This window comes from Agrobacterium sp. NPDC058088 (assembly GCF_042885035.1).
GTDB lineage: Bacteria > Pseudomonadota > Alphaproteobacteria > Rhizobiales > Rhizobiaceae > Agrobacterium.
This window is the reverse complement of the sequence record NZ_JBHVSU010000006.1, coordinates 56,279-170,298: the sequence shown is the minus strand read 5'-3', so window position 1 is coordinate 170,298 and position 114,020 is coordinate 56,279. Positions and strand designations below refer to the sequence as shown.

The following is a 114,020-nucleotide window of genomic DNA, read 5'->3' as shown; positions in this document are numbered from 1 at the left end:
TTGTGATATTTCGCGCGGGGTCTTTGCCGGTAAGGTCGGCTCTGTGCGTCTGCTGCGTATGTTTGAGAAATGGGGGATCAAGACGACCTGGTTCATTCCTGGACACTCGATCGAGACATTCTGGGATGAGATGAAGCAAGTCGCCGATGCGGGGCATGAAATCGGTATGCATGGCTACAGCCACGAAAACCCGATTGCCATGACCCCCGAGCAGGAAGAGGCCATTTTCGACAAATGCGTCGATCTTATCACGCAGCTTTCCGGCAAGCCGCCTCGCGGTTATGTGGCACCCTGGTGGGAGTTTGGCTCCAAGACCAACGAACTGCTGAAGAAAAAGGGCGTTCTTTATGATCACTCCCTGATGCACAATGACCATCATCCCTATTATGTGACAGTTGGTGACGAATGGACGAAGATCGATTATTCGAAACATCCGTCGCACTGGATGAAGCCATACACGCAGGGGCCCGAGAGCGATCTGATCGAAATCCCGGCCTCGTGGTATCTCGATGACCTGCCGCCCATGATGTTCATCAAGGCCGCGCCGAACAGCCACGGTTTTGTCAACCCGCGCGACATCGAGCAGATGTGGATCGACCAGTTCGATTGGGTCTATGAGAACTATGATTATGCCGTCTATCCGCTGACGATCCATCCTGATGTCTCCGGCAAGCCGCATATTCTCAAGATGCACGAGCGCATCTTCGAGCACATTCGCCAGTTCGACGGCGTCAAGTTCGTGACGATGGAAGAAATCGCTGCCGATTTTGCCAAGCGCTATCCGCGCAGCGGCACAGCCCGGCCCCAGTCCTGAGGAATAGCGCGTATGTGCGGCCTGTGTGGTGCGCTCGGCGCGGCAGATCATTGGAGCAGCGGTGGCAACGGCATCGCGACGGTGACGCCGGCCGCCGAGCGCTTTCGGCAGGCCAGCGCCGTCAATGCCGTCCTCGGTCATTATGGCCTTCGATTGAAGGTCTGGAACGACCGTTACGTTCTCCACGGGCGCACTGGAAAGAGTGCGGTCGTGGACCATCTGGGGCAGCTGTGGCCATTGGCTGAGGCCTTCGCGGGCGTTGAGATAGATCCCCTCGATCCGGTTCTCGTCTCCAGAATGAGGGGCGTATGATGTCAGCCGACGCAAGACCACCGATCGTCGTCAATGTCCTCACCGGTTTTCTCGGTTCGGGCAAAACGACATTGCTCAATACGCTGCTGTCGCGGCCCGACTTTTCCGATGTTGCCGTCATCATCAACGAGTTTGGCAGCATTGGTCTCGATCATCTGCTTGTCGAGACGATAGAGGAAGGCATGGTGCTTTTGCAGAGCGGCTGTATCTGCTGCACCATCCGTGGTGACCTCAAGGAAGCAATCCTGTCGCTTTTCGAGAAACAGAAGTCCGGTCGCATCGCGCCGTTCAATCGGCTGATTATCGAAACGACGGGCCTTGCCGATCCGGCGCCCATCATTGCCACGCTGACGGCCGATCTGATGCTGAAGTATCATTTTTCGATGGGCAACATCGTCACAGTCGTCGAGGTGCCGAACGGCCAACATAACATTGAAACCTATACGGAAAGCGCACGACAGGTCGCCGTTGCCGATCGTCTCGTTATCACGAAAACCGACATCGCAGAGGCTGAGGCAACCAGCGCCCTGATTGCCAATCTATCGAGTATGAATCCGACGGCCAGCATCGAAATCTCCGACCCGGCAAATCCAGCGGCTAGTCTGCTGCTCACCGAGGATATCCACGATCTTGCCTCCCGGCCCGCCGACGTTCGGCGCTGGATTACGGCGGAGCGTTATCATGATCATGCGCATTCACCGATTGAGGACGTCAATGTGCATGGGGCGATAAGGGCCATATCGTTTACCACCCCGAATGCGATATCATGGCCACGCTTTTCGACATGGCTCTCGCTGCTCGTCCATCGGCACGGGGAAAAATTGCTGCGGATAAAGGGCATCATCGGCGTCGAAGGAATTGAAACGCCCGTCGTCATCCATGGTGTCCAGCATCTCATTCACCAGCCTGTGCACCTCGCCGAGTGGCCGGGAGGCGATCGCGGATGCACTATTGTGATCATTGCCGATGGCGATATTGGCGACATTCCTCGATCTTTCTCCGCCTTTGTCGATGCACAGCATGACGTGGCACCGGTGCTCGAACGGTTGTGATTGAAAATCCCTATGCCGACGCATACTGTCTTGGCTGTACGCCTCCAATCTGGCTAAGATAGCTGCAGGTTCCCGCAACGAAAGCCGACTTGGAAGGCTGACATCACTCCCGCTCGGTCTCCAACCAGCTCAAATGTTGGGAACGTCTTGTTCTCCACACGCTTCAGCCGCTCTTGCAGGCTTTAGAGCTGAACAGCGGATATCCGGAATCCCCTATAATTGATCTCAGGAGTTGATCGGGGCCCCGACCCATCGATGATCGCTAATGCTCTACCCATAGAAACTATCTGGGAACTTGCACTGCCGATCATTCGTTCATCCCTTGGCTTTCTTAATAACCCCGCGATCTCGTTCCTGTGATGCGAGACCTTTGGTTTCTCCAATTGATGAAGTGGAACTGGCCATGCCAGACACAAGCTTATTTGAACTTTCACGCCGGAATTTGCTTATCTCCTCGGCCGCCACTGTCGCTGCCACCACTGTAACCAGGGTCGCGGCAGCCAAGTCAGAAGGAGAAACCATGAAACACACGTCAAACGTATCGTTGAAGGTGAATGGACAAATTCGCGACCTCGACGTTGATAATCGGACATCCCTTCTCGACGCTCTGCGTGAGCACCTTCACCTGACCGGAACCAAGAAGGGGTGTGATCATGGACAGTGTGGGGCGTGTACCGTGATGGTCGGTGGACGGCGCATCAACTCGTGTCTCTCGCTTGCCGTGATGCATGACGGTGACGAAGTAACGACGATCGAGGGACTGGGACAGCCCGGCAATCTACACCCGATGCAGGCCGCTTTTGTCAAGCATGACGGTTTCCAGTGCGGCTACTGTACGCCAGGACAAATCTGTTCCTCCGTTGCGGTGCTCGAAGAGATCGCAGCAAACATTCCGAGCCACGTCACGAACGACCTCACCGCGCAGACATCACTCAGTGAGGCGGAAATTCGCGAGCGGATGAGCGGCAATATCTGTCGCTGCGGCGCCTATTCCAACATTGTCGAGGCCATCGTCGAAGTCGCGGGGACAAAAGCATGAAAGCCTTCACCTACGAAAAGGCCTCGTCGATCGAGGCCGCGAGCAAGGCGGCCGCATCCAACTCCGAGGCAAAGTTCATTGCCGGCGGCACTAATCTTCTTGATCTGATGAAACTCGAAATCGAGACGCCGACCCATCTGATCGACGTCAATGGTCTTGGGCTCGACACAATAGAAAAGACGTCTGAGGGAGGCCTGCGTATCGGAGCAATGGTTCGTAATACCGACCTTGCCGCCGACGCGATCGTCCGACGCGATTATGCGCTCCTGTCGCGCGCCTTGCTCGCGGGCGCTTCTGGCCAGCTTCGCAACAAGGCGACGACCGCAGGTAACCTCTTGCAGCGCACACGATGTCCTTATTTTTATGATACCGCACAACCCTGCAACAAGCGTTCGCCGGGAAGTGGCTGTTCAGCCATTGGCGGCTTCAGTCGCCAACACGCCGTTGTGGGCGTAAGTGATAGCTGTATCGCCACGCATCCCAGTGACATGGCCGTTGCCATGCGCGCGCTCGATGCGGTCATCGAGACGGTAAAGGTCGATGGTAGCCGCCGAACAATCCAGATCGCCGACTTCCATCGCTTGCCGGGCGATACACCTGAGATCGAAACGGTTTTGGAAAAGGGTGAGTTTATCACCGGAGTGGTGCTACCGCCGCCAACTGGGGGAAAACAAATCTACCGCAAGGTCCGTGACCGCGCTTCCTACGCATTTGCTCTTGTCTCTGTAGGCGCAGTCATTCAGCCGGACGGTACGGGCCGGGTGGCAATAGGCGGCGTTGCCCATAAGCCGTGGCGCGTGGAATCTGCGGATGAGGAACTCTCAAAGGGCGCAAAGGTCGCGGCGAATGCTCTGCTCAACGGCGCTCGTCCGACCGAGCAGAACAGGTTCAAGATCGATCTGGTGGAGCGCACGCTCGGCGCCGTGATCGCCGAAGCGAGAGGGTAATCGCCATGAAGTTCGATACACCAGCAACCACCAATCCGATCGACCAGCTGAAAATCGTCGGTCAGCCCGTTCACCGCATCGACGGCGAGCTGAAGACGACTGGGCGGGCGATGTATGCTTATGAGTGGCACGATCCGAACTTTTCTTATGCCTACGGTTATCCCGTCGGATCGACGATTGCAAAGGGCCGCATTATCTCGATGAATGTCGACGCTGCCAAACGCGCGCCCGGCGTGCTGGCCGTGGTGACGACACTTGACGTCGGCAAGCGCGAAAAGGGCAAGTTCAATACCGCGAAACTCTTCGGTGGCGATGAGATTCAGCACTATCACCAGGCGATCGCCGTGATCGTCGCCGAGACCTTCGAACAGGCCCGAGCAGCGGCAGCCCTCGTAAAGGTCGAGTACACGGAAGAACAGGGTCGTTACGATCTCGCCGAGGCGATGGATTCGGCGGTCAAGCCGAAAGATGCGGGCGGCGCCCCGCCCGACACTGCCGTCGGAGATTTCGAAGGTGCGTTCAAGTCTGCCGAGGTGACATTGGACGAGACCTACACCACGCCGGACCAGTCACATTCGATGATGGAGCCGCACGCTTCCATCGCCGCCTGGGATGGTGACGAGCTGACTGTCTGGACTTCCAGCCAGATGATCGACTGGTGGCGCTCCGACCTTGCAACAACGCTTGGTGTCGACAAGGAGAAAATCCACCTCATGTCGCCGTTTATCGGCGGCGGCTTTGGCGGCAAGCTGTTCCTGCGTGCCGATGCTGTTCTAGCCGCGTTCGGTGCGAAGGCAGCGAAGCGGCCTGTAAAGGTCGCGCTGCCGAGGCCGTTCCTCGTCAACAACACGACACATCGTCCAGCAACCATCCAGCGCATCCGCATTGGTGCCGCCCGCGATGGAAAAATAACGGCAATCGCCCATGAAAGCTGGTCGGGCGATCAGCCAGATGGCCAGCTTGAAACGGCTGCCATGCAGACGCGGCTTCTCTATGCGGGTGAGAACCGCATGACGGCGATGCGGCTGGCAACGCTGCACCTTCCTGAGGGTAACGCCATGCGCGCGCCCGGGGAGGCGCCAGGACTGATGGCGCTCGAGATCGCCATTGACGAGATGGCCGAAAAGCTCGGTATCGATCCGGTGCAGTTCCGTATCCTCAACGACACTCAAGTCGATCCGGAAAAGCCCGAACGTCCGTTCTCACATCGCGATCTCATCGGTTGTCTCAAGCTTGGAGCGGAACATTTTAGCTGGCCAGGGCAAGTTCGCCCCGGTTCCCGTCGCGAAGGCAACTGGATGATCGGTTCCGGTGTTGCGGCTGCATTTCGCAACAACCTTCTGGTGCCATCGGGCGCTCGCGTCCGTCTCGACAAGGAAGGGGTTGTCACCGTCGAAACCGACATGACCGACATCGGCACCGGCAGCTATACCATCATCGCCCAAACCGCAGCGGAAATGATGGGCCTGCCGATCGACAAGGTCGCAGTCCAGCTTGGCGATTCTCGCTTTCCCGTGTCTGCGGGCTCCGGCGGGCAGTTCGGCGCGAACTGCTCGACCTCAGGTGTCTATGCCGCCTGCGTCAAGCTTCGGGACGCTATCGTCCAGAAGCTTGGTTTCAATGAACAGGACTTCATCTTTGAAGACGGTCAAGTCCGCTCCGGTTCGCGCTCGGTTCCGCTTGCCGAAGTGGCGGGTGCCGAAGGGCTCGTTGCCGAAGACACGGTCGAGTGGGAGAAGCTTTCTGACAGTCATCAGCAGTCGACCTTCGGAGCGCATTTCGTGGAGGTGGGCGTCGACGTTGCCACGGGCGAGACCAGGATTCGACGGATGCTTGCGGTATGTGCCGCTGGCCGCATTCTCAATCCGATCACGGCCCGCAGCCAGGTGATTGGTGCGATGACGATGGGCGCAGGTCTTGCGTTGTCAGAGGAGCTTGCCGTCGACACCCGTCGCGGGTTCTTCGTCAACCATGATCTGGCTGGCTACGAGGTGCCGGTCCACGCCGATATCCCGCACCAGGAAGTGGTGTTTATGGATGAGACTGATCCGGTTTCCTCGCCGATGAAAGCCAAGGGCATTGGTGAACTCGGACTTTGCGGAGTTTCAGCGGCAATCGCGAACGCCATCCATAACGCGACTGGTATCCGCCTCCGGAACTATCCGATGACCTTGGACAAGCTTATTGGGGCCCTTCCTGACGTCGCGTGATCATGCCCGGCGTCAAGCTAACAATGACCTGCGCGAATTTTATGCGTTGAGGAGACTGAACAATGCTTGTCATCCCGCGTTTCAAGACTTAAGCCGCGGCTTGAAATTGCGGATAGCCTTTCAAAGTCTTTTTCAGGGCAAGACTAACGCATGCGCCGATCTTCCGCCATCGACTCCACTATATCCAGACAGCTCGCCAGCAAGGCCATGCCGATCGCACTTTGCATCGTTGCCATTGCTGTTTCTTTGACTTCGTATCTGTCTTTCTGGATATCTTCTGAGGACCGCAGGGCAGATGAGGCGGTCTGGAGAAATGCTGCATATCTAAGCGCTGTCTCAACGCTGATGTCGCGTATCCAAGACGCCGAAATCGGGCAGCGAGGATTTCTTCTCACGGGTGACGAACTCTACCTCAAGCCCTACACCTCCGCGATGGACTCCCTGGATCCGATGCTCGACAATCTGGCTAAGCGGGCCAATGAAGCATCTGCCGAAACGGGGAGTGTCGCAACTCTGCGCAGTCTGGTCGCTCAAAAAAAATCCGAGCTCGAACAAAGCGTCGAGCGTCGCCGCAATGGGGATGAGAACGGCTCTATTGCGCTTGTGAAAACCGGACAGGGCAAAATCCTAATGGACGGGATTCGTTCGGTCATCGCACAGATGGAAAAGGCAGGTTTGGAGCAACTCGCAAAGCGCTCCGACGCCGCCAGCCTGGGAAAAATGCGGATGCACGTGCTTCTGCTCATTCTGGCTATAGTGGCCGGAGGCATGGCCATACTGATCGTGCGTGCTACCGTTATCCGCGCGAAAGCGGCCGAGAAAGCGAGAGATGAACTTCTCCTGCATGCGGACAGACGATTGATGGCCATCATGGCCGCTGATCTGGTTGGTTACAGCAGGCTCATGGAAAACAATGAGGCAGACACTCTTGAGCGCTTGAAAGCAGCAAGAGATGTCATCGACACGATCATTGAAGAAAATAGTGGTGCAATCATAACCACGGCCGGCGATAGCATAGTCGCGGCCTTTCCAAGCGCGCTCTCAGCAATCGATTGCGCGCTTCAAATTCAAAAATATATGAAAATAAACAACAAGGATCGATCAGAAAAAGACCAACTCCTGTTCAGGATAGGAATGAATGTCGGAGATGTCATTATAGATAACGGTGACGTGTTCGGAGACACCGTCAACATCGCCGCGCGCCTTGAGGGCATTGCTGAACCTGGCGGTATCTGCATCTCGCGATCCGTGAGAGATCACATTAGAAAACAGAGGAAGCTCAGGTTCGAGGATGCTGGCTTCCAGCATGTCAAAAACATTTCTCGGCCGATCAGCGCATTCAGAATTCGCGATCTCGACTATGTTTGAACAGGCGACCGCCACCGTTCGGCTCGCAGCATACATCGCGAAGCGATAGTCCCGGCGATGTCCTGTAAGGCGAGGGCACCTATCCAATCCTATCGTCTCCGTCATAATCAATAATTGTAAGCTTCAAGACTTCATGTCCTGCTCGGCACGTAGTCGCGACCCGGATCGACGCTCGATGGTCGGCCGTCGATGAACAGTTCTCCGATCCGAGGCGCGCTTTTGGAGATCACCTTTCCATTTTTGAGCACGAACAAGCGAGTTGGTTTTAGCCGTAGGGCTTCCGTCACATCGGCTGCTTGAAGAACGATGAGATCCGCATGGCATCCGACTTCCAATCCGTAGCCCTCAAGCCCCATGGTCTTTGCGGAGTTGACGGTCAAGCCTTCGAAAATTCTACTTTTATCCTCTATGCCCCCCATCTGGGCAACGTGGATGGCCATATGTCCCACTTCCAGCATGTCCGCCGAGCCCATCGAATACCACGGGTCCATCGTGCAATCCTGACCAAAAGAGACGTTGAGACCGGTGGCCATCAGCTCGCGCACGCGCGTCATGCCCCGGCGTTTCGGGTAGGTGTCATGGCGACCTTGGAGCATGATGTTGATCAGTGGATTGGGGATGACATTGATCTCCGCTTCCGCCATGAGCGGAATGAGCTTGGAAACGTAGTAATTGTCCATCGAATGCATCGAGGTCAGATGGGAACCTGCGACACGGCCTTGCAGGCCAAAGCGTACAGTCTCATTGGCAAGCGTCTCGATATGTCGCGACATGGGGTCGTCGGTCTCGTCGCAGTGTATATCGACCGGAAGGCCCCGTTCAGCGGCGATGCGGCAGAGCGCTTCGAGCGAGCGTCGTCCATCGTCCATGGTGCGTTCGAAATGCGGGATGCCTCCAACGATATCGATGCCCATGTCCAGCGCACGTTCCAGCGACGCCTCACCATCCTTGGCGCGGTAATAGCCATCCTGTGGGAAGGCGACGAGCTGCAACGTAATATAGGGTGCAACCCGCTCGCGCACCTCGATCAGCGCTTCTGCCGTCACAAGCCGGGGATCGGATGTGTCGACATGGCTGCGAATGAAGAGCAGGCCCTGAGTGACGGCCAGATCGCAATAGCGCAATGCACGCTCGACAAGGGCCTCCTTCGTCAGGGTCGGACGCAACTCACCCCACAGAGAAATACCTTCGAGCAAGGTGCCCGAAACGTTCATTCGCGGCATGCCCAGCGAAAGCGTCGCATCCATGTGGAAGTGTGGATCGCAGAAGGGTGGAGAAACCAGTCGACCGCTTGCATCGATCTCTTCAGCCGCTTGAGCATCTATCCGCTTTTCAATGGCGGCGATTTTGCCATGTTTTGCCCCAATATCGAAGCCGCTGCGTCCATCGGGCAGATTGGCATTACGGATGATGATATCGAACATAACGGGCCTTTCTTGATCAGCGTTCGCCGCGCCGATAGGGTTGCATGAGTGCCTGTGGAACGCGGGCGCTGCGCGCCGTCACGGCAAGCGCGACGATCGACAGAACATAAGGTATCATCAGGAAAATCTGATAGGGAACAGCGCCGCCCAGAACCGTCTGGAGACGAAGCTGAAAGGCATCGAAAAACGCAAAGAGCAACGCACCTATCAATGCTCGCTGCGGCCGCCAGGATGCAAAGACGACCAACGCGATGCAGATCCAGCCGCGCCCTTGCACCATTGTCGGGAAAAAACTGTTGAATGCGGACAGCGTCAGAAAAGCCCCGGCCATGCCCATCAAGGCGCTTCCTGCGATCACGGCACCGTAACGCACGACCATGGGATTGATACCCTGCGCTTCGGCGGCATGCGGATTTTCGCCGGTCATTCGAATAGCCAGCCCAAGCGGTGTGCGGAAGATCACGTAAGCAAACAGCATCGCGAGGACTATTGCAGCATAGGTCGGTGGCGTTTGGGCAAAAACAGCCGGGCCAATGAAGGGGAGATCACTCAAACCCGGAATGGAAATGGGCTGGAAAGGCGTTATCGTCGGCGGCGTACCGCCGACTGGAACCATGAGGCGAAACACATAGTAGCTAAAACTGGATGCGAACAGCGTTACGCCCAGTCCCGATACGTGTTGCGACAGGCCAAGAGTAACGGTCAGCAGCGCATGCAACAGCCCGAACGCGGCGCCGGCGAGCCCTGCCACAAGAAAGCCTGTCCAGAGATCGGCACCGTTGTAAACGGAAAGCCAACCGACCATCGCGCCGAATGTCATGATGCCTTCAATGCCGAGATTGAGAACGCCTGCACGCTCGCTCAACACCGCGCCGAGCGTTCCCAGTATCAACGGCGTTGCTATTCTGAAAACCGCAGCCCACATTCCTGCGGACGCTAAGATGTCCACAATGGCACTCATCGGCGGATCCTGTATTGGGTGAAAAAGACGGCAACCAGCATCGTCAGCAGCGACAATGCCACGATCACATCAGCAATGTAGCTTGGAATACCAAGGCTGCGGCTCATGCCGTCTGCGCCCACAAACATGGTGGCCGTGAAAAGGCCGGCCAATACGACGCCAAGCGGATTGAGATTTGCCAGCATGGCAACCACTATCCCGGAATATCCGTAGCCGGGCGACAGGTCGGTCGTGACGTAGCCCTTGACGCCCATCACCTCGACTGCACCCGCAAGACCAGCCAGTCCACCGGATATGCAGGCGACCAGAACAAGTGTACGGCTGAGTGGCACACCGGCAAAAACCGCAGCCTGTGGATTGAGCCCGGCTGCGCGTGATTGTATGCCGAAAACCGTACGCGACTGTACGAAGGCGAGAAGCAAAGCGAGCAGAATCGCGATGACCAGCCCCAGATGTAGACGCGAACGGGCGAGCAGTTTGGGAAGCATGGCCGCATCCGCCACCGATTCAGACTGAGGCCATCCGAATGCCATCGGATCTTTCAACACCGTATCGATCAGCATGGAAACGAAAAGCAGCGCCACGAAGTTAAGTAATAGCGTCGTTACCACCTCATCCACGGCAAACCGCAATCTCAGCCACAGCGGCACGAGCAAAAGAATCATGCCGCCGACGGCACCTGCAACAAGCAGGATAGGAATCTGGACGATTGGCGGCATTGAGCCGATAAAATGGGAGCTCAGCCAAGCGACCGTGATCGCGCCGATATAAAGCTGTCCCTCCGCGCCGATGTTCCACAGCTTGGCGCGGAAGGCGAGGGCGGCGGCAAGACCTGTAAGAATGAGAGGTGTTGCGCGGGTCAGGGTTTCGGTGGCCGACAGCCTGGAACCGAAGGCGCCCGTCAGAATACGGCGATAAGCTTCCAGAACAGGCGCTCCGGCAAGAGCGATCAGTACGCCCGCAATTCCCAATGCAACGATGACAGCAATTACCGGTGTCGCTATCACGAGCGCTACCGGCCTGTCTTCGCGGCGCTCAAATCGCATGAGCTTCCTCCGTGTCCCATTCGCCGGCCATCATCAGACCAAGTTTGCCAGGCGTTGCCTGTTTAACATCGATGGAGGGCGACAGGCGTCCGCCGACGATGGCCTGGATACTGTCTGACAGTGCCATGACTTCGTCCAGATCCTCCGAAATCAACAAAATCGCAGTGCCCTGCCGTCTTGCTTCCAGAATGCGTTCATGCACGGCTGCAACCGCACCTTCATCCAGCCCGCGGGCGGGCTGGGCGGCAAGCAGGATGTTCGGCCTGTTGATGAGGCTTCGGCCGAGGATCAGTTTCTGCATATTTCCACCGGACAAGAGCCGGATACGGGTTGCGGGAATGCCGCCGCGAACATCGAACTGATCGATGATCTTTTGAGCGAAGGCCATTGCGCCCTTCCGATCGACCATTCCTCGCCTGGAAAATGATGGCAATCTTTCGAGGATTGCGTTCTCCCAGATCGCCATGTCGCCGATGGCACCTTCCTTGTTGCGGTCTTCCGGGATGCGACCGATGCCGGAGGACACCACATCGCCAACCGACAGGTTACTGACCGCCTTGTTGAACAGCAGCAGATCGCCGCCGGTTCTTGCTTTCGTGCCGGAAAGCAACTGGGCAAGTGTGGCCTGCCCATTGCCAGAGACGCCAATAATGCCAAGCACCTCGCCAGCGTGAAGTCGGAAATCGACCGATTTCAGCCTGTCCACACCACCGGATCGAACGGTAATCGACACGGCTTCCAGCACCACCTGTCCAGGTGTGGATGGCTCGCGCACCGGCCGCGTGACGGTGCGTCCGACCATCAGTTCGGCAAGCTCTGCCTTGCTGGTCTCAGACGTCTTCCTTTCAGCCACATGCCGCCCGCCGCGCAGCACCACGATCCGGTCCGCCGTCGACATCACCTCGTCCAGTTTGTGGGAGATGAATATCAGCGACAATTCTTGCCGGGCCATATCCTTCAGCGTCCTGAAGAGCCCCTGCGCCTCCGTCTGGGTAAGGACAGCGGTTGGCTCGTCGAGAACGAGGATACGCGCGTCGTTATAGAGCGCCTTGAGAATTTCCACGCGCTGCTGTTCACCAACTGAAAGATCGCCAAGCCGCGCATCCGGGTCCACCTTGAGGCCGAAACGGGCGGAAATGGAAAGCAGTTTAGCCCGCGCCTCTGCCCGATGCGATCGCCATGACCAGAGACTTTCAGTGCCTGTGATCACATTTTCCAGGACGGTGAGATTGGGTGCCAGAGCAAAATGCTGATGCACCATGCCGATGCCGGCACGAATGGCAGCGCGCGGTTTGCCCTGCGGCAATTCCTGGCCATTCACAAGCACCCGGCCACTATCGGGAACGTAATGACCAAACAGAATGCTCATCAGCGTCGTCTTACCCGCACCGTTTTCTCCCAAGAGGGCAACGATCTCGCCTTTGGCAAGCGATAGCGAAATGTTGTCATTGGCACGCGTGGTGCCAAATGTCTTGCTGACGCCAATGATGTCCAGAACCGATGTCGTCATGTGGCTAGTCCTGCGACTGGAAAACGGTGTTGCCAGCGGCCGTCCTGCTCCAGCTGTTCGGCAAGCTGCAAAAGCAGGTGATCTGCCCCCATTGGCGCCATGAGCTGCACGGGGAGCGGCAGTCCTGCTCTGTCCGATCCGAATGGGAGGCTTATGGCCGGAAAACCCGAGACGTTGGCAAGCGCTGCCAAGGGCGCGAAAGCAGCCATACGGTGGAAATGTAGCTCTGTGTCAGAATGATCGCTGGGAAAAGAGCCAACTGGCAAGGGAGCAGAAGACAGTATGGGACTGATCAGGCAATCGATGCCATCGAACAAGCGCCAGAGGTCACGGCTGACCATGAGCATGGAATTCAGGCTGTGCCAGACATCTCGCGCCGAGAGAGACAGACCTTTCTCAATCACGGCTTGCGTGAGGCGTTCTGTTTTTGAGGAATCGAGGTCGAAACGGGTGATGGTGTCGGCAAGATTGATGCAGACAATATCAACGAAGCATTGGCGGCTCTGAGCAGCGATCGCTTCTATCGCCGTAAAGGAAACGGGGACGAGCGTGTGCCCGGCAGCCTCAAGATATTTTGCAGCGTCGTCGACCACCAGACGCCGTTCCGGTGATGTTGGAAGGTCTAAACCTGTATCGGAAAGCACGCCTATGCGAAGCGGGGTTTCGTGCTTTGGCTGCAGGGCAACGGGTGGAAACGGACCGCGTGTCGTGCCAGCCAGTGCTGAAAACACCGCAACTGTGTCACGCACCGAGCGGCAGACCGCAAGCTCGGTTGCGATTCCTGCGAGATGATTGCCAAAATGAGGACCGGCCGGCATGACGCCTCGGCTCGGTTTCAATCCAACAAGTCCGCAACAGGCAGCCGGCACGCGGATCGAGCCTCCTGCATCCGTTGCGTGAGCGATGGCGACGATGCCTGCCGCGACGGCTGCCGCCGCACCGCCAGAGGAGCCGCCAGCGGACAGAGCCGGTGCCAAAGGATTGCGTGCGACCGGGCCAATGGCGGGTTCGCTGGCAAGAGACAGGCCGAACTCGGGACTGGTGGACAAACCAAAGAAGCAAAAGCCCGCCGTCCGGAAGCGCTCGGCAAGATCGGAATCAACCAATCCTCCACGGCGCGGCATGAGCCTCGAACCCGCCGCCATCGGAAACCCGGCAAATGGCCCACCAAGATCCTTGCCAAGCGTGGGCACGCCGGCAAAGGACATGGCAAGGCGTTGCTCGCTTGCGAGCGCGTCAACCGCCTCGGCGGCCTTGAGCCCCTTATCGCGGTCCATATAGGCGATAGCACCCAGACTTTCGTGCTTTTGGGCGGCACTTAAGGAAGCCTGCATGGCTTCAAGGGACGTCAGCTGCCCAGAGGAAATCGCCTTGGACAGCGCTGTTGCATCGGCTTGCATGACAAAGCTTACTTCGGCTCGTCCGTGATTTTGGGAACCATGAACGCACCGGATTTGATGTCGGCGCGCTTTGCTTCCATGGCAGCTTCCGCTTCTGCAGGTGCTGTTCCCTTCACATAAACGATGTCGCTGCCGCCTTCCTTCATCAGGCCATAAGCGGTGTAATCCCGGCCGGTCGGCTTTCCGGCAGCAATATCGGCAAGGGCTGCATTGAGGATGGGCCGGAAATTCCACAGCGCATTGGCAAATACCGTGTCCGGATAGCGCGGCGTATAATCGATGAGCGAACCGACGGATTTGATTTTACGTTCCTTCGCAGCATCCGCCGTTCCGATCCGCTCGCCAAACAGAATGTCTGCACCGGAATCGATTTGGGCCAGTCCCGCCTCGCGGGCTTTTGGCGGATCGAAGAATGTGCCGATAAACGTAACGATGTGTTTTGCGTCCGGGTTGACCGCCTTCACACCCTCGCCAAAGGCATTGATCAACATGTTGACCTCTGGGATCGGCATTGCCCCGACTGAGCCGACAATATTCGATTTGGTCATCTTGCCGGCGAGCATTCCGGCAAGGTAGGCGCCGTCGAAATTCCAGGTGCCGAAGACGCCGAAATTGTCGCCAGCCTCCTTGCCGCTGGAGCCCATGACAAAGGCCGTATCGGGATAATCCGCCGCAACTTCGCGCGCCTGTTTTTCCACCGGAAACGTTTCGCCGATGATCAGTTTCGCACCCTGTTCGGCATATTCGCGCATGGCGCGAGGGTAATCGGTCCCGGATATTCCTTCCGAGAAGACATACTCAATAACGCCTTCGGAGGCTGCATCCTGCAAGGCCTTGTGCAGCACGGAATTCCAGGCATTTTCAACAGGCGAGCCATGGACGCCGGCGACTTTGATTGGTGACGCGGCACGCACGGACGGCACAAACGCTGTGGCGCTGAGCGCTAGTCCCGACGCGAGCAAATCGCGACGGCTCAGCCTGAATTTATCGGTCATGAAAGTTCCCCTGGTTTTACCATTTGGTTCAAATTTTTATGGTCAGCACAAAATAAAGTCAAATGTAATTTTAGATTAAAAAATAGGCTAAATGCCTTCCCTGTTCGGGATTGAGCCCTTATTTTAAGCGCCACTAAAAGAGGCGCCAAGATTCATCCGATCTCATCAGGATGAAGGTTGAGTTGAAGCACCAGACCGCGCGCGACACGACAACCGGGCCAGAATTGCCAATAGGAACGCGCGGCGCCTATGTGGCAGAAACGACAGGCGAAGAGGGTAAGCTTGGCTTCTGGCCACGACTACCTAACGGCAGGACGTATCTCACAAAAGTTCCGCCAATCTTGAAAATTTGCTGTGGAACAAAGCGCTGGAAAGAGCATTTTCGACCAAAATTGGAGATACTCTCATGCAGAACTTCGTCGTCGGTTTATTGCTCACATCTTGCGCAGTACCGCTGTTTGCGGGCTCCATGACCATTGCCTCCACTCTTATGCACGACGCGCCGGGGCACCGGTTCACCAATCTCGATGCGGAACCCCTATGGACGTCAGAGGTCAAAAGGATCGATGTTACCAAACAGGCCTACGAGCGACTTCCAGCGGTCGTCGCGCCTGAAACACTAATCGCAGAAACCAGGAGAAAAACTTCACCTGCTGCCTCAAGCGAGGCGGCTCAGGTGCAGCCGGTTCGGGATAACGAAAAGACATACGATGTCAGCGAACAGGCCAAGACCTGGTGTGCTGCGAAATATCGGTCTTACTCGGCCGAAGATAACAGCTATCAACCCTATGGCGGCGGCCCGAGAAAACCATGCGCGGCACCGCCCGCGATCGCTGGTCCGGCAATGACGCACGCAGATGAGATACAGGTTTCGTCAAGAACCTGATGCGAGCAAGTTTTAAACATCTGACAGGTATGGGTGTTGGCGAGCTGTGTCCCAGCGGAAATTCCCTTTGACCCGGTCAAGAGAACCGTGATCCAGATCTTGAACGAAGCAGCAGCATGAAGATGGGCGCGCCGAGAATTGCGGTGATGATGCCCGCCGGAAGTTCAAGCGGGGCGATAATGCTGCGACCGACCGTGTCTGCAAAAGCCAGCATTACAGCGCCCAATACCATCGCAACGGGCAAGCTTTTGGCGTGGCGGGCTCCGGTAAGAAGTCGAGCCGCGTGCGGTGCGAGCAAGCCAACGAAACTGGCGGCGCCGATAGAAGATACGGCGATTGCGACAGCCCCTGCAGCATAAAGCACCGCGCATTTGCTGGCGTTTCCGGTCGCAAGGCCCAGTGAGCGCGCCTTCTCATCGCCAAGCATCAAGGCATCGAGATGACGACTGAGGAGAAGGCCTGTTGCCGAAAGAGCGACAACCCATGGCATGAGAGCAAATGCATCGGTGTAACCGCGGGCGTGCGTCGAGCCGATGAGCCACGAAAGTGCTTGAGCCGTTTGCAAACGCGCCTCTACGACTATGATCGTTGCGGCCGCACCCAGGCTTGCGGCGATCGCGACACCAGCCAGAACCAGCTTTTCCGGAGAATTCTTCGGTGCCAGCAGCCGGAGCAGCAAGAGCACGACAACGGCCCCGGTCAGAGCGACCACCTGGAAAGCTGGCGTTGCGGGTGAAAATCCAAGCAGGAGCGCGACGAGGCTGAACAGCGCAGCTCCCTGTGTCAGGCCCAGCGTCTCGGGCCCGCAGAGTGGATTACGAGTAACCGCCTGAAGGACGGTGCCAGCTGCGGCGAGCAATGCGCCGCAACCAAGGGCGACGAGAAGGCGAGGGGCGCGCAGGTCGAGGTTTCCTGTCATCCCGGCGATTGTCAGTGATAAACCGTCGCCTGTCGCGAGACTTGCCGCCATCGCGATCAGAACTAGAGCGGCAAGGGCTGCCAAGACGAGGAGGAAAGGTGGGCGCGCCACGCCCATGGGCAAACCGATGCGACGCTCTCCCCCGATTTTTGCCCTCCGGAGCAGAAGCAACATGACCGGCGCACCGAGGCAGGCAACCGTAACGCCTGTCGGTATGGCGGCGCCATTGTGCGTGAGAGTTTGTGTTACCACATCTGCAAGAAGCAGTGTGTTGGCTCCCCACACCATTGAAAGCGGCAGATGGCGATGATGCCGGCTTACACCCAGTGCGCGCAACACGTTCGGAACAGCAAGGCCGATAAAGCCGACAGGCCCTGCAAGGGTGACTGCCGAGCCGCAGAGAAGAACGCCGACGAGCAGGCCGAAAAGCGTGACGCTCCTTGTCACCCCGAGACTAGCGGCAGCCCGGTCGCCCAATCCCAGCAAGTCCAGCGCGCGCGCCATCAGGATAAGCGTCAGGAAGGACAGGAGCACAAAAGGAGCTGCCGTTGCGACCTTCGCCCATCCGGTCTGATCCAGAATGCCGGAGGACCACAGCAGCAGGCCAGATGCCCGTTCATCGGCGAGAAGCACGATTGCCGATGAAACGGCGGAAAAACAAAGTGACACGGCGACACCGGAAAGAGCCAGTCGGCCTGCCGGGGCCTGAAAGCCGCCTGCCAGCGCAAGACAGGCAGCCGCGCCGGCGAGGCCGCCTGCGCTCGTGGCTATGATGGGCGGCAGAGCCAAGGGCAGCAACAAGGTTGATACCACAAGGAAAAGCTGCGCGCCGCTGGTGACCGACAATATATCCGGAGCCGCCAAGGGGTTCTTCAAGACGGTTTGAAGAACCGAACCTGCCAGCGCAAGGGCGGCGCCAGCCAACATGGCTGCAGCCAAACGGGGCGCCCTGGTTGTTTCCAGAATTGCCTGCGGCAGCGTCTCCGGGCCCGTTGGAAAAAGAAACACATCCTGCCAGCCAACCAGCTTGCTTCCCACTTTGAGTTCTAGCGCCGCCAGGAGCAGCAGAAGCAACACGCCGAATGGCCAGACAAGGGCTGGGGCCGATTGGCGAATGCTGAGGTGAGACAAGTTCATGGTCGAGACGAAACCGGCCGGTTTTGCCGGTTGCCGGCGCCGACCCAGTCGACCATGCAATAGCTTCTCCCGCTTCCATCTGGATGTGAAATGAGATCGACGCGGCACTCAAAGGCTTGCTGCAACAGGTCAGCCCGCAGTACCTGATGTGCCGGCCCGGCCGCGAGAACCTGACCCCTCTGCATCAGGACGACGTCATTGGAGATATCCATCACCTGATTGAGATCGTGAAGCACCGCGATGATCGTGAGCCCTTCGTCTGAATTAAGTTTGCGCAGCAGCGTCAAGAGCTCGGCCTGATATCTGATGTCGAGAAAGCTGGTGGGTTCATCAAGAAAAAGGATACGTGGTTCCTGCGCCAGAGCCATCGCCAACCAGGCTCGCTGCCTTTCACCGCCCGAGAGGGTCCCGAGTTGTCGCCCACGCAAGTCTTGAAGACCGACGCGAAAAATGGCGCTTTCGATGATCGTGCGATCCTGCGCCGACAGACGACCAAGCCACGGACGGTGAGGGTAACGGCCTTGTTCAACGAGTTCTTCGACGCTGAGGCCGATTGGAATTTCAGGTGCCTGGCTCATGACGGCAACCTGGCGAGCGACCGTGCGTCGGGACAACGCGTTGAGCGGCTGTCCGGACAGGCGCACTTCGCCCTCCGTCGGTTGCTCGAGCCCGGCGAGGCATTTGAGCAGCGTGCTTTTCCCCGAGCCGTTCGCACCGCATATGACGGTAATCCGACCCTCAAATGCGATAGCATCAACCTGCCGAAGCGCTTGAGCCTGATCATAGGTAACGCTGATACCAAACGCCTGGGCGGCGATGGTTTGCGCCTTCTCTATACTCGGGAGCCTGTTCATTCGGAGACCTCGCGCATGGCCTTGCGAAGCGAGGACAAGCTGCGATATCCGACGTCTGCTGCCGCCTCGTCCAGACGCGCTCCCTCCGCCTGGCGGCGCATGACATGCGCCATGCGCAAGCGACGCCGCCATTCGGCAAAACTCATGCCCGTCTGAATTCGGAATTTCCGCGTCATGGTGCGCCGGCTCATGCCGAGATTGTCTGCCCAGCGATCAATATCGAGATCGAGCGACGGTGTGTCGGTAAGATCCCGACACAGCCGTTGCAATCGCCTGTCACTTGGCATTGGAAGTGCAAACGGGCCTTCCTGCGCATTGGCAATCTCTTCGAGCATCAGTGCTGCCAGATGTCCGCCGCGGCCGTTTTCGTCGTAAAGGGTCGGCTCGTTCAAGAACGCTCCAACCGTGGCCGACAGGAGCGTTGAGGTGGAAATAACGCGTGTCGCCCACGGCATGGCGATCCCTGGTTCCGGCTCGATGTAGACGGACTGCATCGAGACCCGCCCGTGTGAATGGACGGCATGTGGAATCTCCGGGGCAATCAGCAAACCGTATCCACAGGGAATGATGAATGAGGTGTCGGGGGTTCGGGCGGTCATGAAGCCGTCGATGATCTGTAGCAGTTGCCCTCGGCGATGGCTGTGCCAGCCAAAATCCACGCTTTGCTCGTAGGTCCGTGCCATGGCCGCGACAGGCCGCGGCACATTTTGAAGATCAGCTGCCCTTTGCGGCTGTTGCATCGTGTTTAAAGGCAATGGGATTCCTAATGGTAGTGTCGCGACCCGCTTCCAACTGAAAAAGCCATAGTCGCGCAGCGTTCGTATTTCAAAAGAAAAAAATGGCCCGTTGGAGCAGAATAAAATCATTTCGCCAGATCAGGCCATAAAATGGCCCGGCAGAGCTCGATTTTGACCTGACAATGCTGATAAAAAAAGTCTAGTTAAGCGGCCAAGCGTGCGGGTTTTAAAAACACAACGGACAGTCCGGAGTAGCCTTTGCGCAGTATTCCTATCACAGGTCCTCGAATGCAGAACACCGTCCTTCGTCTTCGCACATCAACCTGCCACGTCGCCAGAGAGGGGCTACTGCTTTTCGTGTCGGGCGTTGCGTTGAGCGCGCTCATTTTCCCGCCTGCGATGGCTGAGGCGCAGGAAACGAATGGTTCGACCGTGCTCGAGCCGATCATCCTAGATGGAAAGGTCGCAAAAGGGGCGCGGGTCGAACAACGTGGCTACGTGGCAACGCAATCGGCTTCGGCCACCAAGACCACGATGGCAATTGCCGAGACACCGCAGTCCGTCTCCGTTGTCACCCGCGGCGCCATGACGGACCGCGCTGTGCAGACGGTGGCGGACAGCTTGCTTTATAGCGCGAACGTCAACGGCCAACGCTATGGTAACGATCCTCGTTCCGATTACTTCAGCATCCGTGGCTTTAGCGCCGATCTTTATCTCGACGGGTTGCGTGTGCCTCAGATTGCAAACCAGACGGGGGGCTATGCCGGTTTTCGCGTGGAGCCGTACTTCCTTAATCGTGTGGAAGTGCTGCGCGGACCAAGTTCGGCGCTTTTCGGACAAACGAATGTCGGCGGTGTGGTCAACATGATCAGCAAGGATCCGTCCGATAAAGCCGGCGGAGAACTCTATAGCCGCTTCGGAAGCTACGGGCAGAAGGAAGCCGGGTTCGACATTACGGGTCCGGTCGGCACTGATTCCGATCTTACTTACCGTCTGGAAGGTATGATCCGCGACAGCGAGACAATGAATGATTTCGGCAAGAACGATCGTTTTGCCATCAGCCCGACCGTCAAATGGTCGCCGGATGAGGACACCAGTCTCACGCTTTACGGTGCTTACATGAAGGATGACGCTGGCCAGGTGCCCTCGCTTATTCCGGCCGTTGGAAGCATCTTTCCCAATCGCCTCGGATTGACAATACCCCGAAGCTTTTCGGACGGAGATCCCTCACTGGCAATTTACGACAAGGAAACGGCCTATGTGGGATATCGGCTTGAGCACGCGTTTAATAACGATCTCGTTCTACGCCAGAATTTCCGGTACTCATATCTGGACGTGAACTATCAGAACCTCTTTGGCAACGGTCTTTCCGCCAACCAGCGCACGCTTTCACGCCTCGTCTATAATGCGCAGCCAACGCTCAACGCCGTGGCGCTGGATACTAATCTTGAATACAAATTCGACACTGGGCCAGTCAGCCATACACTTCTTGGCGGTATCGATGTGCAATGGCAAAATCTCGTCAACAGGACTGGATCGCGCAACGGCCCCACTCTCGACCTGTTCAATCCGGTCTACGGCATTGGCGTGCAACCGGCAGCCCTGACCACGCATCTTGACCAGACTCAGCGTCAGGTCGGCTTTTATCTCCAGGATCAAATGGAAATGGGCGGCCTTCGTCTGACCGTTGGCGGCCGCCAGGACTATGTCAGCAACGACTCCGACAGCACCGCGCTTGCCAGCGGTCTTACCACCCGCTACCGGCAGGACGATAGAGCTTTCACAGGCAGGGTCGGCGCCGCTTATGTCTTCGATAATGGCCTTGTGCCCTACGCTCTTTATTCCACGTCCTTCTCGCCGGTGCTGACATTGGCGCCAACGCCACTAAAGCCGACCAAAGGCGAGTTGAAGGAAGTCGGTGTGAAATTCGCCCCACAAGGCGAGGACTTCAGCCTGACCCTTTCCGGTTTTGAGGCAACGCAACAGAATGTCGTTAATCGTATCGCCAGCGTTTATTACCAGACTGACGAAGTGCGCGTGCGTGGGATCGAACTGGAGGCTAACGCTACTCTGTTGGATAGCCTCAATCTTACCGCAGCAGCAAGCTGGCAGGATCCTGTGGTAACCGAAAGCCAGACACCAGCCCAGATCGGCAAAATGCCCTATACCGTTCCCAAGCAGCAGCAATCCCTATTCGTGAGCTATGATCTGCCCATGCCGGACAGCTGGGAGGGAAAGTTGACAGTCGGTGCTGGTGTCCGTCGCATCGGCAAGACTGCCGGGGATACAGCGAACTCATTCTTCGTTCCCGGTCATACGCTGTTCGATGCCTTTGCCCGTTACGAACATGACCGCTACTCATTCCAGCTCAACGGTTATAATCTCGGTGACAAGACCTACGTCGCCGGCTGCAACACTCCAACGCAATGCTATTACGGGCAGGGTTTGACCGTTGTGGGAACAGTGAGCGTGAAGTGGTAGCAGGTTTAAGCAGACGATCGTTCTTGAGTGGCGCGGTGGCTTTGATTGCTGCGCCAGGGTCGCTTGCCGCCTCAGGACCTTCACGCTTGGTCACGCTCGACTGGACTGCTACCGAGATTGCCCTTTCCCTTGGAATATCGCCCGTTGGATGCGCGGAAATCTCCGGCTACAAAACGTGGGTCAATGTCGCAAATGAAGGTCTTGCCGATGCCGTTGACGTGGGACGACGACAGCAGCCCAGCCTTGAAGCGATCCGCAAGCTGCAACCAGACCTGATTTTGACATCGCGTTACCGGCACGCGTCGATTGCCCGTGCGCTCGGTGAGATCGCTCCAGTTCATCTGATCGACGATCAGGAAAACGAGGATGACATGCTGGCAAGCGTCTATCAGAGCGCCCACCAGGCGGGCGCAGCGTTGTCCCGATCAGATGATGTTGCAAGGTTACTCGAGAGTTTCGATGGTGAGATCGAAAAGCTGAGAACGGGGCATGCCGGGCAGGTGGAAGGCCGTAAGCTGGTCGTGGCGCAACCGTTGCCGGGCGTTCCGCGGTTGCGGGCCTTTGCACCCAACGCTGCAATATCCGGCCTCCTCAGAAAAATCGGCTTTGCCGATGGCAGTCAAATGTCAGCGCAACCCTTCGGATTTGCGACTGTTGATCTTGAAGGACTTGCTTCACTTGAGAATGATAGCACCCTGTTCATCCTTGGTGAGGCCATTCCGGATGATCTTCTCCATGCCTCGCTCTGGCCTATGTTGCCAATTGTCGCGCAAGGAAATGTCCGTTTAACTGGCATACCATCCTGGCCGTTCGGTTCCACGGCGTCGTTAAAGCATCTGGCTCGCCAGATCGTCACACGGTTCGTCTAGGCTGGCAGGAGCAGATGCGAAGGTCAAAGCTTCTTGGCGACTTGCTGGGTCAGCCGACAAACGCGCAATGGCGCGATTTTTTCCGGCGCAGGCGGCGCACCGACCTGACCTTCAACGAATTGCTGGAGCCCAATTGTCTCTTGAGGATCCTTCACAGTTACGGTCGTCGCCATGGGCCGAGTGCGCCTCTTGCCGCGGTGGCTGGTGAGTGGTCGAAGCGGTACTTCGCAAGGGTGATGAAACCGATCGCTACCGCTGCAATGTTGCTGGATTGGCGCATGCCTCTCACACCGGCAGACTTGAGTATCGATGTCAGCGCCGAAGGGGAGATCGTTTCACTTGGCCTGTCCGATTTTGGTCGCCCTGTTTTAGCGACGTCCGCAGAAGACCGGTTTGCCTTTTTGATCAGCGGCAATATCGAAGGCGTTATTAGAGCTGTTTCCGAGGTGAGCGGTCTTTCTCGCAACGTCCTTTGGTCAAATGCCGGCAACGTGTTCGAAGGCATTGCGCGCAGTTACGCCATGGACAATGATTGCTCCGTTGCGGGCGTGGCGGACGCGCTGGACCTTCTTGACGCCCGCAATATGGCCGATGGCTCAAGGAACCCGCTTTTCAAACCCATCATTTACCCTCATGGCGAGGGCAAGCCAAAGAGGCTCCGACGCGTCTGTTGCATCCGATATCTGATTGACGGACTTGATTACTGCAAGACGTGTCCGTGTCCGGCAAGGCATTCTCCTCCTCGAATTTGAGTTCTCGGCCAAGGTCGATGGCTCGCTCGCGCCTTTACACCGCCGTCCTGTCGACCAACTTGCCATGCCGTGGTACGCTCGCAATCCTCCGGTCTGGTAACGGCAAGCGGCAATCCGGACGTCGTCACTGCCGCTTTCCGGCCCTCTTTCAAAGCCGCGGCCGAGGTCGGCAGGACCTGTCAAAGAATACGGTCATTCGTCCGCCTGTCGCCCGGGCGTTACGGCTGTCGATCTAGGTGAAGTCGGGGGATATCAATGCTCATCCTTCTCTCATTGCTGAAAGGGCTTGTTGCCGGTCTGCGGACAATGATTGCGCCGGCCGCAGTTCAGTCGTCATTGCACTTGCATGGGTCATTATGGTGTCCGTGTCATGAAAGAGTATGATGCAATCTTCATAGGGGCCGGGCAGGCGGGGCCATTCCTCGCCGCCCGGATGGCAGCGATGGGCCGCAAGGTGGCTCTGATCGAACGGAAATATCTTGGTGGCACCTGCGTCAACGCCGGGTGCATGCCGACAAAGGCATTGGTCGCCAGTGCCAAGACTATCGCGGTTGCGCGGCGCGCATCCGAATTCGGCATCACCATCGGCGGTGAGCCGACCGTGAACATGCAGGTCGTAGCGGCTCGCGCCCGGAAGGTGACCCTTGATGCGAGAAATGGTCTGGCAGCCTGGTTTGACAGCCTTGAGACGATGGATGTCATCCACGGCCAAGCCAAATTTATCGGTGCGAAGGCCGTGTCCGTCGACGGCGCAGATTATAGTGCGCCGCAAATTTTCATAAATGTCGGCGCGCGGCCGCACATCCCGGACATTCCCGGCCTGAAGGATGTGCCGTATCTCACGAGTACCTCGGTGATCCAGCTTGATGCATTGCCGAGACATCTGATCGTTCTCGGGGGCAGTTACATCGGATTGGAATTCGCGCAAATGTACCGGCGCTTCGGCGCAGAGGTTACAGTCATCGAGCGTGGGTCGCAACTGGCGCCCAGAGAGGACGCCGATATCTCGCAAGCGATCGCGGATATCCTGAGCGGTGATGGCATCAGGGTTCTTTTGAACCACAACCTTCTGTCCGTCACCAAGGAAGATGCGGGCTTGGTCGTACGGACCGATCAATGCGACGTCCGTGGTAGCCATGTCCTGGTCGCTCTCGGACGGCGGCCGAATACCGACGATCTGGGCCTTGATCATGCAGGCATCGAGACTGATCAGCGCGGTTTTATTGCGGTGGATGAGCGCTTGCAAACGACCGCAGAAGGCATCTGGGCGCTTGGAGACTGCAACGGACGAGGCGCATTCACGCATACGTCCTATAATGATTTCGAGATCGTCGCGGCAAACCTCCTCGATGGCGGTGACCGAAAAGTGTCAGACCGCATCCTCGGTTACGGTCTTTACATCGATCCGCCACTCGGGCGCGTTGGCATGACGGAGCGTCAGGCAAAGGACGCCGGGCACCGGATCAAGGTCTCGACCCGGCCGATGAGCCGCGTCGGCCGCGCCGTCGAGAAAGGCGAAACACTCGGCCTCATGAAACTCGTCGTCGACGCCGAAACCGACCGGATACTTGGCGCCGCCTTCCTCGGCGTGGGAGGTGACGAGGCGATCTACGGCGTGCTCGACGCCATAAACCTGGGGGCCGCGACCGAAGAACTGCGCTGGGCGGTGCCAATCCACCCGACGGTGGGAGAACTGGTGCCAACCCTAATCGGTGATCTCAGGGATACCTGAGGTTAGCTGGCACCACAGGACCGCCAAGGTTTTTTCAGGATCGATGAGCCGGCATTTATTGACGGCGCTTGGCGCCAAATATATAGCCGGCCAGCAAGCCCAGAAGAATAGCTCCGGCTGGCTGAGCCCTGATGCGGACACGCAGATCTTCGACCATGTTCTCGCTTCCTGCTCGCAGGACACGAACCGAGGCGGATCCCATCTCAGTCACACTGTCACTCAGCCTGTTGAACTCGGCTCGCATTGCCGCCAGCTCTTCGGCGGGCGTCGAACTGGCTGCGCTCCCTGTTTGATTTCTCACGCTCGCCAAGGCTATGTCTACTAGTGGTGCTTCGGTTTCGGCTCCGATATCCATCGCGGGCGATGGGGTGCTCTCTGGTGGACTGTACGTTGCCCCAGAAGCGCCGGTATCCAGCGGTCGGGCTATCGCCTCGGGGGCTGGTTGCGGAGCATCGAAACCGGGTGGGTGGGCGACGGTTTGATAATTGCTGGATTCGACGACGTCAGACGATTTCGATTTGATCATTTGTTTCTGCCTTGCTCGGTAAAGCCGCAAAGTTTCTTGCAGTCGTCGCCGAACATGCTTTTTGCCCTGTAGTTCCAAAAACCCATGAAGAATTGCGGTTCTTTCGCGCGTTACGCTTGCTTCTTCTTTGAGGAGGCCGATACTTTGATCTGTCCTGTGTAACCCCGTCACGACAGCAGTCTGGATGCCCGAGCCTGACTTGGATTCTTACCGTCGTCGACGGTAAGCAGCGCTGCCTGAACCAGATCGCCTTCACGCCGCCCGTAATAGTCTGATTTCTTCCGCTTTCCTTCGCTTCATAAAGGTAGGCACTCGCCACCTTATACATGTGGTCCCAATCCGCCTCTCCTGCCGTCACGCCAAAGCTGACTGTCACATGTCTTGAGCCAAGTATGTCTGAGAAGTCCGTCGAACGAACAGCGATCCGAAGCCGTTCGGCGCAATTGTGCGCGTCATCGAGGCCAACATCTCTGAGATAAACGGCGAACTCTGAATAGCCCCGCGATTTGTAGACACCTTCTTTCCTGATTTTGAGGCAAGAACAGCATCAATAGCTGACAGCGATCAATCAATAACGACGTTATTGCCTTCTTCTGTTAACCGCGCGATTGCCTCTTTCATCCCCCGGATCTGTTCCGCCGAATGACCCCGCCAGTTCACGACCTCTCCGATGATCCGCAACGGGTCTCGCGATCGATATGAGAGCGTCGGATTGCCCGCAAATCTCTTGTCGGTCACGTTCGGATCGTCCGACCAAGCGCCCGTGGGCTCGACCACATAGATCCGTTCCGGTCCTTCACCCGCCGCCAATTCAGCCCCCCATATCGCCGCATCCATGGTGCCTGCGAAATATACCCACGATAACTGCGTGTCGACGAAATTGGATTGGTAACCGACGGCAATCATATCCCCGGGCCGCAGATCTGCGCGGGTACCGTGAAAGAATGATTGTGAAAACGCGGTTGCAGGTGCCGACATTGCTTTGTTCCCTTACGCATGACCCTAAAGATAACGGAGCGGGTGCCAACTGCCGGCTCGCACAAACGATAAATTGTCTGTCAGGTGGGTCAACCGACCCATCAGTGAAAAATCAAGAGCACCGATTTAGCGCGTCGTCGCCGCTGGACAATATAGTAGATATTGTCCACTATATTCTCTTCGGCGCATGACGCGTCGGCCAAGGCGAACAAAGTTACAAAAAACAAGGGGAACTTTATGTCGCATCCAACCACGTCGGCCGACGTGGTGCTTTCCGTTCGCAGTCTCACGGTGGATCTTCCGCCGGGAATGGAGCGCACTCACGCGGTCAAAGATATCTCGTTCGACCTGCATGCAGGTGAAATCCTGTGCATCATCGGTGAATCCGGATCCGGCAAATCCATCACCGCCAGCACGATCATGGGGCTTCTGTCGCCCGTAATCACCGTCAGTTCTGGCGAAATCCATTTCAAGGGAATGGATATACTAGCGGACAAAGAAGATAAAATTCGCCCGCTGCGTGGTCAGGCGGTGTCGATCATTTTCCAGGACCCGCTTTCAGCCCTAAATCCTTTGATGACAATCGGCGACCAGATCGCCGAGGTACTGCAGGCGCATGGCTATGGCACGCCGGAAACCCGCAAGACCAAGGTGCTGGAACTGCTTGAAGAGGTGGGTCTTCCCGACCCGCCGCTGATGCGGCTGCAATATCCGTTCCGGCTGTCCGGCGGGCAGCGTCAGCGCGTCATGATCGCCATGGCGCTGGCGCTCGATCCTGATGTGCTCATTGCCGACGAGCCGACGACGGCCCTCGACGTAACCACGCAGGCGCAGATCCTTGATCTCATCCGCAAGATACAGAAGCGGAAGAACATGAGCGTCATGTTCATCACCCATGATTTTGGCGTGGTCGCCGAGATTGCGGATCGCGTCGTGGTGATGGAAAAGGGATATCTCGTGGAGCAGGGAAGGGTAGATCAGGTTCTGGTCAATCCAACGCATCCCTATACCCAGCGGCTGGTTGCCGCGGTTCCGCGGATGCGCAACGCAGAGCGTCCGCTCAGTGAGGAAGCTCCCATCGTTCTCGAGGTTGAAAATCTCGAGAAGGAATATAGCAGTTCCGGCTCGTTTTTCCGCAAGGCCCGCATCGTCAAAGCGGTAAACGGTATCAGCTTCAAGCTCCGCAAGGGTCAGACGCTCGGCGTCGTCGGGGAAAGCGGGTCGGGCAAGTCTTCGCTCGGACGTGTCCTGCTCAAATTGCTGGAAGCGGATGGCGGCTCCATACACTTTGACGGCCGCGATATCGCTTCGATGGACGAAACGGCGTTTCGATCGTTACGGCCCTATATCCAGATGATCTTTCAGGACCCCTTCGCGTCGCTCAATCCACGCCACACGATCGGCAGGATTTTGACGATCGGTCCCATTGCCCACGGCATGGCTGTGCACGAGGCAAGAACCAAGGCCCTTGGAATGTTGAAGTTGGTGGGGCTGGATGAGCAGGCCTATGACCGTTACCCGCATGAATTTTCCGGCGGCCAGCGCCAGCGCGTCGGCATTGCCCGTGCCCTGATGTTCGATCCAGTCGTGCTTGTGGCCGACGAAGCGGTTTCTGCTCTCGACGTTTCCATACAGGCGCAGGTGCTGGAGCTTCTGGCACGCGTCCAACGGGAAATGAAGGTGGCGATGATCTTCATTACCCATGACCTGCGCGTTGCAAGCCAGATTTGCGACGATGTTCTTGTCATGCACAAGGGAACGGTGGTCGAACAGGGCCCACCGGCGCAAATCTTCCGCTCGCCGGCCCACCCTTATACCCAGAAACTCGTTGCCGCGATCCCGGGCGCGGACTGGGAGCCTGCGGCAACCGCCGTCGGCACTTAAGATCACAGTCTGACGAGCCGGGCCGGTTTGTCAGACTTTCGCATTGCGCGACATCAAAGACCGATTGTACCGCCGGATCATCCTGGACATCCGGCGGCGAAACGTTTTTGTTTTAAGTAATTGATATAAATCGAAAAAATCTGTTTTTTGCAGTAAAAAATAGTTGCGTTTGTCCACTAATTATTCTTTCATTAAGTCACAAAACTGAAATACGACATGGCCGAAAACCTGTATTGCGGCACGCCGGGAACGCGTGTGCGCCGATGCTGATCCTTGACCATGCGAACGGAAACTCCATGTCGAAACCATCTGAAAATCCGCCGACATCGCCCACCGACATCAATCTCGATGTGCTTGAAGACACGCTGAGCTTTTACATCCGCACGATCAACCTTGCCGTATCGCGTGATCTCGATGCCCGGCTGGACGGGCTGGATGTGGCAAAGGGAACCGGAAAGATCACGACGCTGCTGCTCGTTGATGACTACCCTGGCATCCGTCCGTCGGTGATCGCCCATCTGACTATGCGGGATCGGTCTGCAATGGGCAGGATTATCGACCAGATGGTGTCGCACGATCTTATCCGCCGGGAAGTGTCGCCGGAGGATAGTCGCGCCCAGGAGCTATACATCACAGAGGCCGGTTCGGCACTTGCAATAAAAGTTCGCGAAATCGTTCCGCAGCAATCGCGCGATTTCTTCAGTTTCATTCCGGAAGACGAGCAGAAACAGGTCATCGACATTCTGCGTCGTGCCTACCGGCATATTGTGGGGCTTCCATGATGACAAAAACGACGGGACGCGTGGCTCTCATATCAGGGGCAAACAGGGGGATAGGAGACCATGTCGCCGCTACGCTTCTCAGCGAAGGCTGGTCGGTATCGCTGGGCATGCGCAGCCCATCCCTGCCGCAATGGGCCGTGGGTCATGAGGCACGGGTCCATCTTGCGCATTATGACGCCTTTGACGTGACTTCCGAGGAGCGCTGGGCGGATGACGCCTTGCAGCGTTTCGGGCGTATCGATGCGGTCGTCGCCAATGCCGGCATCATGATCCCGAAGACAGTCATCGAAGCAGATGATGACGACATCGACGCCATGCTTGCGGTCAACGTCAAGGCGCCGCGACGGCTGGTGAAGGCCGCCTGGGATGCCTTGAGCGAAAGTGGCCGTGGCCGGGTCATCATCCTCGCTTCCCTCTCGGGCAAGCGGGTAAAGTCCGCATCGGCCGGTAGCTATTCTCTCTCCAAATTTGCGGCGGTCGCACTTGCGCATGCCATCCGTCAGGCGGGTTTCGAAAGCGGTGTGCGCGCGACAGCGGTATGCCCCGGTTTCGTCGCCACCGATATGGCGACCGCCCTGTCCGAACGGCCGGCCGACCAGATGACCCAGCCTGCCGATCTTGCCCGCATTATTGCCATGCTGCTGTCCCTGCCGAACGAGGCTTCCGTTGCCGAATTCGCCGTTAACTGCCAGCTCGAGGAGTTTTTCTGACATGCCCGGTCCTTATGTCGTTCCCGTCCATGGCGATGCGGAATTGCCGAAAGAAGTCGATGTCGTCGTCATTGGCGGCGGCATTATCGGCACCTCCACCGCGCTCGAACTTGTCGATCAGGGGCTGCGTGTCGCACTGTGCGAAAAGGGCGGGATTGGCCATGAACAATCCAGCCGCAACTGGGGCTGGGTGCGGATTTCCCGCCGCGACCCGCGCGAAGTGCCTTTGATGGCGGAATCGCTGCGCATATGGGCGGATCTCAATCGCCGCACGGGGCGAGAAACCGGTTTTAAGCGTTCCGGCATCGTGTTCACCTGTGCAAACGAAAAGGAATTTTCCGAGCACGAGCGCTGGAACCGCAATCTGGAAGGCTACCAGATTGAAAGCCGCATGCTGAGTGCAAAGGAATTCAAGGCGAAATATCCTGACTCCAACATGGATGTTGCCGGTGCGCTCTATACTGCCGGCGATTGCCGGGCCGAGCCGCAGCGCGCCGCCCCCGCCATCGCCGAGGCTGCCCGCGACCGTGGCGCCTTCATCCTGACCGAATGCGCCGTGCGCGGCCTGCAGCTTTCTGGCGGCAAAGTTTCGGGTGTCGTGACGGAGCGCGGCGAAATCGCCTGCAAGGCGGCAGTGATGGCGGGAGGGGCCTGGTCCAGCCTGTTCCTCGGCAATAACGGTCTCGACCTGCCGCAGCTCAAGGTCATGAATTCCGTGCTGCGCACCAAACCGCTGGAGGGCGGTCCGGAAGAGGCGATCTGGTCAAACGGTTTTGCCGTCCGCAAACGTCTGGACGGGGGATATACGATCGCCAACGGCTTCCAGAACATCGTCGATATCGTGCCGGCGTCGTTCCGTTATGCGCTGAAGTTCCTGCCGGCTCTGCGCCATGAATGGCGCTCGCTCGACCTGCGCCTCACCGGCCGTTTTTACGATGAGTGGCGCATCCCGCGCCGCTGGGCGCTCGATGAGGCTTCGCCCTTCGAGTATAACCGCGTGCTCGATCCGGTTCCGGCCATGGGCATGACGGACGGTGCCTTTGCCAAGCTGAAAAAGGCTTTTCCGGTCTTCGAAAAGGCCGAAATTTCCCAGCGCTGGGCGGGCATGATCGATGTGACGCCAGACGCCATTCCGGTCATCGACAGTATCGCCGCCATTCCAGGCTTCCATGTCGCAACCGGCTTTTCCGGCCATGGCTTCGGCATCGGCCCGGCGGCGGGAAAACTCATGGCTGATATCGTCACCGGCCGCGATCCGATTGTCGATCGTCGCGACTTCCGTTTCAGCCGCTTCAGCGACGGTTCGAAGATCGAGCTGGTCAGCGGCTTTTGACGTGACAAGCCCGGCGGCTTCGTGCCGCCGATCCTTTTGAAGCATGAGGCAGGCAACTGCTGATGGGAGTAGTAACCGTCCAGAGAGGCGGAAGCAAAAATAATCGTCGTGTTCAACCATCGGAACAAGGGGAACTAAAAATGTCCGACAAGAACAAGCCGCTTATGAATACCACCCGCCGCCAGGCGCTCGGCCTTTTGGCGCTCGGCGCATCCGGCGTCGTCCTTTCCGGCCTTCCGGGCTTCTCCCGTGCCATGGCGCAGGGCAAGGACGCCAAGGGCCAGTTGACGGTCGGCTTCTCGCAGGAGCCCACCGTCTTCAACCCGCATATGCCGCATATTGAAGTGGACGAAGGTATCCATTTCAGCATCTTCGACCCGCTGTTTTATGTTGACGAGAAGGGTGCCTTTGTCGCAGCTCTTGCCGCCGAAGTGCCGACAGTCGAAAACGGCGGCATTTCCGCCGATGGTCTCAACTGGAAGGTCAAGCTGCGCGACGGCGTGAAGTGGCACGACGGCAAGCCGTTCACCGCCGAAGACGTGAAGTTCACGCTTGAACTTCTGGTCGATCCCAATTTCCGGTCTTGGCGCAAGACCGGGCATGAGTTCGTGCGTGATCTGACGGTGGTTTCGCCCACGGAAATCACCTGGAGGATGGAGAAGCCCTTCGCTCCCTATCCCTCGATCCTTGCCTCCACCTTCATCACGCCGAAGCATCTTCTCGGCGCGGAAGCCGACCGCAATACAGCCGCCTATAACAACGCACCGGTTGGAACGGGCGCATTCAAATGGAAGGAACGCGTCGCGGGCGACTACATTCTTCTCGACGCCAATAAAGACTACTTCGGCGATGGTCCGCATATCGAGCGTCTGATTTACAAATATGTGCCTGACCTCAATGTCATGTACACCCAGTTCAAGACCGGCGACATCGACGTTGTGGGTCTGCAATGGATCACGCCCGACCATTATGACGAGGCGAAGGACCTTGCCGGCAAGGTGGTCAATGTCGTGCCGGGTTCAACGATCGAATCCCTGTCGTTCAACATGGAGCGCCCGCAGTTCAAGGACCCGGCGGTCAGAGAGGCGCTCTATGCGGCGATCGACAAACAGTCGATCATCGAGGCGCTTTATTACGGGCTACCGACACCCACCGAAAGCTACGTTCCTCAGCAGTCTTTCTATTACAATCCCGATCTTCCCAAGCATGAATACTCCATCGAGAAAGCCAAAAAGCTGCTCGATGATGCGGGCTGGGCTCCTGGCGCCGATGGCGTGCGCGCCAAGGATGGTGTGAAGCTCGCCTTCACCTGCTCCACGACGGCCGGCAACCATATCCGCGAGCAGGTTCAGCAATATATGCAGCAATCCTTCAAGGATATCGGCGTGGAAATGACCATTTCCAACCTGCCGCCGGCCGTCATGTGGGGTGACTACTGGATGCTGTCGAAGTTCGATTCGGTTATCGTCGGGCTCGACTTCCTGACCGGCCCGGACCCTGATACTTCAGACTTTTTCCGCTCCACCTCCAGCGGCGCGAAAGGCGGCTCGGGCCAGAACACCTGGCAATTCGTCAACAAGGACGTCGATGATCTCCTGGCCAAGGGCGGCAGCCTCTTCGTGCCGGAAGAACGCAAGACCGTCTACCTGAAGATCCAGGAGATCATGCGCAAGGAACTGCCGCTATTGCCGCTTTTCCAGTATGCAACGGTGCGTGGTCACAAGCAGGGCGTCGAAAACGTGACGCCAAACGTCAACACCCGCATCGATACGTGGAACGTTTCCACCTGGCGGGTGGCATAAAGCCTGCCGCACAGGGTTTCCCACCCGATCGAAGCGACGGTGCCGGCTTTGAAACAGCCGGCACTCTGACGGCTATTCGTGGATGGTTCTGAGCCAGTTCACGATGCGACCTGGAGCCTCAACATGCTGACCTTTCTTATCCATCGGATATGGCAGAGCCTCGTGCTTCTGCTGCTCGTCTCGATCATCGGTTTTGCGATCCTCAATCTGGCACCCGGCGGGCCATTGTCGCAATTTGCCCTGACGCCCGGCATGACGCGAGAGGCGCTCGACCGTATCGCCCACCAAATGGGCCTCGACCGGCCCCTGCCGGTGCAATATCTCGAATGGGCCTGGCGTCTCCTGCAAGGCGACTGGGGGAAATCCTATCGCGACCAGCGACCGGTTCTCGACATTATCTCCGGGCATCTGTTCGCGACGCTTCTGTTGATGGTCTCATCCACCGTCATATCCATCCTTGTCGGCACCTGGCTCGGCATCAAGGGGGCGACCAAACGCTATACGCTGTTCGATTACACCGCGACGGTCGGGGCAATGGTGGCGCTTTCCATTCCCACCTTCTGGTTCGGACTGGTGGCTATTTATGTTTTTGCGCTCAGGCTGAAATGGCTGCCGGCGGGCAACATGTATACGATCGGTGATCAGTCTTTTTATGATTATGCAATCCACTTGATCATGCCGAGCCTCGTGCTCGCCCTTGTCAACATCGCCGTCTGGAGCCGCTATATGCGCACCGCGACGCTTGATGTCATCAATCAGGATTTTGTCCGCACCGCCCGCGCCAAGGGGCTGACGCCACGCAGGGTGCTGATGAAACACGTCGTCGGCAATGCGCTTTTACCGATGATCACCCTTGCCGGTCTCCAGCTTCCGACGATCCTCGGGGGCGCGCTTGTCACCGAGACCGTCTTTACCTGGCCCGGCATGGGCCGCCTGTTCCTCGATAGCCTCGGTTATCACGACTATCCCGTCGTGATGGGACTGCTGATGTTTTCCGCCATCCTCGTGCTGCTGGGAAGCTTGCTCGCCGACCTCCTGGTCGCTCTCGTCGATCCCCGTATCCGGCTCGGATAGGGCCGGATCGAGGAAACGCCGCACCCAATCGAAGGAAAGACCATGTCCGCTGCAACACTTCATCCCTCACCGGCCACACCGCAATTCCGCTGGTGGCAGAACCGCACGCTGCGCCGTTTCGCCCGCCACAAGCTTGCCGTGCTCGGCCTCATCATGATCACCGTGATGATTTTCGCCTGCGTGGTCGGGCCCTATCTTCTGCCCTATGATGAACTTTTCATCGATCTGCGCGCCCGCTTTGCCCCACCGATGACCGGCTCCCATATTTTCGGTACCGATCCGCTCGGGCGTGACATCGCCGCGCGCCTATTCAACGCCGGCCGCATCTCGCTGCTGGTCGGGTTCTTTGCCATGGTGCTGTCGACGCTGATCGGCACCATCATCGGCGTGGTTGCCGGTTATTATGGCGGTCGCATCGGCGCAATATTGATGCGCTTCGTTGATGCGTTTCTGTCGTTTCCCAGCATCTTCCTGCTTCTGGCGCTTGCCGCCTTCGTCAAGCCCAGCCCGTTCATGATCACGGTCATCATCGCCGTCACCAGCTGGATGGAGATTGCCCGTCTGGTTGAGGCCGAAGTGCGGTCCTTGCGCGAGCGGGACTTCGTGATGGCGGCCCGCATGCTCGGCCTGCCCAATGGCTGGATCATGTTCCGCGAGCTGCTGCCAAACGCCGTTGGCCCCATCATTGTCGCCGCCACGCTCACGGTTGCGCGCGCCATTCTTCTCGAAGCCTATATCAGTTTCCTCGGCTATGGCATCCAGCCGCCGCTGCCGAGCTGGGGCAATATGCTGAACGGCGCGCAGCAATATCTCGACAAGGCGCCATGGCTCGCCATCGTGCCGGGCGTTGCCATCACCCTTGCCGTCACCAGCTTCAATTTCATCGGCGACGGCCTTCGTGATGCGCTCGATGCGCGCAGCGACCTGAACTGAGGGCATGGGCGAATGGTCTCGTTCTCACCCTTTGACGTGACGCTGTGGTATGCGACCGCAGCGTCCGCACCGCATACGGCGCCTCTTTCCGGTCGCATGCAGGCCGATGTCTGCATCGTCGGCGCGGGGTATACCGGCCTGACGACCGCGCTGGAGCTGGCGAAAACCGGCGTCAATGTGGTGCTTCTGGAGCGGCAGGAAATCGGCTTTGGCGGGTCCGGCCGCAATGCCGGGCATTGCACGCCGACCTTTACCCATTACAGCCTGCCCGAGCTGCGCAGCATGCTGGGTGAACCCTTTGCGGAACGATTGATCGAGCGGCAAACGCGAGCGAATGACCGCGTCTCAAGCATGATCCGCGACTATCAGATTGACTGCGAATGGGTGCAGAACGGTTATGTGATGGGCGCGCCACATAAGGGCGCTATGGAAGAGATCAGGCACAGGGTCGAGACCTATAATGCAGTGGGCGCTAAAACCCGGCTTCTCGATCGTGACGAGGTGGCGGCCATCACCGGCAGTCCGCGTTTTCACGGCGGCTGGCTGCATGAGGAGGCAGGCCATCTCAATCCGCTCGGTTACGCCCGCGGTCTCGGCCGGGCTGTGATCCAGGAACGCGGGAAGATATTCACCGGTACGACGGTAACGGGTTGCGAGCGCGACGTGAGCGGCGGCTGGAAGGTCAAGACGGAGGGTGGAGAGGTGATCGCGTCCAAAGTGATCTTTACCACCGGCGCTTATACGGTTGGCGGCTGGCCCAAGCTCGATCGCACCTTCAAGATCCAGCGCGTCTTCGTTGCCGCCACGCAAATCCTCTCCGAAGAGACACGCCGGACAGTCCTGCCGCAAAACACGACGATCCACGATGGCCGCGGTGACATCTATGTCTATAAATACAGTGCCGAAGGTCGGATTGTCGCATCAATGTTCCCCATGGGACGCCGTGGCCGCGACATGGCCTATACGCGACAAGTCATGAGCGAAAGGCTCAAATGGCTGCATCCCGAGCTTCGGGAAGAAATCCGCTGGGATTATTTCTGGTTCGGCGAACTCGACATGCAATATCGCACCGTTCCGCGCTTTTACGATCTGGCGCCGGGCGTCGTGGCTTTGACCGGTCTTTCCGGCCGCGGTGTGCCGACAGGCTCCATGCTCGGTTCCATTCTTTCGGAATGGGCGCTGGGCAAGCCCGAAAACGAGCTTGCCCTGAATTTGGAGCCCCTGAAGGCTGCGCCCTTCTACATGGGTTTCGCACCTAAAATGATGCTGCGCTACTACCGGCTGCGCGACAACATATCCACGAAACTGGCTGGGGCGGACCTGCCACCCCATGCCTGAACCAGCACAACCATCAGGCTCATGCCAACATTATACACAGCAAGGAGAATTACCATGACCATGCCGATTTTCAATATTTCCGATGACGTGGATCTTGTTCCGGCCATGCCGGCGCAAGGCCGGGACGGCGGCTCCTATCGCCGCCAGATATGGCAAGACCAGATCGAAAACGGCACGATCGTCGCGGTTTGGAAAGCCGAGCCCGGCATCTACAACTATCCGGGTCGCGACCTTGAGGAAACATTTGTCGTCATCGAAGGCGAGGCCATGTATTCGCAGGCTGAAGCCGAACCGGTGAAGATCGGTCCTGGATCGATTATCAGTATTGCCAAGGGCGTGCCAAGCCGTCTCCAAATCCTATCGCCGTTTCGCAAGCTCGCAACGATCGTGCCAAAGCCCTGATCTATTATTGGGGGGCGAACCAGAGCGTTGATTGCTTTCCATCGATGCTAATTGCCACGTTCGTGCCCCCGATTATGTGTCTCAACTGAACTCGAGGCTCATTCGGACAAGATCGTCCCAGAGACTTTCCGCGAAACCGCGCAGCACAATGATTTCAAAAACCTGTCCGTCGACGCGGGTGAGGTGGGCGGCGATGTGGCCGATTAGCGTCGTGGCGGAGTGTCCCACCGAGAAGGCGGCGAGAGATAGGTCGACCGCAGTGCCTTTGGCAAGAACCCGCTCGGCCATCTTGCCTTCAATGCGGATGCGAACCCGTCCTTGGCTCTGGTCAACACCCGTTGCCCGGGGCTCAAGGATCGCGAAAAGCGCCTTCATATCGGCGTGAGACAAAGGGTGTTCACCGACGATGAACCATTGGCCCGGTGAGACCGCGCGTACATCGCCTTTGGCAAGGTCGCGAAGGCGAAACTCCAGATCCGTCGCGTCGGGTGCGGCCAGAACGTGGATGATAGCGCTCTCCAGCAAAGGAGAGAGCTTGATGGCGGTGGAGGCAATCGCTCGCTTCGCGCCCAGCACCGGACGGAGCGTCGGCCGGAAGTCAGACTTAAAATCAGACATGGAGTTTCTCGTTTTGAGGATCGACAAAAACCGGGTTGCAAAGGCGGGCTTGGGTAAATTCGTTGCGCAGACCGTTCCAGACCATGATTTCCTCGCCATGCCGCGCAGCGCCATTCTTGACGAGTGCGAGACCGATGGTCGAACCTAGATGCGGTGAGAAAGCGCTGGAGGTCACATAACCCTGATCGTTCTCCAGCGTTGCCGCGGCCTCCTTCGCAAGAATATGCGAACCGGTGCGAAATGACTGTTTTGGATCAAGCGGCACGACGCCGACAAGGCTCGGACGGTCTGCGTCGGAGAGTCCCTCGCGCTCCAGCATCTGCCGGCCGATGAAATCGGCCTTCGTGGTCGAGACCATTTTACCGAAGCCGAGATCCGCCGGCACCACCGTGCCGTTGATTTCATTGTGGGTGACATGGCCTTTTTCGATGCGCAGCACACCAAGCGCCTCGACGCCATACGGCATGATACCCTGGGGCTTTCCTGCTTCCATCAGCGCATCGGCGACGCTTTCACCATAGCCGGCCGGGACGGCGAGCTCAAAGGCCAATTCACCGGAGAAGGAGATCCGGAACAGGCGTCCGTGCAGTTGCCCGCCAAACAGGGAGACTTCCCGCGCTGCAAGGAAAGGAAAAGCTTCATCGGAAATATCTTCATCGACGATTCTTTGCAGAATGGTGCGTGCCTTCGGTCCCGCAATCGCCATCTGCGCCCATTGGTCGGTGACGGAGGCAAGCCGCACGTCGAGATCAGGCCAGAGCGCCTGCGCACAGAATTCCAGATGGTTCATGACGCCCGCCGCATAAGCGGTGGTGGTGGTCATGAAGAAGCGGTTTTCCTCCAGCCGGCTGGTGGTGCCGTCGTCATAGATCATGCCGTCTTCACGCAGCATCAGGCCATAACGCGCCTTGCCGACCGGCAGTTTGAGGAAAGCGTTGCAATAGACCCGGTTAAGGAATTCCGCGGCGTCCTTGCCACAGATTTCGATCTTGCCGAGCATCGACACGTCGCAGAGCCCGGCATTCTTGCGCACATTCAAAACCTCACGGTCGACGCTTTCCCGCCAGCCGTTTTCGCCTTCGCGAGGAAACCAGGAGGAGCGATACCAGAGACCGGTTTCGACGAAGACCGCACCATTTTTTTCGGCCCAGCCATGCAGCGGCGATTTGCGTACCGGCTGGAAGTGCTGGCCATGATAGGCCCCGGTCAGTGCCCCGAAGGAGACGGGCGTATAAAACGGCCGGAATGTCGTGGTGCCGACCTCCGCCGGGGAGATACCACGCGCTTCGGCCAGCAGCCCGATGGCATTGACGTTCGAAAGCTTGCCCTGATCCGTCGCCATGCCGTTCGTGGTGTAGCGTTTGGCGAGTTCGACGTGGCCATAACCTTCACGGATGGCAAGGCCGAGATCCTTGCGGTGAACGTCGTTCTGGTAATCGACAAAGGCTTTCGCCTTGATGCCGGGAATCGTCCAGAGCGGCTTTGCAGGCGGGGCCACGATATCGTTTTCCACCGTGCCGAATGTCGGTGCGGTTGAGGCAAAGCCGAGGCCTTCTGCCAGTTCCGCACCTTTTCGCGCGCCATTATCCAGGCAGGCGGCGATACCGTTTATTGCAGAAACCGAGCCCGCGAGTTCCAGCCCCTTGAGATTGCCGGGCGCCAGGAAAGCGGCATGGTCTTCCGACCAGACCGGCTTGCCGCCGCGATGGCAGGCGAGATGGATGATGGGGCTGAAGCCGCCCGACATGGCCAGCGCATCGACATTTAGGCTCTCCGCGCGGCCATTCGCATAAACCTCGATGGCGGAAAGCGCCTTGCCACCCTTCGCATTCGAAACGACGCCACCCTTGATGACGCGTGCCTTGCCGTCATAGATCGGATTGCCCTGCTTACGGCTGTCGATGATGGCGGTAATCGCGACGCCCTGCGCCTCCAGATCGCGGGCAAGCGCATAACCGCTGTCGTTCGTGGTGAAAATTGCCGTCGCCGTGCCGGGGCTTACGGCATAACGGTTGAGATAGCTGCGCATCGCGCCGGCCATCATGACGCCGGGAATATCATTGCCGCCGAAGACAAGCGGCCGTTCTTCCGCACCGGTGGCCAGCAGGGCTCGTTTGGCGACGATGCGCCACAGGCGTTCCACGGGCACGTGCGCTTTCGGATCGGAGAGATGTTTTTGCACCCGCTCCACCGCGCCAAAGACATTGCCGTCATACCACCCGAAAGCCGTGGTTCGCGTCAGCACCGTGACATTGGACAGGGTTTCGAGCTCGGCAACACATTGCGCCGCGAAATCCGCAGCGCTTTTGCCACCGATGGTGGCGGTTTCGGAAAGAAGACCGCCGCCAGCCGAAGAATGTTCATCGACCATGATGACGCGCGCCCCGGCGCGGCCAGCCGCAAGAGCGGCGGCGAGCCCCGCCGGGCCGGAACCGATCACCAGCAGGTCGCAATGTGCCCAGCATTTGTCATAGGAATCCGGATCCGCCTCATAACTCGCCTTGCCGAGACCGGCTGCTTTACGGATGAAGGGCTCATATATCTTTTCCCAGAAGGCGGCGGGCCACATGAAGGTCTTGTAATAGAACCCCGCGCCGAGGAACGGGGAGAGAAGACCGGTCAATGCGCCTATATCGAAATCAAGAGAGGGCCAGCGGTTCTGGCTTCTGGCTTCCAGCCCGGCATAAAGCTCCTGCATGGTGGCGCGGGTGTTCGGCTCCGTGCGCCCGCCGCTGCCGATCGTCATCAGCGCGTTCGGCTCGGCTGCGCCCGCCGTCAATAGACCGCGCGGGCGATGATATTTGAAACTGCGGCCAACGAGTTTCTGACCATTGGCGAGCAGTGCGGAGGCAAGGCTGTCACCCTCCAGGCCCGACATCAGCTTGCCGTCGAAGGTGAAGGGAAGTGGCTTGGAGCGGTTGATCAGACCGCCGGTCTTCAGACGGTGAGAGTTCATGCGCTTGTCACTTTTGTCTTGTCGGCGGCGTCGCGGCAGGCGGATATTTGGTGGGTGACGGTGTCGCGGGCGACGACCAGCCAGCGGCGGCAGCCGGATGTGTGGTGCCAATATTCGTCATAGGCCCCGCGCGGATTGTCGCGCAGATAGACATAATCGAACCATTCCTCCGTGCCGGCATCGGCGGCGGGCCTTTGAAGGACCGCGCCCTTGATGGTGAATTCTTCCTTCGGTCTTGGCCCGCAATGCGGGCAGGGGACGAGACTTGCCATTTCAGATGTCCTTGCTCCGCGAGATTTAGGGACGGCGAAAATTGTGAACGGTTTTCGCCTGAAATCCGCTACAGATTTAGTGAAGGTTAGGCTGTGCGCCCTGGCCCTTTTCATCAATGAGATAACCGCGCCGGAAGCGGTCCAGCCGGAAGGCGGTCGCCGTTTCCTGCGGTGTGCCGCGCGCCAGCAGATGGGCGAAGCAGAAACCGGAAGCAGGCGTCGCCTTGAAGCCGCCGTAGCACCAGCCAGCGTTAAGGTAGAGATTGTCGATCGGTGTCTGGTCGATGATCGGCGAACCATCCATGGACATATCCATGATGCCGCCCCAAGAGCGCAGGACCCTGACGCGGGAGAGAGCGGGGATCATTGCCTTGCCCGCTTCCGCCACATGTTCGACCGTGGCCAGATTGCCGCGCTGGGCATAGGAATTGTAGCCGTCTATATCGCCGCCGAAGACGAGGCCGCCCTTGTCCGATTGCGAGACGTAAAAATGGCCCGCACCGAAGGTGACGACGCCGTCGATGAAGGGCTTCAGCCCTTCGGAGACGAAAGCCTGCAGCACGTGACTTTCGATTGGCAGTTTCAGCCCGGCCATGCTGGCCACCTGTGAAGAATTACCCGCCGCCGCCAGTGCCAGCTTCCCGCAGCCAATAAAGCCCCGGCTGGTTTCCACACCCGTCACTTTGCCGTTTTCCCGGCGAATACCCGTCACTTCGCAGCCCTGAATGATATCGACGCCCCGGCTGTCTGCGCCGCGTGCATATCCCCATGCTACAGCATCATGCCGCACCGTGCCGCCGCGCTTTTGCAGCAGGCCGCCCTGAATAGGAAAGCGGGCATTATCGAAATCGAGAAACGGCAGCATGGCCTTTACCGAGGCGCGGTCCAGCAACTCGGCATCGACGCCGTGCAGACGCATGGCATTGCCGCGCCGTGTATAGGCGTCACGCTGCGCATCCGAATGAAAGAGATTGAGCACACCGCGCTGGGAAACCATGGCATTGAAGTTGAAATCCTGCTCCAGCCCTTCCCAGAGCTTCATCGAAAGCTCGTAGAAGGGATTATTGCCGGGCAGCAGGTAGTTGGAGCGGATGATCGTGGTGTTTCGGCCAACATTGCCGGAACCGATGTAGTTTTTCTCCAGCACGGCGACATTCGTTATGCCGAATTCCTTGGCAAGATAATAGGCGGTCGCCAGTCCGTGGCCGCCGCCGCCCACGATGATAACGTCGTAGTGCGGCTTGGGCGCGACATCCCGCCACGCGGGTTTCCATCCCTTGTTGCCGAATAGGCCGTTCTTGAAAATGGAAAAAGCGGAATAGCGCATCTGGCCTGCCTCGAAATATCTTGGTTCAAGCCTAACCCCGCCGACTGAATTCACATTGCAGAAAAGAGACATTATGAATTAGGAATGAGCCATGACGATTGCCGAGCAGAAAAGCACCCGGCGTGTTGGTTTTATCCTTGTGCCGAATTTTGCGCTGATGTCCTACGCTTCAGCGACAGAACCGTTGCGGGCCGCCAATCTCATCGCCGGGACCGATCTATATGAGGTCGTGCCTTTGTCCTTCTCTGGTGAAGCCATCAGAAGCTCGTCGGGAATTGTCGTCCACTGCCAGTCACTCGCCACGGTAGGCGATCGATGCCATACGATCTTCGTCTGTGCCGGCGGTGGGCCGCAGGACTGGGTTTTGGGGGAAGGGGCGTTTGGCATGCTGCGGCGGCTGGCGCGCCAAGGCGTCAGGATTGGTGGCATTTCCAGCGGTGCTTACCTGCTGGCCGCCGCAGGCCTGCTGGATAATCGCGATTTTACCATTCACTGGGAACACGCGCCAGTGCTTATGGAAGCATTCGCCCATCTCACGCCCAGACAGGCCCGCTTCGTCATTGATGGAGATCGCATTACCTGTGCTGGCGGTGTCGCCCCTCTCGACATGATGCATTCAATGATTTCGCAGAGAATGGGCGCGCATTTCGCGCGTCGTGTCAGCGACTGGTATCTGCACACGGCGGTTGCTCAGTCCGAAGCGCCGCAGCGTGGCTCCTCGGCCGAACGTCACGGCACCAATCATCCGGCCTTGCTGACCGTGCTTGAAAAAATGGAAGCGACCATTGAGAGCCCCCTCGACCGGCAGACGATGGCTAAACTGGCGGGAACCAGCATGCGCCACCTCGACCGGCTCTTCTCGACCCGTCTGAAGTCGAGTTTTCTTGCAACCTATCTCGCCATCCGGCTCGATCACGCGCGGCGATTGCTGGAGCAAAGCCCACTTTCGATAGCGGAAGTGGCCTTCGCCACAGGCTTTTCCAGTGCAAGTCATTTTTCCCGACATTTCAAGTCACGCTTCGGCCAGTCGCCCAACGCGCTGCGTCGCAAGATTTCCTCCGAATTAAAATAGATTTCCTGTAAGGAAGGAAATCTATGTAATTCCGGAGGACCCGATGGCCAAGGACACCACCATTACCGAGCAGGCGCAGTTCCTGTCACAGGACCCGCATGCCGTTCGTGAGCCGAGGGTCAACAATCTGGAAATGGCCATCGGCCACGAAGTGCGCGCCTATCGCAAGAAGCTGGGGATCACCGTGACCGATCTCGCCTCAGCCACGGGCGTCTCCGTGGGCATGCTTTCCAAGATCGAGAATGGCAATATTTCCCCCTCGCTCACCACGCTTCAAACACTCTCCAAGGCCTTGGGCGTGCCGATTACCGCCTTCTTTCGCGGCTTCGAAGAGCCGCGAAGCGCCACTTTCGTCAAAGCTGGTCAGGGCGTGAATATCGACCGCAGAGGCACCCGTGCGGGCCATCAATACAGTCTTCTCGGCCATATCGACAACAATACCAGCGGCGTCACGGTCGAGCCTTATCTCATTACGCTGACGACGGACTCGGATGTATTTCCAACCTTCCAGCATGAGGGAATGGAGTTTCTCTACATGCTGGAGGGAGAGGTGGTCTATCGCCACGGCGAACAGCTTTTCACCATGCAGACGGGGGACAGTCTGTTTTTCGATGCCGATGCGCCGCATGGCCCGGAAGAACTGGTGAAGTTGCCCGCACGTTATCTGTCGATCATTTCCTATCCGCAAAGGCGGGGTCCTTCCGATTGAAGATTTGCCTTAGAAGAAAAAAATATTCCTTATAGTTGACGCTCTGGAATTCCATATGTTAAGCCTTGGTTCAGAAACGAACGGAGGTGCCTGTCGATGTGCGGCATTGTTGGACTATTCCTGAAAGACAAAAGCCTTGAACCGCAGCTGGGTCAGCTGCTCTCGGACATGCTGGTCACAATGACCGACCGTGGACCGGATTCGGCCGGCATCGCGATCTATGGAAATGCTGCTGATGGCCGGGCAAAAGTGACCATCCAGTCGGCCGATCCTGCGGCGGATTTTTCAAATCTTGCCGAGACGTTGAAGGACAACGGCGTTGAAGCCTCGGTTGCGGTTAAAAGCACTCATGCGGTTCTGGATATCCCTGCGGACAAGCTCACGGAAATTCGCTCGGTCCTTTCTGCCATTCGTCCGAATGTGCGCGTCATGGGCTCCGGCGACAGCGTCGAAATCTATAAGGAAACTGGCCTGCCAAAGGACGTGGTCACCCGCTTTGACGTGCGCTCCATGGCCGGCACCCACGGCATTGGCCACACCCGCATGGCGACAGAATCGGCAGTGACGACGCTTGGCGCGCATCCCTTCTCCACCGGCGCCGATCAGTGCCTGGTGCATAATGGTTCGCTCTCAAACCACAACAATCTGCGCCGAGAACTGGTGCGCGAAGGCATGACGTTCGAGACCCAGAACGACTCCGAAGTGGCGGCCGCCTATCTCACGGCGGAAATGGCCAAGGGCAAGGATCTGGGCGAGGCGCTGACAGGCGCGCTTGATGATCTAGACGGCTTCTTCACTTTTGTCGTCGGCACTAAATCCGGTTTCGGCGTGGTGCGTGATCCCATCGCCTGCAAGCCGGCCGTCATGGCCGAGACCGACCAATATGTCGCTTTCGGTTCGGAATACCGCGCTCTGGTGAACCTGCCGGGCATCGAAAATGCCCGCGTATGGGAGCCGGAACCGGCGACCGTCTATTTCTGGGACCATGAAAAGGCCGCCTGAGACCCATCATCGGCGCCCGTTTTGAAAGTCATAATCCATGCCAGTCTTCGATCTCTCCCACACGCCTTTGCGTGAACTGAATAGCGCACTTCACGGCCTTTCCTCCGGTGTCAACGATACCGAATTTGAAGTCGTCAATCCGCGCGGCCACCATGCCGTCGCCGTTGGTATCGACAGTCCCGTGACCGTCGATGTGCGCGGTTCGGTCGGATATTATTGCGCCGGCATGAATGATGGCGGTACCGTCACCGTTCACGGTTCGGCCGGCCCGGGTGTGGCGGAAAACATGATGTCCGGCACCGTCGTCATCGAGGGCGACGCCTCTCAATATGCCGGCGCCACCGGTCGCGGCGGGCTTCTCGTCATCAAGGGCAATGCCGCTTCCCGTTGCGGTATTTCCATGAAGGGCATCGATATCGTCGTGAAGGGCAATATCGGCCATATGTCTGCCTTCATGGGCCAGTCCGGCCATCTCGTCGTCTGCGGCGATGCAGGCGATGCGCTGGGCGACAGCCTTTATGAGGCGAAACTGTTCGTGCGTGGATCGGTGAAGAGCCTCGGTGCGGATTGCATCGAAAAGGAAATGCGCCCGGAACATCTCGAAAAGCTTGCCGAACTCCTCGAAAGGGCCGGCGTTACGGATGTCAGCCCCGCTGAGTTCAAGCGCTACGGCTCCGCCCGTACGCTCTATAATTTCAACATCGACAACGCCGACGCGTATTGAGGCGAGGGATATTCAGATGAGCTATCACAACCCCTTAACCCCGCCGCGTAAATCCGCAACCTTTGACGATCATACGCTGGCGGAAATCCGCCGCGCGGCGGCGACCGGAATTTACGACATTCGCGGGGCGGGCACCAAGCGCAAGGTGCCGCATTTCGATGACCTGCTTTTTCTCGGTGCTTCCATCTCGCGTTACCCGCTCGAGGGGTATCGTGAAAAATGCGATACCACCGTCACACTGGGAACGCGTTTCGCCAAGAAGCCGATCACGCTGAAAACGCCGATCACCATTGCCGGCATGAGTTTTGGCGCGCTTTCGGGCAACGCCAAGGAAGCCCTTGGCCGTGGCGCGACCATTGCCGGCACGTCCACCACGACGGGCGATGGCGGCATGACGGACGAGGAGCGTGGCCACAGCCAGACGCTGGTTTACCAGTATCTGCCATCCCGTTACGGCATGAACCCGAAAGACCTGCGCCGTGCGGACGCCATCGAGGTCGTGGTCGGCCAGGGCGCGAAGCCGGGCGGTGGCGGTATGTTGCTTGGCCAGAAGATTTCCGATCGCGTCGCCAATATGCGCAACCTGCCGAAAGGTATCGACCAGCGCTCCGCCTGCCGTCACCCTGATTGGACCGGCCCTGACGATCTGGAAATCAAGATCCTCGAACTGCGCGAAATTACCGACTGGGAAAAGCCGATCTATATCAAGGTCGGCGGCGCGCGCCCCTATTACGACACGGCGCTCGCGGTGAAGGCCGGTGCCGATGTGGTGGTGCTTGATGGCATGCAGGGCGGCACGGCGGCCACGCAGGATGTCTTTATCGAAAATGTCGGCATGCCGACACTCGCCTGCATTCGCCCCGCCGTTCAGGCGCTTCAGGATCTCGGGATGCACCGCAAGGTGCAACTGATCGTCTCCGGCGGCATCCGTTCGGGTGCTGATGTTGCAAAGGCGCTGGCGTTGGGTGCGGATGCGGTCGCCATCGGCACGGCGGCGCTGGTGGCGCTCGGCGACAATGATCCGAAGTGGGAAGAGGAATACCAGAAACTCGGCACCACGGCCGGCGCTTACGATGACTGGCACGAGGGCAAAGACCCAGCCGGCATCACCACGCAGGATCCGGAACTTGCGGCGCGCCTCGATCCCGTCGCCGCTGGCCGTCGGCTTGCCAATTATCTGAAGGTCATGACGCTCGAGGCGCAGACCATCGCGCGTGCCTGCGGCAAGAACCATCTCCATAATCTGGAGCCGGAAGATCTGGTGGCGCTGACGATGGAGGCTGCCGCCATGGCGCAGGTTCCGCTGGCGGGAACCAACTGGTTCCCGGGCAAAGGCAGCTTTTAGGCCATAAAGAACGGGCGGGCGCATTTGGGAGGATGTGCCCGTCTTTTTTCAATGAAGTGTCTGATACCAAAAAAAGGGGAATGACGTGACACTGGACCTCTCCAAATTTGCTGCCGACAAGGGCATCAAATATTTCATGATCAGCTATACCGATCTCTTCGGTGGCCAGCGCGCCAAACTGGTGCCGGCAGAAGCGATCGCAGACATGCAGAAGGATGGCGCGGGTTTTGCCGGTTTCGCCACCTGGTTTGATCTGACGCCTGCCCATCCCGATCTTTTTGCCGTGCCGGATGCCTCTTCGGTCATCCAGCTTCCCTGGAAGAAGGATGTCGCCTGGGTCGCTGCCGATTGTGTCATGGAAGACCAGCCGGTGGAGCAGGCGCCGCGTGTGGTCCTGAAAAAGCTTATCGCGGAGGCGGCAGGCGAGGGGCTGAGGGTCAAGACGGGTGTCGAGCCGGAATTTTTTCTGATTTCGCCTGATGGTGCGAAAATCTCCGACGACTACGATACGGCGGAAAAACCCTGCTACGACCAGCAGGCCGTCATGCGACGTTACGATGTGATCGCCGAGATTTGCGATTACATGCTCGAGCTTGGATGGAAGCCCTATCAGAACGACCATGAGGACGCGAATGGCCAGTTCGAGATGAACTGGGAATATGATGACGCGCTGCAGACCGCCGACAAACATTCCTTTTTCAAGTTCATGGTGAAGTCCGTTGCCGAAAAGCACGGACTGCGTGCCACCTTCATGCCCAAACCGTTCAAGGGGCTGACCGGCAACGGTTGCCATGCCCATATCTCGGTGTGGGACCTCGACGGCAAGGTCAATGCCTTCGCTGACAAGGAAATGCCCTTTGGACTGTCGGTCAAGGGCAAGACCTTTCTCGGCGGCATCATGAAACACGCGTCCGCGCTTGCGGCCGTCACCAATCCGACAGTCAATTCATACAAGCGCATCAACGCCCCCCGCACCATTTCGGGCGCGACCTGGGCACCGAATACGGTGACCTGGACCGGCAATAACCGCACCCATATGGTGCGCGTGCCGGGGCCGGGGCGGTTTGAACTGCGCCTGCCGGATGGTGCGGTGAACCCCTATCTGCTGCAGGCCATCATCATCGCTGCCGGTCTCTCCGGTGTCCGTTCCAAGGCAGATCCTGGCCGGCACTACGATATCGACATGTATCGTGAAGGCCATACCGTCACGGACGCACCGAAGCTGCCACTCAATCTTCTCGATGCGCTACGCGAATATGAGAAGGATACGGTGTTGCAGCAGGCGCTCGGCATGGAGTTCTCGAAGGCCTATCTGAAGCTCAAGCAGAGTGAGTGGAACAGCTATTGCGCGCAGTTCACCGCCTGGGAGCATCAAACCACGCTCGACGTCTGAGCCCGGTTTTTCCCCGCCGCCCTTGCGGCTTTTCCCGCGCGCGTCAAAACCGCGCGGGCTTTTCCCATATCGATGACAGAGAGATCGCGAGATGACGAACTTCGTCCTGACCGTAACATGCAAATCCACCCGTGGCATCGTTGCCGCCCTTTCAGGTCTTCTGGCGGAGAAAGGCTGCAACATCGTCGACAGTTCGCAGTTCGACGATCTCGGCACCGGTCGCTTTTTCATGCGTGTGGGTTTCATCTCCGAGGAAGGTGCGACGCGGGATGAGCTGATGGCGGGGCTCGCGCCGATTTCGAAGACATTCGGCATGGAAGTGGCGCTGCATAATCAGGCTGAGCGAATGAAGGTTCTGCTGATGGTCTCGCGCTTCGGCCATTGCCTCAATGACCTGCTCTATCGCTGGCGCATCGGAGCCTTGCCGATTGACATCGTCGGTGTCGTCTCCAACCATTTCGATTACCAGAAGGTGGTCGTCAATCACGACATTCCCTTCCATCACATTCCGGTGACGAAGGAAAACAAGCCGCAGGCGGAAGCCCGGATCATGGAGATCGCGGAAAGTACCGGCACGGAACTTGTCGTTCTGGCGCGCTACATGCAGGTGCTTTCCGACACGATGTGCGAGGCCATGTCTGGCAAGATCATCAATATACATCATTCCTTCCTCCCGTCGTTCAAGGGCGCAAACCCTTACAAGCAGGCCTATCAGCGCGGTGTGAAGCTGATCGGTGCGACGGCCCATTATGTGACCGCCGATCTGGATGAAGGGCCGATCATCGAGCAGGACACCGTTCGCATCACCCATGCCCAGTCGGCCGATGATTATGTCTCGCTCGGCCGTGACGTGGAGGCGCAGGTGCTGGCGCGAGCCATACACGCCCATATTCATCGACGCGTGTTTTTAAACGGCAGCCGGACGGTGGTGTTTCCGCCCAGTCCCGGTTCTTATGCGTCGGAAAGGATGGGATGAGGCCTTCCGGCCGGTCAGGTTGACGGCCGCGCGTGGGCTGTTGCCATAAAGGAGATGCGCAGCTAAATAAGTTGGTACGCCATAATATCAAGAGCCAGAACCTGCTTCTGCGCGCGAGCGCAGGCGGGAGGTGCCAAAACGGGATAATACCATGACCGGTGCTTTGCAGGGAACTGCCATTCGTGTTGAGCGTCCGACAAAGACGCTGAGGGAACTCGCGCTCGACAAGGTGCGGGACGCGATCGTGAATGGTTATTTCCGCCCCGGCGACCGCCTCGTGGAGCGCGATCTCTGCGCCCAGCTTGGTGTTTCCCGCACCATTGTTCGCGAAGTTCTGCGGCATCTGGAATCCGAAGGGCTGGTGGCGAACCTGCCGAATAAAGGCCCGATGGTCGCTCTGCTCGATCTCGACGAGGCCAAGCAGATTTACGAAATCCGCGGTGCGCTGGAGGGAATGGCGGCGCGTCTTTGCGCCGAACGCCGGGACCCCGCCATTGTCGAGGCACTGGAAGTTTCACTCAGGCACATCCGTGAAAGTTATGTCGCGAAGGATATGCCGGGCGTGCTGGCCCATACCTCGTCCTTCTACCAGACGCTGTTCAGCAAGATCGACCGGCATGTCGCCTGGGGCGTCGTCAATCTGTTGACGGTGCGGATCAATCATTTGCGCTCCATGACCATCAAGACGAAAAGCCGCGATACCGAAGGTCCGGCGCAGATGGAAAAAATCGTCGAGGCCATCCGAAATGGCGATGGTGATGCCGCTTACAAAGCCGCGCTTGATCACGTCACGAGCGCCTGTGCCATTGCCGAAGCCGTTCTGACGGCACAAAAAACCGCCGACTAACGGTTTTCGGCGATCTGACCATCTCCGCCCTTGCGGTTTCCCCGGTGGGAATCGCAAGCGCGTGATTATTGCTTTTATCGTTGTTTTTCAGTAATTTAGAAAAATACTTGACCGCTTCTTGACAGGGCAAACCGTTTGGTGTGATGGTATGCCATAATAAATAATATAAAGAGCGGAGCTTAATATGAACTGGAATCCGATTTCCCGGAAATGCACAGCCGTGCGCGCCAAAACCTTTCTGACGGGCGTTGCCATCACTCTTTTTGCCGGTGCTGCTGTTGCTCAGGACTGCACCCCGAAAATATCCGACGATAATCTCATCAAGCCCGGTCATCTCGTCATGGCCACCAGCCCGACCCTGCCGCCCATGGCCTATGCCGATCAGCAGGGTGTCCTTAAAGGGCTGCGCATTGAGCTTGGTTATGAGATCGCCAAACGTCTGTGTCTGAAGCCGGAATATATCAGCACCGAATATGCGACCATGGTGCCGGGCCTGCAGGGTGGCCGCTGGGACATGATCAATGCCGGCCTGTTCGTGACGGCAGAGCGACGCAAGATCCTGTTCATGATTCCCTATGAAAACCTCGCCATCAGCATTTCGACGGCGGTCGGCGCCTCTGATCCCATCACCAAAGTAGACGATCTCGCCGGCAAGGCCGTCAGCACCGATATTGGCGGTTATGCCGAGCGCAAGATCAAGGAACTGAACGAGGACTTCAAAAAGCGCGGTCTCGCGCCGATGACGATCAACCTCTTCGACAATTACGCGACCGTTTATCAGGCATTGCGCGCCGGCCAGGTGCAGGCGGCTGTATCGATCGATCCGGTTGCCAAACAGTATCAGGATCGCGGTGAATTTACCCACGCGCTATCAGGCATGTATCCCACACCTGGCTCGCTTTCCTTCGGCAGCAAGGACGTGGCCGACGCTGTCTCCGTTGCGCTGAAGGAGATGAGGGCCGACGGTTCCCTCGAAAAGCTGATGGGCGATTACGGCGTCAGCATGGCGCCCGGCGACCTCGCCGTTCTCGGCCCGGAAGGCTGAATTCCATCCATCTGAACTGTCATCGCGGCGGGAAAGCTCTCGCCGCGACCGCTCCCGCTTGAATTGGAGAAAGACGTGAAGGGTTGGAACTGGGAAGGTTTCTTTGAATATCTGACGAATTACTATCTGTTCGAGGGCGCGCTTGTGACGCTCGGCCTCACGGTTTTCGCCATGACGGCCGGCCTTGCGCTGGGCTTTGTCATTGCTGTTATGCGCATGTCGAAATACCGCGTCCTGTCAGGGCCGGCCTATTTCTACACATGGATCTTTCGTGGCACGCCGCTGTTGGTGCAGCTCATCATCATCTATACCGGTCTGCCGCAGATCGGCATCAAGCTGACTGTTCTGCAATCAACGCTGATCGGCCTGTCGCTCTGTGAAGCGGCCTATCTGTCGGAAATCGTCCGGGCGGGCATTGCCGCGGTTCCAAAGGGCCAGATCAGTGCGGCGCGTGCCATCGGCATGACCGAGGCGCAGGTGATGCGATACATCGTTGCGCCGCAGGCTTTCCGCATCATCATTCCGCCGCTTGGCAATTCCGTCAACGGCGTGCTCAAGACGACGTCGATCGCCTCGATCATTTCCATGGAAGAACTTCTGCGCCGCACGCAGGTGCTCATTCAGGAAAAGTTCCTGGTTCTTGAGCTCTTCATGGTCGCAGCCCTTTATTACCTTGCCATGACGACCGCTTGGGAACTGATCCAGCGCCGGATCGAAAAGCGGTTCGGCAAGGCCTATGGCCCCATGATGACTGACGTGCATTAAGGAGCGGTCCGATGTCGCAAGTAACCAGCATGATCGAACTACAATCCGTCAACAAATGGTACGGCCCGAATTTTCAGGTCCTGACAAATTGCAGCCTGACTGTCTCCAAGGGCGAAGTCGTCGTAATCTGCGGGCCTTCCGGTTCCGGAAAATCGACGCTGATCAAATGCGTCAATGCACTGGAGACGATTGGCAACGGCGTCATCACCGTCAACGGTGTGGAGGTGACAAACCCGAAGACTGATATGCCGAAACTGCGCTCCAAAGTGGGCATGGTGTTCCAGCATTTCGAACTTTTCCCGCATATGACGATCCTTGAAAATCTCTGCATCGGACAGGAGAAGGTTTTGGGCCGTTCGCCGGCGGAAGCGCTGGCCAAGGCCAATACCCTTCTCGAACGGGTGGGATTGACGGCGCATTCCAGGAAATATCCCGGGCAATTGTCGGGCGGTCAGCAGCAGCGCGTCGCCATTGCCCGTGCGCTGGCGATGGACCCGGTCGCCATGCTGTTCGATGAGCCGACATCGGCGCTCGATCCGGAAATGATCAACGAGGTCCTCGACGTCATGGTCTCGCTCGCGCAGGAGGGCATGACGATGATGGTGGTGACGCATGAGATGGGTTTTGCCCGCAAGGTGGCGGACCGTATCGTCTTCATGGATGGCGGCGAAATCGTCGAGATCGGAGAGGGCGACGATTTCTTCACTCGTCCGAAAACGGAACGAGCTCGCTCCTTCCTGTCGAAAATCCTGGCCCACTAGGTGCATGCATGCCGGAGCAGGTGTCTAAACCCGCTTCGGCCATTTCGAACAACACAGTCCGATATTGGCGGAGAACCGCAATGATAAACCGTGTCCTGATGCCTCGCGAAATGCTGATCGGCGGCGGCAGCCGTTTTCGATTGCCGGCCGTGGTAAAATCGCTGGGAGTCATTCGGCCGCTGCTGGTCTGCGATCCTGTGATGCAGAAGCTAGGCCACGCCGAGGCGCTTTTGCAGGCGCTTGCCGGGGAAGGTATCGAAGCCGCCGTGTTCTCCGACGTCGTGGAAGACCCGACAGATATATCCATCTCTGCTCTGGTGAAACGAATTTCCGATGGCGCCCACGATAGTCTCGTCGCACTCGGCGGCGGCAGTGCCATGGATACTGCCAAGGCGGGCGCGATCGTGGCAACAAGTGGAGAAGATTTGCGATCCCTGAAAGTGCCTCGGATCGTGGATTTCGCCGTCATGCCGGTAATCGCAATTCCAACGACGGCCGGAACCGGATCAGAGGTGACACGCGCCGCCGTCGTGACCGATACGGGGGCAAGCGAAAAAATGCTGATCCTTGGTACCGCCGCTTTGCCTGTCGCCGCCATCATCGATTACGAACTGACGCTGAGCTGCCCCTACCGGGTCACGGTCGATACCGGCATTGATGCGTTGACCCATGCACTGGAGGCGCTGGTCAACCGTAATGGCAACACCCATTCCGAAGCGCTGGCGCTTTCCGCGCTGAAGCTGATCGGCGCAAATCTCCAAAAGGTGGCAGATAATCCCGATGACCGGGATGCGCGTGAAGCGATGATGCTGGGCGCAACCCATGCCGGGCTTGCCGTCTCCAACACATCGACCGCCCTGATCCATGGTCTCAGCCGGCCGGTAGGTTCTTTTTTCCATGTGCCGCATGGCATGTCGAACGCGATGGTGCTGCCACTGGTCACGCTGTTCTCGCTGAATTCCGCTTTACCGCAGTATGCCGCCGCCGCCCGTGCACTGGATTGTGCCAGTCCGGCGGATAGCGACCAGATTGCCGGTACGAAGCTCGTGGAGGCCTTCATCGGCCTGAACAGGAGGCTGAAGGTGCCGACCCTGCAAGAGTTCGGCATCGACAGGAGCCGTTATCTCGAGCTTTTGCCGGAAATGGTGCGTCAGGGCCTCGCCTCCGGCACGCCGGCGAATAACCCCCGGGTGCCGACAGTCGCGGAAATGACGCGTCTGTACGAGCTCGCTTATGACGGGAGTGTCGCGAAATTTTAGCCCATAAATCCCTGCTAAAATTGATGATTTTCGATTTCCAGGCGAAAAATCGTACGACACTTGACAGTGATATATTATGGCATACCATAAGACATCATATCCATGGAGAGAACTTTCATGTCCATCCAGATCCGCAAGACCCTGCTGCAGGTCGAAACGACGTTGATTGAGGGGGGTAAGGCCGCAGCAGTGCCTCTGAAACTGTTCAGCGCTATCGCGGTGGTAAAAAACCCCTGGGCGGGAAAAGGCTTCGTGGAGAATCTGAAGCCGGAAATTCATGCCGGTGCGCCCGTGCTCGGTGAGTTGCTGACGAAGATGATCCTCGATGCAGTCGGTTCCGGCGAAGCTGTAGAGGCTTACGGCAAGGCGGCGGTCGTCGGGCTGGATGGCGAAATCGAACATGCCTCCGCGCTCATTCACACGCTGCGCTTCGGTAACCACTATCGTCAGGCAGTGGGAGCCAAGTCCTATCTCGCCTTTTGCAACACCCGCGGTCCGGGCAATGCGCCGATCATGATCCCGCTGATGGACAAGAACGACGAGGGCCGTCGCTCGCATTACCTCACCATCCAGACCGCCATTCCCGATGCACCGGCTGCCGATGAGATCGTTGTGGCGCTTGGCGCCTCCGTTGGTGGCCGACCCCATCACCGCATTGGCGACCGCTACCAGGATCTGAAGGATCTCGGTCAGGACGTTGCCAATCCGGCCGGCGTTTGAGGGCGACGTCAATGCAGGAGGCCGCGATCCCGTCACGGGTCAATGTTGCAAAGGCAGGTGCTGCCGCGCTCCCTCGCAAGACGACAGAGGGTGGGGCGGCCTATTTTGAAGCGGGTGCCGGCGAGGACCTGATCCTCATCCACGGCGTTGGCATGCGGCTTGAAGCCTGGAAGCCGCAGATCGAGGCTTTTTCCCACACGCATCGCATCATTGCGGTCGACATGCCGGGTCATGGCGGCAGCGAACGGTTGCCTGCCGGCAGCACGCTTACGGATTTCGTCGGCTGGTTCGGCCGTTTTCTGGATGATATGCGGATCACCCGCGCCAATGTCGCCGGGCATTCCATGGGGGCGCTGATTTCCGGGGGGGCTGCTGCGAGCTTCGGCGATCGTGTCGCGCGCGTCGGTTACCTGAACGGTGTCTATCGCCGTGATCCTGCGGCGAAGGCGGCCGTGCTCGCGCGGGCTGAGGCCATCCGTACAGAGGGCGTCGACAAGGAAGGCCCGCTGCTGCGCTGGTTCGGTGATGACGCCAAGAGCCAGCATGCGCGGGAACTGACACGTGGCTGGCTGGAAATGGTCGATCCCGAAGGTTACGCGGTCGCCTATACGGCTTTTGCCGGTGGCGACGAGACCTATGCGGATCGCTGGCCATCGGTCACTTGCCCGGCGCTTTTTCTGACCGGCTCCGACGACCCGAATTCGACGCCCTTGATGGCCGAGCAGATGGCGGCGATTACACCGCGCGGTTACGCTCGCATCGTTGAAGCACAACGGCATATGGTCAATCTGACCGCACCTGAAACTGTCAATGCATTGATGGCCGAATGGCTGGCTATTGAGGAGGAGCCGCAATGACTGTTGCAACGCTTGACCCGCGCGCCTTGCGCGACGCCTTCGGCGCTTTCGTGACGGGAGTAACCATCGTGACCACGCGGGATGACGCGGGAAAGCCCGTGGGCTTCACCGCAAATTCCTTCACTTCCGTTTCGCTCGACCCGCCGTTGCTCTTGATCTGCCTCGCACGCACCTCGCGCAATTTCGCGACGATGACCGGCGCGAAAACCTTCGCCGTCAACATTCTGTCGGAGAACCAGAAGGACCTGTCCAATACCTTCGCACGCCCGGTTGAGGACCGTTTCGCCGCCGCCGAGTGGTCTGATGCGCCGCAGGGTTCGCCCGTCCTTGCCGATGTCGCGGCCTGGTTCGAGTGCTCCATGCAGGAAGTCATCGAGGCGGGTGACCATGTCATCCTGCTCGGCCGCATCGGTGCTTTCGACAATAGCGGCCTGAATGGTCTCGGTTATGCCCGCGGCGGTTACTTCACGCCGATGCTGGCCGCAAAGGCGGTTTCGGCGGCGGCAGAGGGTGAAATTGTCGTCGGCGCGGTTCTCGAACGGCGGGGCGAGATTTACCTTGTTGGAGATAAGATTCTTTCGTTGCCAGGCTGTGTCGTCGCGAGCGGTGATCCGGTCGCGACGCTGACGTCGCGGCTTGGGGAACTTACCGGACTGTCAGTCCGCACTGGCTTTCTCTATTCCGTTTATGAAAACAAGGCGGATGGACGCCAGCATATCGTCTACCACGCAGTTGCCGAAGGTGACGATGCACCGCGTCAGGGCCGCTTCCTGTCCCCCGGCGCGCTTGGCTCCGCAAAATTCGACTCCGGCGCAACAGCGGATATCGTCAATCGTTTCGCACTGGAAAGCTCCATCGGCAATTTCGGCGTCTATGTCGGCAACGAGACCGCCGGCAAGGTCCATCCCATTTCCATGAAGGGGGCAAACCCATGAAATTTTCGCTCTTCGTCCACATGGAGCGGCTGGACGCCTCGCAAGATCACAAGACCCTCTATGAGGAGTTCGTTAGCCTTTGCGAAATCGCCGATCGTGGTGGCATGCATGCCATCTGGACCGGCGAACATCACGGCATGGATTTCACCATTGCCCCGAACCCCTTCGTGACGATCGCTGATCTGGCCCGCCGCACGAAGACGGCGCGTCTCGGTACCGGCACGGTGATCGCGCCCTTCTGGCATCCAATCAAGCTTGCAGGCGAAGCGGCGATGACGGACCTCATCTGCGATGGCCGTCTTGATATCGGCATTGCCCGTGGTGCATATTCCTTTGAATATGAGCGGCTGCTTCCTAGCCTTGATGCCTGGGGCGCCGGGCAGCGCATGCGTGAGTTGATACCCGCTGTCAAAGGCGTATGGGCCGGCGATTACGCGCATGACGGCGAGTTCTACAAGTTCCCTGCCACCACGTCGGCTCCCAAGCCGCTGCAGCAACCCTTTCCGCCTATCTGGGTTGCGGCGCGCGATCCGAATTCTCATGAATTTGCTGTTGCCAATGATTGCAATGTCCAGGTGACGCCGCTGTGGCAGGGCGACGATGAGGTGGAAACCCTGATGGGCCGCTTCAACGATGCCTGCGCCAAGAACCCCGAAAAACAGCGCCCGAAAATCATGCTGCTGCGCCACACCTATGTCGGTTCCAACGAGGCCGACATCGCGCAGGCCGCCCATGAGATGAGCGTCTATTACAATTACTTCTTCGCCTGGTTCAAAAACGAGAAGCCGGTTCATCAGGGCCTTATCGAGCGTATTTCGCCGGAGGATATTGCCGGAAACGCCATGCTCTCCGGCGATGTCATGCGCAAGAACAACGTCGTCGGCGATGCCGATGAGGTCATTGCGCGCCTCAAGGCCTATGAGGCCATGGGTTATGACGAATATTCCTTCTGGATCGATACAGGTATGAGTTTCGAGCGGAAAAAGGCGTCACTGGAACGTTTCCTGTCCGACGTCATGCCGGCTTTTGCGGAGTAAGATGATGCGCCGTTTTCAGTGCTATATCGATGGACGTTTCGAGGACGGCGAGGGGCGCTTTTCCAGCCTTGATCCCGCGACTGGCCGACCCTGGGCGGAAATGCCGGAAAGCCGCGAGACGGATGTGGGCCGCGCGGTCGAGGCTGCGCATCGGGCGCTTTACGAGGATGTGGCCTGGTCGAAACTGACGGCGACGCAACGCGGCAAACTGCTTTACCGGCTGGCCGATCTGGTTGCCGAAAATGCGAAAACGCTCGCTGAGCTGGAAACCCGTGATACTGGCAAGATCATCCGCGAAACGTCGGCGCAGATCGCCTATGTCGCTGACTATTATCGTTATTATGCGGGTCTGGCCGACAAGATCGAGGGCGCCTACCTGCCGATCGATAAGCCGGATATGGACGTCTGGCTGCGGCGCGAACCGGTCGGCGTCGTCGCGGCCATCGTGCCGTGGAACAGCCAGCTGTTTCTCGCCGCCGTCAAGATCGGGCCGGCACTTGCCGCCGGCTGCACCATTGTCGTCAAGGCTTCGGAAGATGGGCCGGCACCGCTGCTGGAATTTGCCCGGCTGGTGCATGAGGCCGGTTTTCCGGCTGGCGTCGTTAATGTCGTTACCGGCTTTGGCACCTCCTGCGGCAATGCGCTTACGACCCATCCGAAAGTGGCTCATATCGCCTTTACCGGCGGGCCGGAAACGGCGCGTCATATCGTCCGCAACTCGGCGGAAAATCTCGCTTCCACATCTCTGGAACTCGGCGGAAAATCGCCGATCCTCGTTTTTGCCGATGCTGATCTCGAAAGTGCTGCCAACGCTCAGGTGGCAGGTATTTTCGCGGCCACCGGCCAGAGTTGCGTTGCCGGTTCGCGGCTGATCATCGAAAAAAGCGTTAAGGACCGTTTCCTCCAGATTTTGGCGGCAAAGGCCGAAGCGATTAGTATCGGTTCGCCGCTGGATATGGCGACGGAAGTTGGGCCGCTCGCAACGGAACGTCAGAGGAAGCACATCGTCTCACTGGTTTCCGCTTCGGTAGATGCCGGCGCGAAGATCGTCACGGGTGGTGCGCCTGTGGCGGGTGAAGGCTATTTCTACCGGCCGACCATTCTTGATTGCGACGGCATCCGATCCCCCTCGATGGAGAAGGAATTTTTCGGCCCCGTTCTTTCGGTCGTTTCCTTTGAGACGGAGGCCGAAGCCATCGCGCTCGCCAACGATACCGTCTACGGCCTCGCCTCCGGTGTTTTCACTCAGAACCTGACACGTGCCCATCGTCTGATGAAGGCAATCCGCGCCGGCATCGTCTGGGTGAACACCTATCGCGCGGTCTCACCGATCGCGCCTTTCGGTGGCTTTGGTCTCTCGGGTGATGGACGCGAAGGCGGGCTTGCTGCGGCGCTCGATTACACGCGTACCAAGACCATATGGCTGCGTACCTCCGACGACCCGATCCCCGATCCGTTCGTGATGCGGTGAGCCGATGTTTTACGAGATCCGTACCTACAGGCTGAAGAACGGCGCCATCCCGGCCTATCTCAAGGTCGTGGAGGAAGAGGGTATCGAAATCCAGAAAAGCCACCTTGGCGAACTGGTGGGTTACTTCTTTTCCGAAATCGGCCCTATCAACGAGATCGTCCATATCTGGGCCTTTTCCAGTCTGGATGATCGCGAAGAACGACGCGCCCGGCTGATGGCCGATCCGCGCTGGTTATCCTTCCTGCCGAAAATTCGCGACCTCATCGAGGTCGCGGAAAACAAGATCATGAAGCCGGCACGGTTTTCACCGTTGAAGTGAAAGCCACCGGCCGCGACGTGCATGCCAACGACAAGCTCTAAAACGGAGTAAGGGAACATGAGATCGAAACTGGTATTGAAGACATGCGCAGCACTTTTCGCCCTCGGCACGGTCGCGCAGGCGAGTGATCTGGTCTTTTCCAGCTGGGGAGGAACCACGCAGGATGCCCAGAAGGCGGCCTGGGCTGAGAAATTCATGGTCGAAACCGGCGTTAATGTGCTGCAGGACGGTCCGACTGACTATGGTAAGCTGAAGGCCATGGTCGAGGCAAACGGTGTGACATGGGATGTGGTGGATGTCGAAGGCGACTACGCCGCGCAGGCCGGGCCCAAGGGTCTGCTTGAAAAGCTGGATTTCAGCGTCATCGACAAAACGAAACTCGACCCCCGCTTTGTGACGGATTACTCCGTCGGCAGCTTTTATTATTCCTTCGTCATCGGCTGCAATGTTGATGCCGTCGCTGCCTGCCCCAAAAGCTGGGCCGATCTCTTCGATACAGCAAAATTCCCGGGCAAGCGCACCTTCTACAAGTGGTCGGCGCCGGGTGTGATCGAGGCAGCACTTCTGGCCGACGGCGTTGCGGCCGACAAGCTTTATCCGCTTGATCTCGATCGTGCTTTCAAGAAGCTCGACACGATCAAATCGGATATCATCTGGTGGTCCGGCGGCGCGCAGTCGCAGCAGTTGATTGCATCCGCTGAAGCGCCCTTCGGCAGCGTTTGGAATGGCCGCATGACCGCGCTCGAGCAGAGCGGCGTCAAGGTGGAGACATCCTGGGAGCAGAACATTACCGCGGCGGATTCGCTCGTCGTACCGAAAGGAACGAAGAATAAGGATGTGGCAATGAAGTTCATCGCCTTGGCAACGTCCGCGCAGGCGCAGGCGGATATGGCGACGGCGACGGGTTATGCCCCGGTCAATATCGAATCCGCCAAGCTGATGGATCCGAAAGTCGCCAAATCCCTCCCAGACCAGCAGACCGCAAGCCAGGTCAATGCTGACATGAACTACTGGGCGCAGCATCGCGATGAAATCGGCGAGCGCTGGTACGCCTGGCAGGCGAAATAAGATAACGGCGCGGGCTGCCACGGGCGTCCGCGCAATTTTCCTCGTCCGGGAGGTTTGGACATGGTCTCGCTTACCGATGAAACAGTCAGAACAGGGCCAAAGCCGCAGGTGACATTCCGGGCAGGCAATTTTGCCGCCACCCTGCCGGCGCTCGGTCTTCTCATTCTGTTCTTTGTCGTTCCTGTCCTCATCCTGCTGTCGCGCAGCGTGAGCGAGCCCATCTTCGGCCTTGGCAACTATGCCGAGCTCCTGGGCAGTTCCACATATCTGAAAATCTTCTTCAATACCTTCGCGGTGTCGGCGCTGGTGACGGTCGTGTCGCTGGCAATCGGCTTTCCGGTCGCCTGGGCGCTTGCCATCATGCCCTCACGGCTTGCCTCGATCGTTTTTGCCATCCTGCTTCTGTCGATGTGGACCAATCTTTTGGCGCGTACCTATGCCTGGATGGTGCTGTTGCAGCGAACGGGTGTCGTGAACAAGACGCTGATGGGGCTCGGCATCATCGACAAGCCGCTGGCGCTCGTCAACAATCTCACCGGCGTGACGATCGGCATGACCTATATCATGCTGCCTTTCATCATCATTCCGCTCTATGGCGTCATTCGTAAGATCGATCCGGCCATCCTGCAGGCGGCGGCTCTGTGCGGAGCAACCCGCTGGCAGGCACTCACGCGCATTCTCATTCCTCTTGCCGCACCCGGCATGATGGCCGGCGCCCTGATGGTCTTCGTCATGTCGCTCGGTTACTTCGTCACACCGGCGCTGCTTGGCGGCACGGCGAACATGATGCTGGCCGAACTCATCGCCCAGTTCGTGCAGTCGCTGGTCAACTGGGGCATGGGCGGGGCAGCCGCCTTCGTCCTTCTGGTGGTCACGCTCGCTCTTTATGCGGTGCAGCTGAAATTCTTCGGCTCGGCCGGGGCAGGGGGGCGCTGACATGCTGTTGAACTATAACAGCCTCGGCCTGTGGAAATGGCTGCTCCTCCTCATCACTGTGCTGACCTCGGCATTTCTGATCCTCCCGATCGTTTTCATCGCCGCTCTGTCCTTTGGCTCGTCACAATGGCTGATCTTTCCGCCGCCCGGCTGGACGCTGAAATGGTATGCGGATTTCTTCGCTGACCCCAGATGGCTGGAGGCCGCCTGGACGAGCCTGCGCATTGCGCTGATGGTGACGGTACTCTCCGTGCTGATAGGTCTCGTGGCTTCTTTCGGGCTGGTGCGTGGCCGGTTCATCGGGCGCGGCACGCTGCGTGCGCTGTTCATGACACCGATGATCCTGCCCGTTGTGGTCCTTGCGGTGGCACTTTATGCCTTTTTCCTGAAACTTGGCCTTGCTGGCACGACGACCGGTTTCGTCATCGCCCATCTTGTCGTCGCATTGCCTTTTTCCATTCTGGCACTGACCGGCGCACTTGAGGGTTTCGACAAGTCGATAGAGGATGCGGCGGTGCTGTGTGGCGCGAGCCCGTTGCAGGCGAAAATCCGTATCACGCTTCCCGCCATCAGCCACGGGCTGTTCTCGGCGGCGATCTTTTCCTTCCTTACCTCCTGGGACGAAGTGGTGCTGGCGATCTTCATGGCAAGCCCGACATTGCAGACTTTGCCGGTGAAAATCTGGGCGACGCTGCGTCAGGATCTGACGCCTGTCATCGCTGCAGCCTCCACGCTTCTCATCGCGGTGACCATCATTCTCATGCTGCTTGTCGCGGCTGTGCGAAAAGGACTGAAAACATGACCAAACCGCTCCTGCAAATCCGCGGCATCCGCAAGCAATATGGACCGGTCGTCGCCGTTCAGGATGTCAATCTCGACGTGCAACCGGGCGAGTTCATGACCTTTCTCGGTCCATCCGGTTCAGGCAAGAGCACGACGCTTTATATTCTGGCCGGCTTTGAGCAGCCGACGGCTGGCGACATCCTGCTGAACGGCGAGAGCCTCCTGGAGACGCCGTCGCACAAGCGCAATATCGGCATGGTTTTCCAGCGCTACACCCTGTTTCCCCATCTGTCGGTCGGGGAGAACATCGCCTTTCCGCTGAAGGTTCGCCGCAAGGGCAAGGCAGAAATAGATGCCAAGGTGAAGGAGATGCTGCGGCTTGTGCGCCTCGAAGGTTACGAGGACAGGAAGCCCGCGCAGATGTCTGGTGGTCAGCAGCAGCGCGTGGCGTTGGCGCGCGCACTTGCCTATGATCCGCCGGTACTTCTGATGGATGAGCCGCTGTCGGCGCTCGACAAGAAGCTGCGCGAAGAAATCCAGTTCGAAATTCGCCGTATCCACCAGCAGACGGAAGTGACGATCCTTTACGTCACCCACGATCAGGAAGAAGCCCTGCGCCTTTCCGACCGTATCGCCGTGTTTTCGAAAGGCGTGATCGACCAGATTGGCACCGGGCCGGAGCTTTATGCCCATCCCACTACCCGTTTCGTGGCCGAATTCATCGGCGACAGCGATTTCATTGCGTGCGATCTTCTGGCCGCATCGGGTGGCAAAGCGACCGTTTCACTAGGGCAGGATGTCGTCTTCGATCAAGTTCCGATGCATGGCGAGGCCGCGCCGGGGAAGAAAGCAGCGCTGATGCTGCGACCCGAGCGCCTACAGCTCAGCCGTAACCGTCCGGGTTTTTCCGCCGGATTTCAGGCAACGGTCAGCGACATAACTTTCCTTGGCAACAACGTCCACGTGGTGGCCCATACCGGTTCAGGTGAGCCACTCGCGGTCCGTCTGCCCTTCGGCCACGAAGCGATTCCCGGTCTCAGCCGAGGCGATCTCGTACATCTTGCCTTCGATCCGGCATCGGCTCAGGTTTTCTGTTGAAGGATCGACCCATGCATTTGAATGATCCCACGCTCCTGGGTGAAAAAGTGCCCGTTGCAGGCCGATGGATCAGCTGCGAAAGTCGCGAAACGGCGACGATCCGCAACCCAGCAACCGGGGCGATTGTTGGAAAGGTTCCCGAACTCGGCGCAGCGGAAACACAGGAAGCTATCGCTGCCGCCTTGACTGCCCAGAAGGCATGGGCGCGCCGCACCGCAGGAGAGCGTGCGAATATCCTGAAGGAATGGTTTCGGCTCGTCATGGAAAACCGTGACGATCTCGGCATGATCCTGACGCTGGAGCAGGGGAAACCGCTCACTGAGGCCAAGGGTGAGATCGTCTATGGTGCAAGCTTCATCGAATGGTTCGCGGAAGAGGCACGCCGCATCAATGGCGAGACGGTGCCCGGTCATCAGCCGGACAAGCGCATTCTCGTTCTGCGCCAGCCGGTCGGCGTGGTAGCGGCGATCACCCCGTGGAATTTTCCAAATGCCATGATTACCCGTAAAGTCGGACCGGCGCTGGCTGCCGGCTGCGCGGTGGTCTTGAAGCCGGCGCCACAGACGCCTTTTTCAGCTATCGCTCTGGCCATCCTGGCCGAGCGCGCGGGCCTGCCACTTGAACTTTTCAGCATCGTGACGGGACCTGCCGCAGAAATCGGGGGCGTGCTGACCGCAAGCCCGGACATCCGTCTTTTGACCTTCACCGGCTCGACACGCACGGGAGAATACCTTTATCGGCAATGCGCGCCGACGATCAAGAAACTGGGCCTGGAACTTGGGGGCAATGCGCCCTTCATCGTGTTTGATGACGCCGATCTCGATGCAGCCGTGGACGGAGCGCTGATTGCCAAGTTTCGCAACAACGGCCAGACCTGCGTCTGCGCCAACCGGCTTTATGTGCAAAGCGGTGTTTACGACGCTTTCGCTGCAAAATTTGCGCAGGCGGTATCAAAGCTGAAGGTTGGTAACGGGCTGGAAAAGGCAAGCAATCTAGGCCCGCTCATCGATGGTAACGCCGTTGCCAAGGTGGAAGCGCACATCGCCGATGCGCTCTCGAAAGGTGCAAAAATTGGAGTGGGCGGGAACAGGCACGCAATCGGGGGCAATTTTTTTGAGCCGACGATCCTGTGCAATGTGACCGCTGACATGCAGGTCGCCCGCGAGGAGACGTTCGGGCCGCTCGCACCACTTTTCCGTTTTGAAGACGAAAAGGATGTGATCGCGCAGGCCAACAATACGGATTTCGGCCTTGCCTCCTATTTTTATGCACGTGATTTGTCCCGTGTGTTCAGGGTTGCAGAGGCGCTTGAATACGGCATGGTCGGGGTCAACACAGGTGCAATTTCGACCGCTGAGGCACCTTTCGGTGGTGTAAAAATGTCAGGTCTGGGCCGCGAAGGGGCACGCCACGGCATCGAGGAATACACAGAACTCAAATATATCTGCATTGGTGGTATCGGCTGAGGCCCGGCGAAGCTCACGGTTCTCTCGCTCAAGAGCCTTCATCTTCTCGGCCGCATCACTTGTCAGGTCTGCTCGTTTGCCGCTGTCGACCTCATTCTTCTTCACCCATTCGTGCAATGTAGCTGCCGAGCAGCCGATCTGGGCCGATATAGAGGAACTGGAAGGCCATCGCGACCGGTGTTCTGCCTCGTGATCCAGCACCGCGCCGATGGGCATGTGCGCTGACTTCGAGTAAAAACTTGTTCGTTGTCTTGCTCTTGTCGGGTCCATTTTCTAAGAGGTTGGAGCCTCCGGCAAACCCGGTGCGGTTCACTCTAAATAAACGGTCTTGATGGACGTGGAAATGCCATCGGCAAACCACAACTTCACATTCAGCTGCAACCAAAAGGCGCGAAAGCGTTTTATGGAAAATTATAGGTTGACGTCTCGGGCGCGGTCCGCTATATATCAATCATCGATCTTTTGCTTGCCGAGCTTTGTCTACCGCGTGATTGGCACCGCGTTTTAAGCGAACTTCTCTTTCAAAAATAGTCGGTTTTTCATCTGCGTGGCACCCGCTTCGCGGTTCCTCAATCTATGCTTTGAAAGGGTTCATCATGACCACTGGCACAGTAAAATGGTTCAATTCCACCAAGGGCTTCGGCTTCATTCAGCCTGACAATGGCGGCGCTGACGCCTTCGTTCATATTTCTGCCGTCGAGCGCGCCGGTATGCGCGAACTCGTCGAAGGCCAGAAGATTGGCTTCGAACTCGAGCGCGACATGAAATCGGGCAAGATGTCGGCCTGCAATCTGCAGGCCGCTTAATCGATATCTGCTTCCCCTTGACCACGGATGTACTGGCACTGCCGGGAGCAATTATCAGTTTGAGGCCAGGCAGTTCGCCTGGCCTTTTTCGTTTCGCCTCACAGCAAACGTCGAGGAAATTTAATGACAAACACATATAGTAAATCTCGCCAGCAGGCCGAGGCAGCCTTCGGCAGTCTTCAGGCAGCGTTCTTCGCCAAGAACAATGCAGCGGAAGAGCTTGAATCCGTGGCTCAGGCGCGCGATGCCAAGACCGCCAGGCTGCGCGAAGCGCGCCTCGCAAAGGAGGAAGCGGACCGGATATCTGTCACATCCACGCTTCTTGCCAAACGATCGAAGGCCAGCTGATCATCCCAAATGCCATACTCCGGATCGAAACTTGAGATATGCCAGAAACAATGGCGGCCGAGCCATCTCCGGGGCGACCGTCGCTGAGGTCACGCGACCGCGATACCTCTTGTGGCGGCCATTGCCCGCGAAAAGGCACCTGGCGGCATTCCCACGTGCCGATTGAATGCAACGCTGAAGGCACTTGTCGACCCATAACCAACCCGCTGGGCAATTTCCGCCATTGCGACATCCTCGCGGATCAACTCTTTCGCCAGTGCCATGCGCCAGCCCGTTGCATACTCCATCGGCGCCACGCCAACTTCTTTGCGGAAACGATCGAAGAAGGTTGAACGAGACATGGCGGCTTCGCGAGCAAGCGTCTCCACCGTCATGCTCCGACCCGGATCTGCGTGAATGCGACGCAAGGTGGGTGCCAGCATTGGATCGGCCATCCCACGCAGGAGACCGGGCGGCGCCTTGGCACTTGCAGCCGATCGTAATGCGTCGATGAACAGGACTTCTAGCAGCCGGTGGAGAACCATCTCACGAGCGACACGGTCAGCTCTCGTCTCCTCGTTTATCATCCGAACCAAAGCCATCAGCCGCTCTTCACCGTGAACATGGATGACTTCCGGCAGCAGGGACACGAGAAGCGTCTTGTCATCTGAGCCGAACGCACAATGTCCGACCAGTGCCCTTATTTCCGCCGGCGCTTGCGGGTCGCCCAGGAGGAAGACCCCGGGGCTGGTTTCGAGGCGCTGGGCAACTGCGCTGCGGGGCGGAGCCTCCATGCTGCTCATCGTGAACGAGAAGATCTTCGGGACAAGCACGAAGTCGCCCGCGGTCAGTACAATCGGCTCACGACCGGCAATCGTCATCAGGCAGCGGCCTTCGACCACGGCGCAATAGAAAGGACTTCCAAGCTCCGTTCGCTCAACCAGCCACTGCCCTCCGCCGGTGACCATCTTTGAGATCGACGGGCTTGGTTTCAGCAGGGAAACGACTTCCGCGACTGGATCGGTCATAAATTCGGACTTCCGCTAAAAACTCCTGGACATCCTGATATAGTAAGTCCGAGTTAGTAAGTCCATCTTCAGGCGAGCTAATCGTCAGGAGACACAACATGCCAAAGATCCTCATTACGGGTTGCTCGTCCGGTTTCGGCCTCGCCATCGCGCAGAGATTCATGAACGCAGGGTGGGAGGTGGTCGCCACCATGCGCGTGCCGCGCTACGACCTTCTTCCATCGATAGACAGACTTCAAATTCTGCCACTGGATGTCACGAGCGCGGACAGCGTGGCGACGGCGATCGAAGCCGCCGGCACGATCGATGCTCTGGTGAACAATGCTGGCGTCGGCATGCTCAATGTGCTCGAAGGCACGGAGATGCCGAACATCCGTGAACTGTTCGAGACGAATGTCTTCGGTGCGATGGCGATGACGAAAGCTGTCCTTCCGCAGATGCGGGTCCGTCGCTCAGGTGTCGTTGTCAACGTCAGCTCCACTGTCACGGTGAAGCCGCTGCCCGCGCTCTCGGTCTATAGCGCGAGCAAGGCAGCGCTGAATGCCTTCACCGAGAGCTTGGCTATCGAGGCGGCTCGTTTCGGCGTCCGTGCCAGACTTGTCCTGCCCGGTTCGGCGCCCACGACTGGGTTCGGCAAGAATGCCGTCGCCCGCATGGGGATGGAAATCCCAGAGCCATATGCCGCCTTCGTCCACGACTACCTGACGAAATTGCGCTCCAGGACTGAAGTTACGACGGCGGATGAGGTCGCAGAGGCCGTCTGGTGGGCTGTGACAGAGATCGATGCGCCGATGAAGATCCCGGCCGGAGCCGACGCGCAAACTTCCTTCCGCGAGGCGGGCTATTCGCTCGTTTGAACCACGAAATTCAACATCGGAAATCCGAACCATGAACAATCTCATCAATCTCGCAAAACATATCCCGACACCCGAGGCAGCTCTAACCGTGGCCTACACGCCAATCCGTCTTTCGATGCCGGGCCGCCAGCCGCTTGAATTGCGTCTGACCGCTCCGGCAACCGGCAATAACCTGCCCATCTTGTTGCTTTCGCATGGGTTCGGCCCATCCAACTATATCCCCTCAAAGGACGGTTACGCTCCACTCGTTCAGTTCTGGGCAGAGAGAGGGTTCGTCGTAATCCAGCCGACGCACGCCAGTTCGCGGGTCGGTGGCCTGCCTTTGGATGCAGTCGGCGCGCCGTTCTTCTGGCGCGAGCGCGTAGTGGAGATGAAGTCGATCATTGACCATTTGACCGAGATCGACCGGCAGGCGCCAGCCGTCGCGGGCCGGATGGATCATTCACGCATCGGCGCAGTCGGTCACTCCCTTGGCGGTCATACCGTCGGGCTGCTGCTGGGCGCACAGCTGGACGGCGAGGATTTCTCAGACCCTCGCGTTTCTGCAGGCGCTCTCCTGACAACGCCTGGACGTGGCGGCAAGGACATGACCGATGAGAACGCTGCCCGATTTCCGTTCTTTGATGTTGATTTCTCGACATTGACGACGCGTAGCCTGATCGTTTGCGGTGATATGGACAACCCGCGGTTCACAACCCGCGGCCCCGAATGGCATGCGGATGCGTTCCATGACGCGCGCGGCGCAGAGGCTCTATTGACGATGCACGGCGTCGGACACGGTCTTGGTGGGATTGCCGCGCTGGACGCGAAAGAGACGGAAACCGAAGCGCCAGACGTCCTGGAAGCGACACGACGTCTCACGCTCGCCTGGCTTCAGACGGCGCTTGGCGTCGACGGTAGCGCATGGCGCCGGGCCTGCCTTGCGCTTGAAGGCGAAGCGGCACCGCTTGCGACTTTCACAGAAAAGTGGCCCCAATTGCGGATGTCACCCGATAAAAGCATCTGATCTTGGCGAAGAGATAGCGCCGATCTTCATCTTCGAAGACGTGAGTCGAGCGCGAGAAACGCGGCAGCGCGCCCGGCATACCTACACGCGATTGTTGAATTTGAGGCAGCGGGCTGATGTTGTGGCTGCCTTGTAGGCCACATTATTTCAGTCGTCGAGTGGAGCGTTTGCTTTCGGTGTAATAATCTTAGGCCTCTTGCGCACGATCTGGCTTGGTTGATAAAGTTACGAATTGGATGTTTCGTAGGCGCTGGTGGCACGCAAATGAAGTGAAAGGCCGGCTCTGGCCAAACGACATGGGCCACGGTCCAGAGAGACGAGAAACGTTGTCAAAGTTCCTTGCTGGTGCAAGAGGCCGGCCATGAAGCACTTCAAAATCGATGTCTCGCAAGACAAGGTTGATGATCTTGCTCGTCGGCTGGTCGCCACGCGCCTGCCCGATACTATTTTCCAGCCTGGCTCGGACGACGGTGTCGACTTGTCGTTCATGCAAAGACTTTTGGACTATTGGCGCGACCAATTCGACTGGCGTGCGCAAGAGAAGCGTCTCAACGCGCTGCCGCAGTTCATTGCGGATGTAGGGGGCTTCCGGGTTCATTACATCATCAAGCGCGGCGTCGGCCCGTCGCCCGCTCCTATAATTCTCACACATGGCTGGCCGGGATCCTTTGTCGAGTTTGAAACTATTTCCGATTGCTTGGCCGACCCCGCCCGCCACGGCGGCGACCCGGAGGATGCTTTCGATGTGATTGTACCCTCATTGCCGGGCTTCGGCTTTTCCTCCGCTCCAGACGCTGCTGGCACCAGCAGCCGTCGCATTGCCGAGCTGTGGCACACGCTAATGCAGGAGCTCGGATATCGCGAGTACTTCGCGCAGGGCGGGGATATCGGCGCCGGCGTTTCTACGTGGCTCGGCGCTCTCTATCCCCACAATGTCCTGGGCGTGCATCTAAACTATATGTCGGCAGGGTTTCGCCCGCCGCTTGGGCCTGGCCTGCCGCCCCAAACCGAGGAAGAAGCGGCGTTTTTCCAGCGTGTTGCGCAATTTTCAGCGAAAGAGGGGGCCTACGCCCTGCTTCACGCGACGAAGCCACAGACCTTGGCTTTCGCGCTATCCGATAGCCCGCTCGGTCTCGCCGCCTGGATATCTGAAAAGTTTCAAAGCTGGGTCGATCACGATGGCGACCTCGAAGCCGTCGTACCACTCGATACGCTGCTGACGAACATTTGTATCTACTGGTTCGGCAACAGCATCGATGCATCCCTGCGTCTTTACAAGGAAAATCGGCTCAACCCTCTTGTGCTGGACAGCCTGTTGCCTTGTGACGTCCCCTTTTCGATCGCGCATTTTCCAAAGGAACTGCCCATCCCTCCGCGCTCCTGGATTGAGCGGGGACTCAGGGTCGAGCGCTGGACAGAGTTGCCTCGCGGCGGACATTTTGCTGCTCTTGAGCAGCCAAAACTGCTAGCCGAAGACATCAGGGCGTCGTTTCGCCCATGGCGGGGTCGGATCGCGGGAAATGGTTCTCAAGGTCGGGCGGCTCCAAAACTCGTTTGAATTGAGCTGGCAGCGTCAATTGCAATCTAATAGGACTATCGGGGTTCCGCTCCCATCAAGAGCGTAAAATCGCGCTTCTTATTTCGACCTATCCCTCGAGCGTTATACTGTTTTTGAAAAACAGTGTAACGTCGGAATCGAGCTTATGAAATCCGTTGATCTCATGCAGTCTCCGATCGTCGAGTTGCTTTTCTACTGAAGTGCTAGACGATCAGACGTGGCGGTTCCCCAACCACTGAAATAGACGCTTTATGGGCTGTTCATCGACCATCTCGTTGATTGACGATACCCCCAACAATCCCATGTCACGCTGGAGTTCGTCATGCAAAATTGCGGCAGCTTTGGTTACGCCAGCGTCGCCACTGACCACGGCGGCATAGAGGAACGGTCGTCCGACAAAAACGAACTTCGCTCCGAGCGCTAGCGCCTTGACGATATCCGTGCCTCGCCGAATCCCACCATCCAGCATAACAGGAAGGGCATCGCCAACCGCATTGACGATATCAGGCAAAGCGACGATCGGTGCTATCGCGCCGTCGAGTTGACGTCCTCCGTGATTTGATACGATGATCCCGTCTGCGCCTCGCTCGACAGCCAGCTTGGCATCATCCGGATGCAGAATGCCTTTGATCACCAGATTTCCGCTCCAGCGGTCACGTATCCTGTTGACGTGACTCCAGTTGAGGTGATCCTTTTTTCCAAAATCCCGCATGACGTTGGATGCAATTATCGGAGCGCCGCGTGTGGCCAAGGAATTTTCGAAATGTGGAATGCCGTAATTTACGATCGTCCGCAGAAATGTTCCGATCGTCCATGTGGGATGGCTAAGCCCCTGCCATGCAAGTTGTACGCTGGGGCGCAATGGCGTCGAAAAGCCTGCTCGGACGTTGTTTTCGCGGTTTGCCAAGACTGCCGTATCGACGGTGAGCACCAATGTCTTGAAGCCCGCCGTGGCAACACGATCGATAAGAGCATCGATTTTTTCAGGCTCTCCCGGCAAATAGGCTTGAAACCAGGAACGGGGCGCTGCAGCTGCGATCTCCTCGAGCCGGATCAGTGAAGACCCGCTCATGATCATCGGAATGCCCGAGGCCTGCGCTGCCTTTGCAAGCACCAGGTCACCTCTATAGGCCATCAGGGCGCTGATGCCCATTGGCGCGATACCGAATGGTGCTTCCCACTCTTCTCCAAGCAGTACGGTTGCGGTCGTGCGGCCCGAAACGTTTCTGAGAACACGTGGCTGAAAGCATATACTTTTGTATGCCTCCTCATTCATTCGACGCGAGGCATTCGTTTCGCTTCCGCCCGCGATATAGCCGAACAAGGGCTTGGGAAGGTGGCGCTTCGCCAGAGCTTCAAAATCGTCAAGCGAAAGGACGCTGTTCAAGCGTCGAACTGATCTTGTCGCGAAGATGGGAACTGTCATCTGCTAGGTCTCAGGCTTAAAGGAGCAGGAAGCCCCGGGACTTTTCCGAAAGGATCAGGGCGCCCTTCGGCGCCCCTGCGTCAGTCTTCACTTGCCTCGAAAGCGGCTTTTCTGTTTTTGCGGATCGTTGGCAGAACCAAGGTCAGCAACATGAGGGCCGTCACGGCCAGAAGTACGGCGCTTATCGGTCGCTCGAAGAACACGAGCCAGTCGCCTTGCGAAAGCAGCATGGCGCGGCGCAGGTTCGTTTCAAGCAGGGGGCCGAGGACAAAGCCCAGTAGAAGCGGACCCGGTTCGCATTTCGCCTTGCGCAAAACGTATCCCAAGATGCCAAACAGGATGACCAATGCGACATCGAAGCCACGATTGCTGACGCTGTAGACACCCACACAGCAGAATAGCAGGATGGCCGGGTACATGATGCGGTATGGGATTTGCAGCAACTTCACCCACAGCCCGATCAACGGAAGGTTGATGACGAGAAGCATCGCATTGCCGATCCACATCGAGGCAACCAGACCCCAGAACAGGCCGGGCTGGTTCTGGATGACGGATGGGCCGGGCGTAATGCCGTGAATGGTCATCGCGCCAAGCATCATTGCCATGATGGAGTTGGAAGGAATGCCCAGTGTGAGGAGTGGAATGAAGGAAGATTGCGCACCGGCGTTGTTCGCTGCTTCCGGGCCGGCAACGCCGGCTATGGCGCCGTGACCGAACTTCTCCGGGGTCTTTGACATGCGCTTTTCAACCGAATAGGCACTGAACGCACTCAGCGTTGCGCCACCGCCTGGCAAGACGCCCAGAATAGTGCCGACGCCCGTACCACGAAGCACCGCCCCCCAGCTTTCTTTGAATTCTTCACGTGTTGGCCAAAGGCGACCGATCTTGCTTTGGAGAACGCCCCGAACTTCTTTCGATTCCAGATTGGTCGCAATCTCCGCAATACCGAAGAGACCGACTGCGATAACGACGAATTCTATACCGTCGTAAAGATCGGTCGATCCGAACGTCATCCGTGGCGAGCCACTATTGACGTCTATACCGACCATACCGAGCACAAGGCCAAGGCAAACCATGCCGATCGCCTTGACGACCGAGCCATGCGCGAGAATTGTTGCCGCAAGCAGGCCGAAAATACACAGCGCGACGTATTCCGCAGGCCCGAAGGACAGTGCGAAGGATGAAAGCGTAGGCCCGGCAACGGCCAGCGCAATCGTCGAGACAGTTCCCGCGAAGAACGAACCCAACGCCGCAATCGCCAGCGCCGCACCAGCCCTGCCTTTTCGGGCCATCTGGTATCCATCGATCGCAGTGACAACGGCCGATGCTTCGCCGGGAAGGTTGACGAGGATCGCTGTCGTCGAACCACCGTATTGCGCGCCATAAAAGATGCCGGCCAGCATGATCAGCGCGCCCAGTGGCGGCAGGAAGAATGTGACGGGCAGGAGAATTGCGACGGTTGCCGTCGGGCCTATACCAGGCAACACCCCGATCAGGGTGCCAAGAAGCGCCCCGATGAAGCAAAACATCAAATTGGTGGGTGTCAGTGCTTCGGAAAAGCCGAGCATCAAGACGTCGAGAAAGGCCATCGAATTAATCCGATCAGAACAGGGCGGCGATCACAGAGGCCAGATAGGCATCTGGACGCCAAGTCCGTAGATGAAGAGAAGCGCGCCGAGCGTGGTCAGGATCGCGGTCGAGATAAAGATTTCCCGCCATCTTGATTCAGGGTCGGCAAGACTTCCGACGACAAGAAGCCAGACGGTGGCGACCACGAAGCCAAGCCCTTCGGCAGCGAACGCAAATCCCGCTATGCCCACGACCAGAATGATGAGTGGTTTGGGATTGACGGCATCGAGTGCTTCGTGGGGCTTCGTTAAAGCCTTGATGAGAACAATCGCCCCGATCAGGGCGATTATGACGCAGAGCGACCTTGGCAGGAAGCCCGGTCCCATCATCGCCGGTGTGCCGTATGACAGGTCACGCCCGGCCCAAAGGCCAAGCGCTCCCAGAAACATCATCAGACAACCAGCAAGAATATCGGGAAAGTCCCGGCTATTGGCTGTAGGCTTCATGCTCATTGCTGCACCCATGGGGTCTTGTCCCAGATCTCCTGGAAGCGGGCGAGGCGGTTTGGCATTTCCTTTTCCCACTCTGGGCCGCTGAGATAAGCCAACGGCAGTGCCATCTGCTTGGCCTGCTTCTGGAACTCCGGATTGTCGAGAGTTGCCTTGACCGCCGCAGCAAAGCGGTCGGCGATCTCGGCCGGAACCTCGCGGGGTGCAGCAATGCCGCGTTCGGACGTCATCTCGACGTTGAGGCCGGATTCGATGGCTGTCGGCACGTCAGGAAGCTGTGGCGAACGTTCTTTGCCGAAAGTATTGATCATGCGCAGGCCGGAGGTGTCGTTGCCCGCAAATTCGCTGACGTTCAGGCCGCCGCCGGTGACCTGGGATCCGAGGATTGCCGTCCGCGTTTCGCCTGCGCCGTTGAACGGAATATGCGTGATCGTCGTGCCGGATTCGGCGCCAAGAATGATGATCGCCAAATGGTCGTCAGTCCCGATGCCGGAGGAGCCGTAAGAGACGGCGCCAGGCTTCGCCTTGGCGGCAGCCACGAAATCCGCAAGTGTCTTGATTTCAGATGTTGCCGGAACCACGATCGCAGCCGGGTCGTCAACGATGCGCGCAACAGGCTTTATCGTCTTTGGATCGTAGCCAAGCTTTCGCTGCACCTGCATCGAGAGGAAGCCGGGCGTATTGATGTAGGAGAAGGTGTATCCGTCAGGCTTGGCCTTGGCGAGCGCCGTATAGGCGATTTCGCCCGATGCGCCCGGGCGGTTTTCAATGACAATATCGGCGCCAAGTTCCTTTTCGAGGAACGGCTGCATCGCGCGCGCCATGACATCGGTGCTGCCGCCTGGTGCAAAGGCCACGATCATCTGGATCGGGCGATCCTTGGGCCATTCGGCGTGGGCAAGTTGGACCGAGGCGCTAAGCGCCGCAACGGCGAGCGAGAGAGCGAACAGGTTTCGTTTCATATCCAATCCTCCTTCGGATAGTGGCCACCAATTGGTGCGAAGGCGTGTTTCGCCTGCGGGCGCTTGGCGACCGGTCAAGAGCTGCTTTGGTAATGGTTGAACAAAGGAACGGGCGTCACGCGCGTGAGCACGGACAATCAGCGCCGATATTTTTGGAAGTTTCTCAGACGTTGTGCCGATCCGCCGAAGCTAGGCGCTGTGATCTGGCTTTGAGCGTTGTCGCTAGTCCAATCTCACGTTCCCTGGCCGGTTGCGACAGGATCGAAGAACACGTCTTGCCACTGGGCCAGTTTCGACTTCAACAGGCCCGTTTCAGTCATGAAGTCTGCGAAAATCATCACACCTTTAGGGTGGACACCCCACTCGTCCTTTACCGACTCCAGCATTTTTTGGATCTGCTCGGCATTCAGAGACGATTTTTCCGAACCGAGAAATATGTCGGCTGCTTCCTTCGGGTTGTCACGGATGAAGTTGTCGGCCTCCTCGATCGCTGCGACGATGGCGAGCGACGCGTCCTTGCGCTCGTCGATGAATTTGCCGGTCGTTGCGAGCAATCCGCTTGTGACCTGCTGCCCGAGATAGTCCGAGAAATTGAAAAGCTTGTGGATCTTGGCGTTGGCTTCAAGCACATCGCTGTAGGGATGTGGAGCAACATAGGCGCTAATGGTTCCACCGGCGAGAAGGCCACTGGTGGCGTCCGGATGTGGCAACTGTACCATCATCGTATCGAAATGCTTTGCATCCCCGAAGGCCTTTTTCGCTGCCATTCGCACCAGCAGGCCCTGCTGGCCGGTCGTCGATGTGACGGCGATCCGATCATTGGCCCCGAGATCCTTCAGGTCCTTGATTTCCGACTTGTTGGTGTAAAAACCGTTGTCACCTGCGACAAGAGCTGCAAGTCCGCGAATCTTGATTGATGATTTGGTCTTTTCCGCAGCGATCAGCATACCGGGCAGACCGTAGGCGCCGATGTCGATAGTGCCGCTGATCAGCGCGTCATTGATCGCCGGCGCGCCGCTGATTTTTTTGATTTCGACACTCGTGTCGATGCCTTTGGCAGCCAACTGCTTCGAGAAGAACCCCTTTTGATCTGCGACGACAACGGGCAAATAGGCATAGCCATACTGGATCGCAATCGAGATCGGCTTTTCTTGCGCGGCACTCGAAACCTTGGGCGAAACAGTGAAAATCGATAAAGCGGCGATGGCAGCGAGAGCTGCTCGCCGGTGAAGTTTCTGTTGCATACTTCCTCCCGAAGTGCTTTTTGAAACGGCGTTGCAAAAATAATGAGGTCATCTCGGCTACGCTGTCAACCGCTTTTTCAAATCACTGACGATTGCAGCGGCCAATATTGAATTCGAGGAGGATCGATGGCTGGAAATTCACCCCACATCGCCGTGCGTGAGGAGTGGCTTGCGTTGGAACAGGAGGAGGTTCTTTTCCCGGAGATGCCGATCATTGATCCGCATCATCACCTTTGGGACAGGCCCGGCCAGCGATACCTGTTCGAGGAACTACTGGCCGACGCCCGGCAGGGCCATCACATTCAGGCAACCGTCTTTGTTCAAAGCAGGTCGATGTACAACATCGACCAGCAGGATGATCTGCTGAAACCCATTGGCGAAATTGAGTTCGCGAACGGGGTGGCCGCGCGGTCCGCTTCGGGTCTCTATGGATCATTCAGGGCTTGCGTGGGGATCGTCGGGTCTTGCGATCTTATGGCTGGTGACCGGATCGAAGCGGTTCTGGATCGTATGATGGCTGTTGCTGGAGAGCGTTTTCGGGGCATCCGCAATCAGACAGCCTGGCATGGAGATCCGGCGATTGCGACTAATCCTGTTCCGCCGGTAAAAGGCATTCTTTTGGAACCGGCTTTTCGCGACGGCGCTCGACGTCTTGGCGCGCGCGGTCTGACATTGGACGTCTGGGCCTATCATACCCAGCTCTCAGAATTCGAGAATCTGGCGCGCTCCTGCCCGGATACAACGATTGTCCTCGACCACCTTGGCGGGCCGCTCGGTGCAGGACCCTACAAAGGACAGCGCGCCGAAGTGCTGGCCGAATGGCGCGCTTCCATGGAGAGGATCGCCGATCTGCCGAACGTCTGCGTCAAGCTGGGCGGCTTGGCGATGGGAGCGGGCGGATTTGACTTCCATCTTTCCAATCAACCGCCGTCCTCCGAGCTGCTCGTAGCGGCCTGGGACCCGTATATCTCCTTTGTTATCGAACGCTTCGGCACAAAACGCTGCATGTTCGAAAGCAATTTCCCGGTAGACAAGGGCATGGTTTCCTACCGCTCGCTGTGGAACGCCTTCAAGCGTTTGTCCCAAGATTTTAGTGCGTCCGAAAAGCAGGATCTTTTCTTTTCGACGGCTGCGCGGGTTTACGATCTTGCCATCGAACCCGAAGGAGAATTCTGATGTTCTTTGCACCCCCTCCAACCATTAGGACGGAAATCTTCTCTCGCATGCCGGATCGCTTCCGGCAACCGCGCAAGACGCGCTGGGCTGACGTCAACCGTTCCGGCGCGGCGATAGACTCGTTCCTCGAAGGGCCCTGTTTCGACGGCCAGGGTAATCTCTTCGTCACCGACATTCCGTTTGGGCGGATATTCCGCGTTTCGCCCGAAGGAGAGTGGGATCTGGTCAGCGAATATGATGGCTGGCCGAATGGCATGAAGTTTCACAGCGAAAACAAAATCTACATCACTGATTACAAGCGTGGAATTCTTCAGCTCGACGTCGCGACAGGTGGGGTATCGCCCGTCATCGAAGAGTATTTTTCGGAAGGGTTCAAGGGTGTCAACGATCTGGTCTTTGCCGCCAATGGGGATCTCTATTTCACCGATCAGGGGCAGAGCGGCCTTCATTCCCCAACCGGCCGGGTTTTCCGCTGGTCTTCGGCCGGGAAGCTGGACTGCGTCCTGTCAGGCATACCCAGTCCAAACGGGATCGTCATCGCCAAAGACATGAGTTATCTCCTCGTTGCAGTCACGCGTGCACAGCAGATCTGGCGTGCGCCTCTACATGAGGGTATCGCAACGAAAGTGGGCGTTTTTCTGCAGTTGCATGGCGGCATGGGCGGACCGGATGGCCTCGCGCTGTCGGAGGACGGTGAACTTTTCGTTGCCCACACTGGATTTGGCTCGATTTGGCATGTGTCCGGCTTGGCAGAACCGTTGCATCGAATTCAGTCCTGCGCCGGCATTTCGACCACCAACCTGGCATTCGACCCCAAGAACCGTCACGTCGTCTATATTACGGAATCCCAGACAGGCAGTATCTTGAGGGCAGAGCTACCGGTTCAGGGTGCGGAATTGTACATGGCCCGAGGGTAGGCTAACGATGGACTGAAGGGTTCATAAGGAAGATGGTGCACATGGACGACGAATATGAGCAACAGTTGCCTCGGGTGAAAGGCGTGGCCTCTGCCGATCGGCTTCTCACCGTCCTATCGGCATATCGTCGAGGCGACGATGCGCTGGAGCTGACGGAGCTTGCCGAGCGGACAGGACTGGTCAAAAGCACGATCATGCGCTTGTGCGTCTCGCTTCAAAGTTTCGGTTTCATTGAGCGGATGCGCGACGGCCGCTATCGGCTTGGGACCGAGATTGCCAGACTGGGCTCGGTTTACCTGCAATCCTACGCGCTTGAATCAGAGGTTATGCCCGTCCTCGAGCGGCTTGTTGCGATATCGGGTGAGACCGCCTCGTTCTATATCCGCCGCGGCGATCAACGTCTCTGCCTGTTCCGCCACGATTCGCCCTCACCGTTGCGCATGCATGTAAGGCCTGGAGATCTCAGGCCGATGGATGAATCATCGATTGCGCAGGTTCTGCGCGCATTCGAAGCGGGCCAGTCAGCCAGCGTCGAAGACATTGCTCTGCCTGTGTATTCCAACGGCGTCACGGACCCGCACGTTGCCTCGATGGCCGCGCCGGTGTTCGGAGCCGGCCAACGTCTGCTGGGAGCGCTCGCCATCACCGGTCCCTCTTCGCGGCTTACCGCTGAAAAGTCGGCACAAGTCGCTCAGCAATTGCTCAGTCTCGCGAACGGGCTGACGAAGTCGCTCGGAGGTGAACAATAAAAATTGAAACGGCGTTGCATTTTTTATTTGCAACGCCGTTTCGAAATGCTAACAAGTGGCTGCTCATCGGGAGGATGGGTACGCGCTCATAATTGTCGTGAACCCTCCGAGAGCCTGTCGCAGATGGCGAAACTCGTGGAGGAGTTCATGATCAACCTGACAAGACGCCAATCTCTGGCCTTTGCCGGAATTGGCCTGTTCGCGGCGTCCGGGGCGCCTTTGATTGCGCGGTCGCAAGAGAAGAAAACCATAAAGGTCGCCACACAGTACGGTACGAGCCACCTTGCGACGACCGTCGCGGAAAAGCTCTCGCTCTTCCACAAGCATGCAGAGAGTAACGGGATCGCTGGAACCGAATTTCAGATTCAGCGTGTCAGTGGCTCAACGGTGATCAACGACGGTATTTTCAGTGGTAGCCTTGATATCGGCGCCTATGGATCCACTGCGCTGATCGCGGCTTGGGCCAAGACCAAAGGTTCTTACGACCTTAAGGGGATCGCGGCGTGCAACGAAGCGGTCTTGACGCTTTACACGAACGATCCGTCGATCAAGTCGATCAGGGACATCAAGCCGACCGACCGTATCGCCGTGACCGGTACGACGTCGCCTCAGGCCATTATGCTGCAGATGGCAGCCGAGAAGGAATTTGGTAAAGGCGAAGCTAAACGCTTCGACAAGCAGATGGTCCAGTTGCCGCACCCCGACGCAACGACTGCATTGATCTCTGGAAACGGAGTTACCCTCTATTTCGCCGCACCGCCTTTCATCAGCACGCTTGAGGCCTCTAAGAAATGCTTCAAAGTCGTCGGTGGTGAAGAGATTATCGGTGGGCCTTACTCCGGCGCTCTCTATGCTTCGACCCAGAAGTTCGCTGACGCAAATCCAAAAGTGTTGGCAGCATTCGTGGGCGCGCTGAAGGAAGCGATGGATCTCATTCAGGGCGATCCGGGGAAAGCTGCCGAAATCTACTTAGCGGCGGAGAAAACGAACCTGTCCCCTGTTCAGGTCGAAGAGGCGATCCGTGGTCAGGTCTTCACCATCGAGCCTCGCGGAATGCAAAGCTTTGCGAATTTTCTGGCCGGGACCGGCGCTATCAAGCAGGCGCCCGCGAGCTGGCGAGACATGTTCTTTGAGCCCATAAGCAAAGGGAACGGCAGCTGATGGATATGAACAACCAGTTTGCAAAAGGCACACCGGGCATGGATACGTCCAACCCCTTGCTCTCGGTCAATGGCGTTACGCTCCAGTACAGGACTGGCGCAGCCATTCTCACAGCAACCTACAAAGTCAGCTTCAACGTCCAAAAGGATGACCGTTTCATTTTGCTTGGCCCGTCGGGCTGCGGAAAATCGACGCTTCTGAAAAGTGTTGCCGGCTTTCTTGCGCCGGTCGAAGGCGACATCAAGCTCGCGGGCAAGCCGGTTCGAGGACCAGGCCCCGATCGCATGATGGTGTTTCAGGAATTCGACCAGCTGATGCCGTGGATGACGGTGATCGACAACGTGATGTTCCCGATGCGCCGTTCGGGACGCTTCCCGAAAGCCGAAATACGCGATCGGGCACGGCGCGTGATCACCAAGGTGGGGCTGTCGAAGTTCGAAAATTCCTATCCCCACATGCTGTCGGGCGGCATGAAGCAACGCGTGGCAATTGCACGCGCCCTCGCTATGGAGCCGGCGATGCTTTTGATGGACGAGCCCTTCGCCGCGCTCGACGCACTGACGCGCCGACGCATGCAGGAGGAGCTCCTGGAACTTTGGGACGACGTGCGTTTCACGCTTCTGTTCGTGACCCACTCCATCGAAGAGGCGATTATCGTCGGCTCGCGCATTCTTGTCCTCTCTCCACATCCCGGCCAGGTTCGCGCCGAACTCGATGCGACGGCCTATGGGCATCAGCATCAGGGCGATGCAGACTTCATGGCCTTCAATCGAAAGATCAACCAGATGCTCTTCGGCGATCAGGAGGTTGCTCATGACTAAGGTTCTAACGGTGCCGGCGACCCTGCCGGCCAGACCGGATCTGGAATACAAGACCCTCGACATAGCACAGATCGGCAGCATCAAGCAGGATGTCGGCTTTCTGGAAGGCCTCTTCAACATAACCGGATTTCGCCGTGCGCTGGTCCTGATCGGCCTGTGCATTATCTGGGAGGTTTATGCCCGCTTTCTCGGCAATCCGCTGATGTTTCCGTCTTTCAGCGATACCGTCACCACACTCTGGGCCGACATCCTTTCCGGCCGGCTGCCGTCAGCGGCAATAACCTCTCTGCAGGTTCTCGTGACCGGTTATGCGACCGCAATTGCTCTTGCCGCGGTCATGACAACGCTCGCGATCTCGACGCGTTTTGGGACTGATCTTTTGGCCACGCTGACAGCTATGTTCAATCCGCTGCCAGCCATCGCCGTCCTGCCCCTCGCACTCCTGTGGTTTGGCCTCGGCACAAGCAGCATTGTCTTTGTCATTGTCCATTCCGTTCTTTGGGCGGTATCGCTCAACACGTTCACGGGTTTTCTTTCCGTCAGTCAAACTCAGAAGATGGCGGGCCGGAACTACGGTCTCGGCGGCTTGCGCATGGTGTTTTTCATCCTCATTCCCGCAGCCTTCCCATCGATCCTGTCCGGTTTGAAGATTGGTTGGGCTTTCGCTTGGCGCACCCTCATAGCCGCCGAACTGGTCTTTGGTGTTTCAGGAAATGCTGCCGGCCTCGGCTGGTACATTTTCGAGGCCCGTAACGCGCTCGAGACCTCCGGCGTGTTTGCCGGCCTGCTGACCGTCATCGTCATTGGCCTCGTGGTCGAAGGGCTTGTCTTCCGAACCATTGAGCTTTTGACCGTCCGTAAATGGGGCACCCAGAACGGCTGACGGCAACGCAAAGCCTAGCCGGCGCGGGAATGGATTGGTGACGGCTGCCGGTCTCAAGGAGATCGCTATGGCACTGAGCCTGAGAGAAGGCCGGGTGCATGTTCCAAAAACACCACAAATTTTTAGAGACGAGGCGCACAAATGACTGCGACTGAAATGACGGATAAGCACTTAAAGGGCCGGGTCATGGTCACGGGGGCCCAGCTGGTTTCCGAAGCCATGCAGCTCCTGGCAGACCATCGGCTTGAGCCGATTTTTGCTCCAGCCTATTCCACACCCGAAGAACTTGCCGCCATTGCGCGTGACAGTCAGGTCGACGCAATACTGGTGCGGCAAGGATCGATTAATCGCTCGGTTATCGTAGCATCGCCGAGGCTGAAGGTGATCGCCAAACACGGTAGTGGCGTCGACAATATCGACCTTGTGGCGGCAACCGAAGTGGGTGTCCCGGTTCTCAGGGCGCTAGCAGCCAATGCCCAGTCGGTCGCGGAACTCGCAATCAGCCTTACCGTCAGCTTGATGAAGGATGTTCTCCCGCTCGACACTCAGGTCAAGGCCGGCGGTTGGCCCAAAACCAAGTATGTGGGACGCGACCTTTCTGGCGCCATATTCGGCGTTGTTGGTTTCGGAGAGATTGGTCAGCGCGCAGCTGCCCTTGCTCGTGGCCTCGGTATGAAGGTTATCGCCTATGATCCCTTCGCGGCTGACACGTCTGAGGTGACGGTCAGTCGTGATCTCGGCGAGATACTGAGGGTCGCGGATGTCGTCAGCCTGCATTGCCCGCTGATGCCCCAAACTCATCACCTTATTAATACCGAGCGTCTGTCACTGATGAAGCAGGACGCCTTTCTGATCAATACGGCCCGTGGCGCTGTGGTGGATCAGGCAGCACTTGTCACAGCGTTGCAGTCCAACTCGATTGCTGGGGCCGCACTGGACAGTTTTGAGGAGGAGCCGCCGCCGGCCGACAGCCCGCTTTGGACGCTCCCCAATCTGATCGCCACGCCGCATGTCGGCGGCGCAAGTCGCTCGGCCCTCCGCAACATGGCCGTACAGAGTGCCACCCATATCATCAGTGTCCTTGAGGGCCGGGGTTATGACGCCCAAGCGCTTGCCAACAAGAACCTCGCTTCTGCCGCCTGAACCTATCGATATTAAGGAGAATTGACATGATCGGATTTCGAATCTGCGCGCGTGAGCGCAAGGTGATGGCAAAGTGGGTAGATGCATTCCGCAGTCTGCCGGTCGCCAACATCAGCGACGTGATGAGCCGCATGACAGCAGGCGGCGCCGGGCTGCGTCCGTATTATACCGGCGGCATGATGGTCGGCCCGGCGATCACCGTGAAGGCGCGACCGGGCGACAATCTGATGGTCCACAAGGCGCTCGATATCGCGGAGCCAGGTGACATCGTCGTCGTTGACGCCGGCGGTGATTTGACAAATGCGATCATCGGCGAACTGATGGTGGCGCACGCTATTCAGCGCGGTCTTGGGGGAATCGTCATCAATGGCGCCATCCGCGACAGCGCCGAGCTTTCGGCCGGCGCCTTCCCGGTTTTCGCGCTCGGTGTTACCCATCGCGGTCCCTACAAGGACGGTCCGGGTGAAGTGAATGTCCCGATCTCGATTGGCGGTATGGTAATCAACCCTGGTGACCTCGTCTGCGGCGATGCGGATGGCTTCCTCAGCGTCCCGATGGACGATGCCGAAAGCATTTTCGCTGCGGCGACGAAAAAGCATGATGCCGAGACGAAGCAGATGGAAGCAATCCGCGCAGGCAAGAACGACAGGGCTTGGGTCGACGCGACGCTGTCGAAACTAGGCTGCATCACCGCCTGAGGATTTGATGGCCGCCGTAAACTTTTACGGCGGCTAAGGCCCGAAGTCGCAGCGATTACCCTTTCATCGCAGTTGTCAATCGGAGCAGGCGGGTCATAAGTTCGATAGCCATCAAGAGCAGGTTGCTTTCATCGCTCGAGGGGGAGTCAACCATTTCGAATGTTTAGGGGCAGGGCCCGATGAGCGCCGCTCGATAAAGGCCGAGGCGATAAGAATGCGTTTTGCGACGACCGGCTGCCCTCTTGTTTCGATGCGTTCCAACAATAGCCGCATCGCTGTAGCGCCCATTTCCCCCCCTTCTACTCTGATGGTCGTCAGGGGCGGAGATATTTGGGTCGCGGCGGAAAAATCACCGAATCCGACAACGGACATGTCGTCTGGTATGCGGTAGCCACGTGCTAAGAGTTCGGAAACAGCGGTGAGCGCCAACCCATCGTGAGCGCAGAACAGGGCTGTTGGTGCGATTCCGGCAGTTTGAAGGGTTTGCAGCGCTGGGATAAAGCCTCCATCTTCGTCAAAGCGCAGGACATGCAGTTGCGCATCGGCATGTTGCTCTAAACTTTCGCGCAGACCGTGATATCGTTCCATACGACCGCGATAGCCTTCCTTTCCTTGCACAAAGGCGATGTCGCGATGGCCGAGCCCAAACAAATAATCGCCGACCGCTATCCCTGCTTCGTGGTCCGTGCCACCGACATGATCGGCCTGTTCAAGTGGAAACACCCACCCCAGTCGAACCGAAGGCAAGCCCGACGCTTTGACAATGTCCAGCGTCTTTTGTTCGTGCGGTCCAACAAGAATGATACCTGCGCTATCTTTCACCATCGCCTCGACCCTGTCGGCGTCATGCGTCCACTGCAACCGTACAGCTTGACCTAGTCGATGCGCCTCCTTCTGCATGCCGTCCTGCAGCATCGTCCGCAACTCGTAACTCACGCTATCGACCTGATCGTGAAAGATCAGAGTGATTTCGCGTTGCTCGTCGGCGGGCTTCGGGCGCTGGTAGCCCAGCATCGCGGCAGCGTCCTCGACGCGCTTGCGCGTCGCCTCACTGACCCCTGCTTTTCCTGAAAGTGAACATGAGACGGCAAATTTTGACAGGCCGGTGTGATTGGCGATGTCCTGCAATGTCACTTTGCGCATAACGCATCCTCCCGCCATGAACCGACGTACCGAAATAAATTAAACATAACGCTTTACCTAACAAATTACATAATACAAGCTAAACAAACACGGACATGCAAGCTATCTTTTTCTGGCGTGGCATCCGTCCGAAAAATCGCGGGATCGATCCTGAGGAGGAGAGATAATTCCGCGATGCGTGACTGGAGGAGGAAAACAAATGCAAGGATTCAATCGCCGCGCGTTTCTCGCTGCGAGCACCGCTGCCGTCATACTACCCGCTTTGCCAGCGTTCGCGCAGACGAGCACCCTCAAAGACCCCGCCATGCTGGACGCGTTGGTCAAGGAGGGTAAGCTGCCTGCCGTCGTTGACCGCCTGCCGCTCAATCCGCTTGTCATCACGCCGCTTGACCGCGTCGGAACACACGGTGGTGACTGGAACAGCGCAATCGTCGGTGGGGGATCCCTGTCGATGCTGTTTCGATACCAGGCGTACGAACCGCTGCTGCGATATAAGCCCGACTGGTCGGGTGTGGTACCGAATGTCGCGGAGCACTACGAGAGCAATGCCGATGCCACGGAGTTCACCTTCAGATTGCGCAAGGGCATGAAGTGGTCTGACGGTCAGCCGTTTACTACCGAGGACATCATGTTCTGGTACGAGGACATCTTCAATTACGAGGGCCTTAACGACATCGGCCAGAACCATCTGCGTGCGGGCGGAAAAAAGGCCCGCTTCGAGGCGTTGGACGATGTGACGTTCAAGGTGATTTTCGCCGCGCCCAACGGTCTTTTCCCTCTGCGGCTGGCATGGGCGAACGACGATCAGACCACCCGTGCGCCGAAACACTACCTCAAGCAGTTCCACATCAAGTACAACCCAAATGCTGAACAGGAAGCCAAGACCAAGGGCGCGTCTGGCTGGATTCAACTGTTTCAGCGCGAAGCAGGCCTCGTCGTGGACAACGAGTTCTTCCAAAACTCGCAACGTCCCGTTATCCACGCCTGGAAAATGGCGGTTGCGCCGGGACAAAGCACCGACCGTGCGATCGCCGAGCGCAACCCGTTCTACTGGAAGGTCGACACCGAGGGAAATCAACTGCCCTACATTGATCGCATCGTCTACCAGATGGTCGCCGATGCACAGGTATTGTTGTTGAAGGCGATGCAGGGCGAAATCGATCTGATGGATCAGTATATCGCCACGCCGGCAAACCGGGCAGTGCTTTACGACTCCCAGGACCAGGGCCAGTTTGGCTTATATACGCTGACCTCGACCGAGACCAATGAGATGGTTTTCCAGCTCAATCTCAATCATCCGGACGAAGCCAAACGCAAGCTTTACGGCAACAGGGATTTCAGGGCCGCGCTGTCGATGGCGCTGGACCGGCAGGCGATTATCGACACTGTTTTCATCGGTCAGGGAACGATCTCCCAACCGGCCGTGCGAGCAGAGGATCCTCTCTATAACGAACGTCTGGCCACGCAATTCACCCAATACGACCCCGACGCGGCCAATGCCCTGCTCGATGCGATCCTCCCCGCCAAGGATGGTGAGGGTTTCCGGCTGGATGAAAACGGCAAGCGTGTGACGGTCATATTCGAGATCGACCAGGCTCGAACCACATTCCTTGACATTTTCCAGCTGGCGCTGCCGATGTTCCACGCGGTGGGTGTGGACGTGCAGATGCGAAGCATGGACCGTTCGCTTTGGGAGGTGCGGGTGCGTCAGGGCATCGACTATGATGCCACTGCACACCGCTTCGGCGGCAATGGCGGCATCGCGGCTATCCTCGATCCGCGCTATTTCATTCCCAACACGACCGAGGCGCTCTACGCCAAAGGGTGGCAATTGTGGTACCGCGATCCTGCTTCCAAGGGTGCGGTCGAGCCGCCTCAGCCGGTCAAGGACGCGTTGGCGCGGTATGACCGCGTGCTGGGCTCGCCGGACCCGGACGTGCAGCGCAAGCTGATGTCCGAAATACTGGAGATCGCGGCCGACCAGTTTTACGTCTTCGGCGTTTGCCTGCCCAGCGACAGTTACGGCGTGGTGAAGAACAACATGCAGAACGTTCCCAAATCCATGCCGAATTCGTGGGGATATCCCACACCCGGGCCAGCCAACCCGGAAACATTTTTCAAGGCCTGATCCCACCGTTCCATCCCGGCATCAACCGAACGCGGATGGAAACATCGAACCTTTTCAATCGCCCCTGAAGGGCGTGATGGCATCCTATTGTAATTGGAGAACACATGTTGCATCGACCAAACGCCATTTCCGGAGCTGCCGTTCGTTCTCCAGACTGGTTTAAATCCGCCACTCGCTGGACCCAATTGACCTTTGCGGAGGACGACCCGGCGAAATATGATCCCGAATTCTGGATCGACGTCTTCAAGCGCACCAAGTCGAATGCAGTCTGCCTTTCTGCTGGCGGCTATATCGCCTACTACCCAAGCGAAATCCCCCTGCATTACGTGTCCAGCTTCATAGGCGATACCGATCCGTTCGGCACGATCGTGGAAGGGGCGCGCAAATTGGGGATGCACGTCATGGCACGAGTCGACCCGCATGCGATCCACGCGGATGCAGCACGGGCCCATCCCGAATGGGTGGCCATCAATCAGGATGGAAGCCCGCGTGAGCACTGGGCATTTCCCGGTATCTACGTCACCGATGCGCTGGGAAGTTACAACCGCGACTTCACCACCGACGTCATTCGCGAAGTCGTGACCAAATATGACGTCGATGCCGTGTTCGCCAACCGCTGGCAGGGCCATGGCGTCTCCTACAGCGAAGACAATCGCAAACGCTTCAGGCAAGAAACTGGTTTTGATCTGCCGATGCGACCGGATGCGACGGATCCAGCATGGCAGGCGTGGGCGGCGTGGCGCAGACGCATACTTACCGAGCTCGTGGTCTATTGGGACGAGACGGTCAAATCCATCCGTCCCCATGCCAGCTTCATTCCAAATATGAGCGGTTCGTCACTGATGGAATTCGACCTTTCGCTCATCCAGAAACATTGCCCGATCCTGTTCGTGGACCACCAGGCGCGACAAGGCGTGGAGGTTGGCTGGTCTGCTGGACGGAACGGCAAACGCATTCGTGGAACGTTCCGCGACCGGCCCGTTGGCCTCATTACCTCCATTGGACCAGAGGAAGAGTACCGATGGAAGGATTCCGTCCAGAGCGGGGAGGAAATCAAGCTCTGGATTCACGATGGCATGGCGCAGGGCCTTTTCCCATGGTTCACCAAATTCAACGCCTGCGTTCCTGATAACCGCTGGGTGCAGCCCGTTGCAGAAGCCTTCAATCTTCATGCGGACATTGAGCCGTATCTGGAGGGCATGCAGCCAACTGCCGAAATCGCGATCATCGATCCGTCCACGACGTTGCGGCACTGGGCCCCGGAGCAACGTCATATCGCCGAACATAATGATCTCGGCTTTTATCATGCGCTGGTGGAAGCGCGCATTCCGTTTGAATTTCTATCCGATCAGGTCATGACCCCGTATGCGCTTGATCGCTTCAAGCTCATTATTCTGGCCAATGCGACCTATCTTTCCGACGAACAATGCGCGGCCATCGAACAGTATGTACAGCGCGGCGGGTCGGTCGTTGCCGCGCATGAAACCTCGCTCTGTAATGAAGTCGGCGAGCGGCGCGGTAATTTCGGACTATCAAATGTCTTCGGTGCCTCGCTGGCATCGGCGCCACGTGGCCCGGTCAAGAATACCTATGTTGCACTGTCCGATCCGCACCCCGTGAACGAGGGCTACGAGGGCGCCGCACGCATTATCGGCGGCACACACCTGATTGCCGTCGATGCCAATCCGGACGCTGAAACGCCGTTCCTCTACGTCCCTGATTTTCCGGATCTGCCCATGGAGGAGGTCTACCCACGCGAAGCCCCGAGCGGCGCTGCGGTGATTGTGCGTGAGACCGGCCATGGAGGTCGTGTGGTCTACATTCCATGGAACATTGGCGAGGTCTTCTGGAAAGTGCTTGCACCCGATCATGGCAAGCTGATCTCGAACGCCGTGAACTGGGCTCTTGGCCAAGACCATCGTGTGACGGTCGAAGGGAAGGGTATCATAGACATCGCCGTTTACGAAAACGAGGCCTCTATGGCGATCTTCCTCGTCAACCTTACCAACCCGATGATGATGAAAGGTCCTTTGCGGGAGGTCTATCCTATCGGTGAGCAGACGCTATCGATCAAGCTGCCGAAAGGTCGCTCGTCTGCCACCGTGAAACTGCTTGTGAAAAACGAGGAAGCGTCCTGCAAGATCGTTGGCAACCGTGCAGAAATCACCGTGCCTTCCATCCGGGACCTCGAGACGGTTCATCTGATCTGGCATTCATAAACCGGATAGCGTGTAGCGGGAGGAACCCATGCTGACATATGTGGCAAAGCGCGTTCTTTACATGATACCGACCCTGTTCGGCATGTCCTTGATCGCATTCATGATCATTCAATTGCCACCCGGCGATTATCTGACCTCGCTTCTCTCCACCATGGCCGATGGTGGGCAGAATCTGGACGAGGCGACGATTACGCGCCTGCGCGCGCAATACGGTCTCGATCAACCTGTCTATGTCCAGTATTTCGTGTGGATCAGCGGAATATTGACCCGGGGCGATTTTGGATATTCCTTCGAGTGGAACCAGCCGGTCTCGACCCTGATCTGGGACCGGATGGGATCGACGCTGCTGATCTCGCTTGCAAGTCTTTTGCTCGTTTGGGCGATATCCCTCCCGATTGGGATCTATTCTGCCGTCAGGCGCCATTCCTTCGGCGACCACGCCTTTACGCTTCTCGGCTTCATCGGGCTGGCCGTTCCGAATTTCATCATGGCGCTGACGTTGATGTATGCGAGCTACCGGTTTCTGGGACAAAGCGTTGGCGGCATATTTTCTCCCGCTTTCGTCGATGCGCCGTGGAGCATCGCAAAATTCAACGACATGCTCAGCCATATGTGGATACCTGTGATCGTCATCGCCATGTCGGGCACTGCGGCCATGATCAGAATCCTGCGGGCAAATCTGTCGGATGAATTGAGCAAGCCCTATGTCATCACGGCGCGTGCCAAGGGTTTGCCCGAGCGCAAGGTCATCGTGAAGTATCCCGTCCGCATTGCGCTCAATCCTTTCGTCAGCTCGATCGGCTGGGTGCTGCCGGATCTCGTTTCTGGCGTCACCATCACCGCCATCGTGCTGAACCTTCCAACGGCGGGGCCGCTTCTGCTGCGAGCGCTGGTCGGTCAGGACATGTATCTGGCCGGAAGTTTCATTCTCTTAATGGGCGTGCTGACACTGGTGGGCATGCTGATTTCAGACATATTGCTTGCGGTGCTCGACCCCCGCATCCGGTTCAATTGAAGGGGTGGCCATGTCGATCAACCAGAACCCCACCATCGCGCTGGAAACCGGCCCCGCCATCAGCCCTCTGAAGTCCGGGCGCAAGGTAGTAAGTCTCGAGGCGGCAGGGCAATGGACGCTCATTCGCCAGCGCTTCTTCCGCCACAAGGTCGCAGCATTTGCTGCGGGCATCATTCTGTTGCTCTATTTCATCGGTGCCTTTGCCGAGTTCCTTGCTCCGGGCCTGCCGAACACCTCGCGCCCGCAATACACGTTTGCGCCGCCGCAAAGCATCGCTTTATTTGCGCCGGCTGCCGATGGCGGTTCCCGCTTTCTGCCGCACGTGAAGGGCTACAAGATCGAGATCGAGCCCAAAGCCCTCCGCCGCAGCTTCGTCGTCGACGACACGAAAATCATTCCTATCGGATTTTTCGTCAAAGGTGCGCCTTACAAGCTGTGGGGCATCATCCCGATGGAAAGGCATCTGGTCGGGCCGCTTGACGCCCGCGATCCAATGTACCTGTTGGGTTCGGACCGGCTCGGACGGGACCTCATGAGCCGCCTCATCTATGGAACCCGCGTCTCCATGTCTATCGGCCTTGTGGGGGTTGCCATTTCGCTGACGCTCGGCGTCGTGATGGGTGCGGTCTCAGGTTATTACGGCGGCTGGGTCGATACTCTCATCCAGCGTATCATCGAGATTGTGAGCGCCATGCCGACGATCCCGCTTTGGCTGGGGCTGGCCGCTGCCATCCCCCTAAACTGGTCGCCGCTTTCGGTATATTTCGTCGTGACCCTGATTGTTTCGCTGCTGAGCTGGACGGGTTTGGCACGCGAGGTGCGGGGACGATTCTTCGCGCTTCGCGGCGATGACTTCGTGACGGCTGCCCGGCTGGACGGTGCAGGGGAAAGGCGGATCATATTCCGCCACATCCTTCCATCACTAACCAGCCACATTCTGGCGGTGGTGACACTTGCCATTCCGACCATGATCGTCGCTGAAACCTCGCTGTCGTTTCTCGGGGTCGGTCTGAAACCGCCGGTCGTCAGCTGGGGGGTGCTGTTGCAGGATGCCCAGAACGTGCGCACAGTTGCCACCGCACCATGGCTGCTGATCTGGCCGAGCCTTGCGGTGGTCCTGGCGGTGCTGTCCTTCAATTTCTTCGGCGATGGCTTGCGCGATGCAGCCGACCCTTACGATAGCTGAAAGGAAGTGAGATGACGAAGCACGAAACCTTGCTGGCGGTCAAAGACCTCTCCATCGATTTCCATCTCAGAACCCATGTGCTCCATGCCGTCCGCAATGTCAGTTTTGACCTTGAACGCGGAAAGACGCTTGCACTGGTGGGAGAAAGCGGTTCAGGCAAATCCGTGACCGCCCGTGCCCTGATGCGGATCATCGACAAGCCCGGACAGATGACAGGCGGCCAGATCGTTCTCGATGGGCCCAACGGACCAGTCGATATCGCGAAATTTGCCGCGAGCAGTCGCGAGGTCCTGGCCATTCGCGGTGGACGGATCGGCCTGATTTTTCAGGAACCGATGAGTTCGCTATCGCCGGTCCATACCATCGGCTCACAGATCATAGAAGCCGTGCGTCTGCATCGCCGCGTGTCGAAGAGGCAGGCTCGGGAGCGCTGTATCGAACTGCTGCACCAGGTGGAGATACCGCAGCCGGAAGTGATGGCTGACAGATACACCTTCGAGTTTTCCGGCGGCATGCGCCAGCGGGCGATGATTGCCATGGCGCTGGCCTGCGACCCGGAAGTTTTGATCGCCGATGAACCGACGACGGCGCTGGATGTGACGACGCAGGCCGAAATACTCGATCTCATCAAGCGGCTGCAGGTGGAGCGCGGCATGGCGATGCTGCTCATCACCCACGACATGGGCATCGTTGCCGAAGTGGCCGACGAGGTCGCCGTCATGCGCTTTGGCAAGATCGTCGAAAAAGGGCCGGTGGACGAGATTTTCCACGCCAGCAAGCATCCCTACACGCGGCAACTTCTGGAAGCGACGGTCAAGCTTGAGAGCGGCGCAGCGTCTCGCATGCTGCCGGCGTCGCTCACGGCCAACGTGGATCCGATCTTGTCAGTGCGCAATCTGTCCAAAGTCTACGGCGCGCCGTCCGGACTGTTTTCGCGCGGCGGTGGTCGTGGGCTGGTGGCGGTGGACGATGCAAGTCTCGACCTGTTTGCCGGCGAAAATCTCGGCATTGTCGGCGAAAGCGGATCAGGCAAAACCACACTAGGACGAATGATACTGCGGATCGTTGAGCCGAGTTCCGGCAAAATTGCGTATCGCGGACGCCCGGATGCGGCCCCGATGGACGTCACCACGCTGAACAAAGTGGACTTGCGCCGCTACCACCAGGATGTGCGTCTTATCTTTCAGGACCCATTTGCGTCGCTCAACCCCCGTATGACGGTGAAGCAGATCATCGGAGATCCTCTGGTCATCGCCGGTGGCATGCCCGGCAAAGCGGTGGAGACCCGCGTTGCCGAACTTTTACAAAAGGTCGGGCTCGATCCCTTGGCGATGGAAAGATACCCGCATGCCTTTTCCGGTGGCCAACGCCAGCGGATCGGGATTGCAAGAGCGCTCGCCGTCAACCCGAAGGTCATCGTCGCCGATGAGGCGACTTCGGCTCTCGACGTGTCGATCCGAAGCCAGATCCTCGACCTGCTGCTCGACATTCAAAAGCAGCTCAATCTAAGCTTCATCTTCATTTCGCACGATATCTCGGTGGTGCGCTATTTCTGCGACCGCGTCGCCGTCATGCACAAAGGGAAGATCGTCGAGATCGGAGATGCGGAAACCATTTGCACCACGCCCTCGCAGCCCTATACCAAGCGACTGATCTCTTCTGTTCCGAACCCCGACCCCCGCAACAAGCGCATGCTGCACCGCCTGCGCGCAGACCAAGTTTGAGGTCATTCCCGATGCCGAAATTCGCCGCCAATCTGTCCATGCTTTATACAGAACATCCGTTCATGGAACGGTTTGCCGCTGCCGCTGCCGATGGTTTTGCGGCAGTCGAATATGTCAGCCCCTACGAGGAGGAGGCGGAGACGATTGCAGCGGAGCTCAGGAGGCACAATCTGACGCAGGCCCTGTTCAACCTGCCGCCCGGCAACTGGGCTGCAGGCGATCGCGGCATAGCCTGCCTGCCGGACAGGGTCTCCGAATTTGAGACATCCGTTGAAACGGCGATCCGCTATGCAAAAATTCTGGGATGCCGAAAGATCAATTGTCTGGCCGGTATTCAACCGCCCGGCGTCGATCCGCAGGTTCTGGAAGACACGCTCGTCGGCAATCTCGGGCACGCCGCGCAACGTCTGGCGGATGCCGGAATTGCCCTTGTCTTCGAGCCCATCAACACCCGCGACATACCCGGATATTTCGTCACCAACACCGATCAGGCCGAACGGATCATGGACCGTGTCGGGCATTCCAACCTGCTGATACAGTATGACTTCTACCACATGCAGATCATGCAGGGCGATCTCGTCACGACCTTCGAGCGCCTGCAGGATAAAATCGGCCACGTTCAGATCGCCGATAATCCCGGACGTCACGAGCCGGGGACGGGCGAGATCAACCACGATTTCATCTTCAAGCGTCTGGATGAACTTGGTTACGACGGATGGGTCGGCTGCGAATATCGACCGGCGTCGACCACCAGCGCGGGTCTTGGCTGGTTGAAAGCATATCAACAGGAGGATTGAGCCATGAAAATAGGATTTATCGGACTGGGCGTCATGGGCCGCCCGATGACGCAGCATCTGATCGATGCCGGACATGAGCTTTATCTTCACCGGGTCAAACCCGTGTCGAACTACCTCGTGGGAAACGGTGCGAAGGCCTGCGATTCAGCTACAGAAGTGGCGCGCAGCGCCGAAATCGTGATTTTGATGCTGCCGGACACCCCCGATGTGGAAGCAGTTTTGTTTGGTGATGATGGCGTCGCGCAAGGCCTTGATGCGGGAAAGCTCGTCATCGACATGAGCTCGATTTCACCGATTGCGACGAAGGATTTTGCCGCCCGTATTGAGGCGCTGGGATGCGATTATCTCGACGCGCCGGTGTCGGGCGGTGAAGTTGGTGCCAAAGCGGCGTCGCTGACCATCATGGTCGGCGGCAAACCGGATATTTTCGAGCGCGCAAGGCCGCTGTTTGAGAAGATGGGCAAGAACATCACCCTGATCGGTGACGTGGGAAACGGGCAGGTTGCAAAGGTCGCTAACCAGATTGTTGTCGCCCTGAATATTCAGGCTGTTTCGGAAGCCCTTCGCTTTTCGAAGAAAGCCGGAGCGGACCCCTCCATCGTGCGCAAGGCGTTGATGGGTGGCTTTGCCGCGTCCCGCGTACTGGAGGTTCACGGCGAAAGGATGATCAACGAAACATTCGAGCCCGGCTTTCGCATAAGTTTGCATCACAAGGACATATCGCTCGCGCTTGAGTCGGCGCGTCTGCTGGAGCTTATGCTGCCCAACACTGCGATGGTTCATCAGTTGATGAATGGCGCGCTGGAAAAAGGCCTGGGCGACAAAGACCACTCGGCGTTGATCAAAGCCTTGTAGTTCGAACGAGACCTCCTGATTGACGGTCGTCAATCCAGGGTAAAGCGCGCAAAATCAGTATATTAGTCCCTCGGTTAGGCCGCAAGAACGTTGGCGAGGGACTGTATGTCGTCATTTCGGCTCTCCGTCCTGAAACGCAGTGAAGAACAGTGATAGTCCGGGGCCAATGAATGGGCGGCGGTCACCTGAGAGTGGGTGATCGCCAAGACGCGCGTCCGACAGGGATTTGCTCTTTCGACAGGTGTCGAACGCCGGTTCTGCGTAACTTCCCCGTAATTTTCGGCGGTCATACGTCTCTGCCTCAACGGTCGACGGATGGCCGCAGTGGCGGTGAACGAAAGGACAGACATGAAAAAGATCATTTCGGGCGTACTTGTTTGCGTGGCACTGACCGCCTGCAGCCAGACGGAAAAGGGCGCCGGCATTGGGGCGGCGAGCGGCGCCATCATTGGTGGGTTGGCAAGCGGTACTTGGGAAGGCGCCGCAGTGGGAGCCGCCGCAGGCGGCGCGGGTGGCGCTGTGATAGGCAACGTCAGCGAACGGAACGACAGGAACCGCCGCGACCGCTGGGAACGTCGGGATCACCGCGACTACAGCTGCAGATACCGGGATTATTACGGTCGCTGCCGCTAAAGATTGCAGCCGGCTGCCGCCCGTTAAAGGCGAGAGTGATGCCGAGGAACTCCGGCTCTTCTCCTTAGCGTCCACACCAGGTTTTTGACATCCGGTAATCTGACGGTCAGGACGTCCCGAACGTGGAGTTTATCTCGACCGCCGGCCGTCGTTTTGCTGTAGGAATATCGGAACGATAGTCCGACTTGACTGAGTAGGCGCCTATGAAACTTCTACTTATCGAAGACGATCCAGAAATGACCGATGCCTTGAGGGTGGCCCTCTCGCAGCATGGCATTGTCCTTGATGCCGTTGGCGATCTGGCAACGGCGCGCGAAGCAATCGCCATGGCGGACTACGATATCGTCCTTATCGACCGGCAACTGCCTGATGGTGATGGCAGTACCTTCCTTGCGGATTTGCGTGGCGCAGGTTCAAACACGCGATCGATCATCATCTCGGCTCTGAGGTCCACCGACGAGCGAATATCCGGGCTGAATGACGGCGCTGATGATTATTTACCGAAGCCCTTCGAAATTCCCGAACTGGTCGCGAGAATGAGCGCTGTGCTGAGGAGGGCTCCGACAACGGGATCGTCCCTCCTGGCTGCCGGCAACGTTACCTACAATCGTGTATCATGCGATGTACATGTCGATGGCGTCCGGCTTGCGCTCACCCGCAGGGAACTGCTGATCATCGAAACGCTCCTGAGAAACCGTGGGCGGACCGTGTTGCGCTCGTCCCTTGAGGGTCAGGTCTACTCCTTTGACGATGAGATCCAGTCGAACTCACTGGAATCCAACATGTCGCGTCTGCGCCGAAAGCTTGGCGAAGCGGAGGCCAACATCGTTATCAAAAACATTCGAGGCATAGGCTACTACCTTCATGAGCAGAAATAGGATGACCAGCACCTCCCTTCGCTGGCGTTTCACTTTCGGTTTTATTGTCCTCCAGCTCTGTGCGGTCATCGCCTCGCTCAGCCTGGTTTTCTATCTTCTTTCCGGCCTCAAGCCCGATGTGGCGATCACGTCCATCTGGCTGTCTCAGGAAATCGCAGATTCAGTCCGTCTCGAGGCGAATGGCCGAGCGAGTCTGAAGCCCACGGCTGAACTTCAAAAGATTATGGAAGACTCGCCTAACCTTTGGTTCGTGGCAGACCTGGGCAAAGATATCGTTCTGGCACATGGCGTGCCTCCAGAGAAAATTGCCGACAACATGCCATTCTTGCGGACGTTCAGAAGTGTCGAACTGCATGGCGATCTAGATGATCCGTTGAGTGTGGGCCGCATGGAGCGCTTCGACACCCAGGCCGGTGAGGCGACGATCTTTGCTGGCGGTGTTTCGATGTCTCAATATGGTGTGACCGTACTCTTGGGAAACCTTGCCATCGGTATTCCGGCGCTGATCCTCGTCGCCATTTCGCTCATTGGCACTCCGTTTGTCACACGCTGGGCTTTGCGATCCTTCAGCGATCTGACCACGCGCCTCGACAGGATTGATCTCGACACACGTGGCGCCCTGGTGGAAGAGCGGGGTCTGCCCAATGAAGTGCTTCGACTTGTGCGCGACATCAACAGGGCGCTGCGTCGTCTTGATAGTGGCTTCGAGGCGACAGAGCGCTTCTTCGTCAACGCGGCGCATGAACTTCGAACACCGATCGCTGTCCTGCAGGTCAGGATCGATACGCTTTCACCAAGTTCTGACAAGACCCACCTGCAGACGGCTATCAAGCGACTGACAGCGATCGCAAACCAGCTTCTCGACACCGAGAAGTACCGGCAGAAGCCCCAGCAGAATGCACCTGTCGATCTCAACAGCGTTGTGTCGAAGGTCGTCGCTGACCTCGCTCCCCTGGCGATCGCCGAAGGCTACGAGATTTCGTTCGATAGCGATGCGGAAGATCTGTTCGTTCCGGGTGATGCCGAAGCTTTGGAGCGTGCATTCGTCAATCTGGTCCGTAATGCAGTCCAGTACGGAGGTGGAAAGGGACAGATATCGGTCGGTATTGAGGCTGACGGCAGCGTGACCGTCGCCGATCAGGGTTGCGGAATTGCCAGCGATAAGCAGTCGCGGATATTCGAACCGTTCTACCGGGTCAGCCCTCACGGCTCAGGTGCGGGCCTGGGGCTTAGCATGGTCAATGAGATCGTGACGCGTCACGGCGGCTATGTTGAGCTTTCGTCCGCGCCAGGCAAAGGCAGCACATTTGCCGTGCGCTGGCGCGAAAAGCGCATTTTCCGGCAGCGTTAGGTCCGTCGCCTGCGTCAACAGGTCAAGGCGTCTTCATCCGTCGACATTGGCTGGGCACGGGCGCGATCGCTTGATGTATGGCGGGCAATCTCTGGCACGCCACCCACACTGCAGACACTCTCTGCCGAGCGGTTGATTTTGCGGTGCATGCAAAACAGAGCAGGCGCGACGACAGCTCCCCGTAATTTTCAGGTAACTCTCGTGACAGAGAAAGCCCGCAAATTTCAATAGCATGGGCCACGACTAAATGACACGACACATTACCCGCAAGCGTTTCATTCTGGCGGCGGCAACCCTTGTCGGTCTGCTTGTGGTCTGGCTGCTGTTTCTGCGTCCGCCGGCAAAGCCTGAGCTGGTGACGGCGCAGGCGCGAACGGGTGACATTGAAGAGGTGGTGCTGGCGACCGGGGTTCTCGAACCGCTCGAGCTGGTGCGTGTCGGCGCTCAGGCCTCGGGTCGCATTGAGCATCTGGCTGTCAAGATCGGTGACATCGTCGAGGCTGGCCAACTGGTGGCCGAGATCGATTCCCAGACCCGGCGCAACACCTTGCGGGACCGTGAGGCCGCTTTGGCCAACATCCGCGCCGTTCACGCCGCGCGCAGAGCCAGTCTGGTGAAAGCTGAGAAGGATTACGAGCGAGAGCGTGACCTGTTGGCGGGTGGTTCCACGCCGCGCGCCCAGTATGATGCCGCGGTGGCGATGCGAGACACCGCGCGGGCTGAGGTTCAATCGCTGGACGCTCAGGTCGCCCAAGCGCAGGTCGCGCTGGAGTCTGCAGGTATAGAACTGGACTATACGCGCATCACTTCCCCAATCGCCGGCACTGTGGTCGCGATCGTCACTGACGAGGGCCAAACCGTGAATGCCCTGCAGACTGCGCCGACCATCGTCATGATCGCGCGATTGGACACAATGACGGTGCGCGCGGATATCTCCGAGGCTGACGTCGTGCGTGTGCGGCGGGGCCTGCCGGTCTGGTTCAGCATTCTTGGCGATCCGAAGCGTCGTTTCGATGGGGAGTTGCGACAGGTGGAGCCGGCCCCCGCGTCTATTGCCAACGAAGGCAACGCTGCCGCGAGTGGAACGAGCTCGACAAAGGGCGCTGTCTATTACACCGGGCTGATCGACGTGGCGAACGCGGACGGGGTCCTGCGGCCCTCCATGACGGCGCAGGTGTCCATCGTCTTGAGCCGCGTCAGCGGCACCGTGCTGGTTCCGCTCAGCGCAGTGGAAGGGGCACCGCGGGCCGGCGATACGGCGCGTGTGCGCATACTGGATGCGATGGGCGAGGTCCAGATCCGGCAGGTCCAGGTCGGCATCGATAACGGCGCGGACATCCAGATTCTGAGTGGTCTTCAGGCCGGCGACACCATCGTCCTGGGAGCATCCACCGACGAACGCACGGATGGCCAGGCTCAACTGGCCGCGGCGAAGCGGTAGGGCGCGCTATGACGGAACCACTGATCCGGGTACGTGGGGTATCCCGCGCTTTCCCCTCAGGCGACGAGATGGTGCGGGTGCTGAAAGACGTCGACCTCGACATTGAGGCGGGCGAGATGATGGCCATCATCGGTGCTTCTGGCTCCGGCAAGTCGACGCTGATGAACATTCTTGGCTGCCTCGATCGTCCGACGGACGGCAGCTACTGGATCGAAGGGCGCGAGACCTCGAAGATGTCCGTGGACGAACTGGCCGCGCTACGCCGTGAGCGTTTTGGTTTCATCTTCCAGCGTTATCATCTGCTTGGCGATCTAAGCGCGGCCAGCAACGTCGAGGTGCCGGCTATCTATGCCGGACGCAGCCGATCCGACCGGCACAAGCGAGCGATCTCCTTGTTGACCCGGCTGGGCCTCGCCGAGCGGACGGGCAATATCCCGGGCAAGCTTTCGGGCGGCCAGCAGCAGCGGGTGTCGATCGCCCGCGCGCTGATGAATGGCGGCGAGATAATTCTGGCCGACGAACCGACCGGAGCGCTGGATACGCACAGTGGCGCCGAAGTCATGAAGATCCTGCGCGAGCTTCACGCCGAGGGGCACACCATCATTCTCGTCACTCACGACAAGAAGATCGCCGAACATGCGGATCGGGTTGTAGAGATCAGCGACGGTATTATCATTTCCGACGAGCGCAATGTATCCAAATCCGCTGCGACGGCGCGTCCCATCCGCGAGCACGCGCCGGGCGCTGGCTGGCGTGGTGCAATTGACCGGATGACTGAGGCCTTTCGTATGGCGGGCGCAGCAATATGGGCGCACAAGATGCGGTCGCTTCTGACCATGCTCGGCATCATCATCGGTATCGCCTCGGTGGCGGCTATCTCGGCACTGGGAGCCGGCTCGCAGCAACAAATCCTGAGCAGTATCAGTTCGCTCGGCACCAACACGATCGAGGTGCGGGCCGGTAAAGGCTTCGGCGATCTGGAAGCCGGCAAGATAAGGACGCTGGTTCCCGCCGATGCAGAAGCGCTGGTGAACCAGCCCTATGTCGACAGCGTGACACCAACCGTCACGACGAGCGTAACTGTCAAGCGCGCCGCCGTGGCCGTCAATGCGTCAGTCACCGGCGTTGGCGCGGACTTCTTTCGTGTACGGGGTCTTGAGCTGGCGCATGGACAACTGTTCGACGCCCAGGACGTTACCGCCTACAGCCAGAATGTGGTGATCGATGCAAACGCTGCGCGAGACCTGTTTCCAGACCGGGCAAACCCGGTGGGGCAGGTCATCCTTTTGGGCACAATGCCGGCGAGGGTCACAGGCGTGACGAAACAGGAAAACTCTTTCGGTCCGGCTGTTGATAGGTTGACCGTTTATGCGCCCTACACAACCGTCATGGGCCGCATGCTGGGTCGTTCTAACGTCGAGGGTATAACGGTCCGTATAAGAGACGATGTCGATCCGGGCAATGTCGAGGCCGCAGTTTCGCGCCTTATCGAGCGACGGCATGGCGCGAAAGACTTCTTCCTCACCAACTCGGCGACCATTCGCGAGACTATCGAGACCACCACGCAAACCCTGACATTGCTGATTTCGTCAGTCGCCGTGATCTCGCTGATTGTCGGTGGCATCGGCGTGATGAATATCATGCTGGTGTCCGTGACCGAGCGCACCAAGGAGATCGGCGTTCGTGTGGCCGTTGGCGCGCGCCGCAGCGATATCCTCTCCCAGTTTCTGATCGAGGCCGTCATGGTCTGCCTTGTCGGCGGCTTCATGGGAGTGATGCTCGCCCTCGGGATCAGCGCTCTTTTTAATTTGCTGAGCCCCGACTTCAAAATGATCTTCTCTTCTGGCTCCATCATTGTGGCCTTCGTCTGCTCCACCCTGATCGGAATTGTCTTCGGCTTCCTTCCCGCCCGCAACGCGGCAAAGCTGGACCCGATAGAAGCCCTTGCGCGCGAATGACGGCTGGAAGCATGCGTGATGGCGTAGTTCGGCGGTGTTCACAGTGTGGTCGAACGACACTCCTCGACCGACCTGTCGCCCCAATTCACCATGGCCGCGACCTGATCATAGGTCATGCCAGTGAGTATTTGCAGGAAGCGAACCCCATAGCCGTCATCCCTTGGCAATTGTAAGTGAAAGGGAAATCGAACTTGGCTGGGCGGGCACAGCGACATGGTTGAACTCTTTCATTCAAGCTGGCAGAGGTGCAGCGGAGTTCACAAGGCCTGATTGGCGCAATTCTTGCCAGAAATCCGCCGGGACGGTTTCTTGAAGAGCTGACCGGTCTTCGGCGATGCGGCTCGGCTGACTGGCGCCCGGAATGACCGCTGCCACGGCCGGATTGGCGAGCGAGAATTGCAGGCCTGCTGCCTTCATGCTGATGCCGTAGCGGTCGGCGATCGCCTTTATGCGAGCGATCTTTTCCTTCATCGGCGCCGTCACGGGCGCATATTCGAAATTCGGGCCACCGACCAGCGCGCCGGAACTGTAGGGACCGCCCACCACGATGCCAAGTCCCCGTTCGGAAACCATCGGCATGACACGCTGGAGGGCGCGATCGTGGTCGAGCAGGGTATAGCGACCGGCCAACAGGAAGCCATCCGGCCGGGGCTCCTGCAATTCGAGCAGAAGTTCGATCGGCTCGACGCGGTTGACGCCAAGGCCCCAGGCTCTGATCACGCCTTCGTCGCGCAGCTTGTCGAGTGCCCTGAACGCGCCCTTGCGCGCAGTTTCGAAAACATCGAGCCATTCGTCGCCGTAGAAATCCTGCGCGACGTCATGGACGAAAGCGATATCGATATGGTCGGTGTTCAGCCTCTTCAGGCTGCCCTCGATGGAGCGCAGGGTTGCGTCCGCCGAGTAATCGTTGACGATCTTGTTGGGGCGGCCGTACTTGAACACTTCACCCTTTCGCCGAGATCACGGGCGCTGACATCCTCAACCTCATCGAGGATGACGCGGCCGACCTTGGTGCTGATCACGTATTGGTCGCGCGGTTTGCCGGCGAGTGCCGCTCCCATGCGGATTTCCGCAAGGCCGGCGCCGTAGAAGGGTGCGTTGTCGTAATAGCGGATGCCATCGTTCCAGGCGGCTTCCACGGTCGCCCGCGCTTCCGGTTCGGGAATGTCGCGGAACATGTTGCCAAGAGGAGCTGCGCCGAAGCCGAGCTTGCCCGGCAGGATATCCTTGATTGCCATTGTCTTTGTCCCTTGTTTTTATCTGCAGATTATCAGGCGACCTTCACCGGGTCCAACACGAGAGCGGTCCGTTTGGCGATATCGTTGATCTTGGAGAAATAGTCCTGGAAATGCGGTGTCTCGCGATGGGCGGCGATCGCGGACTTATCGGTATAAAGCTCATCGAGCACGAAGCGGGTCGGGTCGGCCTGATCCTGCCAGACGTCCCAGCGAAGGTTGCCCGGTTCCGCTCGGCAGGCATCCACCATGCCAAACAGCAGGTCCCTCAGGTCGTCGGCCCGGCCGGGCCGTGCAGCGAGGATCGCCATGATCTTGACGGGTGCGGACATCTTTTCCTCCATTGAATTTGCCAATGATGTTTTTGATCGGCGGGGCGCCTTGCAGCGCCCCGTCATGCCGTCGGCGGTTCAGGCGGCTTTGGCCGTTCCGGCCGAACGGTCGAGCGCTGCGACCAGCCGGGCGGCCAACGGCTTGTCCGAACGTGGGTTCTGTCCGGTGATCAATTCGCGGTCTTCGATGACGTTGGGTTCAAAATTGATGGTCGTGGTGATTACCTCCCCGCCAGCGATCTCAAGGGCATCGACCACATTGAAGTAGAGCTTGGCGTGAAGAATATACTCTTCGACGATCTTCTCTTCCGTATTGGAAAATACCGTCATCTTGTAACCGGCATACGGCCAGTCCTTCGCCCATTCCTTGGCCAATTCAGGTGCCCCGGCCACGAGGGCGGCGCGGAATTCACGGGCATGTGGCATGGCCGAGGCAACCGCGATCGGACCGTGGCAGAGGAGTGCGGTGGGCTTGGCCTTGTCATGGAAGTGGCGGAGGATTTCGCCGAGATCGGCATCCTGCATCAGGTCGACAACCGGAGCCTGGCCACCGGGAACGAAGACGCCCACATAATTGTCGAGGCCTTCGTCGATGACCGAACGCAGCGTGCGCGGTGCGTTCATGGCCGGGTCGTTGGCATAATAGGCCTTGCCTCGGCGATAGGCAGCCTCATCGCCCTCGAAATGGTCGACGCTGTCGGATGCCTCGTCAATATGCGGCTTGGTGCCGTCGGGCGTTGCGAGAACAATCTCGTAACCGGCGTCGACCGCCGCCATGGCCGGCACGACAGTTTCGTTGAGGTACTGGCCCGTGGCGCCGGTGCGTCCGCCCTGGACTTCGATGCGTGTGGCGTTGGAGCCGATCAGAAGAAGTTTACCCTTGCTCATTTTAGTCTCCATCAGGTTTGCCATAAGGCTTGGTTTGCCATCCTTTTCGGATGTGCTGACTATGCTCCAGGCCAAAACATTTCGGAAATTTATTTGTTTTATTTCAGATATTCACATGGCATTATAACTGAATGCGATATGACCTGAACCTGCTGCCAATTTTCGTTGCGTTGATGGAAGAACGTAACGTCACCCGCGCCGCCGAGCGGCTGGGGATCACCCAGCCTGCGCTGTCGAACGCGCTCAACCGACTTCGCGAGACGCTACGCGATCCGCTGTTCATCCGCGAGCGCTACGGCATGCGGCCGACACAGCTCGCCGAGGAAATGGCGCCGATGATCGGCGGGGCACTCTCGCAGTTCGACGCCCTGATCACCGGCCAGCAGGATTTCGATCCTGCCAAGGCGACGCGGTCGTTCACATTGGCCCCAAACAGCTATGTAGAATTCGTGCTCATGCCAACGGTGGTCGCCAGATTGCGGGAGCGGGCCAGAGGAATTAAGCTCCGGCTCGTACCCTATGGCAGCGATCTTGCGGAAACCGGTGTGGTATCTGGCACCACGGAAATAGTCTTCGGCCGGATCATCGATCCACCGGATAATCTCGTCGTGCAGCACCTGATGGATGACGGACTTGCCTGTGTGGTCCGGGCAGGTCATCCGGAGATCGCCGACAGCATTTCCCGCGAGCAATATGAAGCGATGATGCATGTGAACGTCCTGCCACCCGGCAGGCTTCGTGCAGGCCTGTTCCAAGCACTCGATCGGCAGGGCCTGAAGCGCGACGTGGCCGTTTCGGTTACCCATTTTCTCGCCGTGCCGGAAATGATTGCGGTGACGGATTACTGCGCGACGCTGCCGCGCCTCATCTGTCGCGGGCTTGCGCGGGACACGCGCCTAAAGGTGGTGCCGGCACCGGTCGATCTTGGCACGTTCCCCGTCGAAATGGCGTGGCATGTCCGTTACCGCAACGATCCAGCTCACCGCTGGCTGAGGACATTGATAGCTGAAGTTGCGAAAACAGTGTCAGCTGATGCGGCGTGAGAGCGTGACTCTCGGCGGCTTCAAGCCGTGCGATGAAATGCCGTTATGCCGCAAGCATAATTCTCAGACATTTACGCAATTTGGCTACTCTTCGTCGGTTTGAGCTAAAAGTGCTTTAGGGTTAGCCACTCACCGCAAGTCGAAGCCGTGAACGAGAGGTCGCCGATCATTTTAAAAAGCTTGGGGCATAGTTCGGATCTTGGCCGGCACCGTGATGCTTGCCGAAATGTTTGGTGAGGATGCCTACCACCGACGTCACGGCATACAGTACAGCAAAGGCGACCTATTTTAACAAAGCGCGGATGTCCTTCAGCGAGCGTCGCGTAAGATCGAATGCTCGCTTCCCATCGTTGTCCCGGATCGATTTATCAGCACCACGGTCGAGGAGAAGCTGTATGTCGGCCGCCACGTCGGTGTGCTCGACGGCAACATGCAACATCGTGCGGCCCAACCCATCCGTGGCATTGATATCAATGTCAGTCGCCAGGAGGTAATCGAGCATCGCAACCTCGTCGGCCATTGCGGCACGCACGCTGGTCATCGTCAGCAAATTATGGAGAAGCGTACCTCCATCCGGGAGGCGCTCCATAGGGTCCAGGCCATAAGCCTGTATCAGATTGATACCCTCGATGCGGGTGCAATAGCACAGGGTGCTGCGGCCTTTGAGATCGCGCACCTTCGGATCGGCGCCAAGAGCAAGCAGCGCTTTGGCATTGGTGTAATCGCCATTCCAAGCGCCGAGCAAGCTCGCCTGTAGCGGCGTATAAGCCAGAGAGGTGCTGCTTTCATCACCGGGTTCTGCCACCGCATTGATGTCGGCACCATGTTCGACCAGAACCTTTATCTTTTCGGGCGTACGGGCATAATGGAGTGGCGTCTCGCCGCCGCTCGCACGGGCGTTGACATCCGCCCCATGCTCCAACAACTCTAGGGCAGCGTCGGGCTCTGCCCAGTAAAGCATGGTGGTGCCGTTGTCCCACTTGGCATCGGGATCAGCGCCGGCATCAAGGAGAATTTGCAAGATCTCTAGGAAGCCAGCCTGGTCAATCTGGCGTTCAAGCTGCGGCTTGAGCATATCATCCATCGCTTGACGCATCAGCGCGACCGTTTCAGGATCCAGCCCCGGGGTGTGGAACGATCTCTGTTCGGCCTCCAGACGTTTTTTGAGGCTTTGCTGGTCGGACGCGATAAAACGGTTTCGCTGTGTCATCAGCCGATGGATCGGCCAATATCGCTCGTCCTTCCAGCCATTGACGCGGGCGCCATGAGCCACAAGCCAGCGGGCGGTGTCGGGCGTGCCCGTCGTTGCCGCTTCCGCCATAGCCAGATGACGGGTGTTGAGCGAAGCCCCCGCCTTTACCAGAGCCTCCAGAGCCGCAAAATTACCATAGCGCGTGGCGTAGCTAACAGCGTTTGAGAACTCATCTTCCCAAGGGCTGCTGTCCCCGCCCCAGGCCGGGTTCCAGACCGCATCGGCGGTTGCAGCATCCGCAAGTGCGGTCACGATACCCACCGTGTGATTTTTCCGCGCCGCCTCGAGCAGCGCCCGGTCCACGGGTGTTGTCCCGACGATGACAGGCGGCGGCTCATTTGCGTCGACGGCAGCCGGTTGCCGCTCAAGCCAGCTCCGCCAAGCCTTGCCGCCTTCGCTCTGTGCAGTGAGATAATACGTATCGTCTCTCCAATCGCCGAAGGGCATCCACGACGCCCACTCGGTACCGGCAAAACCGAGCTTGGACATTTCGGTAACGAAGGAAAAGAAGTCGGGCGCGAGCGCCATTCCGTGCAGGACCTGCAACTCGTGGCTAAAATAGCGAACCGGATGCGGCCCATCCGCATTGCGCATGTCGATCGTCAGCATGTCGCCATTGATCAGGGAGTAGAACGGAAACTGTTTCTCCCACATCTCAGGGGTATTCGGCGCTTCAGACGCATCAATGTCTGCTAAAGACCTTTTCCAGTTCAAGAAGTTCGGAATGGCGTCAAATTCTATATGATCGATGTCCCAGATGGCGTCCCGGTTGCAGCTCATCGACGGCAGGTTCTGTCTTTCGAGGGCCTGCAAATGGCTCGGAATATGCCATCCCAAAACGATGCGTCCGGAAAACTTAGTGAGCATCTGGCGCAGTTGTTCCGGTATTGCCTGGCCGTAATTGGTCTCGATACGGTTGATCGCTGCAATCGAGGCCGGCGGCGCAATCGAAAGCGGCGTTACGTCCCATCCCCGCCGCTCGGCGATAGTTTGCATCCAGCGCCAGTCCTGCTGCCAGCGTTTAAACATCTCTTCCACCATGCTATCCCTCTGCGAGCAACCCGTCATTATCGAAGATGCGGCTAAACTCGCGCTAGCCGTCAGGAAGCGCCGGCGCGATAGTCTCCGACTTTGCAACATTGATTTCAGCACCGTTTAGCACGTCCAGATTGTTAAGTAGATTCAAGCACCGGCCGTACAAGAGTTAAACGGAGTGAATCTGCAATAGCAAGGTTAGGGGCCAAGCTGGTTACGGGATAGCAAACATCAATTCCGCCTTCTTTGTTTCGTCAGCCTCGGCTCCTTCGTCATCGCCTGCCTCCCGCCGAGCAGCCGCCCGAAGGCCATAAAGTCCGGCGTCCGTCGGCGACAGTCTGAGGGCGGCGTCGAAGTCAGCGATGGCGTGAGACGTGTCCCCCGGCCCCGCGACGCCAAGCAGGAATGAATAGGATTAGTTGAAAATCTCAGCGGCCTGCGTCGTATTCCGGTTGTGCAGCTTGCGTAAATCGATTGACTATACTAGATTTGAGGAAATGTTATAAGGCGTCTCACATGAAGCAGATCGACCTCATGTTCCGGACAATGGTCGCAGAGTTGCAGCAACGGATTTTTGATGCGCAGTGGTCGGCCGATTTCCCGCCCACTGGTCGCTTTGTCTCGGTCAAGGTAGACAACCGCTCATACTGGTATTTCGACCAACCGGATGGCAAAGGTGGTCAAAAGCGGCGCTATGTAGGCCCTGCTGATGATCACGAGATCACAGCTCGGGTTGAAGCATTCAGGGGCGAAAAGGACGATTACCAGAACAGGCGAAAGATAGTGGCGGCATTGACGCGCGAAGCGGGTCTGGCTGCTCCGGATCGCTTCACAGGCACAGTTGTTGAGGCCTTGGCATCGGCCGGTTTATTCCGGCTCCGTGGTGTCCTCGTCGGCACAGTCGCATTCCAATGTTATGCGGCGTATCTCGGTATCCGCCTGCCTATGGCTGCGATCCTCACAGGTGACGCGGATCTGGCTCAAGATTACGCGATCTCGAGCGAGGTCGAAGATTCAATTCCGCCGATTGTCACTCTCCTTCAGTCCATCGATCCGTCATTCCGGGCCGTACCTCATGTTTCTGGTTCCCCTCGCTCCAATGCTTTCTGCAACTCGACGGGTTACCGAGTAGAGTTCCTGACGACAAATCGGGGATCGGAAGATTACGCTGATCAACCAGAGCAAATGCCTGCTCTCGGCGGCGCGTCTGCCGAACCTCTGCGATATATGGACTTCCTCATCCGTGATCCGGTGCGGACGATCTTGCTGCATGGTGCCGGTGTCTCTGTCGTGGTGCCCGATCCATCACGGTTCGCCGTTCACAAACTGATCGTGGCCGGCCGGCGTCAAGATGATGCCGGTGGAAGGGCAAAGAAGGAAAAAGACTTACGTCAGGCCGGAATGCTGTTTGAGGCATTGCAGGAAACCGGAGGCGGCCGCGATCTGGCCGATGCTCTTCGCGAAGCATGGGGCAGAGGCCCATCTTGGAGGAACGCGATCATAACCGGCGTTGATGCCGTCAACAGGCAATATCAATCGGCTGTCCATCGCACGCTCGATATTCTACCAGTCGATGAGATAGAAGGATCCCGTGGCCTATAACGGGAAAAGAACGCTACCGCGAGCCTTATTGCATCTTTTTGCTTTCGCTTCGTTCCAAGAAGAGAAAACAGACGTGCTCTGTAGCTGGAAGCGGTCCTTCAAGATGATTGGTCGAATGCCGAGTGATCAGGCACGCACCATCTATCGAACGCAGGAATTGAGAGCCTGACTTCTTCGGGTCAAAACATGTGTCTGTCGACGCTTGGCTGGCTCGGCCAGGCGTGCAAGCGTCCCTGCGATCAAACGGTCGGGGCGCCGTCAACGAGGTCAAAATTTTTCGGCCGGTGCTCTTGAAACCGAAATTTTCGAAACCAAATCGATTGCCGCCAACTGCTGAGACAGAGTTGGACTTGCTGGAGCGCTGCCTTTCGGCGCCCCGTACCCATGTTGCTTCAAGGAGGATATGGCTATGGCAACATCTTACGACTACACACCGTTGTTCCGCTCGACCGTCGGCTTCGACAGGGTGTTCAATCTTCTCGAAAACGCCCAACGCGCTCGCTCGATCAGCGATTGGCCGCCTTATGACATCGTCAAGACTGGCGATGACAGCTATCGCATCTCGATCGCGGTGGCCGGTTTTGCGCAGGATGATCTCGACGTGACCTTCCAGTCAAACCTGCTGACGGTCACTGGCAAGAAACAGGAGGCCGCCAATGAAGGCTACCTGCATCGCGGCATCGCTGGAAGACCGTTCGAGCACCGCTTCGAGCTTGCCGACCATGTCCGGGTAAACGGCGCCGATCTGCAGAACGGTCTCCTGTCGATCGATCTCGTGCGTGAGATCCCGGAGGCTCTGAAGCCGCGCAGAATCGATATTCAGACCAACACGGCTTTCGCACAACAGGTCGGCCCGGCGCAGATCGAAGCGCAGAAGGCGGCCTAATCGAAACCTTGGAGAACGGGCGCCGTTGTGGCGGCGCCCATCGATATCGCGGGTTGGGAAGGAGAGTGTCATGAAATCCGATACGTTCAGAGAACCTGTTACCATTCTAGTCGGCCTTGGCTTTCCCGCAGAAGTACGGTCCGTCATGGACGCGTACCGGCATTTGGCCGAATGGCCAGCATCATTGCGCGATACGGCGCATTCGGTGGCACTCAAGGCATGCAGCGCCGCGCTACGCGACGAGATCGAAGCCGAGACCGCGCGCGGCCTGTTCGCTGCCTTTGCTGAGAAGCACGATCTGCTGGCGCCGGAAACCGACGTGATCGTGGCCTCCCGTCACCGGCACGACAAAGATCCCCACGTTCGCTAAGCACGCCGCGGCATTCTGATCGGGGTCGGTTACGGATGGTGAAAACGGGGTGATATTGCGCGTCCGCCATAGATAACACCGGAAAGCGGGTGGTGTCACGTTGCTCGCTACCCGCTGCCTTATATCGGCGATACTCTGTCTATACGGAAAAGATCACCGATGCGCCGCACTTTCCGATCGTGTCGAGCTCACCCCCGACGTCGACCCGCGTGCCGCTTTCGGTGACACCGACTATGCCAGGACCAGTCGGCACGGCGCGCTCACGCGGGATCATCCCGGTCATTCCAAAAAAGGCCAACAATAAAGACATGGCCCGCTTCCTCGTGCGTTTGTTCAGCGCAGCTGGTCAGTTCCTATTCTGGGCTCTATCTCCAAAACCGGCTCGATTCTGCGTGGCCAACACAACTATTGACCGACTTTCAAAGTTCGGCTGGATCGGCGACGCCATCAGTTTGGGTGCAGTTGAGGTTACGGTGACGGAAATGACAAAACGCTGGGGCATAACGCTTATCGCCCAGCCAGAGCGGCAGGAGCAGCCGGAAATCCTCCGGACGATGCCGAAAAACACCAATTCCGCGCGTGGCACTTATTGTGATCCCAAGGCAATAAGCCGTATTGAGATCGGCTGTGTTAGGGAAAAGCTCGTCGGGTAGCGAGTTGGCTGCTGTTACAAGGGTCACAGTTTTCGAAATGTTTTTCTAAACGTCCTTCTCAGCGACAGACGCATAGGCCAGTGCCAGCCCGCCACCGCCGATGACGTTCCCAATCGTCGATGCGATGATGTTGGCAATGACGGCATATCCGGTGATGGCAGAGGACATGTCTGAAACGAGATAGGCATAAGGCATCAGAAACATATTGGCGACGGAGTGCTCAAGCCCGAGAGCGACGAAGGCTGTGACTGGCAGCAAAAGTCCCGCGAGCTTTCCCTCGGTTGTTTTGCCGCTTGCCGCCAGCCAGACGGCAAGGCATACGAGGAGGTTGGCGAGGATGCCGCTTACGACAGTGGCGATGAAGGTTTTTTCGCCTTTGACCGTTCCCAGTTCCACCAGCGCCGCACCAACTTTCCCGTCGCCGGAACTATGAAGGTCTGCACCAAGCGCGACCACAACCAGAAGTAGGGAGCCGCAAAGATTGGCGACATAAGCGAGCACGAGCGCGGCTGTCGCCTCCTTCCCGCGAATACGGCCAAGTGCGCAGGCGCCGATCATAAGTGTGTTGCCCGTGAATAATTCCGCTCCGGCTACTAAAACGGCGGCCAGGCCAAGCGTGAACACCACGCCCGCAAGGAGTTGGGCCACGCCGAAGGGCAGAACGGAGGCTCCGGCAAGAACGGTGATTGAAAAAAGCCCTGCGAGCCCGATGTAGACACCGGCAAGGATGCCCAGCGTGATTATCGTTCTCGCTGGCATGCTGGCCTTATCCCGCATGGTCTCAAAGACGTCGTCCGTCAGCTCGGCTGGCGCAGGAAAGGATGTCATGGGCCGAGAACCCTCACCGGAATTGATTTCGCCGCCGGGGTCTTGGCGTCTTTTTCATGATGCGAGAGCGGAATGAGGACATTGCATTCCGGGAAGTAGGAAGCGCAGGTTCCTGACGGAATGTCGTAGTCGATCACCTGGAGATTACGGATCACCCTTGCAATTCCATCATCAGTAACTGTCTGAAGCCCGATAAATGCGTTCTCCTCGATGCCCAGTCGGATACGGTCGTCACGGTTCATCATCACGATCATCCGCGACTTGTGTATACCGCGAAGACGGTCATCATATCCGTAAACCGTAGTGTTGAACTGATCGTTGGAGCGCAGGGTTATCAACCGAAGGACCTCGTTATCCTCATCGCTAGGGAAACCCGCGAACAGCGAATGGGGCAGCTTGAAATTGGCTTTCCCCGTTTCGGTTTCCCACTCACGATGACGCGCCGCGACAGGACGCGGAAATCCGCCCGGCGTATCGAGCCTGCGGTTGAAATCCCTGAACATGTCGGGATAGGTCGCCTCGATCGCATCTCTGACCACGGCATAGTTTCCGACCCATTCCGCCCACGGAACGGCGGGATTTGGCGGGAGTGAATGCCTGGCAATTTCTGCCACAATGCGAGGTTCGGAGAGAAGTGTATTGGCAGCCGGTCTGTATTTGCCGCGCGATGCATGGATGCAGGTGGTTGAATCCTCCATCGTCACGATTTGCTGGCCGCTTGCCTGCTCGTCGATTTCAGAGCGTACCAAAGTGGGCAAAATATACGTCGTGCCGGCTGTGACGATATGCGATCGATTGAGCTTTGTTGCGATCTGCACGGAAAGATCGAGGCCGCGCCATTTTTCTTCCATAAGACCGCGTTCGGGAATTGCCCGAACGAAGTTGCCGCCCAGCCCGATAAACGCGCTGATATTACCCGCAACAATCTCCTCACAGGCTTCTACCGTGTTCAACCCGTCATCGCGCGGTGGCTCGAATCCGTAGAGTTCGGCAAGCCGATCAAGCGGTACGAGGGCGGTTTTTTCGGCGATGCCGACCGTGCGCTGCCCCTGCACATTCGAGTGGCCGCGCACTGGACAGATACCGCTGCCCTGGCGTCCGATATTGCCGCGCATCAACAGCAGATTGATCAGCATCTGGACGTTGGAAACGCCGTAGCGGTGCTGAGTGAGCCCCATCCCGTAGATGGCGATGACGGATTTTGCCTTTGCATATGTCCGTGCGGCCGCCTCAATTGCCGTTTTTGGCACGCCGGAAATCCGGGTTATGTCCTCCCACGGCGTGGAGCGGACCATCGCCGCAAAGGCGTCGAAGCCGGATGTGTGGGATGAGATGAAATCTATATCGAGTACGCGCGCACGGCCTGCCATCTCGGCGTCGGCATCCCACTCCAGCAGGAACTTTGCCATGCCCATCATGACGGCGATATCGCCCCCTGCGCTGACCTGGTAATATTGCGTGGCGATCTGTGTTGGTTTGCCGGCCAGCATCTGGGACGGCCGTTGCGGATTGGTGAACTCCTCCCAGCCCCTTTCGCGCAAGGGGTTGAACACGATAATAGGAACGTCGCGTTCGCGAACCGCCTGAAGGGAATGCAGCAGGCGAGGGGCATTCGTCCCAACATTCTGCCCGAAGGACAGGATGCAGTCGGTGTGATCGTAATCTTCAAGAAGGACGGTTCCGACCGGGGTTCCGATACTCTCCGGCAATGCCACTGACGTCGTCTCGTGGCACATGTTCGAACTATCGGGCAGGTTGTTGTTGCCATACATCCGTGCAAGGAGCTGATACATATAGGATGTTTCAAGCGACGCGCGCCCGGAGGCGTAAAAGACAACGCACTTGCGGTCGTAAACCTCCAGTCTCGCGCCGATGTCGGCAAAGGCCTCCTCCCAGCTGACAGGCAGGAAACGGTCACTGGCAGCGTCATAGCGCATGGGATGCGTGAGGCGTCCGGCGTTTTCGAGATCGAAGTCCGGCCATTCCAGCAACTCTGTCACGGTGTGCTTCGCGAAGAACTTCGGATCGGCCCGCTTGGATGTCAAATCCCAGAAGGTGGCCTTGGCGCCGTTTTCACAGAACTCGCCAAAATGAGCTTTTGCCGGCTTTGCCCATGCGCAACTTGTGCACATATAGCCACCGGTTTTGTTGTGGTCGGTGACAAGGCCCGGCACGGTTTTGACCGCATGCTGTGGTATGACGTTTTTGACAAGTGACTTGACTGATCCCCAGCCACCCGTTGGCGCCTCATATTTGTTGTAGCGAACTGTCGGCTTCACGACGATCTCCTTGTTGTTAGGCATCACTTTTTGCGCGCCAGATTGAGAAACGCTTCGGAAGCCCTGACCAGATCTTGCTGTGGAACGTCGGCGCGGACGATTTTTCCCCGCTCGATGCCGCCCTTGTCACCGTCTTCCGGCGTGTGGCCAGCGTTTTTTTCGGCGGTATCATCGTAGATCTCGACTTCTATAATGCGGAGATCAACCCCAATTTCCTGCAAATATGCGATAGCGCGTCTTGCGCCTTCCTCATGTTCGAAGAGCCCAGTAACGATAGGCATCGTCTCGTCCTTTCTCGGTTCCCAGTCCTATGGTCAACCACGCGCGCGCCGCATCGTTCCTTCACATCGGGGATCACGAGTTGTTGTTTCGAATGTGAGTTAGTGGGGGAACGCATGCTTCCAATTGGAGTTAGGCCTTTGACTTGATTAATATGGCGGGGGCCTGACACGTTGACCGAAACATCGGATCCGTATTGCGG

General features: G+C 58.1%; 104 protein-coding genes and 2 pseudogenes (2 of these 106 running past the window's edge). 75 read left to right on the top strand and 31 right to left on the bottom strand.

Annotation, left to right across the window (positions count from 1 at the left end):
• The 7 genes from ACFVTJ_RS17580 to ACFVTJ_RS17550 form a co-directional block, all read left to right on the top strand.
• Nucleotides 1-814: the 3' portion of a polysaccharide deacetylase gene (locus ACFVTJ_RS17580; RefSeq protein WP_386909529.1), read on the top strand. 86 nt of this gene lie to the left of the window's left edge; only the last 814 of its 900 coding nucleotides appear in the window; the start codon falls outside the window, past its left edge; the stop codon is at nt 812-814.
• A 12-nt stretch (nt 815-826) separates the two neighbouring features.
• Nucleotides 827-1,126, top strand: a complete 300-nt coding sequence (locus tag ACFVTJ_RS17575) for a hypothetical protein (RefSeq protein WP_386909527.1) — start codon at nt 827-829, stop codon at nt 1,124-1,126.
• Nucleotides 1,123-2,178 (top strand): CobW family GTP-binding protein, encoded by a 1,056-nt coding sequence (locus ACFVTJ_RS17570; protein WP_386909525.1) that lies wholly within the window; start codon nt 1,123-1,125, stop codon nt 2,176-2,178. The genes ACFVTJ_RS17575 and ACFVTJ_RS17570 overlap by 4 nt, the downstream gene beginning before the upstream one ends.
• Nucleotides 2,179-2,581: 403 nt before the next feature.
• The gene (gene paoA, locus ACFVTJ_RS17565; protein WP_386909523.1) at nt 2,582-3,217 is read left to right on the top strand and encodes an aldehyde dehydrogenase iron-sulfur subunit PaoA; all 636 of its coding nucleotides are present in this window, start codon (nt 2,582-2,584) and stop codon (nt 3,215-3,217) included.
• Nucleotides 3,214-4,164: an FAD binding domain-containing protein gene (locus tag ACFVTJ_RS17560; protein ID WP_386909521.1), complete on the top strand. Its 951-nt coding sequence runs from the start codon at nt 3,214-3,216 to the stop codon at nt 4,162-4,164. The genes paoA and ACFVTJ_RS17560 overlap by 4 nt, the downstream gene beginning before the upstream one ends.
• Before the next feature lie 5 nt (nt 4,165-4,169).
• Complete coding sequence (paoC, locus tag ACFVTJ_RS17555) at nt 4,170-6,374, top strand: aldehyde oxidoreductase molybdenum-binding subunit PaoC (protein WP_386909519.1); 2,205 nt, start codon at nt 4,170-4,172, stop codon at nt 6,372-6,374.
• A gap of 150 nt (nt 6,375-6,524) precedes the next feature.
• On the top strand, nt 6,525-7,742 hold the full coding sequence (locus tag ACFVTJ_RS17550) for a CHASE3 domain-containing protein (protein ID WP_386909517.1): 1,218 nt from the start codon (nt 6,525-6,527) through the stop codon (nt 7,740-7,742).
• Between the two features lie 131 nt (nt 7,743-7,873).
• Here ACFVTJ_RS17550 and ACFVTJ_RS17545 read toward each other — a convergent pair whose 3' ends face one another.
• From ACFVTJ_RS17545 to ACFVTJ_RS17520, 6 genes are read right to left on the bottom strand one after another with little or no spacing between them, the layout of a single operon-like run.
• The gene (locus ACFVTJ_RS17545; protein ID WP_386909515.1) at nt 7,874-9,166 is read right to left on the bottom strand and encodes an amidohydrolase family protein; all 1,293 of its coding nucleotides are present in this window, start codon (nt 9,164-9,166) and stop codon (nt 7,874-7,876) included.
• Nucleotides 9,167-9,182: 16 nt separating this feature from the next.
• Nucleotides 9,183-10,127 (bottom strand): ABC transporter permease, encoded by a 945-nt coding sequence (locus ACFVTJ_RS17540; RefSeq protein ID WP_386909513.1) that lies wholly within the window; start codon nt 10,125-10,127, stop codon nt 9,183-9,185.
• Nucleotides 10,124-11,173, bottom strand: coding sequence for an ABC transporter permease (locus ACFVTJ_RS17535; protein WP_386909511.1), 1,050 nt, complete (start codon nt 11,171-11,173; stop codon nt 10,124-10,126). The genes ACFVTJ_RS17540 and ACFVTJ_RS17535 overlap by 4 nt, the downstream gene beginning before the upstream one ends.
• Entirely contained in the window at nt 11,163-12,683 is a 1,521-nt protein-coding gene (locus ACFVTJ_RS17530; RefSeq protein ID WP_386909509.1) for an ABC transporter ATP-binding protein, read from the bottom strand. The genes ACFVTJ_RS17535 and ACFVTJ_RS17530 overlap by 11 nt, the downstream gene beginning before the upstream one ends.
• The gene (locus ACFVTJ_RS17525; protein ID WP_386909508.1) at nt 12,680-14,083 is read right to left on the bottom strand and encodes an amidase; all 1,404 of its coding nucleotides are present in this window, start codon (nt 14,081-14,083) and stop codon (nt 12,680-12,682) included. The genes ACFVTJ_RS17530 and ACFVTJ_RS17525 overlap by 4 nt, the downstream gene beginning before the upstream one ends.
• Before the next feature lie 8 nt (nt 14,084-14,091).
• Entirely contained in the window at nt 14,092-15,078 is a 987-nt protein-coding gene (locus tag ACFVTJ_RS17520; RefSeq protein WP_386909506.1) for a BMP family protein, read from the bottom strand.
• A gap of 406 nt (nt 15,079-15,484) precedes the next feature.
• On the opposite strand from ACFVTJ_RS17520, the gene ACFVTJ_RS17515 reads away from it, so the two are divergent.
• Complete coding sequence (locus ACFVTJ_RS17515) at nt 15,485-15,964, top strand: BA14K family protein (RefSeq protein WP_386909504.1); 480 nt, start codon at nt 15,485-15,487, stop codon at nt 15,962-15,964.
• Nucleotides 15,965-16,040: 76 nt separating this feature from the next.
• Here ACFVTJ_RS17515 and ACFVTJ_RS17510 read toward each other — a convergent pair whose 3' ends face one another.
• The 3 genes from ACFVTJ_RS17510 to ACFVTJ_RS17500 are packed head-to-tail and all read right to left on the bottom strand — an operon-like array spanning nt 16,041 to nt 19,614.
• Entirely contained in the window at nt 16,041-18,020 is a 1,980-nt protein-coding gene (locus ACFVTJ_RS17510) for an iron ABC transporter permease (RefSeq protein ID WP_386909502.1), read from the bottom strand.
• Nucleotides 18,017-18,874 (bottom strand): ABC transporter ATP-binding protein, encoded by an 858-nt coding sequence (locus tag ACFVTJ_RS17505; RefSeq protein ID WP_386909500.1) that lies wholly within the window; start codon nt 18,872-18,874, stop codon nt 18,017-18,019. Before ACFVTJ_RS17505 ends, ACFVTJ_RS17510 begins: the two co-directional genes overlap by 4 nt.
• On the bottom strand, nt 18,871-19,614 hold the full coding sequence (locus tag ACFVTJ_RS17500; RefSeq protein WP_386909669.1) for a helix-turn-helix domain-containing protein: 744 nt from the start codon (nt 19,612-19,614) through the stop codon (nt 18,871-18,873). The genes ACFVTJ_RS17505 and ACFVTJ_RS17500 overlap by 4 nt, the downstream gene beginning before the upstream one ends.
• A gap of 285 nt (nt 19,615-19,899) precedes the next feature.
• Here ACFVTJ_RS17500 and ACFVTJ_RS17495 point away from each other — a divergent pair, with 285 nt between their 5' ends.
• From ACFVTJ_RS17495 to ACFVTJ_RS17480, 4 genes are all read left to right on the top strand, one after another.
• Nucleotides 19,900-22,092: a TonB-dependent siderophore receptor gene (locus tag ACFVTJ_RS17495; protein WP_386909498.1), complete on the top strand. Its 2,193-nt coding sequence runs from the start codon at nt 19,900-19,902 to the stop codon at nt 22,090-22,092.
• Between the two features lie 86 nt (nt 22,093-22,178).
• Nucleotides 22,179-22,961 carry an ABC transporter substrate-binding protein gene (locus tag ACFVTJ_RS17490; protein WP_386909496.1) on the top strand — a complete coding sequence of 261 codons (783 nt, stop codon included), beginning with the start codon at nt 22,179-22,181 and terminating at the stop codon, nt 22,959-22,961.
• A 14-nt stretch (nt 22,962-22,975) separates the two neighbouring features.
• The gene (gene fhuF, locus ACFVTJ_RS17485) at nt 22,976-23,713 is read left to right on the top strand and encodes a siderophore-iron reductase FhuF (protein WP_386909494.1); all 738 of its coding nucleotides are present in this window, start codon (nt 22,976-22,978) and stop codon (nt 23,711-23,713) included.
• A 370-nt stretch (nt 23,714-24,083) separates the two neighbouring features.
• Entirely contained in the window at nt 24,084-25,445 is a 1,362-nt protein-coding gene (locus tag ACFVTJ_RS17480; protein ID WP_386909492.1) for an FAD-containing oxidoreductase, read from the top strand.
• Nucleotides 25,446-25,500: 55 nt separating this feature from the next.
• Here the strand turns inward: ACFVTJ_RS17480 and ACFVTJ_RS17475 are convergent, their stop codons facing one another.
• From ACFVTJ_RS17475 to arr, 3 genes are read right to left on the bottom strand one after another with little or no spacing between them, the layout of a single operon-like run.
• On the bottom strand, nt 25,501-25,971 hold the full coding sequence (locus ACFVTJ_RS17475; protein WP_386909490.1) for a hypothetical protein: 471 nt from the start codon (nt 25,969-25,971) through the stop codon (nt 25,501-25,503).
• Complete coding sequence (locus ACFVTJ_RS17470) at nt 25,949-26,500, bottom strand: diguanylate cyclase domain-containing protein (RefSeq protein WP_386909667.1); 552 nt, start codon at nt 26,498-26,500, stop codon at nt 25,949-25,951. The genes ACFVTJ_RS17475 and ACFVTJ_RS17470 overlap by 23 nt, the downstream gene beginning before the upstream one ends.
• A 35-nt stretch (nt 26,501-26,535) precedes the next feature.
• The gene (arr, locus tag ACFVTJ_RS17465) at nt 26,536-26,949 is read right to left on the bottom strand and encodes an NAD(+)--rifampin ADP-ribosyltransferase (RefSeq protein ID WP_386909488.1); all 414 of its coding nucleotides are present in this window, start codon (nt 26,947-26,949) and stop codon (nt 26,536-26,538) included.
• A gap of 237 nt (nt 26,950-27,186) precedes the next feature.
• Between arr and ACFVTJ_RS17460 the strand changes: the two genes are divergently transcribed.
• The 9 genes from ACFVTJ_RS17460 (at nt 27,187) to ACFVTJ_RS17420 (ending at nt 37,207) form a co-directional block, all read left to right on the top strand.
• Entirely contained in the window at nt 27,187-28,833 is a 1,647-nt protein-coding gene (locus ACFVTJ_RS17460; RefSeq protein ID WP_386909486.1) for an ABC transporter ATP-binding protein, read from the top strand.
• 296 nt (nt 28,834-29,129) lie between these two features.
• Entirely contained in the window at nt 29,130-29,615 is a 486-nt protein-coding gene (locus ACFVTJ_RS17455; RefSeq protein WP_386909484.1) for a MarR family winged helix-turn-helix transcriptional regulator, read from the top strand.
• Entirely contained in the window at nt 29,615-30,325 is a 711-nt protein-coding gene (locus ACFVTJ_RS17450) for an SDR family NAD(P)-dependent oxidoreductase (protein ID WP_386909482.1), read from the top strand. Before ACFVTJ_RS17455 ends, ACFVTJ_RS17450 begins: the two co-directional genes overlap by 1 nt.
• 1 nt (nt 30,326) lies before the next feature.
• The gene (locus ACFVTJ_RS17445; protein ID WP_386909480.1) at nt 30,327-31,658 is read left to right on the top strand and encodes an NAD(P)/FAD-dependent oxidoreductase; all 1,332 of its coding nucleotides are present in this window, start codon (nt 30,327-30,329) and stop codon (nt 31,656-31,658) included.
• Between the two features lie 140 nt (nt 31,659-31,798).
• Nucleotides 31,799-33,460, top strand: a complete 1,662-nt coding sequence (locus tag ACFVTJ_RS17440) for a peptide ABC transporter substrate-binding protein (protein WP_386909478.1) — start codon at nt 31,799-31,801, stop codon at nt 33,458-33,460.
• A gap of 123 nt (nt 33,461-33,583) precedes the next feature.
• Complete coding sequence (locus ACFVTJ_RS17435) at nt 33,584-34,534, top strand: ABC transporter permease (RefSeq protein ID WP_386909477.1); 951 nt, start codon at nt 33,584-33,586, stop codon at nt 34,532-34,534.
• 42 nt (nt 34,535-34,576) lie between these two features.
• The gene (locus ACFVTJ_RS17430) at nt 34,577-35,467 is read left to right on the top strand and encodes an ABC transporter permease (RefSeq protein ID WP_386909475.1); all 891 of its coding nucleotides are present in this window, start codon (nt 34,577-34,579) and stop codon (nt 35,465-35,467) included.
• A gap of 12 nt (nt 35,468-35,479) precedes the next feature.
• Nucleotides 35,480-36,805 carry an NAD(P)/FAD-dependent oxidoreductase gene (locus ACFVTJ_RS17425; protein WP_386909473.1) on the top strand — a complete coding sequence of 442 codons (1,326 nt, stop codon included), beginning with the start codon at nt 35,480-35,482 and terminating at the stop codon, nt 36,803-36,805.
• 54 nt (nt 36,806-36,859) lie between these two features.
• Nucleotides 36,860-37,207 (top strand): cupin domain-containing protein, encoded by a 348-nt coding sequence (locus tag ACFVTJ_RS17420; RefSeq protein WP_386909471.1) that lies wholly within the window; start codon nt 36,860-36,862, stop codon nt 37,205-37,207.
• A gap of 81 nt (nt 37,208-37,288) precedes the next feature.
• On the opposite strand, the gene soxG is transcribed toward ACFVTJ_RS17420, so the two are convergent.
• The 4 genes from soxG to ACFVTJ_RS17400 all read right to left on the bottom strand — a co-directional run bounded on the left by soxG (nt 37,289) and on the right by ACFVTJ_RS17400 (nt 42,380).
• The gene (gene soxG / locus ACFVTJ_RS17415) at nt 37,289-37,825 is read right to left on the bottom strand and encodes a sarcosine oxidase subunit gamma family protein (RefSeq protein ID WP_386909470.1); all 537 of its coding nucleotides are present in this window, start codon (nt 37,823-37,825) and stop codon (nt 37,289-37,291) included.
• Nucleotides 37,818-40,781, bottom strand: coding sequence for a sarcosine oxidase subunit alpha (locus tag ACFVTJ_RS17410; protein WP_386909468.1), 2,964 nt, complete (start codon nt 40,779-40,781; stop codon nt 37,818-37,820). The genes soxG and ACFVTJ_RS17410 overlap by 8 nt, the downstream gene beginning before the upstream one ends.
• The gene (locus ACFVTJ_RS17405) at nt 40,778-41,053 is read right to left on the bottom strand and encodes a sarcosine oxidase subunit delta family protein (RefSeq protein ID WP_386909466.1); all 276 of its coding nucleotides are present in this window, start codon (nt 41,051-41,053) and stop codon (nt 40,778-40,780) included. Before ACFVTJ_RS17405 ends, ACFVTJ_RS17410 begins: the two co-directional genes overlap by 4 nt.
• Before the next feature lie 76 nt (nt 41,054-41,129).
• A complete protein-coding gene (locus ACFVTJ_RS17400; RefSeq protein ID WP_386909464.1) occupies nt 41,130-42,380 on the bottom strand; it encodes a sarcosine oxidase subunit beta family protein in 1,251 nt (416 codons plus the stop codon).
• Nucleotides 42,381-42,471: 91 nt separating this feature from the next.
• Between ACFVTJ_RS17400 and ACFVTJ_RS17395 the strand changes: the two genes are divergently transcribed.
• From ACFVTJ_RS17395 to ACFVTJ_RS17285, 23 genes are all read left to right on the top strand, one after another.
• Nucleotides 42,472-43,452 carry a GlxA family transcriptional regulator gene (locus ACFVTJ_RS17395; RefSeq protein WP_386909462.1) on the top strand — a complete coding sequence of 327 codons (981 nt, stop codon included), beginning with the start codon at nt 42,472-42,474 and terminating at the stop codon, nt 43,450-43,452.
• Between the two features lie 43 nt (nt 43,453-43,495).
• Entirely contained in the window at nt 43,496-44,161 is a 666-nt protein-coding gene (locus ACFVTJ_RS17390) for a helix-turn-helix domain-containing protein (RefSeq protein ID WP_386909460.1), read from the top strand.
• A gap of 96 nt (nt 44,162-44,257) precedes the next feature.
• Nucleotides 44,258-45,163, top strand: a complete 906-nt coding sequence (locus tag ACFVTJ_RS17385; RefSeq protein WP_386909459.1) for a glutamine amidotransferase family protein — start codon at nt 44,258-44,260, stop codon at nt 45,161-45,163.
• Nucleotides 45,164-45,200: 37 nt separating this feature from the next.
• Complete coding sequence (locus ACFVTJ_RS17380) at nt 45,201-45,887, top strand: protein GlxC (protein ID WP_386909457.1); 687 nt, start codon at nt 45,201-45,203, stop codon at nt 45,885-45,887.
• A gap of 16 nt (nt 45,888-45,903) precedes the next feature.
• Entirely contained in the window at nt 45,904-47,232 is a 1,329-nt protein-coding gene (locus tag ACFVTJ_RS17375; RefSeq protein WP_386909455.1) for an FMN-binding glutamate synthase family protein, read from the top strand.
• An 85-nt stretch (nt 47,233-47,317) separates the two neighbouring features.
• Nucleotides 47,318-48,625, top strand: coding sequence for a type III glutamate--ammonia ligase (gene glnT / locus ACFVTJ_RS17370; RefSeq protein WP_386909454.1), 1,308 nt, complete (start codon nt 47,318-47,320; stop codon nt 48,623-48,625).
• Nucleotides 48,626-48,716: 91 nt separating this feature from the next.
• Nucleotides 48,717-49,601 carry a formyltetrahydrofolate deformylase gene (gene purU / locus ACFVTJ_RS17365; protein ID WP_386909453.1) on the top strand — a complete coding sequence of 295 codons (885 nt, stop codon included), beginning with the start codon at nt 48,717-48,719 and terminating at the stop codon, nt 49,599-49,601.
• A 151-nt stretch (nt 49,602-49,752) separates the two neighbouring features.
• The gene (locus ACFVTJ_RS17360; protein WP_386909452.1) at nt 49,753-50,448 is read left to right on the top strand and encodes a GntR family transcriptional regulator; all 696 of its coding nucleotides are present in this window, start codon (nt 49,753-49,755) and stop codon (nt 50,446-50,448) included.
• A gap of 184 nt (nt 50,449-50,632) precedes the next feature.
• Entirely contained in the window at nt 50,633-51,493 is an 861-nt protein-coding gene (locus ACFVTJ_RS17355; RefSeq protein WP_386909450.1) for a transporter substrate-binding domain-containing protein, read from the top strand.
• A gap of 75 nt (nt 51,494-51,568) precedes the next feature.
• Nucleotides 51,569-52,258, top strand: a complete 690-nt coding sequence (locus tag ACFVTJ_RS17350) for an amino acid ABC transporter permease (RefSeq protein WP_386909448.1) — start codon at nt 51,569-51,571, stop codon at nt 52,256-52,258.
• A gap of 29 nt (nt 52,259-52,287) precedes the next feature.
• Nucleotides 52,288-53,019 carry an amino acid ABC transporter ATP-binding protein gene (locus tag ACFVTJ_RS17345; RefSeq protein WP_386909665.1) on the top strand — a complete coding sequence of 244 codons (732 nt, stop codon included), beginning with the start codon at nt 52,288-52,290 and terminating at the stop codon, nt 53,017-53,019.
• Between the two features lie 80 nt (nt 53,020-53,099).
• Nucleotides 53,100-54,278 (top strand): iron-containing alcohol dehydrogenase, encoded by a 1,179-nt coding sequence (locus tag ACFVTJ_RS17340; RefSeq protein WP_386909445.1) that lies wholly within the window; start codon nt 53,100-53,102, stop codon nt 54,276-54,278.
• 117 nt (nt 54,279-54,395) lie between these two features.
• Nucleotides 54,396-54,998: an amino acid synthesis family protein gene (locus ACFVTJ_RS17335; protein WP_386909443.1), complete on the top strand. Its 603-nt coding sequence runs from the start codon at nt 54,396-54,398 to the stop codon at nt 54,996-54,998.
• An 11-nt stretch (nt 54,999-55,009) separates the two neighbouring features.
• On the top strand, nt 55,010-55,855 hold the full coding sequence (locus ACFVTJ_RS17330; RefSeq protein ID WP_386909441.1) for an alpha/beta fold hydrolase: 846 nt from the start codon (nt 55,010-55,012) through the stop codon (nt 55,853-55,855).
• Nucleotides 55,852-56,790: a flavin reductase family protein gene (locus ACFVTJ_RS17325; protein ID WP_386909439.1), complete on the top strand. Its 939-nt coding sequence runs from the start codon at nt 55,852-55,854 to the stop codon at nt 56,788-56,790. The genes ACFVTJ_RS17330 and ACFVTJ_RS17325 overlap by 4 nt, the downstream gene beginning before the upstream one ends.
• Nucleotides 56,787-57,827, top strand: a complete 1,041-nt coding sequence (locus ACFVTJ_RS17320) for an LLM class flavin-dependent oxidoreductase (RefSeq protein WP_386909437.1) — start codon at nt 56,787-56,789, stop codon at nt 57,825-57,827. The genes ACFVTJ_RS17325 and ACFVTJ_RS17320 overlap by 4 nt, the downstream gene beginning before the upstream one ends.
• A 4-nt stretch (nt 57,828-57,831) precedes the next feature.
• Entirely contained in the window at nt 57,832-59,298 is a 1,467-nt protein-coding gene (locus ACFVTJ_RS17315) for an aldehyde dehydrogenase (protein WP_386909435.1), read from the top strand.
• Nucleotides 59,299-59,302: 4 nt separating this feature from the next.
• Complete coding sequence (locus ACFVTJ_RS17310; protein ID WP_386909433.1) at nt 59,303-59,617, top strand: NIPSNAP family protein; 315 nt, start codon at nt 59,303-59,305, stop codon at nt 59,615-59,617.
• A 57-nt stretch (nt 59,618-59,674) separates the two neighbouring features.
• Nucleotides 59,675-60,685, top strand: a complete 1,011-nt coding sequence (locus tag ACFVTJ_RS17305; RefSeq protein ID WP_386909431.1) for an ABC transporter substrate-binding protein — start codon at nt 59,675-59,677, stop codon at nt 60,683-60,685.
• 108 nt (nt 60,686-60,793) lie between these two features.
• Complete coding sequence (locus ACFVTJ_RS17300) at nt 60,794-61,621, top strand: ABC transporter permease (RefSeq protein ID WP_386909663.1); 828 nt, start codon at nt 60,794-60,796, stop codon at nt 61,619-61,621.
• Nucleotide 61,622: 1 nt separating this feature from the next.
• Entirely contained in the window at nt 61,623-62,423 is an 801-nt protein-coding gene (locus ACFVTJ_RS17295; protein ID WP_173989717.1) for an ABC transporter permease, read from the top strand.
• Nucleotides 62,420-63,502 (top strand): ABC transporter ATP-binding protein, encoded by a 1,083-nt coding sequence (locus ACFVTJ_RS17290; protein WP_386909429.1) that lies wholly within the window; start codon nt 62,420-62,422, stop codon nt 63,500-63,502. Before ACFVTJ_RS17295 ends, ACFVTJ_RS17290 begins: the two co-directional genes overlap by 4 nt.
• 11 nt (nt 63,503-63,513) lie before the next feature.
• Entirely contained in the window at nt 63,514-64,968 is a 1,455-nt protein-coding gene (locus tag ACFVTJ_RS17285) for an NAD-dependent succinate-semialdehyde dehydrogenase (protein WP_386909428.1), read from the top strand.
• Here the strand turns inward: ACFVTJ_RS17285 and ACFVTJ_RS17280 are convergent.
• Nucleotides 64,930-65,281, bottom strand: a pseudogene (locus tag ACFVTJ_RS17280) (transposase); the annotation flags it as partial. The gene ACFVTJ_RS17285 and the pseudogene ACFVTJ_RS17280 overlap by 39 nt on opposite strands.
• Nucleotides 65,282-65,564: 283 nt before the next feature.
• Here ACFVTJ_RS17280 and ACFVTJ_RS17275 point away from each other — a divergent pair.
• Nucleotides 65,565-65,774: a cold-shock protein gene (locus ACFVTJ_RS17275; RefSeq protein WP_386909426.1), complete on the top strand. Its 210-nt coding sequence runs from the start codon at nt 65,565-65,567 to the stop codon at nt 65,772-65,774.
• 123 nt (nt 65,775-65,897) lie between these two features.
• A complete protein-coding gene (locus tag ACFVTJ_RS17270; RefSeq protein ID WP_386909424.1) occupies nt 65,898-66,122 on the top strand; it encodes a hypothetical protein in 225 nt (74 codons plus the stop codon).
• Between the two features lie 89 nt (nt 66,123-66,211).
• Here the strand turns inward: ACFVTJ_RS17270 and ACFVTJ_RS17265 are convergent, their stop codons facing one another.
• Nucleotides 66,212-67,129 carry a cupin domain-containing protein gene (locus ACFVTJ_RS17265; RefSeq protein ID WP_386909423.1) on the bottom strand — a complete coding sequence of 306 codons (918 nt, stop codon included), beginning with the start codon at nt 67,127-67,129 and terminating at the stop codon, nt 66,212-66,214.
• Between the two features lie 98 nt (nt 67,130-67,227).
• Here ACFVTJ_RS17265 and ACFVTJ_RS17260 point away from each other — a divergent pair, with 98 nt between their 5' ends.
• The 3 genes from ACFVTJ_RS17260 to ACFVTJ_RS17250 all read left to right on the top strand — a co-directional run bounded on the left by ACFVTJ_RS17260 (nt 67,228) and on the right by ACFVTJ_RS17250 (nt 70,550).
• Entirely contained in the window at nt 67,228-67,986 is a 759-nt protein-coding gene (locus tag ACFVTJ_RS17260; protein ID WP_386909421.1) for an SDR family NAD(P)-dependent oxidoreductase, read from the top strand.
• Between the two features lie 31 nt (nt 67,987-68,017).
• Entirely contained in the window at nt 68,018-68,992 is a 975-nt protein-coding gene (locus tag ACFVTJ_RS17255; RefSeq protein ID WP_386909419.1) for an alpha/beta hydrolase family protein, read from the top strand.
• Between the two features lie 361 nt (nt 68,993-69,353).
• Entirely contained in the window at nt 69,354-70,550 is a 1,197-nt protein-coding gene (locus tag ACFVTJ_RS17250) for an epoxide hydrolase family protein (RefSeq protein ID WP_386909417.1), read from the top strand.
• A 211-nt stretch (nt 70,551-70,761) separates the two neighbouring features.
• Here ACFVTJ_RS17250 and ACFVTJ_RS17245 read toward each other — a convergent pair whose 3' ends face one another.
• The 5 genes from ACFVTJ_RS17245 to ACFVTJ_RS17225 all read right to left on the bottom strand — a co-directional run bounded on the left by ACFVTJ_RS17245 (nt 70,762) and on the right by ACFVTJ_RS17225 (nt 76,260).
• Nucleotides 70,762-71,976: an alpha-hydroxy-acid oxidizing protein gene (locus ACFVTJ_RS17245; RefSeq protein WP_386909415.1), complete on the bottom strand. Its 1,215-nt coding sequence runs from the start codon at nt 71,974-71,976 to the stop codon at nt 70,762-70,764.
• An 80-nt stretch (nt 71,977-72,056) separates the two neighbouring features.
• Nucleotides 72,057-73,565 carry a tripartite tricarboxylate transporter permease gene (locus ACFVTJ_RS17240; protein WP_386909414.1) on the bottom strand — a complete coding sequence of 503 codons (1,509 nt, stop codon included), beginning with the start codon at nt 73,563-73,565 and terminating at the stop codon, nt 72,057-72,059.
• 30 nt (nt 73,566-73,595) lie between these two features.
• A complete protein-coding gene (locus ACFVTJ_RS17235; RefSeq protein ID WP_386909413.1) occupies nt 73,596-74,057 on the bottom strand; it encodes a tripartite tricarboxylate transporter TctB family protein in 462 nt (153 codons plus the stop codon).
• Nucleotides 74,054-75,016 carry a Bug family tripartite tricarboxylate transporter substrate binding protein gene (locus tag ACFVTJ_RS17230; protein ID WP_386909411.1) on the bottom strand — a complete coding sequence of 321 codons (963 nt, stop codon included), beginning with the start codon at nt 75,014-75,016 and terminating at the stop codon, nt 74,054-74,056. The genes ACFVTJ_RS17235 and ACFVTJ_RS17230 overlap by 4 nt, the downstream gene beginning before the upstream one ends.
• Nucleotides 75,017-75,249: 233 nt before the next feature.
• Nucleotides 75,250-76,260, bottom strand: a complete 1,011-nt coding sequence (locus ACFVTJ_RS17225) for an ABC transporter substrate-binding protein (protein ID WP_386909409.1) — start codon at nt 76,258-76,260, stop codon at nt 75,250-75,252.
• 126 nt (nt 76,261-76,386) lie between these two features.
• On the opposite strand from ACFVTJ_RS17225, the gene ACFVTJ_RS17220 reads away from it, so the two are divergent.
• The 8 genes from ACFVTJ_RS17220 to ACFVTJ_RS17185 all read left to right on the top strand — a co-directional run bounded on the left by ACFVTJ_RS17220 (nt 76,387) and on the right by ACFVTJ_RS17185 (nt 83,808).
• On the top strand, nt 76,387-77,436 hold the full coding sequence (locus tag ACFVTJ_RS17220) for an amidohydrolase family protein (protein ID WP_386909407.1): 1,050 nt from the start codon (nt 76,387-76,389) through the stop codon (nt 77,434-77,436).
• On the top strand, nt 77,433-78,353 hold the full coding sequence (locus ACFVTJ_RS17215; RefSeq protein ID WP_386909661.1) for an SMP-30/gluconolactonase/LRE family protein: 921 nt from the start codon (nt 77,433-77,435) through the stop codon (nt 78,351-78,353). Before ACFVTJ_RS17220 ends, ACFVTJ_RS17215 begins: the two co-directional genes overlap by 4 nt.
• Before the next feature lie 41 nt (nt 78,354-78,394).
• Nucleotides 78,395-79,102: an IclR family transcriptional regulator gene (locus tag ACFVTJ_RS17210; protein ID WP_210259560.1), complete on the top strand. Its 708-nt coding sequence runs from the start codon at nt 78,395-78,397 to the stop codon at nt 79,100-79,102.
• Nucleotides 79,103-79,249: 147 nt separating this feature from the next.
• Nucleotides 79,250-80,263: an ABC transporter substrate-binding protein gene (locus ACFVTJ_RS17205; RefSeq protein ID WP_386909405.1), complete on the top strand. Its 1,014-nt coding sequence runs from the start codon at nt 79,250-79,252 to the stop codon at nt 80,261-80,263.
• The gene (locus tag ACFVTJ_RS17200) at nt 80,263-81,084 is read left to right on the top strand and encodes an ABC transporter ATP-binding protein (RefSeq protein ID WP_386909403.1); all 822 of its coding nucleotides are present in this window, start codon (nt 80,263-80,265) and stop codon (nt 81,082-81,084) included. Before ACFVTJ_RS17205 ends, ACFVTJ_RS17200 begins: the two co-directional genes overlap by 1 nt.
• Entirely contained in the window at nt 81,077-81,967 is an 891-nt protein-coding gene (locus ACFVTJ_RS17195) for an ABC transporter permease (protein ID WP_386909401.1), read from the top strand. Before ACFVTJ_RS17200 ends, ACFVTJ_RS17195 begins: the two co-directional genes overlap by 8 nt.
• A gap of 141 nt (nt 81,968-82,108) precedes the next feature.
• Nucleotides 82,109-83,110, top strand: a complete 1,002-nt coding sequence (locus tag ACFVTJ_RS17190) for a hydroxyacid dehydrogenase (protein ID WP_386909399.1) — start codon at nt 82,109-82,111, stop codon at nt 83,108-83,110.
• A gap of 26 nt (nt 83,111-83,136) precedes the next feature.
• Entirely contained in the window at nt 83,137-83,808 is a 672-nt protein-coding gene (locus tag ACFVTJ_RS17185) for an RraA family protein (RefSeq protein ID WP_386909397.1), read from the top strand.
• 111 nt (nt 83,809-83,919) lie between these two features.
• Here ACFVTJ_RS17185 and ACFVTJ_RS17180 read toward each other — a convergent pair whose 3' ends face one another.
• Nucleotides 83,920-84,951: a LacI family DNA-binding transcriptional regulator gene (locus ACFVTJ_RS17180; RefSeq protein ID WP_386909395.1), complete on the bottom strand. Its 1,032-nt coding sequence runs from the start codon at nt 84,949-84,951 to the stop codon at nt 83,920-83,922.
• A 199-nt stretch (nt 84,952-85,150) separates the two neighbouring features.
• On the opposite strand from ACFVTJ_RS17180, the gene ACFVTJ_RS17175 reads away from it, so the two are divergent.
• From ACFVTJ_RS17175 to ACFVTJ_RS17120, 12 genes are all read left to right on the top strand, one after another.
• Nucleotides 85,151-87,079, top strand: a complete 1,929-nt coding sequence (locus ACFVTJ_RS17175) for an ABC transporter substrate-binding protein (protein ID WP_386909659.1) — start codon at nt 85,151-85,153, stop codon at nt 87,077-87,079.
• A gap of 104 nt (nt 87,080-87,183) precedes the next feature.
• Nucleotides 87,184-89,298 (top strand): family 10 glycosylhydrolase, encoded by a 2,115-nt coding sequence (locus tag ACFVTJ_RS17170; protein ID WP_386909394.1) that lies wholly within the window; start codon nt 87,184-87,186, stop codon nt 89,296-89,298.
• Between the two features lie 28 nt (nt 89,299-89,326).
• Nucleotides 89,327-90,313, top strand: a complete 987-nt coding sequence (locus ACFVTJ_RS17165; RefSeq protein WP_386909392.1) for an ABC transporter permease — start codon at nt 89,327-89,329, stop codon at nt 90,311-90,313.
• Nucleotides 90,314-90,323: 10 nt separating this feature from the next.
• Nucleotides 90,324-91,499, top strand: a complete 1,176-nt coding sequence (locus ACFVTJ_RS17160; protein ID WP_386909390.1) for an ABC transporter permease — start codon at nt 90,324-90,326, stop codon at nt 91,497-91,499.
• Nucleotides 91,500-91,510: 11 nt separating this feature from the next.
• Nucleotides 91,511-93,223 carry an ABC transporter ATP-binding protein gene (locus tag ACFVTJ_RS17155; RefSeq protein ID WP_386909388.1) on the top strand — a complete coding sequence of 571 codons (1,713 nt, stop codon included), beginning with the start codon at nt 91,511-91,513 and terminating at the stop codon, nt 93,221-93,223.
• A gap of 11 nt (nt 93,224-93,234) precedes the next feature.
• Nucleotides 93,235-94,020 carry a 2-oxo-tetronate isomerase gene (gene otnI / locus ACFVTJ_RS17150; RefSeq protein ID WP_386909386.1) on the top strand — a complete coding sequence of 262 codons (786 nt, stop codon included), beginning with the start codon at nt 93,235-93,237 and terminating at the stop codon, nt 94,018-94,020.
• A 3-nt stretch (nt 94,021-94,023) separates the two neighbouring features.
• Nucleotides 94,024-94,875 carry a 2-hydroxy-3-oxopropionate reductase gene (locus tag ACFVTJ_RS17145; RefSeq protein ID WP_386909384.1) on the top strand — a complete coding sequence of 284 codons (852 nt, stop codon included), beginning with the start codon at nt 94,024-94,026 and terminating at the stop codon, nt 94,873-94,875.
• 348 nt (nt 94,876-95,223) lie between these two features.
• Nucleotides 95,224-95,508, top strand: coding sequence for a YMGG-like glycine zipper-containing protein (locus tag ACFVTJ_RS17140; RefSeq protein WP_386909382.1), 285 nt, complete (start codon nt 95,224-95,226; stop codon nt 95,506-95,508).
• Nucleotides 95,509-95,711: 203 nt separating this feature from the next.
• Nucleotides 95,712-96,386: a response regulator gene (locus ACFVTJ_RS17135; protein WP_386909380.1), complete on the top strand. Its 675-nt coding sequence runs from the start codon at nt 95,712-95,714 to the stop codon at nt 96,384-96,386.
• Between the two features lies 1 nt (nt 96,387).
• Complete coding sequence (locus tag ACFVTJ_RS17130) at nt 96,388-97,737, top strand: sensor histidine kinase (RefSeq protein ID WP_386909378.1); 1,350 nt, start codon at nt 96,388-96,390, stop codon at nt 97,735-97,737.
• Between the two features lie 247 nt (nt 97,738-97,984).
• Nucleotides 97,985-99,178 (top strand): efflux RND transporter periplasmic adaptor subunit, encoded by a 1,194-nt coding sequence (locus ACFVTJ_RS17125; protein ID WP_003524013.1) that lies wholly within the window; start codon nt 97,985-97,987, stop codon nt 99,176-99,178.
• Between the two features lie 8 nt (nt 99,179-99,186).
• Nucleotides 99,187-101,136, top strand: coding sequence for a MacB family efflux pump subunit (locus ACFVTJ_RS17120; RefSeq protein WP_386909376.1), 1,950 nt, complete (start codon nt 99,187-99,189; stop codon nt 101,134-101,136).
• 231 nt (nt 101,137-101,367) lie between these two features.
• On the opposite strand, the pseudogene ACFVTJ_RS17115 reads toward ACFVTJ_RS17120, so the two are convergent.
• The 3 genes and pseudogenes from ACFVTJ_RS17115 to ACFVTJ_RS17105 form a co-directional block, all read right to left on the bottom strand.
• Nucleotides 101,368-102,374: pseudogene (locus ACFVTJ_RS17115) on the bottom strand (aldo/keto reductase).
• Between the two features lie 32 nt (nt 102,375-102,406).
• Nucleotides 102,407-102,703: a putative quinol monooxygenase gene (locus ACFVTJ_RS17110; RefSeq protein ID WP_386909374.1), complete on the bottom strand. Its 297-nt coding sequence runs from the start codon at nt 102,701-102,703 to the stop codon at nt 102,407-102,409.
• A gap of 78 nt (nt 102,704-102,781) precedes the next feature.
• Nucleotides 102,782-103,591 carry a type 1 glutamine amidotransferase domain-containing protein gene (locus tag ACFVTJ_RS17105; protein ID WP_386909373.1) on the bottom strand — a complete coding sequence of 270 codons (810 nt, stop codon included), beginning with the start codon at nt 103,589-103,591 and terminating at the stop codon, nt 102,782-102,784.
• A gap of 131 nt (nt 103,592-103,722) precedes the next feature.
• Here ACFVTJ_RS17105 and ACFVTJ_RS17100 point away from each other — a divergent pair, with 131 nt between their 5' ends.
• A complete protein-coding gene (locus ACFVTJ_RS17100; protein ID WP_386909371.1) occupies nt 103,723-104,634 on the top strand; it encodes a LysR substrate-binding domain-containing protein in 912 nt (303 codons plus the stop codon).
• 283 nt (nt 104,635-104,917) lie between these two features.
• Here ACFVTJ_RS17100 and ACFVTJ_RS17095 read toward each other — a convergent pair whose 3' ends face one another.
• On the bottom strand, nt 104,918-106,927 hold the full coding sequence (locus tag ACFVTJ_RS17095) for an ankyrin repeat domain-containing protein (protein ID WP_386909369.1): 2,010 nt from the start codon (nt 106,925-106,927) through the stop codon (nt 104,918-104,920).
• A 510-nt stretch (nt 106,928-107,437) separates the two neighbouring features.
• Here ACFVTJ_RS17095 and ACFVTJ_RS17090 point away from each other — a divergent pair.
• From ACFVTJ_RS17090 to ACFVTJ_RS17075, 4 genes are all read left to right on the top strand, one after another.
• Nucleotides 107,438-108,523 (top strand): GSU2403 family nucleotidyltransferase fold protein, encoded by a 1,086-nt coding sequence (locus tag ACFVTJ_RS17090; protein WP_386909367.1) that lies wholly within the window; start codon nt 107,438-107,440, stop codon nt 108,521-108,523.
• Between the two features lie 409 nt (nt 108,524-108,932).
• Complete coding sequence (locus ACFVTJ_RS17085; RefSeq protein WP_386909365.1) at nt 108,933-109,409, top strand: Hsp20 family protein; 477 nt, start codon at nt 108,933-108,935, stop codon at nt 109,407-109,409.
• Nucleotides 109,410-109,479: 70 nt separating this feature from the next.
• Nucleotides 109,480-109,779 carry a DUF982 domain-containing protein gene (locus ACFVTJ_RS17080; RefSeq protein WP_386909363.1) on the top strand — a complete coding sequence of 100 codons (300 nt, stop codon included), beginning with the start codon at nt 109,480-109,482 and terminating at the stop codon, nt 109,777-109,779.
• Nucleotides 109,780-110,012: 233 nt separating this feature from the next.
• The gene (locus ACFVTJ_RS17075; protein ID WP_386909361.1) at nt 110,013-110,432 is read left to right on the top strand and encodes a hypothetical protein; all 420 of its coding nucleotides are present in this window, start codon (nt 110,013-110,015) and stop codon (nt 110,430-110,432) included.
• Between the two features lie 45 nt (nt 110,433-110,477).
• Here the strand turns inward: ACFVTJ_RS17075 and ACFVTJ_RS17070 are convergent, their stop codons facing one another.
• Genes ACFVTJ_RS17070 through ACFVTJ_RS17060 form a run of 3 tightly spaced genes read right to left on the bottom strand, consistent with a single transcriptional unit; the run spans nt 110,478 to nt 113,820 of the window.
• Nucleotides 110,478-111,260 (bottom strand): formate/nitrite transporter family protein, encoded by a 783-nt coding sequence (locus tag ACFVTJ_RS17070; protein ID WP_386909359.1) that lies wholly within the window; start codon nt 111,258-111,260, stop codon nt 110,478-110,480.
• Complete coding sequence (locus tag ACFVTJ_RS17065) at nt 111,257-113,539, bottom strand: FdhF/YdeP family oxidoreductase (protein ID WP_386909357.1); 2,283 nt, start codon at nt 113,537-113,539, stop codon at nt 111,257-111,259. The genes ACFVTJ_RS17070 and ACFVTJ_RS17065 overlap by 4 nt, the downstream gene beginning before the upstream one ends.
• Before the next feature lie 23 nt (nt 113,540-113,562).
• Nucleotides 113,563-113,820: a hypothetical protein gene (locus tag ACFVTJ_RS17060; protein WP_386909355.1), complete on the bottom strand. Its 258-nt coding sequence runs from the start codon at nt 113,818-113,820 to the stop codon at nt 113,563-113,565.
• Between the two features lie 171 nt (nt 113,821-113,991).
• Between ACFVTJ_RS17060 and ACFVTJ_RS17055 the strand changes: the two genes are divergently transcribed.
• A protein-coding gene (locus ACFVTJ_RS17055) for a cytochrome c oxidase assembly protein (RefSeq protein WP_386909353.1) crosses the window boundary here: on the top strand, nt 113,992-114,020 show its beginning. Its footprint extends 721 nt past the window's final position; only the first 29 of its 750 coding nucleotides appear in the window; the start codon lies at nt 113,992-113,994; its stop codon lies off the right edge, out of view.

Coding starts and splice junctions, on each gene's coding strand:
- ACFVTJ_RS17110 (WP_386909374.1), bottom strand. CDS start 102,703: ATGTCCGCACCCGTCAAGATCATGGCGATCCTCGCTGCACGGCCCGGC.
- ACFVTJ_RS17445 (WP_386909480.1), top strand. CDS start 30,327: ATGCCCGGTCCTTATGTCGTTCCCGTCCATGGCGATGCGGAATTGCCG.
- ACFVTJ_RS17180 (WP_386909395.1), bottom strand. CDS start 84,951: ATGCGCAAAGTGACATTGCAGGACATCGCCAATCACACCGGCCTGTCA.
- ACFVTJ_RS17290 (WP_386909429.1), top strand. CDS start 62,420: ATGACCAAACCGCTCCTGCAAATCCGCGGCATCCGCAAGCAATATGGA.
- ACFVTJ_RS17080 (WP_386909363.1), top strand. CDS start 109,480: ATGAAATCCGATACGTTCAGAGAACCTGTTACCATTCTAGTCGGCCTT.
- ACFVTJ_RS17355 (WP_386909450.1), top strand. CDS start 50,633: ATGAACTGGAATCCGATTTCCCGGAAATGCACAGCCGTGCGCGCCAAA.
- ACFVTJ_RS17375 (WP_386909455.1), top strand. CDS start 45,904: ATGAGCTATCACAACCCCTTAACCCCGCCGCGTAAATCCGCAACCTTT.
- ACFVTJ_RS17340 (WP_386909445.1), top strand. CDS start 53,100: ATGATAAACCGTGTCCTGATGCCTCGCGAAATGCTGATCGGCGGCGGC.
- ACFVTJ_RS17525 (WP_386909508.1), bottom strand. CDS start 14,083: ATGCAAGCCGATGCAACAGCGCTGTCCAAGGCGATTTCCTCTGGGCAG.
- ACFVTJ_RS17400 (WP_386909464.1), bottom strand. CDS start 42,380: ATGCGCTATTCCGCTTTTTCCATTTTCAAGAACGGCCTATTCGGCAAC.
- ACFVTJ_RS17520 (WP_386909506.1), bottom strand. CDS start 15,078: ATGACCGATAAATTCAGGCTGAGCCGTCGCGATTTGCTCGCGTCGGGA.
- ACFVTJ_RS17455 (WP_386909484.1), top strand. CDS start 29,130: ATGTCGAAACCATCTGAAAATCCGCCGACATCGCCCACCGACATCAAT.
- ACFVTJ_RS17315 (WP_386909435.1), top strand. CDS start 57,832: ATGCGCCGTTTTCAGTGCTATATCGATGGACGTTTCGAGGACGGCGAG.
- ACFVTJ_RS17405 (WP_386909466.1), bottom strand. CDS start 41,053: ATGGCAAGTCTCGTCCCCTGCCCGCATTGCGGGCCAAGACCGAAGGAA.
- ACFVTJ_RS17285 (WP_386909428.1), top strand. CDS start 63,514: ATGCATTTGAATGATCCCACGCTCCTGGGTGAAAAAGTGCCCGTTGCA.
- ACFVTJ_RS17085 (WP_386909365.1), top strand. CDS start 108,933: ATGGCAACATCTTACGACTACACACCGTTGTTCCGCTCGACCGTCGGC.
- ACFVTJ_RS17545 (WP_386909515.1), bottom strand. CDS start 9,166: ATGTTCGATATCATCATCCGTAATGCCAATCTGCCCGATGGACGCAGC.
- ACFVTJ_RS17530 (WP_386909509.1), bottom strand. CDS start 12,683: ATGACGACATCGGTTCTGGACATCATTGGCGTCAGCAAGACATTTGGC.
- ACFVTJ_RS17330 (WP_386909441.1), top strand. CDS start 55,010: ATGCAGGAGGCCGCGATCCCGTCACGGGTCAATGTTGCAAAGGCAGGT.
- ACFVTJ_RS17240 (WP_386909414.1), bottom strand. CDS start 73,565: ATGGCCTTTCTCGACGTCTTGATGCTCGGCTTTTCCGAAGCACTGACA.
- ACFVTJ_RS17305 (WP_386909431.1), top strand. CDS start 59,675: ATGAGATCGAAACTGGTATTGAAGACATGCGCAGCACTTTTCGCCCTC.
- paoC (WP_386909519.1), top strand. CDS start 4,170: ATGAAGTTCGATACACCAGCAACCACCAATCCGATCGACCAGCTGAAA.
- ACFVTJ_RS17155 (WP_386909388.1), top strand. CDS start 91,511: ATGACGAAGCACGAAACCTTGCTGGCGGTCAAAGACCTCTCCATCGAT.
- ACFVTJ_RS17270 (WP_386909424.1), top strand. CDS start 65,898: ATGACAAACACATATAGTAAATCTCGCCAGCAGGCCGAGGCAGCCTTC.
- ACFVTJ_RS17225 (WP_386909409.1), bottom strand. CDS start 76,260: ATGCAACAGAAACTTCACCGGCGAGCAGCTCTCGCTGCCATCGCCGCT.
- ACFVTJ_RS17575 (WP_386909527.1), top strand. CDS start 827: ATGTGCGGCCTGTGTGGTGCGCTCGGCGCGGCAGATCATTGGAGCAGC.
- ACFVTJ_RS17165 (WP_386909392.1), top strand. CDS start 89,327: ATGCTGACATATGTGGCAAAGCGCGTTCTTTACATGATACCGACCCTG.
- ACFVTJ_RS17550 (WP_386909517.1), top strand. CDS start 6,525: ATGCGCCGATCTTCCGCCATCGACTCCACTATATCCAGACAGCTCGCC.
- ACFVTJ_RS17425 (WP_386909473.1), top strand. CDS start 35,480: ATGGTCTCGTTCTCACCCTTTGACGTGACGCTGTGGTATGCGACCGCA.
- ACFVTJ_RS17325 (WP_386909439.1), top strand. CDS start 55,852: ATGACTGTTGCAACGCTTGACCCGCGCGCCTTGCGCGACGCCTTCGGC.
- ACFVTJ_RS17320 (WP_386909437.1), top strand. CDS start 56,787: ATGAAATTTTCGCTCTTCGTCCACATGGAGCGGCTGGACGCCTCGCAA.
- soxG (WP_386909470.1), bottom strand. CDS start 37,825: ATGTCTGATTTTAAGTCTGACTTCCGGCCGACGCTCCGTCCGGTGCTG.
- ACFVTJ_RS17260 (WP_386909421.1), top strand. CDS start 67,228: ATGCCAAAGATCCTCATTACGGGTTGCTCGTCCGGTTTCGGCCTCGCC.
- ACFVTJ_RS17245 (WP_386909415.1), bottom strand. CDS start 71,976: ATGACAGTTCCCATCTTCGCGACAAGATCAGTTCGACGCTTGAACAGC.
- ACFVTJ_RS17185 (WP_386909397.1), top strand. CDS start 83,137: ATGATCGGATTTCGAATCTGCGCGCGTGAGCGCAAGGTGATGGCAAAG.
- ACFVTJ_RS17265 (WP_386909423.1), bottom strand. CDS start 67,129: ATGACCGATCCAGTCGCGGAAGTCGTTTCCCTGCTGAAACCAAGCCCG.
- ACFVTJ_RS17205 (WP_386909405.1), top strand. CDS start 79,250: ATGATCAACCTGACAAGACGCCAATCTCTGGCCTTTGCCGGAATTGGC.
- ACFVTJ_RS17395 (WP_386909462.1), top strand. CDS start 42,472: ATGACGATTGCCGAGCAGAAAAGCACCCGGCGTGTTGGTTTTATCCTT.
- ACFVTJ_RS17540 (WP_386909513.1), bottom strand. CDS start 10,127: ATGAGTGCCATTGTGGACATCTTAGCGTCCGCAGGAATGTGGGCTGCG.
- ACFVTJ_RS17070 (WP_386909359.1), bottom strand. CDS start 111,260: ATGACATCCTTTCCTGCGCCAGCCGAGCTGACGGACGACGTCTTTGAG.
- ACFVTJ_RS17390 (WP_386909460.1), top strand. CDS start 43,496: ATGGCCAAGGACACCACCATTACCGAGCAGGCGCAGTTCCTGTCACAG.
- ACFVTJ_RS17100 (WP_386909371.1), top strand. CDS start 103,723: ATGCGATATGACCTGAACCTGCTGCCAATTTTCGTTGCGTTGATGGAA.
- ACFVTJ_RS17175 (WP_386909659.1), top strand. CDS start 85,151: ATGCAAGGATTCAATCGCCGCGCGTTTCTCGCTGCGAGCACCGCTGCC.
- ACFVTJ_RS17420 (WP_386909471.1), top strand. CDS start 36,860: ATGACCATGCCGATTTTCAATATTTCCGATGACGTGGATCTTGTTCCG.
- paoA (WP_386909523.1), top strand. CDS start 2,582: ATGCCAGACACAAGCTTATTTGAACTTTCACGCCGGAATTTGCTTATC.
- ACFVTJ_RS17450 (WP_386909482.1), top strand. CDS start 29,615: ATGACAAAAACGACGGGACGCGTGGCTCTCATATCAGGGGCAAACAGG.
- ACFVTJ_RS17145 (WP_386909384.1), top strand. CDS start 94,024: ATGAAAATAGGATTTATCGGACTGGGCGTCATGGGCCGCCCGATGACG.
- ACFVTJ_RS17135 (WP_386909380.1), top strand. CDS start 95,712: ATGAAACTTCTACTTATCGAAGACGATCCAGAAATGACCGATGCCTTG.
- ACFVTJ_RS17515 (WP_386909504.1), top strand. CDS start 15,485: ATGCAGAACTTCGTCGTCGGTTTATTGCTCACATCTTGCGCAGTACCG.
- ACFVTJ_RS17430 (WP_386909475.1), top strand. CDS start 34,577: ATGTCCGCTGCAACACTTCATCCCTCACCGGCCACACCGCAATTCCGC.
- ACFVTJ_RS17495 (WP_386909498.1), top strand. CDS start 19,900: ATGCAGAACACCGTCCTTCGTCTTCGCACATCAACCTGCCACGTCGCC.
- ACFVTJ_RS17295 (WP_173989717.1), top strand. CDS start 61,623: ATGCTGTTGAACTATAACAGCCTCGGCCTGTGGAAATGGCTGCTCCTC.
- ACFVTJ_RS17380 (WP_386909457.1), top strand. CDS start 45,201: ATGCCAGTCTTCGATCTCTCCCACACGCCTTTGCGTGAACTGAATAGC.
- ACFVTJ_RS17105 (WP_386909373.1), bottom strand. CDS start 103,591: ATGAGCAAGGGTAAACTTCTTCTGATCGGCTCCAACGCCACACGCATC.
- ACFVTJ_RS17360 (WP_386909452.1), top strand. CDS start 49,753: ATGACCGGTGCTTTGCAGGGAACTGCCATTCGTGTTGAGCGTCCGACA.
- ACFVTJ_RS17335 (WP_386909443.1), top strand. CDS start 54,396: ATGTCCATCCAGATCCGCAAGACCCTGCTGCAGGTCGAAACGACGTTG.
- ACFVTJ_RS17125 (WP_003524013.1), top strand. CDS start 97,985: ATGACACGACACATTACCCGCAAGCGTTTCATTCTGGCGGCGGCAACC.
- ACFVTJ_RS17200 (WP_386909403.1), top strand. CDS start 80,263: ATGGATATGAACAACCAGTTTGCAAAAGGCACACCGGGCATGGATACG.
- arr (WP_386909488.1), bottom strand. CDS start 26,949: ATGTCGGCACCTGCAACCGCGTTTTCACAATCATTCTTTCACGGTACC.
- ACFVTJ_RS17095 (WP_386909369.1), bottom strand. CDS start 106,927: ATGGTGGAAGAGATGTTTAAACGCTGGCAGCAGGACTGGCGCTGGATG.
- ACFVTJ_RS17570 (WP_386909525.1), top strand. CDS start 1,123: ATGATGTCAGCCGACGCAAGACCACCGATCGTCGTCAATGTCCTCACC.
- otnI (WP_386909386.1), top strand. CDS start 93,235: ATGCCGAAATTCGCCGCCAATCTGTCCATGCTTTATACAGAACATCCG.
- ACFVTJ_RS17250 (WP_386909417.1), top strand. CDS start 69,354: ATGAAGCACTTCAAAATCGATGTCTCGCAAGACAAGGTTGATGATCTT.
- ACFVTJ_RS17060 (WP_386909355.1), bottom strand. CDS start 113,820: ATGCCTATCGTTACTGGGCTCTTCGAACATGAGGAAGGCGCAAGACGC.
- ACFVTJ_RS17255 (WP_386909419.1), top strand. CDS start 68,018: ATGAACAATCTCATCAATCTCGCAAAACATATCCCGACACCCGAGGCA.
- ACFVTJ_RS17190 (WP_386909399.1), top strand. CDS start 82,109: ATGACTGCGACTGAAATGACGGATAAGCACTTAAAGGGCCGGGTCATG.
- ACFVTJ_RS17160 (WP_386909390.1), top strand. CDS start 90,324: ATGTCGATCAACCAGAACCCCACCATCGCGCTGGAAACCGGCCCCGCC.
- ACFVTJ_RS17460 (WP_386909486.1), top strand. CDS start 27,187: ATGTCGCATCCAACCACGTCGGCCGACGTGGTGCTTTCCGTTCGCAGT.
- ACFVTJ_RS17220 (WP_386909407.1), top strand. CDS start 76,387: ATGGCTGGAAATTCACCCCACATCGCCGTGCGTGAGGAGTGGCTTGCG.
- ACFVTJ_RS17440 (WP_386909478.1), top strand. CDS start 31,799: ATGTCCGACAAGAACAAGCCGCTTATGAATACCACCCGCCGCCAGGCG.
- fhuF (WP_386909494.1), top strand. CDS start 22,976: ATGCGAAGGTCAAAGCTTCTTGGCGACTTGCTGGGTCAGCCGACAAAC.
- ACFVTJ_RS17385 (WP_386909459.1), top strand. CDS start 44,258: ATGTGCGGCATTGTTGGACTATTCCTGAAAGACAAAAGCCTTGAACCG.
- ACFVTJ_RS17140 (WP_386909382.1), top strand. CDS start 95,224: ATGAAAAAGATCATTTCGGGCGTACTTGTTTGCGTGGCACTGACCGCC.
- ACFVTJ_RS17510 (WP_386909502.1), bottom strand. CDS start 18,020: ATGAACTTGTCTCACCTCAGCATTCGCCAATCGGCCCCAGCCCTTGTC.
- ACFVTJ_RS17090 (WP_386909367.1), top strand. CDS start 107,438: ATGAAGCAGATCGACCTCATGTTCCGGACAATGGTCGCAGAGTTGCAG.
- ACFVTJ_RS17075 (WP_386909361.1), top strand. CDS start 110,013: ATGCCAGGACCAGTCGGCACGGCGCGCTCACGCGGGATCATCCCGGTC.
- ACFVTJ_RS17120 (WP_386909376.1), top strand. CDS start 99,187: ATGACGGAACCACTGATCCGGGTACGTGGGGTATCCCGCGCTTTCCCC.
- ACFVTJ_RS17170 (WP_386909394.1), top strand. CDS start 87,184: ATGTTGCATCGACCAAACGCCATTTCCGGAGCTGCCGTTCGTTCTCCA.
- ACFVTJ_RS17480 (WP_386909492.1), top strand. CDS start 24,084: ATGAAAGAGTATGATGCAATCTTCATAGGGGCCGGGCAGGCGGGGCCA.
- ACFVTJ_RS17560 (WP_386909521.1), top strand. CDS start 3,214: ATGAAAGCCTTCACCTACGAAAAGGCCTCGTCGATCGAGGCCGCGAGC.
- ACFVTJ_RS17210 (WP_210259560.1), top strand. CDS start 78,395: ATGGACGACGAATATGAGCAACAGTTGCCTCGGGTGAAAGGCGTGGCC.
- ACFVTJ_RS17310 (WP_386909433.1), top strand. CDS start 59,303: ATGTTTTACGAGATCCGTACCTACAGGCTGAAGAACGGCGCCATCCCG.
- ACFVTJ_RS17235 (WP_386909413.1), bottom strand. CDS start 74,057: ATGAGCATGAAGCCTACAGCCAATAGCCGGGACTTTCCCGATATTCTT.
- ACFVTJ_RS17505 (WP_386909500.1), bottom strand. CDS start 18,874: ATGAACAGGCTCCCGAGTATAGAGAAGGCGCAAACCATCGCCGCCCAG.
- ACFVTJ_RS17410 (WP_386909468.1), bottom strand. CDS start 40,781: ATGAACTCTCACCGTCTGAAGACCGGCGGTCTGATCAACCGCTCCAAG.
- ACFVTJ_RS17130 (WP_386909378.1), top strand. CDS start 96,388: ATGACCAGCACCTCCCTTCGCTGGCGTTTCACTTTCGGTTTTATTGTC.
- ACFVTJ_RS17500 (WP_386909669.1), bottom strand. CDS start 19,614: ATGCAACAGCCGCAAAGGGCAGCTGATCTTCAAAATGTGCCGCGGCCT.
- ACFVTJ_RS17435 (WP_386909477.1), top strand. CDS start 33,584: ATGCTGACCTTTCTTATCCATCGGATATGGCAGAGCCTCGTGCTTCTG.
- ACFVTJ_RS17275 (WP_386909426.1), top strand. CDS start 65,565: ATGACCACTGGCACAGTAAAATGGTTCAATTCCACCAAGGGCTTCGGC.
- ACFVTJ_RS17230 (WP_386909411.1), bottom strand. CDS start 75,016: ATGAAACGAAACCTGTTCGCTCTCTCGCTCGCCGTTGCGGCGCTTAGC.
- ACFVTJ_RS17345 (WP_386909665.1), top strand. CDS start 52,288: ATGATCGAACTACAATCCGTCAACAAATGGTACGGCCCGAATTTTCAG.
- ACFVTJ_RS17535 (WP_386909511.1), bottom strand. CDS start 11,173: ATGCGATTTGAGCGCCGCGAAGACAGGCCGGTAGCGCTCGTGATAGCG.
- ACFVTJ_RS17475 (WP_386909490.1), bottom strand. CDS start 25,971: ATGATCAAATCGAAATCGTCTGACGTCGTCGAATCCAGCAATTATCAA.
- purU (WP_386909453.1), top strand. CDS start 48,717: ATGACGAACTTCGTCCTGACCGTAACATGCAAATCCACCCGTGGCATC.
- ACFVTJ_RS17195 (WP_386909401.1), top strand. CDS start 81,077: ATGACTAAGGTTCTAACGGTGCCGGCGACCCTGCCGGCCAGACCGGAT.